The sequence below is a fragment of the Akkermansia sp. BCRC 18949 genome (assembly GCF_045011645.1).
In the GTDB taxonomy this organism is placed as follows: Bacteria; Verrucomicrobiota; Verrucomicrobiia; order Verrucomicrobiales; family Akkermansiaceae; genus Akkermansia; species Akkermansia massiliensis.
On record NZ_CP123619.1, the window covers coordinates 115,344 to 230,374 of the forward strand.

Below are 115,031 nucleotides of genomic sequence, written 5' to 3' on the forward strand. Positions count from 1 at the left end.
TGAACGACGGCCACTGGGAGGTGGCTAATAAGTGCAATCCGGGCGTTCCCGTTTTTTCCTCGGAAACGTATCCGGGCTGGCTGCGGCACTGGGGGGAGGGGAACTGGGCCCCCACCCCAGGCATTGTCAACCACGTCCGCTGGTTTATGGACAAGGGGCGCTCCTTCAGCCTGTTCGTTTTCCACGGTGGCACCAACTTCGGGTTTACGGCGGGCGCCAACAACGGGGGGCCGGGAAAATACCAGCCGGACCTGACGAGTTACGATTACGGCTCTCCCGTGGACGAACAGGGCCGGATGAATGAATATTACACCCAGATGAGGGAAATCATCCTGGAAAAACTGCCTCCGGAAGCCGCCGTGCCGGAACCTCCCGCGGACATCCCGGCCATGGAGATTCCGGAGTTCACGCCCGTGGTCCATGCCGGCCTTTGGGAGAACCTGCCCAAGCCCTTCCGGTCCAAGTTCCCGCAGCCGCCCTATTTCGAACAGTGGAACCAGAACCAGGGCATCGCCGTTTACAGCGCCACCGTTCCGGCCGGACCGCCTGAAACGCTGGAATTCACCAACGTCAATGACTATGCCCAGGTGTACCTGAACGGAGAGCCGGTCGGCACGCTGGACCGACGCCTGGGACAGAAGAGCGTGGAGCTGCCGGAGCGCAAGAAGCCGGGAACGCTGGAAATCCTGGTGGAGGCCATGGGACATATCAATTTCCACATCAGCATGGAGAGCGACCGCAAGGGGCTGCACGGCCCTGTGAAGCTGGGAACGCGCGAGTTGAAGAACTGGACGGTGAGGGCCCTTCCCCTGAAGGCTGACTCCATCGTCCAGGCGCCCAAGGGAAAGGGCCCTTCCCGGAAACGGGAAGGAGCGCATTTCCGGGCCGTCGTGAACATTGAAGAGCCGCAGGACACGTTCCTGGACATGTCCCGCTATGCCAAGGGATACGTGTGGGTGAACGGCGTGAATGTGGGGCGGTATTGGAATGTGGGGCCTCAATTAAGGCTGTACGTTCCGGCCCCCTTCCTGAAAAAAGGGGAGAATGTGATTGATGTCCTGGACCTTCACGAGAAGGAGCCCAAGCCCATCCGCGGCATGAAGGAGCGCAACAAGGAGCCTGGAAAGATAGATACCAAAAACCTGGACAACCAGTGGTAAAACCGCCGGGTCTTCTGCCCGCGTCACTGGAAAAAGCTTTTTTCCATGAACCCGCGCCATGGGGGGAGCCGCAGCCTGGGTGTCAGACGCCCTGAGCCTGCCTTTTTCTCCGGAATTCCTCTTTGAACGCCTTCCAGTCCGTGTCTCTAACCAGTTCCGCGAGGTTGGAGTAGTAGGACCGGTGGTGCCCGAAGCGTTCGTCCATCAGCTCTTCAAGCGCCTTTTCCGGCGTCCAGCCCTGCATGACGATGCGGTAGGCGGCGCAGACAATGCCGGTGCGGTCGGACCCGTGCCAGCAGTGCACCAGAACGGGCTTGGGCGCGTTGCTGATGACCAGCAGGCAGTCCATGAGTTCTTCCCGGGTCACTTTCCCTGCCGCCAGTTTAATGCGGTACAGGCGCAGTCCGGTATGTTCCGCCTCATCGGCGTCGCTGTGGTATTCCCGCAGGTTCAGGACGGATTTGAGCCCCAGCTTTTCCAGGGCCTTGAACCCGTCGCCGCCGGGTTGTCCGGAACGGTACAGCTCCGGGCTGAGGCGGTAGCAGTTTCTGGCGTCTTTTACCTTGATGGAAACGAGGGGGTCCATCAAGATTTCTGCGCAGGCAAGGGGAAGGGGCGCCGCCAGAACGGCGAGTATCACAGCGTTCCGGTTCATGGCTTCTTTCAGGAATCGGACGGGTAACCGACGCTCTGGGCGTACAGGACTTTTTTAAAGACGGGGAGTTTCAAGCGCCGCTGGATATAGTCGGCGTCAATCATGGCGCGGAAGACGGTGCCGAGGCCCGCGGAAGTACAGAAAAGATAGACGTTTTCTCCGATGAACCCCACGCCCGTGCAGGCCGTGACCAGTTTTCTTTTGGCGTCAAAGTCTCCGGGCTGTTTGGACTGGTCCACCACATAGACCAGGTTCAGCGGCGCGGTAGCCGCGAATTCCTGCGTTCCCGTGGCGGCACGCATATCGCCCTGAACCACTCGCTCCAACTGGTGGGTTTCCGGCTTGTAAAGATAGGCGCCCTGCGGCAGGACGGCATAGATTTCTATTTCGTTGGAATTCCGGGAGGACGGCGCCGTACGGTAATCAGGATCGTCCCGGTTGACGCCTTGAGCCGCCCAGAGCAGGGAAGACAGGATTTCCATCGGAATGGGCTTGTCTGCGAAGGATCTGGTGGAATGCCGTTCATTCAGAACCTGCATGAGCGGCCTGCCGCCCTTTTTGTCCGGCGGAGGCAGCACGATGTTGTCACTGAGGGCCGTTCCGGAGAGGAGGCTTCCCGAAATGACGGCCAGAAGCGGGCTGAGAGCATGAGAAATATTCATAGGCGGCAAAAGATGGATAAAGATGATGGAATAATTAGCAGGATACTTGTATTTTTCTCATGTTTTTGGGAACACGTGAGAACCTAATCCTATAAAATGGCTATGAAAACACAAGGAAAAATCCCTTGGTTTGATTCTTAACGGGTTCCGGAAGATGGACTCTCCGGAAAAGACCGTTGTTTCAAGTTGACCTTGGGAGGGTATTGCGCTTTTATGTCAAACGGAACAGGGATGGAAATCTTTTTTCCTTCCCTGCCCAATTTGCTCCAACCCGTTCAAGCCTTATCCCATGAATCCTGTCAATCCTTTGCGTCCCGGTTCTCCCAAGCGTAAAAAATCCTCCTCCGGGGGAATTGTCATAACCATTATCCTGGTGCTGGCTCTTGCCGGCGGCGGAGTGGTTTACCACCGCATTTCCGTTCAACGGGAGGCGGAGGCCGCAGAGCTGGCGGCCAGAAGGGAGGCGGAAGCGAAAGCGGCGCGCGCACGGAAGGCTGCGGAGCTGGAGGCGGCGCGCAAGGCTGCGGAGGAACGGGCGCGTGCGGAGGCGGCGGAAAAAGCACGGCTGGAAGCGGAACGCCTGGCCGCGGAGGAAGCCGCCAGAAAACGGCAGAAGAAGGAACCGGAGGCGGTGAAGCCTGCTCCCGCGGAACCGAAGGAAGAGCCCGTGGTCCGGGAGGAAGATCCGCGGCTGGAGATTTTTAAGAAGCCCGTTTTGCTGGTCAGCCTGAAGGCCAATAACGCCGCCAATAGAAAGCTGTTTACGGACGCCTTCAATCTGGCCCTGGAGACGGGCCGCTATGACTTGTACGCCGGTTTCCTGCGGTCCAATCTGGAACGGGACGCCGTGAAGGTCATCAAATTCGGCAAATTCGACGTATCCATGTATGACCAAAGCCCGTATCTCATGCGCGCCAATGAACTGTACCAGCTCATCAGCAAAGTGGGGGCGGAAACCATTCAGGAGCAGCTCAAGGAGAGTTCCCCCAGATATTTTTATCCGTGGCTTTTTTCAGACCCCTCCGACCCTCTGCGGCTCTTCCTGCGCACGATGGCGCGGGAACAGACTCCCAGGGAGGAATGGGGAGGCATCCTGCGGAAGTGGGCGGAGTTCTGGATGAAAACCTCCGCCATGCCCCGGAGCAAGTATTCCTCCCTGGCGCTGGCCTGCGCCATGCTGGACCCCCGCATCGCCTCCAGTCCGTCCAGGCTGCGGGCCTCTTCTTCCACCAATATTTCCACTACTCCCCTGACGCTGGAACAGGTGTTCGAGTACTTCGTGGAGATGGATGAAGCCCATGAACTTCTGACAGATATTACCAAATTAAGCCCTTCCGAGCTGCTGTTCGTGGTGGACGTGCGCCTGCCGAGGTCGGAGATGGACTGGGCGCGCAAAAAGGTGCGGCTTACCCGGAAGGGCTGGGGCGGAGCCTATTCCATGATCCGCTACCGGATGGACCGCGCCGCCCTGGGCAAGGACCCTTACACGAATTACACCTTCCAGGAGATTCTGGATGAAGGCGGCATCTGCATGGACCAAGCCTATTTTGCCGTGAATACCGCCAAATGCAACGGCATTCCCTCCGCCTACGTCACCGGGGACGGCAACCGCGGCCCGCACGCCTGGATCAATCTGCTGACGACGGACGAAACCTGGCAGTCTTATGGCGGGTATGGGTACAATACGGGGCATTTTTCCCATCCGCACAACCGCAAGTCAAAGCATGAATCCACTCTTCTACAGGGCATGGACAAGAAGGTGAACGGCTCCCGGCTGGACACCTCCCTGGATTACCTTTCCCTGGCGGACCTGTTTGAAGAGATGCAGAAGCCGGATTGCGTCCGGGTGATGCTGGAAGCCGCCACGCAGGCCACCCCCGGAAGCCCTCTGGGCTGGGAACGCCTGATCGCGCTGATGAGCCGTCCGGAAAGCGGCACGAAGCTGGAGGAATGGGATGCGCTGGTGACCATGATCAAGCGCAAGTTCCGCTCCCGGCCGGATTACCTGGCCATGGCCGCCCGCGTGGAGGATGAATACATTTTCCCCATGCGGGACGCCTCCACCAACAAGCGCAATGTGGCCCGGGACCTGAAAAAGCTGGAAAAGGAGACGGACGAGGGCCGCAGCGACCTGACTTCCGCCGCCATCAAGCGGCAGGCGGACATCCTGATGGAGAACGGGGACAAGGCCGGCGTGGCTTCCCTGTACCGCAAGTCCATGAAGGATTACGCGCGCCGCGCGGAAGTGTTCGAGGCGCTGATGGGGCAGTATTACCGGTATGTCTCCCAGGAGCCGGAGGCCGTTCTTCAGCTCGCCAAGGAGGCGGAATCCTCCTACAACCGGTATATCCGGACCAAGTCGGACGACTACTTCAAGGTGAAGAAGGAGGTTGCCATCCAGAGGAAGATAGCCGGATATTATGAAAAGGGCGGCAATGAAAAGAAGGCCGCTTCCCTGCGCAAGGACGCGGAGAAGCGGGAGAAGAACAGCAAGAAGGGCATCCGGGAGGAGGGATAGCCCGGCAGGCCGCCTGCGGCTCCTCCCATCATTTCCCCAGGCGCGCGGCCCTGGCCGCCTCCGGCTGCGGCATACCCGTGGAATGAACGTTTTTAGGCTGGAATGCTGTCTTATCTTCAACTAATACATGACCTATATGGCAAGAGAACCTTACGCGAACTTCTGGCCCAAAGTGGCGGATACCGCTTTTGTGGCGGAAAGCGCCGACTTGATCGGAGATGTCACCATTGGAGAGCACGCCAGCATCTGGTACCACACCACGCTGCGCGCGGACATCAACAAGATCGTCATTGGAGATTACTCCAATATCCAGGATAATAGCTGCATCCATCTGGCGGACGACTTCGGCTGCCATGTAGGCAAGTACGTGACCGTGGGCCACGGTGTGATTCTGCACGCCTGCACGGTGGAGGACAACTGCCTGATCGGCATGGGGTCCATCATTCTGGACGGCGCGGTAATCGGCCAGGGATCCGTGGTGGGCGCGGGCGCGCTGGTCACCAAGGGCACCGTCATTCCGCCCAATTCCCTGGTGCTGGGGTCCCCCGCCAAGGTGGTGAAGGATCTGGGCCCGGAATCCGCGGATAATAACCGCAAGTGGGCGGAGAAATACGTCAAGGTGGCTACCCGGTATACGGAGCGAGTCATCAATCCCGGTTTTTAACATTTGATTTCCGCACGCCATGCCGGATGAAAAGCTGATCACCCTGGAACCGTACGCCCTGCTCTATACCCGGGCCGGGGCAGGGGTGTGCCTGCGTGATCCGCTGACCGGCAAGGCGGGCGTTATCTTCATGGAGCTGGCGGACGGCATGGCGCTGGAGCGCAGCCTGAACGGGGAACGCCCGGTGCGGCCGGACACGTCCTCCCTGCTGTCCCATTTTTTATCCGCCATGGAGTGCCGGGTGAGGCTGGTGCTCATCAATGGCCGCAAGGATGAAGTTTTTTACGCCCGCGTGGCGGTGGAGGCCGCCAACGAGGTCATGGACAAGCTGGTGGAGCTGGACGCCCGCCCGTCGGACGCCCTGATGATTGCGGCCCAGTTCGGGACCGGAATCAAGATTGTTCCCGCCGTCTGGGAAAGCATGGAGAACATCCTGCCCCAGCTGGAACAGCTGGACGCGGATTCCCCGGACAGCCGCGCGCCGGTGTATGTGGGAGAGCCGTAGGAACGGCGCTTCCGGCTGCCGGACCTTTTCCCGCCTCCCGGGCACGCCATCCGGCGCGGCGGCGGCTTGAGGAACCGTCTCCCGGTTTGCCGCCCGGAGGCATGATTGCGGCATAAGATTTTCCGGTCCTTGGGCATACCTACTTTTTACAAAAAAAACTTGCTAAGGCGCCGGAATCCCTATACATTCGCCGCACATCACTTCAAGTGGGTAGATTCCCGAGCGGTCAAAGGGGGCAGACTGTAAATCTGTTAGCATTCGCTTTCGAAGGTTCGAATCCTTCTCTACCCACCACTTTTACTTTCATAACGCGTTCTCCGGAAGAACGCGTTTTTTATTGTTTCCGCGGTTGCGGGTTCGTGATGTTCAACGGGAAAAGGGAATCGCCGCCCTGTAGGAGAAGCAGGAAACGAGCATGCGCGCGGAGGATGGGGAGGCGGATGACTTGTTCAGCCTATCGACAAGGCGCGCAGGACATGTTAGATATTCTCTCTTGCCGATTTTTCATCTCTGCCGTTTATTGACATGTTGACCACGCTGCTCATTCTGGGAGTATCCGCCGTTTTGTTCGTCCAGGGGAGAATCCGTTCAGATATTGTCGCGCTGTGTTCCCTGCTGTGCCTGATCGTGTTCGGGATTTTAAGCCCGGAGCAGGCGCTTTCCGGCTTTTCCAACTCCATCGTAGTCATGATGGTGGGGCTTTTCGTGGTGGGGGGAGCCATTTTCCGGACGGGACTGGCCAAGATGCTGGGCGGCAGGATCATGAAGCTGGCCGGCAAGAGCGAGCTGCGCCTGCTGGTGCTGACCATGCTCGTTACGGCCGGAATCGGAGCGTTTGTCAGCAATACGGGAACGGTGGCACTGATGCTGCCCATTCTGGTGAGCCTGGCCGCGGACGGCGGCATCCAGACGAGCCGCCTACTTATGCCCATGGCGTTTGCCAGCAGCATGGGCGGCATGCTGACGCTGATCGGCACGCCCCCCAACCTGGTCATCAACAACCAGCTTCAGGAGGCGGGAATGGAGGGGCTGGGCTTTTTCTCGTTCACCCCCATCGGCCTCATCTGCATCGTGGCGGGCGTCCTGCTGCTGATTCCCCTGAGCAGGAAGTTCCTGGGCCGTCATGACGACAAGACGGAACACGAGGCCAAGGGCAAGTCCCTCAGCCAGTTGATAGACGAGTACCAGATCATCAGCAATCTTTACCGTCTCCGGGTGCTGGAGGATTCCGCCCTGACGGAGAACCCCCTGCACGACCTCCAGATACCGGACCGCTACCACGTGAACATCGTGGAAGTGCGCCGCAGGCATTCCAGCCGGCATTCCTTCCTGCAAACGGTCAGCCAGACCATGGCGGGCTCGGACACCCGCGTGGCGCGGGGAGACGTCATTTACGTGATGGGGGAGTTTGAGGACGTGGACCGTTTCGCCCGGGAATACGGGGCGGTGATGATTAACCGGAAGACGTCGGAAGATACGGATTCCCTGCTGAAGAGCAAATTGAAGTTTGACGAGATAGGCATTGCGGAGATGCTGCTCATGCGCAACTCGGACCTCATCAACATGCCCGTGAAGTCTTCCGGGCTCCGCGCCAAGTACGGGGTCAACATTCTGGCCATCCAGCGGGACAACCATTACATTTTCCACAATTTGAAGGATGTGAAGCTCCAGTACGGGGATACGCTGCTGATTCAGGGAACCTGGGCGGATATTGCGCGCCTGAGTGAGAAAACCTTTGAATGGGTCGTGGTGGGCCAGCCGCTGGCGGAGGCGTCCAAGGTGACCCTGACGCACAAGGCCCCGCTGGCCGCTGGCATCATGCTGCTGATGATTGCGGCCATGGTGTTCAACTGGGTGCCCGCGGTGGCCGCGGTGCTGATCGCCGCCGTCCTGATGGTGCTGTGCGGATGCCTGCGCAACGTGGAGGAGGCGTACCGGACGATCAACTGGGAGAGCATCGTGCTGATTGCCGCCATGCTGCCGATGTCCGTGGCGCTGGAGAAGACCGGCACCTCGGAGGCCATCTCCCACGGCCTGGTGGCCGGCCTGGGGGGATTCGGGCCGTTCGCCCTGATGGCGGGCGTTTATTTCACGGCCTCCCTGCTGACCATGTTCATCAGCAATACGGCCACGGCGGTGCTGCTGGCTCCCATCGCCCTGCAATCCGCGGTGAGCATGGGCATCAGCCCCTATCCGCTGCTGCTGGCGGTTTCCGTGGGCACCAGCATGTGTTTTGCCTCTCCCTTTTCCACGCCGCCCAATGCCCTGGTCATGCCGGCGGGCAAGTACACGTTCATGGATTACGTGAAGGTAGGGGTTCCCCTCCAGGTGATCATGGGGCTGGTCATGGTGGTGGTGATCCCTCTGTTTTTCCCGTTCGTGAAAGCCTAGGCCGGAGAGCCGTTCACGAGGCGGAAAGGGCGCATGGCAGTGTAATTTACATGCATTACTAAAAAAAGAGAGACAAGGGAAGCGCGTGGGAGTAGAAGAGGATTGTTTAAGAACCCCCATTTAATGATGAAGTACTTGCTTATTATTATGGCCGCCGCGTTCGCCATGCCCTCCATGGCGGAGGAAGACGCTCCCAAGAGAATGACTTCCGCGGAAAAGAAGGCCGCCCTCCTTGAAAAGTATGATACCAATAAGGACGGCAAGCTGGATTCCGAGGAGAAGACCAAGATGAAGGAGGACCTGAAGAAGCAGAAGGAGGAGGAACGGGCCAGGAAGCACGCCTCCCGCAAATCCGATTAAGGTTTTACGGCTTCGTTGACAATCTGTTTTTCAGACGGCTTGAACCGGGTTCAGGCTGAAGGGAGAACGTATGCCTGTTAAAGCGATGAGATACGGAATTTGGACCAGATGGGCCGCTGCGGCCGTGTTTGCCTCCCTGGCCGCATGTACGGCGGAAGAATGGGCGCAGTTTAACAAGGAGATGGAGCAGAATCAGCGGGCCTCCGCCGAACGCCGGGTCAAATACCGCAAGATCAGGGTCCAGTGCTCCGACTGGGAGATGGCGGATACGGCTGTCGCCTCCCTCTCGTCCAAGGGATTCCGGGTCATGTACCCCGGAGAAGACGGCTACGGAGCCGTGGCGACCGTCAGCAAGACGGCGCAGGAGCATGTGCTGATTCGCAACGGGAATTATTTCACCACGCTGCCCGGTCCCAATACGCGGCCCGGCTACAGGACGAAGGTTACCGTGACCGTGCATAATCTGGCGGGCAGGAAGCTGGCTGAATACCAGGGGGAAAGCGTTCCTTCCGAATCCTTCCACCGCATGGAGGCGGCCCGGTCCGCCTGCCGCAAGGCCATCGGCAAAATGCCGTCCAGCACTTCCATTTACTGGTAGGGGGGAGTTTTGGCCCTTATCCTGGGGACGGCAGCCGGGCTACACTCCGGCTCCGGTCCCGCGCCTGCCGCGTGACCTGATTTTATAGGCCAGCGTATCCGCCAGCTCCCGGAGGGCGTTGAGCGGGTTTTTCCGCAGGACGTGGCGCCCTTTCAGCGTGGCGCCGGGCCGGACGGTTCCCGTTCCCCGGTGGTTGTGGATGACGGCGGCTGTCTGGGCGAACATGTTGTACTTTTCCAGCACCAGGCGTCTAGCCTCGCGAATGGCGGGAAGCCGCTTTTCATATTCCCCGCCGTCCATGGCCTTGCGGATAATTTCAAAGGCTTTTTGCGGATCGTCCAGGGGGATGGGGATGAAGCTTTCCTGCGGGAAGCATTCCGTCGCCAGCGGGTCCCCGGCGTAAAAGGGAAGGGTCATGGCGACGAAGGCGTCGGACAGTTTTTCCGTCCAGTGATGGGGTTCCAGATGGTTTTCCACGCACAGATGGTACTTGTAGCCGTCCATGGCGACGGTTTTGTTTTCTATTTCCTGAATGCCATGCCCGAACCAGTCCAGCTCCGGCAGGCGGTCAGCCAGGTAGCGCGTGAGGTCATAACGCATTTTATGCATGGTATGCGTGTGCTGCTTGGCGGAACAGATGGTGGAAAGCATCTTGGTTTTCGGGAATTCCGTCTGGTCCAGAATCTCCTGCATGGGCTTGATGTACAGCCATTCCAGGCATCCGCGGCCCAGGGTATGGTTGGGGTGCGGGAGGTCCCGGACGGAGTGGGTGGTCAGCACGGTGCCGAACTGGCCGGTGTATGCCCGGCTATAGATTTTAATGGAAGGGGGTTCCACCGTGATCAGGATGGTCTGGTCCGGGGGACAGAGCAGGGGTTCCGTTTCATCCTTGATGGTGCCTATGGAGTTCCTGGGGAATTCATCGTATACCAGCACCCAGTCATAGTCCGTCATGGCGGCGTCCGTGCAGAACAGGCAGTCGCCCCACAGCAGGGATTCCGTTTTATCCGGGGAGGCCTTGGTGGATTTTCTGATGACCTTGATGCGTATGGGGCGGGAGGAATCCGTCATGGGAATGGAGGCGTTGAAGCGGCGCGCGGGTTTTCCGCCGTACGTCGGGCAACCCGTCCGGAAGCATCGCGGCGGCGGCGCTGCATGACGTCAGTGTAGGGGGCCTTCCTTCCTTGTCAATGTCAAAGGATTGGGCGTTTTTCCGTGCGGAGCTTCCGTCAGTTGGACACCGTGCTTTCCATCCCCGGAAAAAGCTGGTCGAGGATGCCGGAAACCATTTTCCTGGAACCGTAGGGGGAAAGGTGGTTGTCGTCACAGTACATCAGGTGCCCCTCGTCTTCTTCCAGCCACCGCCCGTTTTTATGGAAGGCGCCGTGCAGCGGGATAAAGCGGCACAGGCCCGTGGATTCCATGTGCTCCAGCAGGGCGAATACGGGGCGCTGCCGCGTGATGAAGTCTCCGCCCAGCAGGCGGTCCGCGCGGTTGGCGTTCAGCAGCGCATTGCGCCGCATGAGTTTGCGCGGGCCGAAGGTCCATTCAGGCACGGGACCCAGCAGCACGATTTGCTTGCCGGCCTTGCGAAGGCGTGCGCAGGTGTGGAGCAGGCCGTCCGCAACCAGTTGTTTCAGGCGCATGTCCCGGTGGCTGTTGACCAGTTCAATCCAGCGGTTGTGGATGAATACGGTGTGTATCTGGGGAGTGTTTTCCAGCCAGTCCAGAATCAGGTCCATGTTGTGCTCCCAGTGCGGGTACATCATGCGCAGCAGCGTGAGGGAATCCGCGTCTCCGGACTCGGAAATGCCGCTCAGGGGGCATAGCCGCGCCCGGTAGAACAGGCCTGACCGGTTGAGGAGCCGGGCTGCGTCGTCAAAGCCCGGAGAGCTGGCCATGGCATGGCTGTCTCCCATAAGCAGGAAGGAAGGGGGCTGCCCGGTTTTACCCAGCAGTACAAAGGGGTAGTCCGTCACGTCTCCCAGCTCCGGATGATGGGGCTGGATGGCGTTTCCCTTTTCCACCACCGCACGGTCAGGGGGCGTGATGCCGAAGGAGGGCGGGAAGGCCGGCCCCTTCCAGTATTCCGGGAATGATATGTTGTTGGCAGCCACGTGCCAGTAGTCCCGTGCGCCGTCCGTCCATTTGAGCCATTCTCCGGCAAAATCCAGCGTGAGGCACCCTGCCGCCGTGAGCAGGAACGCTTTTGCGGGCTTCCGCCATGCGGCGGCTGTCCTGAAGGGGGTTTCCACGAATTTCCAGGAAAGGAAACCGAGAAGAAGGGAGAGAAGGAACATGCCCGCATAGTCCCGCGGACCGCATTCATTGAAGCAGAAGTAGGTCCAGTACACGATGACGGGCCAGTGCCACAGGTACAGGGAGTAGGAGATTTTGCCGATGCCCGTGCTGAGCGGATGCCTGAGGATGCGCCCGGACCAGCCGTGGCTTCCGTAGCGGATCAGAAGGGCCGCCCCCGCGACGGAAGGAATGGCCGTATATCCCGGAAAGGGGGTGGAGGAGGAATAACAGGCAAAGGGGAGCAGGATGCCGGCCCACCCCGCCAGCCGCAGCCAGCGTATTCCCCGGCCCTGTTCCGTAGCGGCGGGAGCCAGGGCCAGGAGACAGCCTGCCAGGAGTTCCCAGGCGCGGCAGTGAAGCAGGTAAAAGGCCTTGTTATGCTCCAGATTCCCCATGTGGTAGACGGCGGCGAACAGGGAGAGCGCCAGGGCTCCGCAGAGAACGGGCTTGACAGCGTTTTTTCTGAATTTCCAGAGCAGCCACAGGGCGAGCGGAATCGTCAGGTAGAATTGCTCCTCCACGCTCAGGGACCACAGGTTCAGCAGCGGGTTTTCTTCTGCGGCCGGGCTGAAATAGTTTCCTGCGGTCCTGCTGAAATAAATGTTGGTGATGAAGAGGGCGCTTGACCTCACGGTGCGTCCCAGGGTCCGCAGGTCGTCGCAGGCCAGCACCACGCACCCGAAGGCCAGCACGACCGCAATCAGGCAGAAATAGGCGGGCATGATGCGCCTGATTCTCCGGTAGTAAAAGGAGGACAGGGAGAAGTTCCCTTCCTTCAGGCTGCGGACAAGGCCGCCGCCGATCAGGTAGCCGGAGATGACGAAGAAGATGTCCACGCCCGTGTACCCTCCCGGGCAGATCCATTCCTGCAAATGGTACAGGACGACGGCCAGCACGGCAAAGGTGCGCAGGCCGTCGATGTGCGGAAAGTAGGTTCCGTGGGCGGCATTTCCGGCCTGATGGAGGGAAGGTGAACAAAAGTTTTCAGAAAGGCATTTGTTCATGAGGCGGAAAGAAGGCAAATACAGGGATGGGGGAGAAAGTGAAGAGGAAGCGAGAGAAGCCGGGATGGAGTTGAACTGTCCGGGAGCCTGGGTCAGTGGCGCAGGCGGTTCTTCAGCCGCCGCCATGCCAGGCGCAGCCTGTGGCCGCGTTTTAAAAAGCGCTGGTAGTAGGCAATCCATGTGCCGTCCCCCTTGCGGCGCGCTTCTTCCGGAGACTGGTCGAATATCCGGTAGAGTTTGGCTGTTTCACGTTCCGTTTCTTCCAGGAAGAGGGCTTCCTGTTCCGGGGTTTTCCAGGGGCGGGACATGATTTCACACCACAGGCCGTCGTCTTCATCCACTTTCTTCACGTAGGCCGCGGCGTCGTCCAGGGTGGGGAAGTCGTGGCAGTTGATGAACGCGGCGGAGTTGAATTCCCTTCCGATGTCCGGATTGCCCCAGTAAATGGGGATGGTGCCCGCAAGCATGCTGGTGACGATTTTCTCGCTGGTGTAGCCGGGGTACCAAGCGTTTTCAAAGGCAATGGAGAATTTGTACGGCTTTTTCATCCGGATGGAGGAGGCGTACCAGTCTTCCGACCGGTGGCCGTCGCCCGGCGTGTTGTTGAGGTGGGGCCCCAGGGAGTTGACGAACCGGACGGAGGAGAGCTTGTGAAAAATGGCGTCCCGGTTGGGATGGGATTTGCGGTTGGCGTAAATGAAGTTGCAGAAGCCCGTTTTGGAGGCCAGGAGGGCGCGGACGTCCAGGCCTGCCTTGCCGCCATGCACTTCCTGCAAATGGTGGCGCAGGAAGGGGAGTTTGACGGTGCGGTCGCTTCCGGGCACCGCATCCAGCCCGATGTAGTAGTCAAACAGCATGAAGTCCGGCGCGATGGCTTCATGGCAGCCGTACATGACGGTGATATGGCCGGGGGCCCGTTCCAGAAAATCGTAGAACGCTTCCCGGTTGACGTAAAACCAGGGGGTGGCGATCAGGTAGTCGAAGTCGGAATCGTCTTCCACCACGCGGTAACGGTCTTTCAGGAGCTGGTAAATGCCTTCCCTGCCGAAATCCGGAGTGGACTGTAAAAAGGAGATTTTAAGCGTTTTCATGGGAGAAGGCGGGTCGGAGTGGTTGAGAGTGTATGGGGCGGCTCTTTCTTGTCAATGACAAAGGCAGGGGCCGGCCGGGCGTGCTGGGGGAAGGTTGCCCGGCGGTTAAACATCAGCCTTTTTCACCCTTCGCGACGGTATTCCCGGAGCGTTTCTTCATGCAGGGCGGCGTGCCGCGCGGCAATGACGGGGTAGGAAAACGTTTGTTCGGCGTGTTGGCGGCCTTCCTCCGCCAGGGCCAGCAGGAGCTTTCCATCCCGGATGAGCCGTTCGCAGTGGCCTGCCATTTGATTCAGGTCTCCCTGGGGAGCCACCAGCCCCGTCCTGCCGTCCAGGACCACTTCCGGAACTCCGCCCGTCCGGAAGGTGACGGAGGGGGTCTTGCAGGCCATGGATTCCAGAGCTACGTTGGAAAGGACGTCCTGAAGCGTGGGATTCAGGAAGATGTCCGCCGCGCTGTAAAGCCCGGCCAGCTTGTTCATGTCCGTAATGAAGCCGGCATTTGTGCTGGGGAAGGGGAATTCCACGTTCTTTTCCTGGTTGCCGAAGAGCAGCAGATGAAGGTTCCTGTGCCCGCGCCGGTACAGTTCCTCCAGCACCAGGGGGATGAAATGGCCTCCCTTGACCGGATTGAACAGGCCGGTTGCGCCGCAGGCAATGACAAAGGCTCCGGACGGGATGCCCAGGGCCGCACGGATGGCCTCCCGGTCTTCCGCCGGGCGGAAGAGGTCCGTATCTACGGGGTTGTAAATCTGGACAATCCTTCTTCCGGGGAACATGCAGCCTTTTTCCACTTCCCTTTTCAGCCAGAGGGAGGGCGTCACCAGCGTCAGGGACGGTATGCGGGCGAAGGAGCGGCGCTTGCGGGAGAACAGCCACGCCGGAAGGCCGCGGAAGAGGCGGGGAGTGCCGAGCTGGGGGCAACTGCCGCGGCATTCGTCCCGGAACCGGTCGCAGTCCATGGTGCAGTGGCACCCCGCGGTGCAGGCAAACATGTCGTGCAGCGTATAGACCAGCGGGCGGCGGATGTGGCTCAGCCGCGTGAAATCCACCGTTCGGCCGCCTATCCAGTGCAGGTGCACCAGGTCGGCTTTCTCCATCTGAGCGGTGTCGAACCCCATGCCCAGCACGTTCAGGGAGAAGGGCAGGTCCCTCCTTCTTTCCGGCAGCAGGGCGTCAAATCCATGCGCCAGATGGCGGCGCAGCGCGTCCGTAGCTCTTCTGGCGGCGGATCTGCTGATTTCCAGGCCGTCTATTCCCTTGCGCCTCCTGAGCAGAAGGACGGATTCCATATCGGAAATATTCCGGTTCAGGGCATCATTCAACCGGTAGGGAGCGGAGCTGGCCGATACGCTGTGGGAGACTTGGAATACTGTCCTGCGTTGAGGAGAAGTCACATAGGAGAGTATGAGGATTAGGAATCCGGTAAGGATGCCACAGCTCGGAAAAGCTCTCCTTTTCCTCCCTCCGGGATGGTCCAATTGCCGCTCCATCAACATTCTCCCCATCTCCCTTTCATGGTCGCGTACCTCCCGGGAGCCACGGCCTCCCGGCCCTGATACCTATCGCCTCCGGAACGCAGCAACGGCTATTTAATATTATTTATACTATTATATACAATGAGTTATATATATTATAGCCAGAAATCTTCCGCTCCCAGGCGCCGAAGCCGCAAAACACCGTCAATCAAAATATCCTTTCACAGCCGCGGCCCCTCCGTGAGCCAGCTTCCCCTGATTCTTGTTGAAAGAAGAAGCCTCCCTGACATCAGGGCCAGCGTCTGCCGGTTCACGGAATAACGGCAAGCGAAATCTTCCCAAAACGTTTTTCTTTCAGATTTGCAGGCTTGACGCCGGATTCCTAATCCGCCCTTTTTGGCGGGAAGAAGAAGCTGCCTGCATTTTTGCAGCCAGCCTTTTTTTGCGGTCCGCGGGATTCCCATGTCGCGCCTGTCCTGGAATGGAAAGGAGGAAAGCTGTTCCCAGTCCTCCGCATAGGTTTCCGTACCGTCCAGGGCGGTGATGCCCTGCAGCTTGCACAGGATGGAGAAGATGCTCTGGTCATACCGGTTTTCCACAAAGCCCGGCAGGTTGGGAGAGGCGGAGGGAGAATTGTCCGCCAGGTGCAGATGGTCGTAAAAGACATGGAGCCAGTCCCGGATCAGGCTTTCCGTGACCGGGTTCTTTTTCAGAAAGACGTGGCCCCCTGCAATTTGCTGGGTGTGCGTGACATGGACATCTTCCCCGGAAACGCCGAAGTGGCGCAGGATGTCCCCCTTGGTCCATTTGTATTCCGGCTGCCCGTTGGTGAAAACCAGCATGCCGCGGCTGTCCCGGTCCAGCATGTCCACATATTCCCAGAAACGCTTCGCTCCGTTAATGTTGATATGGCAGCCTGCATCCAGGTACAGGAGGCGGTCGCCTTCCTGCATGTCCTGCAGGACGTGGTGGATGGCCCAGGGTTTCCAGGACCAGTACCCGAATCCCCGGCAGGACGGCGTCAGGTATTTGCCCATGCGGCCGGTGAATTCCGCGGAAAGGTCATGTTCCGTGAACAGCGTGATCTCATCGAAAAATTCCAGCGCTTCCGCCTGCCTGCCCAGCCGTTCCAGGGCGGCCGCCATGCGGGAGTCTGCGAATGAGAGAAAGCGGTTCATTGTCCGGAAGGTAGGGATAAGGCAATTTACAGGGAAGGCGGCGATGTGTCAAACGGCTCTTCCGGCGAGGCGTTTTTTCCTTGGAAACCGTTGGAATGCGCTTGGGAAAAATGTTCCGCGAGCATTCTTTTGCAGGAGTAATAGCGTCCCTTCTGTCCGGGAAGCAGGGAACAGGCCGCCAGCAGGATGCGGCCCCAGCCGTTGGATGGCGGCTGCGCCGAGTTCAGCAGGTCCACCAATTGCCTGTCCCGGCCCGGCAGGACGGAGAGGAACCGAGCTCCTTCCGCGTTCCGGTAGAACAGGTGCCACCAGTCCAGCAGGGACTGTTGCTGAACGGCGGTCATCTGGTGGAAAAGAGGATGCTTGGAAACGAAGAAAGGCCTGATTTTCCGCACGCCATAGGCGAACAGGCCTTCATTCTGCCATCCGTGTTCCTTCCAGTAGTCCACGATGTACAGCAGACGCTGGAATTCCTGCACGCATTTGAAGTAGGTGGGGTCATTGCAGCGGCGGGAAAGGGAACCGCTCCGCATGAGGCGGTAGTAATACAGGCAGTCCGGAATGAACAGGAGGCGGGAGGCGTGGGGGACGGCCATCAGCCGGAAGGTTTCATCCTCCGCGCCGGATTTCAGGTTCACATTGAAGCGGAGGCGGTGGGCGTCCAGCATGCTTTTCCGGAACAGCTTGCTCCATACGCAGATGTCCATTTTACCCCAGATGGAGTCCCGGAAGAAGCTGGCCGGGGAGGCGTCCTTTTCAAAATGCCAGGAGGGCGACCTCCTTCTGGCCTCAATGAGCCGGTCCGACGAGTCCTCGAAGACATGGTTGCCGCACTCCACGATGTCCGCATCATGTTCCAGGGCCGCGGAAAAAAGGCGGGAGTACATTTCCGGGGCCACGTAGTCGTCCGGGTCCGCAAAGCCGACGTAAAGGCCCCGCGCCGCATCCAGCCCCGCGTTCCTTGCGGCGGAAACGCCCGCGTTCTGCTGGTTCAGGAGGATGATTCTGCCGTCCTTTTCCTTCCAGCGGAGCAGGTGCGCCCAGGTATCGTCCATGGAGCCGTCATTGATGCAGATGATTTCAATGTTCCGGAGGGTCTGCCGAACCAGGCTGTCCAGACAGTCGTCCACATAAGCGGCTACATTGTAGCAGGGAACGATGATGGAAACGTCGGGACGCATAAGCTTATAATGTATGTAACGGATTTACAATCCGTGGTCAATGATAATTTTTGCAAGATAAATATTACCGAAGGTTTTTAACGTTGTCAGCATGAAAAGAGGGGATGAAGGCCGGGGATTCCCCGGGATGCGCGGGGATTGCGTTCCAACGGTTTTCCGCATGGACCGGCCAGGGGTTGGAGTATCCGGATTGTAAATTCGTTGAGAATTTGGAGTCCGGGAACGCCTCAAATGGCAGTTGCCTAGGGCCGGGTGGATGTGGTACAAAAGGCCGTACAACTTCTTCATTTATTCTTCTCTTATGATTATTGTCACGGGTGGGGCCGGCTTCATCGGCTCAAACATTGTCGCCGCTCTGGAAAAAGCCGGTAAAAAGGATCTTGTGGTGGTGGATGAGCTGGGCTCTTCCGACAAGTGGAAAAACATCGCCAAGAGAGAGCTGTGCGCCGTGATTCCTCCGGAGGACATGCTTGACTACATGGAGGCGCATGCGGAGGAGATTGAGGCCGTCATTCACATGGGGGCCATTTCCGCCACCACGGAGACGGACGCCGATCTGATCATCCGGACGAATTTCACGCTGAGCTGGCGCCTGTGGGAGTTCTGCGCCCTGTACGGCAAGCAGTTTATTTACGCCTCCTCCGCGGCCACGTACGGGGACGCCTCCATGGGGTTTGACGATGACTCCTCCCTGGAGCACGTCAATGCCCTGCGCCCCCTGAACGCGTACGGCTGGAGCAAGGCCCTGTTTGACCGCAAGGTGGCCCGGGAGGTGAAGGAAGGGCGGCCGGTTCCCCCCCAGTACGCCGGGCTCAAGTTTTTCAACGTGTACGGCCCCAATGAATACCACAAGGGGGGGCAGAAGAGCGTGGTGGCCCACATTTTCCCCCAGGTGAAGGTGAATGAAACGGTGAAGCTGTTCAAGTCCTACCATCCCGACTACCGGGACGGCTGGCAGCTCCGGGACTTCGTGTGGGTGGGTGACTGCGTGAACGTGGTGCTCTGGCTGCTGGACCATCCGGAGGTGAGCGGATTGTTCAATGTGGGGTCCGGGGAGGCGCGCTCCTTCTACGATCTGGCGAAGGCGGCGTTCAATGCGCTGGGGCTCCAGGAAAAGATCGCCTACCGGGAGATGCCTGAAGAACTCAAGGGCAAGTACCAGTATTATACGCAGGCGGACCTTTCCAGGCTGCGCGCCGCCGGCTATGCAGCCCCCATGACTTCCCTGGAGGACGGCGTGCGCCAGTACGTGCAGAAGTATCTGGACAGGGAGGACAGCTACGTTTAACCCGCATTCCTTTTTCCGCCCATGCCCGCACAGCGCATTCTGATGATCAAGCACGGCGCCCTTGGCGACGTGGTGCTTGCCATGGGGACGATGAAGCGGCTCCGGGAGCTCCATCCGGAGGCGCATATCACCCTGATGACCATGGGGATGTTTGTTCCCATGGCGGAACAGCTCGGGGTGTTTGACGATTTCATTGTGGACAACCGTCTGCCTTACCGGAAGCTGGGCGCCACGTGGGGGGCCATCCGTTCCATCGTGAAAGGGAATTTTGATGTGGTGTACGACCTCCAGGAATCTTCCCGCACCAGGAAGCGTTATTATCCCGCCGTCCGCTTCCTGCTGGACCATGACATGGACTGGGTGGCCTGCAATTCCGGGGAACGGCGCAGGCTGCTGAAAAAAGGCGGCTTCCGGTTTGGCCGTGTGGAGAGGGAGCCGTTCCACCTGGAACGCGTCCTGACGGACCTCTCTTTCATGCACGGGGAAGGGCTGCATTTTGACGAGCTTCCGGAACGCTACGTGATGATGATTCCGGGCTGTTCCCCCAGCCATCCCTACAAGCGCTGGCCCGTGGAGAATTTCTGCGCCCTGGCCCGGCGCCTGGCGGAAAGGGGCATTTCCTCCGTCGTGATCGGCACCCGGGCGGAGGCCGCGGAGGTGGAGGCCATTGCCGCCAGCTCCCCCCTGGCCGTCAGTTTTCTGGGCAAGTCCACCCTGATGGATATTCCCCAGATGGCGCTCCGTTCCCTGGCCTGTGTGGGCAATGATACGGGGCCTACGCACATGTGCGCCTATGCCGGGGTCCCGGTGACCGCTATTTTCTGCCACCGGACGCGCAAGTCCGCCATTACGGCCCGGTGCATTTCCAACCTGATTTCCCCCGGCTCCATTGAGGAAATTACGGTGGACCAGGCGTGGTCCACGCTGGAGCCCTTCCTGCCCCCGCGGGAAGAGCTTGAACCTGCAAAAATGGCGGCCACTCCGCAGATGTCATGACGGCTCCCGTGAACATTTCCGTGCTGGTTCCGGTGTACAATGTGGAACCGTATCTGGCCCAGTGCCTGGAAAGCATCTGCGCACAGACGCTCCGGGAGCTGGAAGTGGTTTGCGTGGACGACGCTTCCACGGACGGGTCCCTGTCCATCCTGCGGGAGTTTGCGGAGCGGGACCAGCGGGTGAAAGTGGTGCAGGCCCCGGAAAACGGCGGCCTTTCCCGCACCCGGAACCTGGCGATGAGCCATGCGCAGGGAGAATACCTGGTGCTGGTGGATTCAGACGACTGGCTGGAAACGGATTTGCTGGAGGAGATGTACAGCCGTGCGAAGGCGCTGGACGCCGACAAGCTGGTGTGCGGGTTCCGGTATTATTATGAGTCCGACCCCGGAAGGGAGGACCGGTTCCTGCCGGAGGACATCGCGCCCCCCGGAAAGGGATGGATTCCCTGTACGCCGGAAACCATCGGTAAAATACACCATGGAGCGGGCGGCATGATGATACGGCGTTCCGTTGTGGAGGAGCACGGCATCCGGTTCCCCGAGGGCGTTGCCTGCGAGGACCTGTATTTCCACTATGCCGCCTTTCCGCGGTGCAGAAGGGCCTGTGTGGTCAGCAGGGCGGCGTACGTTTACCGCAAGCGCGCCGGGTCCATCACCAGCGGCTTTGCGTCCGGCAGTTCCCTTCAGTCGCTGGATTACCTGACGGTGGCGCAACTGGTGCTGGAAGAGTGGAAACGAGCCGGAATCCTGGAGGAATACAGGGCGGCTTTTCTGAAAATGCTGGTGATGGGCGTGCGGAATATCCGCAAGTACGCCCCCCATGCCGTCCAGAAAGAGGTCACCCGGAAAGTGTCCCGAATGCTCCGTGAAGAAAACCTGTACCGTCCCGGAGAGGAGGATTCCCGCCTGTCCCGCCGGGAAGAAAAACTGCTGAAAACCTGGCTGGCCGGAAAATCCGGCTTGGACTTTTCCTATTACTGGAAGAGAATGCGCAAAGCGGGCGCCCGGCTGCTGCGCCGCTGACCCCACCCGAACGATCGACCGATGAAGAAGAATGAATTTGCCGTCGTCCTGGCCAGTGACAACCGGGGCATCCTGCCTTTGAGCGTTACCGTCTTTTCCCTGCTGAGCACCGCTGCTCCGGAAACCTTTTACAAGATTTACATCCTTTCCGACGGCATTGACGGGGAGAACCGGAACAGCGTTGAGCGCCTGGCGGCCCCGTTTGAGTGCCGGTTGGAGTTCATAGACGTTTCCGGCATTCTGGAGGAGCACGACTTTCCCCATACGGAACAGTGGCCCGTGCCCGCCTGGGGCCGCGTGTTCATCCCGGAGTTATTGAAGGAGGAGCGGGGCAACATCCTGTATCTGGACATTGACGTTCTGGTTTGCCGGGATTTGACGGAGCTGTTCCGGACGGATATGTCCGGCAACGCGGTGGGAGTGGTGTTTGAGAATTTTTCCAGGCCCGGCTCCCATTTCAACGAGCGCCTGGAGATGCCGCTGACCTGCACGGGGTATTTCAATTCCGGCGTGCTGCTGATGAATGTGGACGTTTTCCGGGAAAAGAACCTGGTCAGGGCCGTGCTGGATTATGCCGTCAGCCACCGGGACAGGCTGACCTGTCCGGACCAGGACGCGCTGAACGGCGCCCTGTGCGAGCTGACCGTGCCGCTGCATCCGCGCTGGAACTGGCATGACGGCCTGACGCGCCGCATCCTGAAGAACGACCCCAGGGAACGGTTCTGGCGAGGAGTGACGCCGCGCCAGGCGGTGGAAGCGGCGCTGGAACCGGGCATTCTGCATTACCAGGGGGTGCACAAGCCCTGGCGGTATAATTGGCGCTATGAAGGGGAACGTTACGAACGCGCCATGCGTGAAGCCGGGCTGCTGCATGGCCCGCTGCCCGGAAGAACCCTCCCGGCCATCCTGAAAAAGCACCTTTACCGGCCTGTTTACCGGATGACCAGGAATAAAATTCTCAGGCTGCAAAAGCAGTTTGAGAAGGAGGATGGCACATGCTCCTGAAGCCGGATGCGGGTTAATGTGCCTGTTTTATTCTGTACTGGATATCACGTAAAACCGCCCGGTAATACTTCTCGTAATCCGTACCTTTCGCGTTTTTTCCGGGAGGCGTGGGCGAAGAAGAGCAAACCTCCACATCAAATTCTTCCAGAAGGGCTTTCATGGCTTTGGCGGGCTGGCCGTAGAAAACGATGCGGTTTTGAATGCAGCGCGCCTTTTTTGAATCGCGCAGCCATCGTGACCGGAGGTTCAGGATGTACAGCAGGTCTATTTCTTCCGAAGAAAGATTCAGCCCCATGATGTAAACGTTGGAAAAGAAAAACAGGTCAATCCATGATTCCTCCAGTTGAAGCTGCGGCTTGCGCAGCTTTTCCGGGATGCCCGCTATTTCTTTTTTCTGTTTTTGGACCCAGTAAGTGTAGGTTCCCTTTAAATAGCTGTCAATTTTACCGATGCAGCCGCAATAGTGCTCATACCCGTATTGAATCGTGAAGGAGGAGGGTTTTTCATTATAGGTGCCGTGAATGTTCCAGATGCGGAGGGAGCGGCGTTCCTTCTCCATGCAGACATGGCGGCGGATGCTGTATTTGGTTTCCGAATTCCGGCGCTGGCTTGTCTTGTAATGCTGTGATTCCAGGATCTGCACCAGGAACGTGTCGTAATTGGTGGTCAGATAGTCGTCTATTGGAAGGGCGGCAAGCTGGTGTAAAACGGAGCCGGGATATTTCTGCGGGGTGAACTCTTCCAGTTTCTTCTTGAGCCGGTCACGCACATCGGAGGATACTTTGCCCATGTCGGCTTCCGGATGCCGTTTTTGTTTTTTCAGGATCAAATACTCGTAAATCAGGGGAAAAGGCAGATAATCCCCCTGGTCCCTGAACGGGCAATAGATGTCTTGCTTGCAGCCTTCACCGCCGTTGCAGGGAGGGCAGACGGTTTCCTTGAGCAGGTCAATGCTGCTTGGGCTTCCCAGTGTGCGGATCAAACCGTTGCCAAACAGGACGGCGTTCTTTCTGAGGGGGGATTTGGTATTGGTGGAAGGAGTCATCATGGAAAACAGCGGAACCATTCTCCATGCTGGTCCATGGCCGCGAAAAATCAAGAAACAAAGAAAAATCCTTTTCCCGCCGCCGTCTAGTCCGGCATGAAAAGGGCTGCCGGCGTCAGTGCAGTTCCAGCAGATAGATCTCCGGAGGGCAGTTGAAGCGGAGGGGGAGCGTGCTGGTTCCCAGCCCCTTGGTAATCAGGTAGGTGTTGCCGCCGGAAATATGCCAGGGGTAGGTGTAGGGCTGGGCGTGTTCCGGGCTGGCTTCAAACCACAGGAGGTTGAAGGGAAGGCGTATCTGGCCGCCGTGGGTGTGGCCGCTGATGACGATGTCCGCGTCCCCATGGGAAAGCATGTGATCCGCTTCCGGACGGTGGGAAAGCAGGAAATGGGGGATATCCGGGGACTGGCGCTTGGGGAGCCGTTTTTTGGAATTGCGCGAAGTGTCCAGCATTCCGGATAGCTGGAGCTGCCTGCCGTCCTTGAATGTGACAAGCGCGCTTTGGTCTTCCAGCACCGTGATGCCGGCCCGGGTCAGTTCCTTGCGCCAGTTGTCCCAGCCGAAGGTGAAGTCATGGTTCCCCTGGATGGCGAAGACGCCGCAGGGCGCTGCCAGCCCCCGCAGCAGCCGGGCGGCCGCGGCGGGGCTCATGCTGGCGTTTCTGCTGGCGCCGCGGGCATAATCCCCTACCAGCAGGATCAAGTCCGGCTGGAGCTGCATGATTCTCCGGACGTAGCGCAGCGCCCTCACTTCATCAAAGGCCGTGGGCATCAGGTGAAGGTCTCCGGCAATGACGACTTTAACGGGTTTTCCGCGGCCGTTCCACTGGGGGACGCGGTAGTCCACCTTCCGGACGAACAGAAGATTGGGTTCTATCAGGTACGCCCAGGTAATGCCGGCTACGCCGAGCGCGCAGACGCCCAGCAGCAGGGTGCCGAAAAGCCGGAGTATTCTGACGGAGAAGGGCATGGAAGGGAAGCGGCTTGGCAGAGACTATAATTCCTGAGGACCGCAGGCGAGCGATTTATGCGTCTTGCCATTTGAGAAAGGCCCGATTGCGGGGAGAAGCAGGCGGAAAGGCGCCCCCTTGGGAGATTTTAGCAAATTTGATTGACGGGCGCCCGCATGGTATGCTTTTATGCTCCAAGATATTTCCATATCCTTTATCACCCATCATTTAACCACGCATATGAAGAAGATTACCGTTATGGCTCTTGCCGCTTTTGCGGCGAGCATCATGGCTTCCTGCTGCTGTCAGGATCAGGGTGCTCCCCCCCTGACCCCCCTTCCCAAGTTCAATGACCTGAACCAGCCCGCCGTGGATGTGGCTCCGGTGGTCATGAAGTCCAAGAAGTAATCCTCTTCCGGGATTAGGTACGACTTTTCAAGCCGCACTTGGTGATTGTCCAAGTGCGGCTTTTTCTATAAAAATGCGGCAGAACATATGGAAGATTGGAAACATTGTCCCGAATTTGCGCCTTTGGCGGACCTGTTCCGCAGACATGACAGCTTTGCGGTAATTGCGCACGTGCATCCGGACGGTGACGCCATCGGTTCCACGCTGGCGCTGGGGGAAGCCCTGAAGCAGATGGGCAAGAAGGTGGTGATGATGAACGAGGACGGCGTGCCTTCCAATCTGGCCTTCATGCCGGGCGTGGAAAATATCATCCCCACGCCCGATGAGCCGGTGGACGTGGAAGTGGCCGTTTCCGTGGACAACGGCGCGTTCAAGAGGCTGGGCGAACGCAGTCTGAAGGCCCTGGCGGGAGTGAAGGTGTGGGCGAACATCGACCACCACCAGACTAATGAATTGTTCGGGGACGTGCAATGCGTCCTGCCGGACGAGTGCGCCACGGGTGCGGTGCTGTATTATTTTTTCAAGTATCTGGGCGTTCCCGTTACCCCGGTGATGCGTGACGCCCTATACGTGGCCGTCAGCACGGATACGGGTTCCTTCCAGTACCAGATGACGACGGCGGCCGTGATGGAGCTGGCCGCGGATTTGATCCGGATGGGCGTTGACGTCCAGGACATCAACCGCCAGCTTTACCAGGAAAAGCCCTGGGTGAAGATGCAGCTGATGCGCGAGGCGCTGAACGGCATGAGGCTGACGCCGGACGGCAGGATTTGCACGTTCTGCCTGACGAATGAGGCGAAGGCACGGATCGGCAGCCGTCCGGAGGACACGGAAGGCCTGATCGACCTTTTGCGTTCCGTGCAGGGAGTCTGGCTGGCCGCTTATCTGGAGGAGGCGGAGGACGATCCCCGTATCCGCATTTCCCTGAGGTCCAAGACCCCTGAAATATCCGTGGCGGAGCTTGCCTCCCGTTTTGGAGGCGGCGGACATGCCATGGCCGCCGGAGTGCGCATCAGGGGACCCATTGAAGAAGTGCGCCTCACCATCCTGAAGGCCATGCAGGAGGAAGTGGAACGCGTGCTCCAACAGCAGATTTCATGAACGCTTCAGATTCCATGCAAGCTCCCTCGGGCGTCCTGTTGATTGACAAGGCGCAGGACATGACCTCCCACGACGTGGTGGCGATTGCGCGCCGCTCCCTGGGGATTAAGAAGATCGGCCACTGCGGCACGCTGGACCCCATGGCTACGGGGCTGCTGATGCTGGTGGTGGGAAAGGCGACCAAGCTTCAGGACAAGCTGATGTGCGAACACAAGGAATACGCCGGAACCCTGACGCTGGGAGTGGAAACCTCTTCCCAGGACGCCATGGGGGAAGTGGTGGCGGAGTATTCCGTGGACGGCGTGACGGAACAGGCCGTGCGCGAGGCGTTTGACCGGTTTGACGGCGCTTTTGAGCAGATTCCCCCGATGGTTTCCGCCATTAAAAAGGACGGCGTCCCGCTGTACAAGCTGGCTCGCAAGGGGCAGGAAGTTGTGAGGGAGCCGCGGCCCGTGGAGGTGTTCGGCCATCAAATTTCCCGCGTGGCCGTTCCGGAAGTGGACTTTACCGTTCAATGCTCCAAGGGTTTTTACGTGCGTTCCTATGCGTATGACATCGGGAAGGCGCTGGGCTGCGGAGCGCATTTGAGCGCCCTCCGGCGCACCAGGTCCGGCTCTTTTACGCTGGAGCGCGCCGTTACGGTGGATACCCTGAAAACCGCCCCCAGGGAGGAGCTGTTCCGGGCCATGCTTTCCCTGGAGGAGCTGGCGGACATTCTGATTGCCAGGTAGCAGCATGGTCATTTACCGGGAGTTCAAGGAACTGAAGGGTGTTTCTTCCCCCGTGCACTGGGCCATGGGGATGTTTGACGGGCTGCACCTGGGGCATGCCGGAGTGATTGCCGCAGCGGTGGAAGGCGCGGCCCGTGACGGAGGCATTGCCGCCGTGCTGACGTTCCGCACTCATCCGCTGGCCCGTGTCCGCCCGGAAAGCGTGCCGCCTGCCATTATGGCGGTGGATGCGGAAAAGTTCGCCCTGATGGAAGAGCTGGGGGTGAAGATGGTGCTGACGCTGGAATTTTCCTCCCGGCTGGCTTCCATGAGCCCGGAGGAATTCATCAGGGAGCTCTGCGCTTCCTGCCGCGTGGCGGAGATTGCCGTGGGGGAAGACTGGCACTTTGGCCGAGGCCGCGCGGGCGATGTGGAAACCCTGCGCCTTTTGTCCGGCCGCTACGGGTTCCGGGTGACGGCCGTTCCGCCCATCCTGCGGGACGGGGAGCGCGTGAGCAGCACCCGGATTCGCGAAGCCGTGCGTGCGGCGGATTTTTTACAGGCGGCCGGCATGCTGGGCCGTCCCTACCGCTGGAGGGGCCCGGTGATTCATGGACGCCAATTGGGACGCCTGCTGGACTACCCCACGGCCAATATGAAGCCCGGCTGCGGGTTGCAGCCTCCTCATGGCGTTTACGCCGTACGCGCCCGGGTGAACGGGGCGGAATATGGGGGCGTCGCCAACCTGGGGGTGCGTCCCACGGTGGAGGGGGATGCGGGGGAACTGTTGCTGGAAACGCATTTATTCGGCCAGCCGGGGGACATTTACGGGCAGGAAATGGAAGTGGAGCCGGTCCGGTTCCTGAGGCCGGAGGCCAAATTCCCCTCTTTGGAAGAACTGAAAAACCAGCTTGCCCGGGACGCCGCCCATGCCGCTGAAGTGTTGAAACGGGGTGAGTAAGACACAGAAAACCGTAAAATGGAGGATGACGGCTTGACCGAAAGAGCGATCGGGGGTTTGTTGTTCGGACGTCATGTTGGTTGAGCAGTTAAAATCAAAAATCCATCGCGCCATGATTACCCGTGGCGATGTTCAATATGAAGGCAGTATTGAAATTCCTGCCGATTTGATGGCCGCTGTGGACCTGTGGCCCGGAGAAAAGGTCCTCGTGGCGTCCGTCACGTCCGGAAACCGTCTGGAAACGTATGCCCTGCAGGGGCCTGCCGGTACGGGGAACATCATCATGAACGGCGGCGCGGCCCATTTGATCAAGACGGGCGAACGGGTGGTTATCATGAGCTTTGCCCTGTCGGACAAGCCCATCGTTCCCAAGAAAATCGTTTGCAACGAGCATAACGAAATCATTTCCTAGACTTTACAAACCATCTGAATTCACACATACTCCCCGCGTTCATGAACCTTTTTTTAGCAAATTCACTTAATATCAGCATTCAGTTACTCTTTGCCGTTCTGGTGATTGTGTCACTTCTCCTCCTGGGCGTGGTGCTTATGCAGAGACCCAAGCAGGAAGGGCTGGGAGCCGCTTTCGGCGCCGCCATCACGGACCAGGCCTTCGGCGCGCGGACTACGGATGTGCTGAAAAAAGCTACGGTGTACTTCGGCTCCGCCTTCATGATTCTTTGCCTGGTGCTGGGCATGCTGATCAACCGCCAGCACGTCAAGAGCTCGGAAAGCCTGCTGAGCCCGGAAATGATGAAGGCCGCCGCCAAGCAGGAAGCCTCCGTTCCCGCCAAGACGCCGGAAGAACTCCAGCAGGAGGAGCTGCGCAGGCGCGCCGCTGAGGCGGAAGCCGCTTCTTCACAGGCTCCGGCTCCCGCTGTGCCGGAAGCTCCCGCTCCTGTCTCTCCGGAAGCTCCCGCTCCCGCTAATTAAAAGAATGTTCTTTTTAAACGCCCCGGCCGTCCTCCGACAGCCGGGGCGTTTGCATGCCGGGGCCATGCGCCGCATGTTTGCCGCTCCGGAAACGCGCTTTGAAATTGGCGGTTCCGGTTGTTTTCCGCTTGCCCTGAACCGTAATTGCGCTACTCTTGGCAAAGTATGAAGGCACCTTTTTTGAACCGTAAATCCAAGGGATTCACGTTGATTGAATTGCTTGTGGTGATCGCCATTATCCTGACGCTGGCCGGCATTGCCATGACGGTGGTGAACGGCGTGATGGAAAAATCACGGGTTACCACGGCGCGGAGCGATTGCAACGGTTTGCAGACAGCCGTTGAGAACTACATGCTGGACAACGGCCGCGTTCCCGTAGCCTGGAGCGGACGGGAAATGGCCAAGCAGGCCCGCAAGGACGGACAGTATTACATGACGACCGCCGTGGATGACGACAGCCGCATCATGAGCATCCTGACCAACTACATGGACCGCGGGGATGAAGATAGGAAGCTGAATCCCAAGAAAACGGCCTATTTCAACACCACGACCACGGATGTGGAAGGTTCTCCCGGCCTGTTCTTTGAAAGCCGCGGCCGCGTGGGCCTGATGGACCCGTGGGAATCCCCCTACCACATCATTTTGAATGCCAATCCCGACGACCGCACCCCCCGCGTCCAGGTCGGTTCCCGCATGGTGACCAAGAACGTGGCCGTTTACAGCGTCGGCAAGGACAAGCAGGGCAGCACGGAGGATGGCCACATCAACAATCCGGAAATGACGGAAGACAACGTGACTTCCTGGTAACGCATTCCGGGACCGCCTGTTGAGAGGCGGGACCGATTTATTTTGCGGGGCTTCCGGCTTATGGCCGCGAGGCCCCGCGATATATTCAGGCATATTGCCTCCAAACCGTATTTTTTTCTTTTCAACCACTCTCAAAAACCCCTCAATAAGTCCCAGACATGAACTGGTTCAAAACAGACGACGTACGCATTCAAGACATCGAGCCCCTGATTTCCCCCGCCATCCTGATCAAGGATTATCCGGCGACCACGGAAATCGCTAAAATGGTGGCTACGACCCGCAAGAATGCGGAGAACATCATTTCCGGCCACGACGACCGCCTGCTGGTGGTAGTGGGGCCGTGCTCCATCCATGATCCCCAGGCCGCAGTGGACTATGCCTCCCGCCTGAAGGAGCAGATGGCGCGCTTTGAGAAGGATCTGGTGATCATCATGCGCGTGTATTTTGAAAAACCCCGCACCACGGTGGGCTGGAAGGGCCTCATCAATGACCCGTTCATGAACCATACCTTTGACATCAACCGCGGCCTCCACATGGCCCGCGGGCTGTTGCTGCGCCTGGGTGACATGGGGATTCCCGCCGCCACGGAGTTCCTGGACACCATCACCCCGCAATATATCGCGGACCTGATTACGTGGGGAGCCATTGGCGCGCGCACCACGGAAAGCCAGGTGCACCGTGAACTGGCCTCCGGGCTTTCCATGCCCGTGGGATTCAAGAACGGCACCAGCGGCAGCCTCCAGATTGCCGTGGACGCCATCATTTCCTCCTCCTGCCCGCACTGCTTCCTTTCCGTGACCAAGCAGGGCGTTTCCGCCATCGTTTCCACCACGGGCAACAAATCCTGCCACCTGATTCTGCGCGGTTCCTCCCTGGGCCCGAATTTCGATGACGAACATGTGAAGGAAGCAGCGGAAGCCTTGCAGAAGGCCGGCATCAACAACCGCATTATGGTGGACTGCTCCCACGGCAACAGCTGCAAGGATTACCGCAAACAGCCGGCGGTGGCCGCCAGCATCGCGGAACAGATTTCCGACGGATCCGACCAGGTGGTGGCCGTGATGATTGAGAGCAACATCGTGGAAGGGGCCCAGCCGCTGAGCTCCGACCTGGTGTACGGCAAGAGCATCACGGACCAGTGCATCAGCTGGGACACCACGGTGGAAGTGCTGGAAAACCTTGCCGCCGCCGTCCGCAAGCGCCGTGCCAAACGGCAGGAAGCGTAAGTCTTCCGGGGTTAGCGGAAGACATTCCTAGGGATTAAGGACCAGGGGGTACGCCTTGGGTGATTGTACCCGGAAGCCGTAGTTCCAATCCTTTATATCCGGTTACTTTTCATTGGCCCTTCGGCGTTTTTGCCGGAGGGTCAATGGTCGTCTCCCCACAGGTAGGAATGGCGTTCGGAGATTGTTTTGCCGTGGTTGTCCTTCAGGACGAGCTTCCATGCGAGAATCTCCCCTTTTGTTTTGGCTTCATCCCCGATGAATTCAAAAACGGAATTTTGCGTGCCTCCCTTTCTCCCGGCAGGGTAGGAAATGGATTTTGTCAGGACGGCTGAACCTGTTTTTCCCTGTCGGTACATCATGACCAGGGTGGCCGCCTGTTCCGGGTTCGCATCATTCCAGGTGACGAAGTAGTATTGGCCCAGACGCTGGAGGCGCTGTTGCTGGGAGACGGCGCCGTGCAGCAGGTAAGTAGCCTGGGAGCGGTGCATGCCTACATCTTCTGCAGGAACCACCGTGGTTTTCAAGGGAACCTCCCGCACATGTTCAATCCGGGAAACTTGCTCCGCACAGGAAAACAGGACCGGCAGTACGGCGGCAGTGCAAAGGGGAGCAGGAAACTTCATGGAGCCCATTCAATACACATCCGCCGGGGGAGTCAACACAAAGGTGGGAAAGCTTCAGCATGGAAATGTGGTGGGGCCCAGAAAGAATAAAGGCGTTCCAGGACTGGAATGGTTCTGCTGATGGAGTATCCAACAAGGGAACCGCATCCATGAACGGGAAAGGTTCCGGAAGCACGGAGCTGGCCCGTTTGACTGCCCCGTGTCCCAGCCGGGCGATGACGCTGCCGCGCCGCCTTTAATACAACGGTACGACCAGTGAGGAACCCAGAGCCAGCCAGCAGGGCAGAGTAAGGAAGGAAGCCACGGTAGTGGTCAGCAGGATTTGGGTGCCCAGGTCGGGATGGCCGCCGAAGCGTTTGGCCAGAATGACCGGGATGACGGCGGAGGGAATCGCCGCCTGGATGATGATGACGCGCTTGATATAGTCGTCCACCGGCAGGAAATAGGCCATCAGGAGCAGCAGAGCCGGAGCCAGTCCCAGGCGCGTCAGCAGCCCGCAGATGATGGGTTTGGGCTCCCACTTCATGTTGTGCCACAGGTCTCTCATGGAACAGCCGAACAGGATCAGGCACAGGGGCGTGGCGCAGTTGCCGATCATTTCAAAGGTTTTCATGAGAGGCGGCTGGGCTACATAGGTTCCCAGGCCGGACCAGGCGAGCGCCAGGCCCACGATGACCGCCAGCAGGGGACCGCGGAAGAAGACGCCCATGTTCAGGTTGCCCGGACCGCCTGCGATGATGATGACGCCGATGCTCCATACGACCAGTTCACACCCCACGTTGTGGACGAAAAGGACACCCAGCGTGGGGTCATTGCTGGCCGTGAACAGCATCTGGATAATGGGAATGACGAAAAAGGCGTAGTTCTGCACCCCCGCCGTCAGGGTGAAGGTGCGCAGGCCCGTGCCGATGCGCATGCTCAGCATTTTGGCGACCAGCCATGCGGACGCGATGCCCAGCAGAAGTTCCAGCGCTCCGGCTCCAATAGCCTGGAGGGAAAAGGAAACGCTGCTGAGCGTTTCATTCCCGGAGAGCACCATGTACTTCATGATGCTGTGGAAGACGAGGCAGGGATAGGCCACATCCATCGCGATGCGCATGATGGGCGCGTCATGGTCCGCCTGGATGACCTGCTTGTGGCGCAGATAGAAACCCGTGGCGAAGAAAAGATAAACGGGAATGGTGGAGAGGAAGGAAGTGAGGATGATGGAACCGGTGTCCATGGCGGCAGGATTGCAGGGCGCGATTGATTAAGGCAAATGAAAAAAGCGGAACAGGTTATGTGTTTTCCCGCGTCCGGAGCAGGAAATGCGACAGGTCCCTGATGCTGAAAAATACATTTGAAGGGTTGGCTTCTTCCAGGCCGCGGATGTCCGCGGTAGTTCCCCAGGCGGCGGACAGGCAGGTCACGCCCGCTTTTCTGCAGGCGGTTACATCCGATACCGCATCCCCGACGTAATAAAATTCATCCTTTGCCAAGTGGCAGTCATGCAGCAGTTCCCCAATGGCTTCCGCCTTGTTCGGCCTGTCTTCCGCACCGGTCTTGACAGAGCAGAACAGATCCTGCATGCCGAATTGTTCAAGCGTGATGCGGCAGCTCTTTTCTCCTTTTCCGGTAATCAGGGCAACCAATATTCCCTCCTTTTTCAAGGTGTTGATCAATTCGCGAATGCCTTCATACGGTTCCGGGCATTCCTCATGCATCTTTTCATAAACCGGGTAAAAATCATGAAGGGCTTCCTGCCATTTTTCCCCGGCGACCATTTTGATCATTCCTACTTCATTCAGGCCGAAGGTCTGCGTAATTTCCCGTTCGCTCAGCGTACGGCCCGCGTAGGGGGAAACTGCTTTTTCAAACGCCCGGATGCACATGGGGACCGTCTCCCCTATCGTCCCGTCCAGGTCAAAAGCGATCAGTTTAATCATTGTTCGCGATTCCCGTTGATTTTACGGATAACCCTGCAGGGGTTTCCCGCTGCCAGGCTGTCGGGGGGAATGTTTTTGGTGACCACGCTTCCGGCGCCGATGACGCTGCCTTTTCCGATCGTGATTCCCGGCAGGATGATGACGCCGCCGCCAATCCAGCAGCCGTCTTCTATCGTCACCGGAAGGGCGAAGGTATGGCGAATGTATTCCATGCCCTCCGCCGTTTCCACGGGAGTGAGGCGCTCATTCAGCTCAATGGGGTGCGTAGCGGTGTAAATCTGCACATTGGGAGCGATGAGCACATTGCTGCCGATGGTGATCCTGTTGCAGTCCACGAACGTGCAGCCCGTATTGACGGTGACGTTGTTCCCGATGTGGATGTTGCGCCCGTAGTCGCAGGTGAAGGAATGACCGATGGATACTTTGGCGCCGATGCTGCCCAGCATTTCCTTCAACACCTGGTGCTTTTCCTCCTTATGGTCGTAAGGCAGGGAATTGTACTTCATCAGGAGCCGGTGGGTCTTGCTCTTGAATTCCAGAAACACCGGGTCATGGCAGTCATACCATTCGCCCGCCATGCATTTTTCCAGTTCAGTCATTGTCTTTTTCCCTTTGTTGTTGATTATGGACTGTGGCAGCCATTCTGCCGAGCGATCGTGAATGAATGCTCATTTTGCAGGGTATGCAGATGCTTTCAAGCTAAATGACATGGGATACTTGTCCCTGTTGCAGCTATACGCATATAGCCCTTTCTTTGAAGAAGAAGCCTGCATATTTCCAGAATCATAAAAGTTTTCAGCATGTTCATTAAAATATTCAATGTGCAGACCGGCCCTCGTCAATGAATTAATAATATCCGAAACCGTATGCATCCAGAAATAGGATTTTACGCCATCTTTCGGTTCACAGGCGTATCCGCCGATGGAACTATCCACAGAGGGAATTTTACTGAAATAGGGGTATTTAATCTCGAAAACTTCCTTGTCCAGTTTGCTCTCATCAAAGGAAAGAAAAAATGGGTGTGAATCAAATACATACAAATAGCCGTTATCCTTTAAAAGGCTGCGAATGGTATTCGCCCATACATTCAAATCGGGAAGCCATCCCAATACTCCCTCCGAGGTAAAGACAATATCGTATTTTTCACCATGAACTTTTGATAAAGTCATGATGTCGGCTTCAATGAATTTTACGTTTTTAAAATTAAGATCGCCGGCAAGTTTATTTGCAAAAAATATGTTGTCAGGAACTAAATCTACCCCGACCACGCTTTTAGCTGTTTTGGCAAGTATCAATGTATCTGCACCGGTATTACACTGTAAATGGATTATTTCCTTGCCTGATATGTCACCCAGTTCTTCCTGTATATAATGGTTCAAGTGAAGATCATCATCACTTAGTAAAGCTTTAAAGTGATGATAATGCTCTTCTGATATTTTACCCCAAGCCTGCTTGTTAGATTCAATTTCAATCATGCAATATTGCCTTCTTGTTATTATAAATACCTTTTTTACTCCTCCATCGCAGGAAGTGATATACGATGCTATTCTGCAAATTACCAGCAGGGAGCAGCGGTGCACCGCCCCTTGCCATTGGCAAGGAACGGTGTCTGCGCTTTGTGGCAAACAAAAGGTTAAGGATAAACTAAACTTTAACCTCGCTGGGTTTATCCTCTCGCCATGCAATAGAGATCGAAAGACCTGTATTCATGGGACTTTACAGCCTCCCTTTTAGGAGCGGTATAGTATTACTCCCACTCAATGGAGGCCGGGGGCTTGGTGGAAATATCGTAAAGGACGCGGTTGATGCCCTTCACTTCATTGAGGATGCGGTTGCTGGTTTCACGCAGCAGGGCCGGGGGCAGTTCTACCCAGTCCGCCGTCATGGCGTCTTCCGACACGATGGCGCGCAGGTTGGTGGCCCATTCATAGGAACGTTCATCTCCCTTCACGCCCACCGTTTTCACCGGGATGAGGCCGGCGTAGGCCTGCCAGACCTTTTCATACCAGCCGTATTTCTTCAGGTTGCCGATGAAGATGGCGTCACACTCCCGGATGATGTCCAGGCGGTCCCTGGTGACTACGCCGGGACAGCGCACGGCCAGGCCGGGGCCGGGGAAGGGGTGGCGCCACAGGATGTCGTGCGGGATGCCCATGGAGGCGCCCAGTTCGCGCACCTCGTCCTTGAACAATTCCGCCAGGGGTTCCAGCACCTTCCCCTGCGCCTGGAGTTCCAGCACGCGCTCCACGCGGTTGTGGTGTGTCTTGATGACGGAGGCCTTGGACTTGGCGTTGGAGGCGCTTTCAATCACGTCCGGATAAAGGGTGCCCTGGGCAAGCATTTCCGCGTCTCCCACAGCGTCCCAGAATACGTCGATGAACAGGCCGCCGATGATGCGGCGCTTCTTTTCCGGGTCGCCTTCCCCGGCCAGGGCCGACAGGAAGCGTTCGGAAGCGTCCACCGTTTCAATTTCCACGTTCATGCGGGCGAAATTGGCGCGTACCTCATCGGCCTCATTCTTGCGAAGCAGACCGTTGTCCACGAAAATGGCGCGCATGTTCACGCCTGCCTCATGCAGCAGGACGGCCAGCACGGTGCTGTCCACGCCGCCGGAGACGCCGCAGACCACCTGCTTGTTGCCCACGCGTTCCCGGATTTCCCGGATGAGCTGCCTTTTGAAGTCGCCGATATCGAATTTCTTGAGGTTGGCGGCGCAGGAGAGGAAGTTGCGCAGGATGGTGCGCCCTTCATGGGAATGGGTCACTTCCGGATGGAACTGGATGCCGAAAGTTGCTTCTCCCCACTGGAGGGAGACGGGGACGCCTTCCGCGTTGCGGGCGATGACCCGGCAGCCTTCCGCCAGGTGGTCCACCGTATCCGAATGGCTCATCCATACCTGGGAGGAGGGAGACATGTCCCGGTACAGGCCCGTGCAGGCTTCCGGAAGCAGGGCGGCGGGGCCGTATTCCCGCTTGTTGCTGGCCTTCACGGAACCGCCGTGCTTGATGTTCAGCAGCTGCATGCCGTAGCACACGCCCAGGACGGGGACGTTCAGGCTTTTGAGCCATTCAAAGTCAATATCCGGGGCGTCTGCGTCCGTGGTGCTTTTAGGGCCGCCGGAAAGGATGACGGCGCCGGGTTCGTGAATCTGGTCCAGGTCTTCCAGCGCGTACAGTTTGGCCATGTAGCCCAGTTCGCGCACGCGGCGCACAATGAGCTGGGTGTATTGGGAGCCGAAGTCAATGACGGCTACGAGGTGCTTGTCGTCCATGTGAGAGAGGGTTTAACAGGAATAGTTGATGGGTTCTTCCGTGATGGTGATGTCGTGGGGATGGCTTTCCTTCAGGCCGCCGGAGGTGATTTGGACGAACCGGGCCTTGTCCCGGAGTTCCGTCAGGCTGTGTGCGCCCAGGTAGCCCATGCCGGAACGCAGGCCGCCCATGAGTTGGAAAACCACGTCCGCCAGCATTCCCTTGTACGGGACGCGCGCTTCCACGCCTTCCGCAACGAGCTTGCCGGAGCTGTTCTGCCCGTAGCGGTCGCCGGAGCCGCGGCGCATCGCGCCCAGGGAACCCATGCCGCGGTACTGCTTGAAGTGGCGGCCCTGATAGTGGACCACCTTGCCGGGGCTTTCTTCCGTGCCGGCCAGCAGGCCGCCCAGCATCACCAGGTCAGCGCCGGCGGCCAGGGCTTTCACGATGTCCCCGGAATAGCGGATGCCGCCGTCTGCAATGACGGTGACGCCCGCGGGACGCGCTACGGAGGCTACCTCCTGAATGGCGGTGAACTGAGGCATCCCCACGCCGGAAATGACGCGGGTGGTGCAGATGGAGCCGGGGCCCACGCCCACCTTGATGGCCTGCACGCCCGCCTTGATGAGGTCGGAGGCTCCTTCCGCCGTCACCACGTTGCCGGCCACGATGGGGCGGTCCGTCAGCTTGCGGAGGTTGGAAACCACGTCCATGACGCGGGTGGTGTGGCCGGTGGCAGCGTCAATGAACAGGGCGTCCGCTCCGGCGGAAACCAGCGCCTTGGCGCGGTCCAGGTAATCAGGGCCCACGCCCACGGCGGCGCCGCAGCGCAGGTGGCCGTGCTCGTCCTTGGAAGCGTCTGCAAACATGGCGCGCTTCTGGATGTCCGTTTCCGTGATGAGGCCGGCCAGCACGCCGTTTTCATCCACCAGGGGAAGCTTTTCAATGCGGTGGGTGTAAAGAATGTGGCGCGCTTCCTCAATGGTGGTGGTGGGAGCCGCCGTAATCAGGCGGGAAAGGGGGGTCATTACGTCCTTGACCCGGATGTTCTGGTAATCGTCCACGCCGCGCATGTCGCGTCCGGTGACGATGCCTTCCAGCCTGCGGTTGGCGTCCACCACGGGGAAGCCGGAGTAACCCTGGTCCATCATGATCTGATGGACTTCTTCCAGCGTCATGTCCTTGTTCACCGTGACGGGGTTCGGGATGACCGCGTTTTCAAAACGCTTCACGCGGGAAACCATGGCCGCCTGGATGTCGATGGGATTATTGCGGTGAATGACGGCCAGGCCGCCTTCCCGTGCCAGGGCAATCGCCAGTTCCGATTCGGAAACGGTATCCATGGCTGCGGACAGCACGGGGATTTTCATGTCAAAACCGGGAACAAGCTGGGAACTGATGTCCGCATCACCGGGAAGAATCGCGCTCAGGCGGGGCAGCAGGAGCACGTCATCAAAACTTAATCCAAGAGGGAGATCTGCCATGCGATAATCTACAGCCAGACACCCTCTGACGCAAGCCGAAACACAGGGGAAATTCATTTTGGGACGGTCCGGCGGCGTTCTGCGCTTTGCTCCCTGCGTTGTCCCGGCGTGTGTCTGTTTTCCGTACAGGAAACTCTTCCCTCTTGATCCGGGAAAACGTCTTGCCTATCCTGAAAAAAAGAATTGTCCCTCATGAATGCTTCCGAACCCTACCGAGTCCTGTTTGTCTGCCTGGGCAACATCTGCCGTTCTCCCGCGGCGGAAATCATTTTTAAGAAGATGGTGAAGGAACAAGGTTTGGAAAACCTGATTGAAAGCGATTCCGCCGGAATGATCGGCTACCACCGGGGCTGCCCTCCGGATGCCCGGATGGTCCAGGCCCTGGAAAAATACGGTTATCAGAATCCGGGAGTCAAATCACGCCCCGTGCGGAAGGATGATCTGGAGCAGTTCGACCTGGTTGTGGGAATGGACCGGGAGAATCTGCGGGATTTGAAACAGCTGGATAAAAACGGGCAATGGGAAGGCAAGATCGTGCCGATGTGCTTTTTCACCACCCGTTTTCTGGATGAGGAAGTGCCGGATCCCTACTATGGAGGGCAGGAAGGTTTTGAGCACGTAGTAGAGCTTCTGGAAGACGGTTGTTTCCATTTGCTGAAAGAATTGGAAAAGAGGCTGAACGTATAAAAAGCGGCAGTCATGCCGGAGTGGCCTGTCCGTTTGACCTGGCAGCCTTTTCCAGGGCACAGGAAGGGATGGTTCATGCCGGTTCGTTCGGACTCCGTTGATTGTCAACGGAAATTTGATAGGTGATTTGCCTTGGGGCTACCGTAAATCTCTTTTTGCCAAAAAATCCATCAAGTAGGAATGGATAGTCTCCGGTGGCTAATATTCCGGAAAAAGAGAAAAGACGACCATGGTACGGCAACGAATGGAATTGGCGCAGAAGCTGCCATTTTTTTGTTCCGGCTGAAAATGCAAGATGGATGTCCAATCCATATTTCAAGAATAAAATAATGTATGACAAATAAAAACTTCTAAGGGATTGCTTCATGGAAATTTAGTTGATAAAAGGGAAACGTTAAATAAGGAAATTTACTTCAGATATTTCCTGAATAGAGCAAAATATTTTAAAATAACCAACGATTAACCCGATTATCACTATGAAAGAATCATTCAACGACGATATTAATTCCCTGACGGGAATGCGCAGTTCCAACAGCGCGCCCACCACGATTGACGAAAAAGCGCCAACGGACGCTTTTGAAAAAAGCTGGGACTGGTCCTTTGAGGTCCGGGAACTGCGACCGAATGAAACGGCCGAGTGCAAGGTAACCATGGGAGCCGACGATTTGGCGAAGCTGACGGTGGACGGAGAAGAAAAGTTGGACATCGGTCCGCGCGGCGAATACGGCGGCGGCACCTACGAACCGCAGGACATCTCCTTCAGTATTGAACCGGGTACGCACCAGGCCCACGTGGATTACAGCAACATCTCTATTCCCAATCCCGACTACAACATTGCCAAATTCACCTTCGACCTGAAGGTGGAAATCACCGACCAGCAGACGGGCTCCTCTTCTTCCTACGTGCCTCCGGAGACGGAAACGGACCCTGTGGACAATGACGACGAGGGCGAAGAAGATCCCTGTGGAGGAACGAGCAGCGGTGGCAGCAGCAGTTCCCCCAACAGCAGTTCCAGCAACCCGTGCCCGGACGATGACAACGGCGGAGATGAGGAAGACCCCGATCCTGAAGATTCCTCTTCCTCGGACGGTTGTGCGGACAACCGGGGCGGCTCCGGCAGTCCGCCCACGGCGCGCAGCCTGGCTTCATCCGCCTCCGTGGATGGAAAGTTCTCCTCCGCAGGCAGGCGGGTGACTACCCAGACGCGGAAAACCAGCATGGTCTGGCGCACCAACTTCGGCTCCTTCCGCGGCATGGAGGGTGTGCCGTACGGCATGCTGGAAATCGTGGCTTACAACTTCTCATCCAAGTTGTGGACCCCCGGCGCCCTGCAATATTTGCATCCAATGGCCAGCCGCGTTCTGCCTCCTCCCGGAGGTGCGCTGGGGGCTAACATGGCCTTCCAGATCCAGAACGGCGGCACCAATGCCAACTATTATTGCTATGCCGGCGCAGCCAGTGCGGGCTCCATCGGCGGTTCTCAAAAAAGGACAGGTTCCGTTTCCATGGCATATGCCGGGGTATCCGGCCGCGCCGCTTCCGCCTATGCGGCGGAAATGAGGGTCAGCAACGGCAGGGGCAATACGGTCATGTACGGCGGTCCTTCCGTTTCCGCCCTGGGGGCGGCCTCCGGCTACCAGACCAAACTGGGTTCTTCCTGGACGGCGCAGGATTTTTCCAAGTATCTGGACGTTGTCCGGGGCGCTGACGACGGCATCCGCCAGGTCTGGAACCTGTGGGATGGTCTCGTCAACATTGAAAATGTGGTGGATACGGGCTACATGATCGCCTTCTATCTGCCCGAGCAGGTGAGGGCCAAGGACGCCGCCACCGGTCTTTACTCCGTCACGGGGACGCCGTTTAAAACCTTCACCATTGCCGGCGATGCGGAAACCAACAAGCTCACCGTTACGGAACAAACGGAAGGGCGTGCGCCTTACGTCACGTGCTACTGGCAGGGAACGGGAGGGGCGTGGTGCATGTCCCAGGGGGAAGGGGAAGACGCCATCTACACCATCAGGGAAAAGCAGGCGGTCTCCTTCGGTCTCTGGAAGCTCATCACTACTGTGCAGCGCGGGGAAAACGGCACGCCTATTTCCCGGATGTGTGAAACCTATGAACAGGGCCGCAGCGGCAACCTGTGCACCAGCCGTATTGAGGCCTATGGAACCGACTATGCCCGTGAAACGACTTATGCTTACAACGCCATGGGCAAACTGGTCCGGGAAACGGCTCCCGACGGGAGCGTGAAGACCTGGTCCTACGACGCCTTCGGGCGTGAAACTGTCCGGATGGAACCTTGGTCAGGCGGAGGAAGGAAGGGAACCTACACCTACTATCGCTACTCCGACCATGCCGATCCGGATATCGTGCACCAGTACGTGGTGCTCACCATCAATGCTGCCCGGCTGACGGACACGCACTACACCTACTCTGAAGCCAACCATGTGCGCCGTGTGGAAAAACGCACCACGGCGTTGGGTGCGGAGGGAGAACAGCTGGAAGTGACGGAAACGTGGCTGCCCACGGCGCCCAATGAATACGCCCGGGGACGGTTGAAGATGAAACAGGCCGTCAACGGCGTGCAGACGGCCTGCAGCTATGAGGCGTCCAGCCAGTACGGCGCCCTTTACAAGGAAACCAGGGAAACGCAGATAGCGGGGCAGGCCGTGCCGGGGCACAGCACGCGGAAAATCACGTACGTCTCCACGCAGGGCAACAACACGCACATAGAAAAATATGTGCTGCTGACGGACGGAACCTGGGCGTTGACGGACACGGCGGACTATGAATACGACAAGGAAAACCGGTGGATCAAGCGCACGCGGGGCAACGGCAGGGTAACGGAACGGGAGATGATGTGCTGCGGCCCCCTGTGGGAAAAGGATGAAGACGGCATCGTGACCACCTACTCCTACAACACGGCCCGCCAGCTTGTGGAAACCATTCGTTCGGCTACGGAAACCACTCCTGAAACCATCCTCAGCTACACTCGGGACGCCTTCGGCAGAATCCTTCAAACGCGCCGGGACGTTGGACCCATGATCACGACGGAGAGGAAGGCTTACGATCTGCTGGGGCAGCTGGCACAGGAAACAGACGTACTGGGGAGGACCAATGCATACGCCTACAGTGCGGACGGTCTGACGGAAACCGTCACGACGCCGACAGGCGCGACGCTCATCACCATCCGCCATGCGGACGGAACTGTGCTGGAGCAGAGCGGCACGGGACAGAGACATCTTCTTTACCGCACGGAATACTCTACAGAAGGCATTGCCCGTTCTACGCTTATTCCCGTAGCGAAGGGAGAACCGGTGGTGATGGAACAAACCGTCACGGACGGAAGGGACAACGTAGTGCGCATCTCCCGGGCGAATGCCAACGGCGGCCTTATCCATGACCGGCGCATTTTTGACCTGAACAACAGGCTTTTACAGCAGCAAATGGACGGGATGGCTCCGGTGCTCTATGACTATGACTCGTTTGGCAATATTGTCAAAACCACGCTCAAGCTGGCCGAAGACCCCACTCCCGCCAATTCCCTCGTCACGGAATACGCCTATGCCTGCCAACAGCGGGAAGACGGCGTCTACCGGGTGACAACGGCGACCCACTACAACAGCCAGGGAACGACTTACGCGGAAAGCACGGCCGAGCTGGCTTCCTTCCTGTCTGCCTCCCTGGCCGGAAAAAGGATTGACACCGATCCACGGGGAAATGAGACCCTGCAATGGACGGAATACACGGCGCCGGCCAAACGGACGGAGAAAACGCAAACTCCGGCTTCTTCCGTCATGGCGGAAACTGTTGTCATAGACGGTTACCCCGTGTCCCGGAAAGATCATGCGGGAACGGTGACTACTTCTTCCCGCATCTATACGGCCAGCGGCAGCTCGGAAACCTATACGGATGTCCGTGGAAATTCCACCGTTGTCGTCTTTGACCTGGCCGGCCGTGAAACCGTCAGGACGGATGCCGTCGGCAACACCACCACCATCCAGTATGACCCGTCCACGGCGTCCCCCTCCTGCATCACGGATGCGTTGGGTAACACGGCCTGCTATGCCTATGATGTGCGCGGGCGCAAAACCGCCGAATACGGTACGGCCCTCCAGCCCTCGGTGTTTGCCTATGATGACGCGGACAGGCTGGTTTCCCTCACGACGTTCCGGATCCCGGGAGAAACAATCATTACCGATCCTCGGGAACGGACAGACGGGGATGTGACGGTGTGGAGCTACGACGACGCCTCCGGTCTGATGACGGCTAAAACCTATGCTGACGGCCATGGAGACAGCTATTCCTATGACAACTGGAACAGGCTGGCGGCCAAACAACAGGCGCGGACGGTGGGTCAAGAGGCGATACCTTTGACGACCACCTACGGCTACGACCTGCAGACGGGCAATCTGGTTTCCATCACTCACAATGATGCAACGCCCTCCATCGGTTGTGCATACAACCACCTTAACTTGATTACGCAGGTCACGGACGGTTCCGGTACGCGGATCTTGGCCTACAACCAGTACAATGAAGCGGAATCGGAAAACACGACGGGTTTGGTGGCAAGTGCGCTCCATAATCGGCGCGACAATTTGGGCCGTGCCTCGGGTTACAGTCTGAACTATGGGGAGAGTATAGTCCAGCAAACGACCTGGGGATATGATGGTTACGGACGTCTTTCCTCTGTCTCGCTCAACAATGTCTCCTCCCCCTTCGTGTACGGTTACAACGCCGGCCACGGGCTCCTGGAAACGCTTGACTATCCCAATACCCTCAGGAGATGGTACACGCGGGAAGAGAAGCGGGACCTGTTGACCAGGATCGACTACCTGCGTCCCGGCAGTGCCAACTACCCGGCCAAAACCGACTATGCTTACGACGCGTTGGGGCGTCCCACGGAAAAGAAGGACTACTTCAATACGCCGGCTCCCGACCTGACGCATAGTTACAGCTACAATGGCCGCAGCGAGCTGATTGCCGACGCGATGAGCCGGGGAGGAACGTATTCTTATGCGTATGACAACATCGGAAACCGCATGACCTCTCAGGAAGGAGCGGCAGGGTTATCCACGATATACACGGCCAACCGGCTTAACCAATACACGGACATCACCCAGGGAGAAGAAACGCCTTTTGTGCCAACCTACGACGCCGACGGCAACCAGACAAAGCTCCAAACTTCCACTGGGGAATGGGAAGTCGTCTATAATGCGTTGAACCAGGCGGTTGTCTTCACGCAGGGTAGCCAGCGTGTGGAATGCCGCTACGATTATTTGAACAGGCGTGTAGAAAAAGCCGTCTATGAAGGAGAAGCTCTCATGTCGAAGAAACGCTTTATCTATCACGGGTACCTGCAAATCGCGGAACTGGACGCTACTAATGGAACGGAAACGGTAGTACCCATCCTGCGTAAAACCTACCTGTGGGATCCGATGGAACCGGTCGCCACGCGTATTCTGGCGATGACCATATTTAACGAAACAGGAGTTTATGACGAAGACCTCTACTATACCCATGACCTGTTGAAAAACACAACGGCCCTGTTTGGCATCCAGGCAGGACGCCGTGCCTTGTATGAATATGGGGCATATGGGAATGTTCTTAAGATGGAAGGCAATGCCGCCCAGGGCAATCCGTTCCGGTTTTCCAGCGAGTACACTGATGACGAACTTGGTCTGATGTTTTACAATTATCGGTATTATAATCCAAATGATGGCAGGTGGGTGAGTAGAGATCCAATGATGGAAGGGCCGCAGGAAAATCTATATGGATATGTAGACAATTTAACTAGTGCTTTTATTGACGTAAGAGGAGAGTTTGGGTTTGCATTACCGGCATTATTAAATCCAATTGGATTGATAGTTGCTGCCGTTGCCGTAACTGCTGTCGCTATTACTGAAGTTATTGCTCCAGGTACAACAGAGAAAGTTATTAAAAAAATATCGGAGAATGTAATTCCTAAACCTCCTATAGCTTTGCCTCGGGTAGATATTGAAAATATTGAAAAAATAAGAGAATGTGAGAAGATATATAATGAATATCACGAATTAAGTCAAAAAGGGTGTCCTCCTTGTACAGGAACATGTTGTGAACAACTTAAAGAGAGTGTAAATTGTAAGCAAAATTTAGTTGATTCCAGAAGGAAATATTTAGAAAATAATTGCGATGATTATTTGCCAGGGGCTCAAAAATATCCAAGAAATCATGTGCAGGAATTAAAAAATAGAATTAATTCTGTAAGAGAGTGTAAGAAAAGAATGAAAAAAATATGTGGAGAATAATATGAATTTTTTACCTACTAGGCAGGATATATTAGATGGACAAGATGACTTGGATATTAAGTGGGCATTAGAAGTTTTTGAAAATAAATCAACGGAAGATGCCTATAAATTGCTTGTAGACAGAAAAATAGATCCTCTTCTATATAGTGAATTAATATCTTATATGGGAAATAAAGCATTTGCTTATTACTGCATTCCATTTTTTGATTATATTGACTCGGACATATTCAAGATAAGATTGGAAGAAGAAGATGTAGATACTTATATGTCTTTTTATGGATTAAATAATATTTGTAAAAGATATATTGGATTCTTAAATAAAGATGATTATTTAGATAAAGATATATTGTTGAATTTAATAAAATTATATCCATTTTGCATTGATTTTGTTTTTAATCTCTGCACAAGGGAACAAGAGGAAAGTGATGATGATAATTATAATAAAATTTTATATAAAGAATTATGTGAAAATTACAATGTGCTAAAAAATAGGATTTCGTTATATTAAATTTTCTAAAAAGGAAATTCTATATATTGTTTAAGTTGTATATGCAAATGATAGTGATGGAAATTTCAACAGGGCGGGAAGCTATGTGGAAAGTCTACATTACATGATCCCATCTGCTAAGGCATATGACGGCTCTATACCGTATTTCAGCCGGAGACAGCTCGTAAGTCTGATCTTTCTGGTAGTATCCATTAAAATAGAGGGGAACACGTCTCAGAAAAATTCGTGCTGCTTCTTGAAAGAGTATGCCGATGACGAGCGTAGGCTGGATTACTATATGTCCCAGGCCATAATCTTATGATAACTTCAGAAAAAATTCTTGAAATATTTAAAAACTCGTCGTCGCTAAATGTATATAGTAATCGGGAGAAAGAAGAATTGGCATTTCATCTTGATGACATTATCAATGAGATGGATTCCTTGATAAAAATATTTAAAAACGAAACACTGGACGACAAGGAATTTGAGAATGTTTATCAGATGATCGTTATTCATTGGCTCTATCACATGAAGGAATTAAGAAAAATATTAAAAAACTGGGAAAAGCTATAGAATAAGAAATTTTTATTTTCGGACCAAAGAGCTGAAATAAAGGTTTATTTTATGTTTTTTTAAAGAAAATAATAAACGTTAATATTCTAATTTTACAATGTAACGATTATATAATAAAAATATTAACTTGCCAATTATAAATAAATGCCAGATGTAACTACTATTATTTTTCGTATAGAAGGTTGTCAAAAGCAGCCTGATAATCAATTAGAGCAAGTAGCTAATCCAGATCTTAGAATTTGGATTAAAGACTATGATATTTTACCTAATCAGCAAGATAGAGTGATTGGATGTTTAAAAGAAATAATAATTTTAGCATCAAGAATTGATTGTGGAGATAAATATATTCATATCAGCCTTACGGAAGGTATGGCGTCGTTTAGGTTACCCCCTTCTCTTTTAAAATCTATTTCAGATGTTGGTTGTATTCTTGAAATTGAAGTTTGATTAAGTATACACCAATCACCTTATCTTTCTCCATTCTATCCGGGCATGCTTCGAGTGGAAAGTGGCCGTTCACACAGCTTGCAATGGAATTGCCGTGTATAAGACGTGGCGGTTCATGCTTTTGTTTTTCCATCAATGGCGGATGAATGATATGGGATACGCCAATCGTATCAAGATGCAGGTCAATATATCTGGCCACGGGGGCTTGCTCTGTTATGGAAGTCGCGTTCTATTTTAAGTTGAGGTTTAGAAGCGTAAGGGATAGGATCGTGAAAGTGTTAAAAAAGCGTTGAAACGAATTCCCCAATAATAAAATAATCCAGCTATGAACTCTCTCTACATTATTGGGTTTCCGTCCCTTTACGGAGGGGCGGGGGCCGAACTTTATCATCAGATCAAGGTTTGGGGACATCTGGGGGTGGAAATGCACCTTATCCCCACCCAGAAGAACGCACACCGTGCCGAACTCTATCTGGAAATGGTTGAGTGGGGCGTTATAATACATGAGAGTTATGACTGGTCGGCCATTCCGGAAGGGGCTCCCGTCATCAGTTTTTGCAATGAAGAGTTCCTGACAGCACTGCCGGAAATACGGAAACGGACGAGGAGGACGGTCTTCGTCAATTGCATGACCTGGCTTTTCGGCAGCGAAAAGGAAGCCATGAAGAGGGGAGATATTTCCCTATTTCTTTACCAGAATGACCGGGTGAGGAAGAACATGATGCCGCGCCTGAGAGCCTTGAATTCTGATCCGTCCATCCGCTTCATGACGTTCAAGCCGTATTTTGACACAACCGATTTTCCTTTTATTGCACAGCGTTCTACGGACTGGTTCGGCGCGGGACACATTTCCAGGCAGGATGAGGATAAATTCAGCAAGGACACGTGGCACATTTACGAGCATTTTGCTTCACCCGTCCGGAAGAGAGGAACTTTTCTTGGCTTTGATCAGCGGAGCGAGGCGAAGACCGGAAGGCCGCCCGACTGGGTGGAGACGTTCCATGACCAGAGGTCTCTATCCCAGCAGGAGTTTTACCAAAGATGCCACATCGTGCTGCAACCCACGGATACGACGGAGAATTGGCCGCGCGTGGGCTTTGAGGCCATGGCGAGCGGAAGCGTGCTTATTGTGGACAAGCGCGGAGGCTGGGAACAGATGGTGGAACACGGGAAGACCGGATGGCTGTGCGAAAGCCCGGGGGATTTCATCACATACGCCACCAAGATGGCGTGGGAACCGCATTACCGGGAGGATATGGCCTCCGCTGCCCGGGAACGCGGCATGGCTCTGGGAGGGCTGGAAGCGTCCAGGGAAAGCTGGCAGGGAGTGTTTGAAGCAATCAGCCGGATACCGGATGAATCCCTTCCATTTCTGCCATGATTGGAGCGTGGCTTGCTGCCTCCATACGGGTCAGATGAGCCACGTGCCGTATTGGCAGAGGTTTTTCTGCCTGTTCATGCTGTAGCCGATGATGTATTTGAGGAGGTCCGCCTGGGAGTAGCCGTGTTCTGCGGCCGCCAGGCAGATGGAACCGCTTTTGCCCAGGTGGCAGCAGATGTTCATTTCCAGGATGCGCCGTTCGCCTTTTTCAAAGTCAATCCGGTAGTCGATGCGGAAATAGTCCATCGGCCCCAGGGCGTCCCAGACTTTCTGCACGTCGTTGGCGATGTCCTGTTCCAGGTCGTGCACGGAGACTATCTGGTAGCCCAGGTGGTCATGCAGTTTCAGGTCTTCCGTGATGATGCTGCCCGGTTTGTCGGATTTCGGCTGCACGTATCCCAGGATGACGGGTTTTTCACCCCCCAGCACGGGAACCGTGACGTCAATGCCTTCGCAGTATTGTTCCACGAGCACTTCATGCCCTTCCTCCATCAGGCGCCGGGCGCACGCGGCTACCGCCTCCCAGGAGCCGCAGATGCTGTCTTCCCGGATACCGCCGGAAGCGGCTCCAAACCGTTTTTTGACGAAGTAGGGGCCGGGAAAGGGCGCTTTGTCCGGAATGCCTTTTTCCCCGGAAAGCCCGATGCCCTCCGGCATGTTCAGGCCCAGGGAGCGGAATACCAGCTTGGTCAGGAGCTTGTCTTCCGCAATGGCGCGGATGTTGGGCGGGGCGCCCAAATAGGGGATCTGGATGAATTCGCAGTACGAGGAGATGAATATTTCAGGCTTGGACATGCCGAACCTGTTCATCAGGGAGAATACATAGTCCACGTTTCCTTTGGCGAATTGCACGGAATAGGGCTTGGAGGAGGAGACGACGTCATAGCCGATGTCCTGAATGGCCTTGTAAATGTTGTAGTGGTACTGGGGATAGCCTCCGTTGCCCGTGTAGGGTTTTTTGGAGAAATCGGGAGCGTCGGGGGCATACGGGGCCAGATACATGATCCTTGCCGGCTTGCCATATTGATTGAGTTGAATATCCGGTATTTCAAACATGGTCTGTGGCGATTGCGTGGAATGTTTCTTGGATTATGGAAATCGCCGCAGTGTTCAAATAATATAAATAATAAGGGACGGCATAGCCGTCCCGGAGAGAATGGAAAAGAAGGAGGGAGAGCTCCCACTCTATTTTCTGGACATCCCCTTGGCCACGCGCTTGACATATTGCTCCATGGACGGAAGTTCCTGTTCAATGCATTCCACCAGCTTGAGCTGTGTGCGGCAGCGGATGAGGTTGTGGTCCGGGCGGGAAACCTTGAAGTATTGGTCTCCTTCCAGGTAGTCCGTCAGGAACCGGATGCCGATTTCCAGCGTGATGAGTTTTCCGGAGAAAGCAAGCTGGTCTATTTCCGCCTGGGTCAGGAAGCCGTGGGCGGCGGCCAGATACCCTTCCACAATGGATTGGAACATCGGCATGCGCATGCGCACCTTGTCCAGGTCTTCTTCATCTTCTTCCGTAGGCGGGGTAACGGTGCGCACCATGTCGCCGAAGTCGTACAGCACAAGGCCGGGCATGACCGTATCCAGGTCAATGACGCAGACGGCGTGGTCCGTATCTTCGTCCAGCATGACGTTGTTGATTTTGGTGTCGTTATGGGTGATGCGGGTGGGAAGCACGCCGCCGGCCTGGAGGTCCAGCAGACGGTCCACGTCCTGCTCGCGCGCCTTGATGAAGTCCAGTTCCGGAAGGCAGGTGGAAAGGCGTTCCTGCGGATCCTGCGCCGCCACTTCCATCAGGCGGTTGAAGCGGTTCCGGGTGTGGTGGAATCCGGGAATGGTTTCCACGATGTCGTCCGGATTCATGTCGCTGATCAAGTCCTGGAAGGATCCGAATGCAAATCCGGCCTGGTACGCCTGGCGGGTGTTTTCCACCACGTCGTAGGTATGCGTGCCTGCCAGGTAATTGTAGCAGCGCCAGATGCCGTCGCCGGGAATGTCGATGTAGTTGCGGCCGCCGCGTGCCGGATAGAGGTTGAGGGTCTGCCCGGCGGAGTCCTTCAGGCGGCGCAGGACTTTCCAGTTGATGTGCCGCGTGACTTTCTCCACATTGCGCATGACGGCTCTGGGGTCCTTGAAGACATAGTCGTTGATGCGCTGGAGGATGTAGGAGTCTTCCGTCCCGTCGCTTTTGCGGTAGGTGGCCTTGTAAGTGGTGTTGATGTGGCCGCTGGGGATTTCCTTGCCGGTGACGAATTCCCCTTCAATGGCGAAGAGGTCTCCAATTCCGGCGATACGGCACAAGAGCTGGTCGGGGTCTGTCGTTGCGGCAAGCGGAGCGGTCATGTGGAAGGGAGAGAGGGTTGAACGGATGGTTTTAACGAACGAATTTATAGCCTACAAGTTCGTCAAGCTTGCTCTTGAGCCGGGAAATGCCTTCTCCGTTGAGCGCGGAAAGGGGGATGACGTCCACCTTAGGAAAACGCATGCGGAAGTTGGCCAGGTTTTCTTCCGCCCCTTCCAGGTCCATTTTGTTGGCGACGACGAACCAGGGCTGTTTGGCCAGGTCTTCACTGTACAGCTTGATTTCCGTGCGGAGGTTTTGAAGGTCTTCAATGGGGTCGCGGCCTTCGCTGCCGGCCATGTCCAGAACGAAGACGAGCACCTTGCAGCGCGTGATGTGGCGCAGGAATTCATGCCCCAGGCCGCGGTTGTTGTGCGCGCCTTCAATGATGCCGGGAATGTCCGCCACAACGCAGCGGCGGAAGCTGTCGAATTCCACTACGCCGATGATGGGCTGGAGCGTGGTGAAGGGATAGTTGGCGACTTTGGGCTTGGCTTCCGAGATGTCTCCCAGCAGGGTGCTTTTGCCCGCGTTGGGGTAGCCCACCAGTCCGGCATCCGCAATGCGGCGCAGTTCCATGAAGAAGACGCCTTCCTCCCCTTCCGTTCCCATCTCGGCTTCCGTAGGCGCCTGGTTGGTTGCAGAGCGGAAATGCCAGTTGCCCTTTCCGCCGATGCCGCCCTGGCACAGCGTGAACCGGGTGCCGATTTCCGTCAGGTCCGCAATTTTTTCCAGCTCGATGCCTTCGCCTTCCCGTTCCAGCCAGGTCGCCTCCGCCATGGAGGAGGCATTGCTGCGGTAGATGATGGTGCCGGGAGGAACTTTCCCGATGACGGATTTGCCGTTTTTGCCATGCTTTTTGGCGCTTTGTCCGCCTACTCCATCCGTGGCGATCAATTTGGGGTCGTAGAAAAAGGAGCGCAGATCATTCGTGTGCGGGTCCACTTCCAGAATGACGCTTCCGCCATCGCCGCCATCTCCTCCGTCCGGACCGCCCTTGGGCACGAATTTGGCCCTGCGGAAGCTGACCAGCCCGTTTCCTCCCTTTCCTGCCCTGGCAAATATGCGGATGTTGTCAACAAACATGTTCTGAATATGAAGCATTTCCCCCCAAAACGCAAGACAAGTGCAGGACTGTACGGCTTTTCCATGGCATGTGCCGCTAACTTTTCCAGTGAACCGGAAAGCTGTTTGGCAAAAGGAAATTCCGGAAAATTACGGCAGCCCCGGGTATTTTTCCGACGGTCCGTATTGGTTCGTTCCCCGCTGGCTGTCTTCACAGCAGTAAATGAGAAGAATAATGCTCCCTATCAGCGGAACCAGATAAAGCAGCAGCATAATTCCGCCTTTGTTGGTGTCATGCAGGCGCCTGCATGTGACGGCCAGCGAAGGAATCACGGTAAATAGACTCCATAGCAGAAGGGGAACGGCACCTGCCATGCCATAGGTAAAAGTTTCAGTTGATGACATTTGCTGCGGATGATGGCAGGCAAACAGGATGATCATGAAGATGGTGAAGGCCATGTCCAACAGGAGCAGGACAGCAGTCTGCCCCAATACCCAGTACCAATATTCCGAACGGGTAGCCCTCCCGGAAAATACAGCGTATTTGGAAATTACCGATTTGGCGGCCGTCAGCAGATTGTATCCCTTGAAAGCTGATGCTTGCGTGGCGTTCATGCCTGATGTTAGCCGCCGCGGGTCCGGGATGTCAATTCCCTATCCGGAGGAACGTTTTATATAGGGGATTTAAAGTGTGTGAATTATCTATTAAGAATATCTTTTGGGAAACTCCTGCTGGTCAGAAGTCTGGAAAAATGGAGCCGCATGATGGAACTTCATGGAATCCGCCTTCTGAAGGAGAGGCGCATGCAACCGCTTTTTTCCCGGGCATGCCGGGCAAACGGTCTTTTGGATTGAAAATCAGCGTCGGCATGGCATGATGCCCGTGAATCATGCCCCGCCTTTCCATCCAATTGCCCGACGGTTCCGAGAAAACCATCGTTCTTCCGAAGAACGGCGAATATTTCGCCCGCATCGGACGCGACGAACATTGTGAAATAGTGCTGCCTTTTCAGTCCGTGTCCGGAGAACACGCCCTGCTTCAGTTCAAGGAGGGCGCGTATGTTCTGGAAGACCTGGGTTCAACTAATGGAATCAAGATCAACGGGCTCACGCCCATGGGCGCCGCCTCTCTTTACGATGGCGACGAAATTGCCCTGGGAGATGCCAGGCTCCGGTTTGCCGAAGAGCCTTCTCCGGGACTCATTCCCGAGCCGACCGAAGCGGGGGAGGAAGAGGCAGCTCCTTCCGCCGCCATGCGGAATTTGCAGCAATTGGCGGACGAGGCCACCCGTACGGCGCGGAAGAATTATTTGTGGATGGCCCTGTATGCCGTCCTGATGTTTTTCCTGGCCGTTTTTGCCGGGTTGACTTACAAGCATTACAAGGTGACGGGAGAATTGCTGCCCCTTCAGTGGCTCGGCATTGAGTCTCCCAAGGCTGCCTTGAAGTCCATGACGCCTCTGCAGGCGGCGGACGCCGCGCAGCAGTAGGCCAATTCAAGCTTTTCCGCCGTTTTCACGAGCTGGCAGGGGTATTCCATCGGGCGCGTTCCGCATCCGGGAACAGCATGAAGGGAGCCACGGCACCCTGTTCCAGTTCCAGCAGATATTGCTTGATAGTCAGGCCGCCCGCATAACCGGTCAGTTTTCCATTGGCTCCAATGACCCGGTGGCAGGGAATGATGATGCTGATGGGGTTCTGGTTGTTGGCATGCCCCACGGCCCGGCAGGCTGATGGCTGTCCAATTTGCCGGGCGATATCGCCGTAGCTTCTGGTTTCCCCATGGGGGATGGTTTGAAGGGCCTTCCAGACCGTTTGCTCAAATTCCGTTCCCTGCGGAGAAAGGGGCACGTCAAACATGCGGCGGGCACCTTGAAAGTATTCGTCCAGTTGGCTGGCTGTTTGGCGCAGCAGGGGCGTTTCCTCCCATTCCACATGCTCCGGTTGCACCATGCGGCTAAAGAAAACGTGCGTGACGGCCGTTCCGTTTTCCACGATGACGATGGCCCCCACGGGGGTTTGATGAAGAAGGGCCCGGCCACGGGGTGAAGGAGTGGTCTTCATACCGTAATCATAGCATGCGGCGGAAGAGAGTTTCTATCCATTTTACAGGGTATTTCCGCCATCCTGCAAGGGAAGGGAGGGAAAAGGCGCCCGTCCGGACGTATTTTGTTTGAAAGGCTGCGGTTCCAAGTACAGTATTGGTCCGTATGAAGAAGAGCCTGTTTGCCGTGTTGTTGGCCGCATGCCTGTGCATGTCCGTAAAGGGAGAAGACGTCAAGCCTCCGAAGACCCTTCCCGGCGGATGGGTTTATGTTTGGGGTGACGAGTTCAACGGGTCCAAGATAGACGCCAAGAAGTGGAAGCCGGAGCTGGGCGTGATACGCAATCAGGGGTCCCAGCAGACCTATACAGCACGGCCCAAGAACATGAGGCTGGAAGACGGCTGCCTGGTCCTGGAGACCCACTTTGAGAAGTTCGCCAATATCAATTACAAGAAGAGTCCGTCGGACTGGATTAAGAATACCAAATTCATGCCCTACACGTCCGGTTCCGTGACGACGATCAAGACGAAGAATTTCATGTTCGGCAGACTGGAAGTTCGGGCCAAGGTTCCCAGAACCAAGGGCATCTGGCCTGCCATCTGGCTGCTTGGCAAGAACAAGTGGGGCTGGCCCGTCAATGGAGAGATTGATATGCTGGAGAATATTTCCCAGCAGCCGGATGTGGTTTATTCCACCTTCCATTTGAGCCCGGACGGCGTGTCCAAGAAGGATGCTTCCCGCGGAGGCACGGTGAAGATTGATAACCTTTCCGATGATTTTCATACGTATGTCATGGAGTGGGACAAGGATTCCATTAAGCTGATGGTGGATGACAAGCTGGTGAAATCCATTGATCTGAATACCACCAATTATGCCAATGAGGCGGGCAATCCGTTCCGTACGCCGTTTTACCTCATTCTCAATTCTGCCGTGGGCGGCAACTGGTGTGAAAAGGCTCCGAAGGATGGCAACGGTTATCCCGTGAAGTTCCTGATTGATTACGTCCGTTTCTACCAGACGAAGGAGCACGCCCAGCAGGCCAAGCAGTTTGATCCGGAAACCGGATTGCCGAAGAAGAATTAATCCCGCCTTTTTCCTGGCTGGAACGGTTCCGGTATGGGGGCAGAAGCGGAACGTGTCCGGTTTTGTCCTTGTGCGTGGGAGATAAGGCGGAGACGGCTTTTTAAAGAATCCTTTCGCTTCGCTCTGGAGTGGAGTATGCCCTAAAGGCCTGGAGGCCTTCATTCCCGGGTGAGCGCATTCCGTTTATGCCGGGGTGATGTGTTCTTTTACCGTGTTTCCTGATGGTCCGCACTGTAAAAACAGGCGTTTGATCCGTTCATGTTCCGGCTTCACTCCTCCTGTGGATTTCAAGCTGAACATTTCATGGAATGGCGTTGCGCCGCTTTCGGATTTTGATGCAGTGGCGCAAAAAAACGGCCCCGTCGGACAGGAGGGGCCGTTTTTGCTATCAAAAAGGAAATGCCAGGCTTTAGAAGGCTGTTCCCGTGGTCTGGGTCAGTTCCTGGAAGCGGGCCAGGATGCGGGCGGTCACCGGACCGATTTTGCCGGAACCCAGCTGGTAGGCGTCCAGTTTGGTGACGGGGACGCATTCCGCTGCCGTGCCGGTCAGGAAGCATTCATCCGCGCAGGTGATGGTAAAGCGGTTCATGGTTTTTTCCTCCGCCGGGATTTGCAGTTCCCGGCAGATTTCCAGCACCACGCGGCGCGTGATGCCGTCCAGGCAGCCGTCCGTGACGGGCGGCGTGAAGACGGCTCCGTCTTTTACGATGAAGATGTTGTCTCCCGTGCATTCGGCCACGTTGCCCAGGTCGTTCAGCATCAGGGCTTCCGCTACGCCCTGGCGCACAGCTTCCATCTTGGCCAGGATGTTGTTGAGATAGTTGAGGGATTTGACCTGGGGGCAGAGGGCGTCCGGACGGTTGCGGCGCACGGAGCTGGTGATCAGGGGCAGCCCGTTTTCATACACGGCGGGATCGTACAGGGAGATTTTATCCGCAATGATGAAGACGCTGGGGCGTTTGCAGTTGAAGGGATTGAGCCCCAGGTTGCCAATGCCGCGGGTAACTACCAGGCGGATGTAGCCGTCGCTCAGGCCGGAAGCCGCCGCCGTTTCGCATACCGCGTTGGAGAGTTCCTCCCGGGTATAGGGAATGTCCAGCAGCAGATAATGGGCGCAGTTGTACAGGCGGTCCATGTGGTCTTCCAGGCGGAAGACGCGCTTGTTGTAAAACCGGATACCTTCAAAAATGCCGTCTCCATAGAGCGTACCATGGTCAAAAACGGAGGTCTTGGCCTCCTCCTGTTCCACCAGCTTTCCATCTAACCAAATCTTCATCGTTGTCTAGAATTTAGAAATTATTTATGCCAGAGCAGGATAGCCCCATTTGAAGAGGGGGGGAAGCTATAAATTCACCGGAGAGAACAAAAGTTCCGTCACCTGCAACGGGAGAGGCACGCGCGCGTTAAAAATATATGGAGGTATTCATGGAGCAGGCTTGACATTTATTTTCCAGTGCTTTTAGCTCTCGCGCGCAATGTCAGACCCTTCCAAGTTCCGCAACCTCGCCATTATCGCTCACGTTGACCATGGGAAAACGACCCTGGTCGACCAACTTTTGCAGGCGGGGGGAGCCTACCGGGCCAACCAGGCCGTGCAGGAACGCGCCATGGATTCCATGGACCTGGAACGTGAAAAGGGCATCACAATCAAGGCCAAGAATACTTCCATCCTCTGGAACGGCTACACGATCAACATTGTGGATACCCCCGGCCACGCGGACTTCGGCGGGGAAGTGGAGCGTGTGATGAAGATGGTGGACGGCGTGCTGCTAGTGGTGGACGCTTTTGAAGGTCCGCAGGCCCAGACGCGTTTCGTGCTTCGCAAGGCCCTTCAGGAAGGGCTGATGCCCATTGTGGTCATTAACAAGATCGACCGCCCCCATGCCGACCCTGCCGCCGTGCATGACCAGGTGCTGGAGCTTTTCCTGGAACTGGGCGCCACGGACGAACAATTTGAAGCTCCCTTTGTGTACGGGTCCGCCCGCGACGGCTATTTCATGAATTCCATGGAGGGGGAACCTCCTGTGGACTGCACGCCTCTTCTGTTCAAGATTGTGGAGCACATCCCCGCTCCTAAGGATGCCGATCCGGAAGGGGAGTTCAAGATGCTCGTTTCCAATATTGACTGGGACGACTACGTGGGCCGCGTGGCCATTGGCCGCATCACCTCCGGCACCGTGAAGAAGGGGGATACCGTATGGCTTCACCAGAGCGACGGCACCTGCATTTCCGGCAAGGTGACCCGCATGTTTGAATATTCCGGCCTGGGCACCACGGATTCGGCCATCGGCGTGGCGGGCAACATCGTAGGCGTGGCGGGGTTTGAAAACGTGAACATCGGTGAGACCCTGGGCGGTTCCGCGGATACGGAGCCCCTCCCGTTTGTGGCGATTGACCCGCCCACCATTTCCATGGAGTTTTCCATCAACAACGGGCCTTTCGGCGGACGCGACGGCAAGAATGTAACTTCCCGCGTGATTCGCGACCGCCTGATGAGAGAGATGCGGACGAATATTTCCATCCAGGTGGAGGATACGGACAAGGCCGGCGTTTTCTCCGTTTCCGCCCGCGGGGCCATGCAGATTGCCGTGCTGGTGGAAACCATGCGCCGCGAGAATTACGAACTGTGCGTTTCCCGTCCCACCGTGATCATGAAGAGGGATGAAGGTGACCGTCTTACGGAGCCGTATGAAACGATTTACGTGGAAGTTCCGGATGAGCACGCCAACGGCGTCATGAAGCTTCTGCACGCCCGCAAGGGACAGATGGAAGACATGATTTCCAAGGAGGGCACGGGCCACACCTTCATCCAGGCCTATATTCCCACCCGTGGCATCATCGGATTTGAGTTTGAGCTGGTCAACCTGACGTCCGGCCACGGCATTTTCTCCCACCTGTTCCGGGATTACGGCCCCTACGCCGGGGACATCACCACGCGTACCACCGGTACCCTGGTTTCCATGGAAACGGGCGTTTCCACGCCGTTCGCGCTGGTGGCGCTGGAAGAACGCGGCCGTCTGTTCGTAGGGCCGCAGGAAGATATTTACGAAGGCCAGATTGTTGGTGAAAACCCGCGCCAGATGGATATGCCGGTCAATCCGTGCAAGGAAAAGCACCTGAACAACATCCGCTCCGCCACGAAGGGGGACGGCATCCAGCTTTCCCCTCCCGTCGCCTTTTCCCTGGAACGCGCCATTGAGTACATTGAGCCTGATGAACTGGTGGAAGCCACCCCCCATTTCATCCGCCTGCGCAAGCGCATCCTGAACGCCAATGACCGCGTGAGGGAGTCCCGCAAAGCTGGCAACTAGAGGTGCCGGAACGCCGGAGAGGCGACCCCGTCCTATGTAGTTGCGTCCTGATGGCCGGTAAGGTAGAATCAGGGCGATGGATTGTAGCCGGATTTCCTGTTCCCCTGTCCCTGTTCACGCGATGATGGAGCTTCTGCGTGAGCTGGGGCCGTTCCATTACATGATGAACCAGGGGAATGTGGGGGATGCCCTGATTGCCGCTTCCACGGTCGCCCTGTTTGAAAGGGAAGAGCTGAATTTCAGTTCATGCGGCCCGGAACTCCCTGCAGGAAAGGAGGAAATAACGCTGGTTTACGGCGGCGGGGGAGGTTTTGTCCCCTATTTTGGCATGCTGCCTCATTATGTACGCCTTTTTTCGGATCCGCGCCTCCGGAAGTGCGTGATCCTGCCCCAGAGCTTCAGGGATTGTGATGAACTGGTGGATGTGCTGGATGAACGTTTTACCGTGTTTTGCCGGGAACGGGCTAGTTATGACTACTGCCTGTCAAGGAATGGGAAGGCGCGATTCCTGCTGGCGGATGACATGGCCGTGGCCGCGGAGCCCGAGATGCTGAAGAAGCGGCCCGTCAGGCTGCCTTTTCTGGAGATGGAGGAACGGGCGTGGGGCAAGCGCATGAAAAGGGATGTCAAGACTTCCTTGGTAGCGTTGCCCGGCGCCGGAAAGCTTGCCGTTTGCCTGCGAGATGATCCGGAAAGTACCGGCCACGCTCAAGCGTTGAAGGAACTCCCTTTGAATACGGACCTTTCCGTGTATTCCGTACGCGTGATTGATGAGGTGGAACACGCTTTTGCCTATACCCGCTGGCTTTTGAAGGCGCTGGACCAGCCTGACGCCATCTTGACGGACAGGCTCCATCTGGGCATTTCCGGAGCTCTTCTGGGCAAGGAGGTTTTTCTGATGGACAATGTTTACGGCAAAATTTCCGGAATTTATGAGTTGTCCCTGCGGGAGCGTTTTCCCCGCGTACATCTGTTGAATGAGTTGAGTGAATTTCCCTGGCTGGAGAAGGTTTTGACTGTACCGGACCTCGACCGCTGCCGGGAAAGGAAGGCGAAGCATGCGCGGCAGATAGGGAAAGCCGCCGCTTTGTCCAAGTACCTTTATTACCGCAAGGAGGAGAACGGAGTGCTCCGTGTCAAGGTCTGCGGCTTGCGGATTTGCAAGAAGCGGGTGGGTTGAGGATATTTATGGCCGCCGCGCGCTTGCATGGGACAGGCTTTATCATTCGCGGCTTTGATGCAGGGGACCCTCTTTTTTACGTTTATAGATCCGAAGGCCGAGAATCTTGATGCGGACGCTGGCCGCATCTTCTTTTTTATAGTACAGGAAGTGTTTGATTCTCTTTCCCATCCGTTGAGGGAAAGTCAATGGCTTGGGCGCCGGGTACACACCCAGGGACAGCCTTTCCTTTAATGCCTGAGCCCACGGTTCCTGAGAAGTTCCCCATTTTTCGGCATCTTCCAGAATGGTCTGGTATTCGTAAAAGATGTGTTCATTCCATATCTCCTTGTCGCGAATTTCATCCAAAGATATATCGCGTAAATAAAAAGCTCCGGAGGCCTTGAAATTCAGGATGGTCCGGAAGCATTTTTCGCATACTCCGCAATTGTCCTGATCCGGATTGGAGTGCCAGCATACTCTCAGGTTGCGCAGTCCTCTTTCCCATTGGCTGACCAATTTTGCCTTCTGGCTCCGGGTGAATCCCCAGCCTTCTTCATACACACGGAATCGCCGGGAAGAAAGGAGGGGGTCCGTCACAAAGTTGGAGCCAAAATCCACTACGCCGGATGAATAGGGATAGGTGCTCCCCACCAGTACATTGCCATAATCCCTTTGCCAAAAGGATGCCATGCCTGTCAAAGCCGCCAGATGAGCCAGTTGCCAGTGAAATCCCCAGTTAAGCTGGTTGTTCCAGAATGTATCCAGAGGGAAAATTTCAGGATAATTGCTTCCGCAGCGCAGAAGGTGCGTGATGCCCAGTTCCTCAATCGTAGAGAGAGCTTTTTCATAACAGCGCAGGAACAGGGGTTCTTCGTAAAGTCCCCGGTCTCCGCCCTGTACCAGCAGGCAGGCTTTCACATCCAGGGAATCATACCGCGGTTTCCGATGTGGGGACGCATGCCTGTACAAGGCGAAGGTCGCATCCAGCCCCTGGGAAAAGAGGGCAACCGCAGAATCGTCCACCGGCGCGTTTCTGTCGTCTATAATCCGGTCCGGCTTGATATCTACCACGTTAAGATACTCAGGATGCATTTGCGACCAGGCTTCCATGAAATGCTCTAAATTCCGAAGCAGAGTAAGACTGACGGCCCCTTTCACTTCAAAACGGCCTCCGACATGCATCATTTCAAAAATGAGCATCCTGATCCATGCGTCTGCAAAATTGTTTTCCACTGTGGGGGCCTGGTCGAAGGGTGCGAGGTCTACCCATACCCGGCAGTTATAACCGGGAGAAATAAAATCGCAATACAGGCGGGAAGTCCCATTGGGTTGAATATCGACCTGTTGTTGTGGAATGAGCTGGGAAGTAGCCATGGGAAACCGGAATCGGAAGGGAGGTTGGGTTACTGGGAACTTCGGGACAACAGGGAAGGCTGCTTTCTGATGCAGTGGAACCATACCTGCCGTTTTTCAGATGGGGAAAGGACCGTGGAATGCTTCAAGAGATAAAGCATTTCCTGCTGGAAGTGGCCTGAATGAACAATCGTTTTTGCGAGGAAGCGCAGCGGCTTGTCTTGAAAAGCCCTCAAGTTGAAAACCTTGGAAAATTCCTGCAAATGACCAAGCAGATAAAGCTGGGAAATCGTACGGCGGCATTTCAAGCATGTGCCGCAGTTGAAAGCACGTTCCAGACAAACATTGAGGAAGTCGCAGGCAGGAGGATAATTGGCAAGGATGGCTGTTTTTTCATACCTTGCCAAATCCAGGCCATGCAGGTGGAAACGTACCTGTTCCGTTTCCGCCGCGGATAGAATGTGGGATTGAAGATGGAATTCACAGTAATCCCTCCGGTCCCTGGTGGTGAAATCCGGATGATTGATATGATAGGTGGCGGAAGTCCAGTATGAATTCATTAATCCATTCAGGACAAGCACACTGCCGGAATCCAAAAAGGGAAACCAGTTCAAATATCCCTCGTTGCCATAAAAATCGTACAGGGATGAATCCATCCAGACGAATTCCATACCGTTTTTTTCAGCAAAATTCCGGCTGAGCTTTCGTCTGCCTTCAAGCAGTTCCCGGTTTCCCCAATGGGAGCCGCAGTTATTGTGGAACAGGTGGGTGACAGGCGTCCCCGCCTTTTCCAGCTCCGCGATAGTGCACAGGGAATCCACCCCCAGGGACCCGCCCGTACCAATGCGGCAGCCGGGAATGGGGGAAAGAACTTCCGCGTGAACTTCTCCCGCCAGTTCAACGGGTTTCAGGAAAGGCCCTATTCCTGTCAGGATATGGGAGAGGAGCCGTATGCCGAAGTGGTACAGGTGCGCGGAGATGGCGGGAAGAACGCGAACCTGACCGCCCTGCTGGGAAATCCATGGAAGCAGGGCCACAAGGGCTCCATCCGCCCTGCCGGGATTCAAAAAGTCACGGAAACGGGAGTCTACCGTAAACGAAAGCGTGCGCGGCGCGTGGCCGTCCTGAAGAATGGGATAGGAGATGGTGACCGCATTTCCCTCTGTCTGTACGGATGGATGGTTAATCGTGATCATGAGTGTTGGAAGAGTTGGCGGATTTTATGTCTCATGCCGGTTGGCGGAAGATCCCTTTCCGCCAGCCGCCGTTCCAAGGTGACCGCCCAGGGCTCCTGCCCCAGTCCGTTGGCCTTGGCATGCTTGAGTATTTCCTGGGCATAGAGGACGCGGAAAGGGCGGTTAAACTGAATTTGGGAGATATCTTCATTCATGGCGTTGCGCGGCATGCACGTTATTTTGTCCCTGGGCACTCCCATGGCCATGAAGTTCATGATGGTCAGGCGGCATTTGGTGCATACGCCGCAGTTGCCGGACGCGTCTTTACCTTCCCAGCAGCATCTCAGCAGGGCCATGGCCTTATCCCACTGCGCGATGAGTCCGGCTTTTTCCGTACGATCATGTCCCATGCCGTCCGTGACGGCTTCCTTGCTGTGGGAGCCTAGATAGTGGTCCGTGATGGGATTGGAGGCCCAGGGGTAGGAGAAGGAGTCATAGGACCCTTCGCTGCCCGCCATGAAGTAACCGAAGCGGGAGGTGAAAACGCGCATTCCTCCCATCAGCATGGTATGGTAGGTCATTTCGTAATCCATCCCCATGTTCCGGAAATTGGTCCGGATGCGGTAGAATTGGCGGATGCCGATGTCTTCCAGCAGTTCTCTGGCCTTGGAGAAAGCCTTGTCAAAGTGTTCCTGGTTGTTTTCCGCAATGTCCGCTCCCTGGAACATCACGCAGGCCGTCAGATTAAGGGTCTGGGGGCCTGCCAAGCCTTTCCGGTGGCGGTAGGCGGTGAAGCAGGCGTCCAGACCGCCGGAAAAGCAGGAAATGGCTTCGTCCCGCTGGGGAACAGCGGAGTCGTCTCGCTCGGCGGCATGGATGGTGACGCGGTGAAAGGCGTTGGGCATCCAGCGGTTCCAGGCTTCCGCGTAGCGGTCCAGATTGACCAGCAGGGAACGGGACAGGCGCCCCGGCCCTGTAACGGAGAATTCGCCGCCCGTTTCCATCATTTTATGGATGAAGAAGATGCACCAGGCGTCCGCCAAGTCGTCTTTGTCAATGTCCACGTTTCCGGTGGATTCAATATCCATGTATTGATGGAATTCCCGGCCTGCAGCTGTGGAAAGGACCGCTTTCAGCGTTGTTTTGTGTGGAGAGTGGACCTCGGGGGGAAAAATGCGGAGTTCGTTGCTCATGTCGAAAAGGAGTCAGTCTTAAAGTCGAACGAACATTAACGAATAAGAAATCCGCAGACAACATGTTTTTTTGAGGCAGAAAGGGTAGCAGCAGGAGAAAGGAGGATTGCAGAGCGATGGGAAAAGAACGCCCCTGCTTTTTTTTCTTCCAAACCTCCCATTAAATGGATGGTTCAAAGAAAATGTTCCGCTGTCGTCCAGTTGGCGGATTTCTTATCCGCAGTCCGAAGAGCGAAAAAAATGCCCGGTTCCTTTGGGGAAACCGGGCATTGCATCAAAGCCGTTGAAGGGCTGTTTATATCTTGCCGAAGAGGGTCTTGCCGGCGGACATGAGGTTGTCTGCGGCTTCCTGGAGACGGGCGGCGACTCCCTTTTCACCCTTGGCGAGGTAGGAACGGGGATCGTAGTCCTTCTTGTTGCCCACTTCACCGTCAATCTTGAGCACTCCGTTGATGTGTTCGCACATGTGGGAGACGATCGGACGGGTGAAGGCGTATTGCGTATCGGTGTCGATGTTCATCTTGACTACGCCGTAGGAAACGGCTTCGCGGATGTCGGAGAGTTCGGAACCGGAACCGCCGTGGAAGACGAGGGGCATGCGGGCCGCTTCGCCGTGCTTGGCGACCACGGCTTCCTGGCCGTCGCGCAGGATGCTGGGCTTCAGCTTGACGTGGCCGGGCTTGTACACGCCGTGCACGTTGCCGAAGGTGGCGGCCAGCATGAATTTGCCGAGGGGGGCCAGGGCTTCATACGTCATCAGCATGTCTTCCGGAGAGGTGTAGAGCTTGTCAGCGGGGTGGCCGGAGTTGTCCACGCCGTCTTCTTCGCCGCCCACGACGCCGATTTCAATTTCAAGGACGATGCCCAGTTCGGCGCATTCCTTCAGCAGTTCACGGGAAAGCTTGAGGTTTTCAGCCATGGGCAGCGTGGAGGCGTCCAGCATGTGGGAGTTGAAGAGGGGGGCTTCACCGCGTTCCACGCGGCGGCGGGATTCGGCGATCAGGGGACGCAGAAAGGTGTCCACGTGTTCGGGCTGGCAGTGGTCCGTGTGCAGGGCTACAAGCACGTTGTGCTTTTCAGCCAGGCGGCGCGTGGCTTCCGCCAGAACAATGGCGCCAAGGGCGGAACTGCCGATGGAGGTGCCGGAGGCGAATTTGCCGCCGCCGATGGAAACCTGGATGATGCCGTCGCTCTTGGCTTCGGAGAAGGCGCGGAGGGCGCCGTTGATCACTTCGATCGTGGTCACGTTGACGGCCGGATAGGCATAGCCTTCCTTCTTGGCCGTTTCAAGCATGGTAATGTATTGTTCTGGTGTGGCTATTGGCATAACGGGGACATGATAGGTGTTTTTTTTCGGGAGGGCAAGGCTGAACTCAGGCGCGCGCAGGGGTTGCAGAGCTCTTGCGGGACATGGTCATTCGCGGATCATTTTCGCCTCCGGCTGCGCCGGTTCTCCGGAGTCCGTCCGGTAGTTGACGCGCTGCGCGTCCAGGAAGGGCTTGTGCCTGTCCAGGCGTTCCTTGAAGTCTGTGAAGTCCTTGCGGCCAGGCTGTGTCCAGCCCAGCTCCGCGATGGCGAACATGCGCGGAAATACCATGTACTGCCATTTGGCCAGTGTGGTCATGTATTCGCTCCAGCAGCTTCCCTGCACGCCCAGGATGTTTTTTTCCTGTTCCGGGGTGAGCCCCTTCGGAACGGGATTCATGTTATAGACTTTTTGCAGCGGAATGGTGGAGAAAGTCGCCATTTCATATTCGGGGCCTTCCGGATGCGGACCCTCCTGCCGGATCAGGTACGTGCTTTCAAAGGGAGTCATGATCACCTTGTTTCCGTGCTTGATGGCTTCCCGGGCAATGCCGGGATCATGCCAGACCATCAGGGTGGCTGTCTTGGAAAGGCCGCCTTCCCGGATTTCATCCCAGCCGATGATCTGTTTGCCGCGCGCGTTGACGAGTTTTTCCACGCGGTGGACGAAGTAGCTTTGGAGCTCCTGTTCGTTTTTCAAGCCGTTTTTCTTCATCACCTCCTGGGCCTGGGGGGAGTTTTTCCACTGCTGCTTGGGGGCTTCGTCCCCGCCTATGTGGATGTAGGGGGAATCCGGAAAGAGCTGGCAGACTTCTTCCAGGATGCCGTCAATGAATTTGAAGGTGGGTTCCGTGGGACTGAACGTGAAGGGGAGAATGCCCCAGCGCGTCGCCACCCGGGGCTTGTAGCCGGGAATGTCCTTGTTGCCGAATTCGGGATAGGCCGTGATGGCGGCCGCGGCGTGTCCCGGTGTTTCTATTTCAGGCACGATGGTGATGTGCCTGCGTTTGGCGTAGTCCACCAGCTCCTTTACTTCCTTCTGGGTGTAGAAGAAGGTGAAGGGTTTTCCGTCTCCCTTGTTGCGGTTGCCGGGAATGGGGCTTTCCGGGCGGGTGGCGCCGATGGAGGTGAGCCTGGGATATTTTTTGATTTCCAGCCGCCAGCCCTGGTCTTCCGTCAGGTGCCAGTGGATGGTGTTTACCTTGTAGCAGGCGAGCAGGTCGATGATGGTTTTCAGCTCCGCGATGGAACGGGGATTGCGGCCGCTGTCAATCATGATGCCGCGCCACGTGAAGCGCGGACTGTCCGTGATGGTCATGCAGGGAAGGGCCCAGTGGCCGGCGGCATCCTTTTCCAGAGACTGCTTGAGGGTTTGCGCCGCATAGAAAGCTCCGGCGGGAGACGTGCATGAGACGGTGATGCCCTGCGTGGAGACCTTGATGGAGTACCATTCCGGAGACAGGGAAGCGTCTTTTTTCAGGATGATCTGTACGGCATTGGCCGCGGAGGGAGCCGGGCTTACCTTGATTTGGCGGAGGTTGTTGGAGAACCCCGTCACGAAGGAGGCAATGCAGCTTTTGTCTCCCGTTTTGGAAACAGGCAGCGTGTTGCTGACCAGAAATCCCGGCTTGCTTTTTTCCACGTCCAGCGCGGATGGGAGGGGGATGATGGCCGGGTCGCCCGGTACGAGCCTGGAGGGCAGGGAGAAGGCGGCGGACGCGGACAGGAGGCCTGCGGCTAGAAAGAGGCTTTTGGAAAACATGAGGAAAAAAAGGAGGGAAAATTTTTAACGTAAATAGTATATTCCGCGGGTGTTTGCAAGGCGGCTTTACGGGATTTGCCCTGGAGGGAATAAAGAAGTCCTGCCTCCGGTGCCGGGGTGGACCGGAAAGCTGCAGGGCTGATGCCGTGGCACGGATTTTTTTGAAGATCCGGGAATGTCCGGCCGGGTGTGTTATTTCAGGGTGATGGAGGCGGTTCCGGGCTTGATGGCGTATTTTTTACCGTTAATCACCAGGGAATAAGGGTTGTTGCTTGTGACGTCAACGGTGTTTTTGCCGTCAAAAACGATGTCGGTGGTAGTCGTCCCGAAATGAAGATTTTTTAATCCGTGCCTGCCTTTCTCCCTTTTCAATCTCCACTGGACTTCATTCCGGAGTGCAGAGACCTTATGGAATCCCAGAACGTTTTCAATAAAGAGGGAAATGGGGCCCAGCGCCGACCAGCCGCAAAATTCCGGACGGGCCCTGCGGCCATGTTCGGTAGACGGCTCGTTGGAACTGGGACTGTAGCATTCCCATATCGTGTGCGGTTTGATGCCATGGTAAGCGGCAAGCTGCTGGCGGATGATTTTTTCAGCGATCGTGTCGGCTTCCTCATGGTAGCCGTATTCTTCAAGCGCCTTGACGGTCATGTACGTGGTGGGCAGCCAGATGCCGCCGCGCCAGTAATCCCCGGTTTGGCCATGGTAGTCCTTATCCCTGCGGGAAAGGGTGGGCGTCGGGTAGTCTCCTCCGAATTCCTGCGGGTCCCGAAGGTATTTTACCATTTTTTCCGCCTGGGCCGGCGAAGCAACTCCGGCTAAAAGCGGCCAGTAGGAGGCCATTGTCCTGATGCGGCAGGGCTGCCTGCTTTCTATCGCCACATCATAGTAGAACCCGTCCTGCTCATCCCAGTACAGTTCGTTTATTTTGTCTTTCAGCTTGCGGTAGATGGCCTCCCATTTCCCGGCTGCGCCTGCATTGCCCAGTGATTGTTCCAATTGGGCCATGCAGCGTGCGCTCAGGGCTTGCTGGGAAATGGCGTCAATCCATAAAATCTTATTATAGCCACCTGCGTCCCGGCCTCTGGGCGTGTTGTCCATTCCGCTGGCGCCCCCCGTCCATGTAAAACCATCTTCACCAATGGCGTTCAGGTAGATGTTTTGGGGAGAGCATTCGAAACGTTCTCCCGCTTTGGCATTGGCAAACCAGTCAAAATGTTTTTGAAGGTACTGTTTCCGATTCAGGATTTCATGGATGCGGTTTTTGTTTCCGGTAAAGTCGTAGTATTCCTTTTCAACCCATGCGAACAACGGAGGATTGTCCACAAGGTGAATGCGAAGCGGAGTTTTTTCCTTATCCCAAATGGGCTTGTACAGATTGTCCATGCTTCCTTCTCCGGGAAATGAGTTCGGCGCATACTTGGCAAAGAGCACCATGAAACAGGTATCCCAAATCCAGATTTGGTCTTCGTAACAGTTTTCATCCATGTAGGGCGAGCCGGGGAGGCCCTCAGGACCTTTTCTTACCCGTCCGGCCGCGATTTCCCATGTTTTATGGTAAAGGTCCACGAGGTCTTTGTCAGGGTAAACCGGCTGGGGAATTTCTTCTTTCCAGCCTCCCTGAATGCAGCTGTCATGATGGGCCGTCGCTCCCAGGCCTTGCACACAGGCCATTGTTCCCAGGATGATGCCGCATGCTGTCCGCAGGTAGTATTTCATTTCCAGTATACGGCCAGGGAGGCGAGAAAATATCTTTTTTCTCGTCCCGTACCGGGTGGAAGGATTTTCCATGCCGTCATGTTCCCCTGGCAGGCCAATGATGGCATGGAACCGAATTAGTATTACTGAAGGCGGCGCTGCCGCCGGAAGGATGAAAGTGAAGCGACAGCGTGGAGGAAAGGGAAAATGATTTTTTCCGTCAACATGGAATAATAGGAAAAGGGACGCCCCCCCTCCGGTTTTTACCTTCGTGAGACGCCCTTTTGAAAGTGGAGAAAGATGAAATGAGGGAGGTTATTCCGGAATGGATTCCCCCCGGATGAGGTCTTCCCAGGTCTGGCGGCTGCGGATGACGTTCCACTGGTTTCCGTCCACCAGCACTTCTTCTGCCATGGGGCGGGAATTGTAGTTGGAGGACATGGAAAAACCGTAGGCGCCGGCGGACAGCACGGCCAGGAGCTCTCCCTGGCGCACGTCCGTCATGTCCCTGTTCTGGGCCAGGAAGTCCCCGGATTCGCAGATGGGGCCGACGACGTCCGTGGTAATGCAGGATTCGGAGAGGTGTTCCCTGACCGGGATGATTTCATGATACCCCTGGTAGAGGGCGGGGCGGATGAGGTCGTTCATGCCCGCATCCACGATTTTAAAGGTTTTGGCCTTTCCAGTCTTTTCATACAGGCAGCGGGTGATGAGCGCGCCCGCATTTCCCACGATGAGGCGTCCCGGTTCCACGATGATATGCAGGCCCAGAGGCTGGAGGGTGGGAACGACGGCCTGGGCGTAAGTGCTCAGCGTGAGCTGGGCGCAGTCTTCATTCCACCATTCCTTGACGCCGGAATCCAGCGTATCCTGGTAAACGATGCCGATGCCGCCGCCGATGGAGAAGAATTCGATGCCGTGCTTTTCTTTCAGCGCGGCGGCCAGCGGAGCCACTTTCCTGACGGCTTCCAGGAAGGGTTTCGCCTGGGTGAGCTGGGAGCCGATGTGCATCTGCAGGCCCTTGAGTTGGAGGTTCGGAAGTTCGCGGGCCGCCATCTCGTAAAGAGGTTCAATGAGTTCAAAGTCCACGCCGAATTTGTTTTCAGCCTTCCCGGTGGTGATGTATTTGTGCGTTCCCGCCTCCACATTGGGATTGACGCGCACGGCTACCGGAGCCTTCACTCTCATGGACGCGGCGATGGCGTCAATGGCGCGCAGTTCCGCCTCCGATTCCACATTGAAGCAGTAAATGCCCTGTTCCAGGGCATAGCGGATTTCCGCCTCTGTTTTTCCCACGCCGGCATAGGTGCATTTGGAAGGGTCTCCGCCGGCCTTGAGGACGCGAAAGAGTTCTCCGCCGGAAACGATGTCGAACCCCGCGCCATTGCGGGCCATGAGGTTCAGGATGGCGATGTTGGAGCTGGCCTTGACGGCGTAGGCCACTTCCGCGTTAAGGGGCGCCAGGGCTTCCCTGAGGCGGTGGAAATGGTTCAGAATGGTCTGCTTGCTGTAGACGTACAGGGGGGTGCCTTCCTTGTCCGCCAGTTCCTGGAGGTTGACGTTTTCACAGTAGAGCGTGCCGTTTTTATATGCGAATGAATGCATGGATTATTCCTTGGTTGTGCTTTCGTTGGTTTTCCCGGAATGGAGAGGAGGGAGCGGGAATCTGGGCGTAGGGGGGTTGTCGATGAGCTGGGCGATCCAGGCGAGATCCTTGGAGCTTTCCAGCCCGAGCTTGATCAGCATGGTGATGGGGACGGCCAGCAGCATGCCGATGGGGCCCCATACCCAGCCCCAGAAGATGACGGAAAGCAGGACCATGCTTGTCACGATGCCGAATTGGCGGCCCAGCAGCATGGGTTCCAGGCAACTCCCCAGGACCGTGTTGATCACCAGGTAGCCGCCGGCTACGATGATGCCCGCGGTGGGGCTGATCAGGAGCATGGCGAGCAAGGTGGGGGGAATGGCCGCGATGATGGAGCCGAAGGTGGGGATGAAGTTGAGCGCGAAGGCCACGATGCCCCACAGCAGCGGGAAGTCCACCTTCATGTAGTAGCAGAGCAGGAAGGCCAGCAGTCCGGTGGCTGCGCTAATGAAGGTCTTGATAATCAGGTATTTCTGTACTCCGGCCAGAGCTTTGGAAAATTTGCGGATTCCCGTGTCGCTGTTGTTGCCCAGTTTGTTGATGTTCATCCGGAAGCGGGGGGCTTCCCCCAGGAAGAAGGTCATCAGGATCAGAATCAGGGTGGTGAAGGTCAGCATGGAGGCGAGCTGCCCCATCACCCCCGTGGAGAACGCCACGATGCGCTGCCCGTTGAGCAGGTCCGGGAGTTCCTGAAGCATCTGGTCCGCCAGATTGTTCCAGTCACGTTCAATGAGGAAGGCGCGGAGTTCGTGGATTTTCTCCATCATCAGGGGCTGGTATTTGACCGTGACCGTCCGGGCCAGGTCCTGCCCCAGGTACTGGGCCAGATAGGCCAGGCCCACAAGAATGCCGAAGTCCATGATCACCGTGAAGGTTACCGCCAGCCAGTGCGGAAAACGAAGACGGCCCTTGAAAAAAGTGGTCAGCGGGTAACTGACGATCGCCAGAAAGCCGGACAGGACGATGGGGAGCAGCACCGGCTTCCCCGCCTGCAGCCCGGCCGTGATGACGATGACGCTGGCGAGCATGAGCAGGATTTTCAGGCCCTCTTTTCCGGATTCTTTCTGGGGAGTCATGGAAGGATTGGTGTTAACGGGGTGAGTAATGGTGTCCGATTTCCTGCGGGATTGCAATATTAAAGGCCCTCATTCCCATCATGTTCCCGGAAAAAGCGGTCCAGGTCTTCAAAGCGGGTCAGGAGGTAGTCAGGCTTCCGTTCTTCGAGCCCCTTTACATCCGCCTCCGCGGCCCATCCTGCGGCAAGAATGCGGATGGGAACGGCGCGGCATGCGTCCACGTCCGTGGGGGAATCCCCGATGTAGATGGCTTCCCCGGCGGAAGAGTCCAGGCGGTCCAGCGCCCGCCTGATGCGGTCCGGCTTCACGCCGCCCTCAGGGGAGCCTGTTTCCAGAATGGGGAAGAACTCGGCCAGATGGAAAAATTGAAGGGAAATCTCCGCGCTTTCCAGGCGTTTGCCGGTGACCATGGCCAGACGGATGCCGCGGCTGCGCAGGGCGTGCAGCAGTCCGGCCGCCCCGGGGAAGGGAGTGGGCGCCAGTTCCGGATGCAGCTCATGGTAATAGCGGAGGAACAGTTCCCTGCCTTTTTCGTGCAGTTCCGGCTTTCCGGGAAGCAGTCTTTGGATGACGCCCAGGTCGTCCGGCCCGAACTGGCGTTCGATTTCCTCATCCGTCAACGTTCTGCCGTCCAGTTCCCGGACGGCGCGGCGGAAGGCTTCCCGGCACAGGGGTATGGTATCCGCAAGCGTTCCGTCAAAATCAAAAATGGCGGTTTTGATCATCAGCCGTACCCTACATGCCGCCTGCGGACGGTTCAAGGGGAAAGCCGTGCCTGAATAGTCATGATGACGCTGCGGGGCGTTCCGGACCGGCAGGACGTGTCATCTCGTATGGAAAGGTCAACGTTCCGTCCCTGTAAGCTCTCTAATTCCCTTATGCACGGGAAGGCTCCAAAAGAATATTTATCCCTGTGGAGCGTGATTGCATTGGGAATAGGTTCCATGGTAGGAGCGGGAATTTTCGCCCTCATGGGTCAGGCGACCCTGATGGCGGGCAAAAACGTGTACTGGTCCTTCCTGCTGGGAGGCGTCGCGGCCCTGCTTTCCGGTTATACCTACGCCAAGCTGGGTTCCCGTTATCCCGGTTCCGGAGGAATCATGGATTATTTCAACGAGGCTTTTTCCCATAAGACCCTCTCCGGCGCGCTGACGCTGATTTACCTGGGAACGCTGGTCATTACCGTGGCCCTGGTCGCCAAGTCCTTCGGGGCCTATGCGTCCCGCCTGTTTTTGCCGGACGAATTAACCAACATCTATTCCACCGCCCTTTTCGCCAGCGTGGCCATTCTGCTGCTGGGAGCATTGAACATGGGAGGAGCCAAGGCCGTAGGGAAGTCGGAGGTGGTGATGGTGGCGTTCAAGCTGCTTATTCTGACGGTTCTGATGCTTGCCAGCTTCGGTTCTTCCGTGCCAGTGGGCGCGGACCCCATTCCGGTGAAAGGACTGGACGGGCTGCTGGGGAGCGTGGGACTGACGTTTTTCGCGTTTGCCGGCTACGGCATGATGGCCAATACGGCGGGCAATCTGAAAAATCCTTCCAAAACATTGCCCAAGGCCATTTTCCTGGCTATCGGCATCGTGCTGGTTCTGTACCTGGTGCTTTCCTACGTAGTGCTGACCAACGTTCCCGCCACTTCCCTGGAAAGCCACACGGAAACCGCCGTGGCGCAGGCCGCCTATCCCGTGCTGGGCGTGTGGGGCTTCATGGCCGTATCCGTGGCGGCGCTCATTGCCACGGCGTCAGCCATTAACGCCACCATGTTCAGCATGCTGGACATTTCCCGGGCACTGGCGCGCAACGGCCAGCTGGGAGCCATCTTCAAGCAGCCTTTCTGGGGCAGCGGCACGGAAGGCTTTTTCTATCTTCTGCTGGGCATTCTGGTGATGACGAATGCCTTTAACCTGGTAGCCATCGCCAATCTGGCGGGGGCCTGTTTCCTGATCAGCTACCTGGCGGTGTTCGTTGCCCATTGGCGGCTCCGGAAAGAGACGCAGGGGAACGCGCTGCTGATCATCCTCGGGTTCCTGCTGATGCTGTTTATTCTGGGAGCCTTTTTCTACCAGATGTTCTTCAGCCAGCCTTATCTGATTCCGCTGATCCTCCTGTTTGTGGCCGCCTGTTTCATTCTGGAATTTTTCATTCGCAAAAAGCTGGCGAAGGGGGCTTCCAAGGCTTCCTAGGCTGTGGGGGTTAGGAAAGAAACGCTTTCCCTCCCGTTGCACTTTTAATGCAGGAAGGAAGTGAGGGGGCTGGTGGCGGCAGCCCGGACGGAAACGGCGGGAAGGCCGGCCAGATGGGCCATGCGCCCGGCGCGGCAGGCCAGCGCGAACGCTTCCGCCATGGAGGCGGGGTCTCCGGCGGCGGCGATGGCCGTATTGACGAGCACGGCGTCCGCCCCCATCTCCAGGGCTTCCGCCGCATGGCTGGGGGCTCCCAGCCCGGCGTCCACCACTACGGGCACGACGGCCTGTTCAATGATGATGTTGATCAGCTCCCTGGTCAGCACGCCCTTGTTGGTGCCTATGGGAGCGCCCAGAGGCATGACGGCTGCCGCTCCGGCTTCCTGGAGGCGTTTGGCCAGCACGGGGTCCGCATTGATGTAGGGAAGCACCGTGAAGCCTTCCCTGACCAGGATTTCCGCCGCTTTCAGCGTTTCAATGGGGTCCGGCATCAAATACTGGGCGTCCGGATGGATTTCCAGCTTGATCCAGTTGGGGAGTCCGGCTGCCGCCGCCAGTCGCGCCAGTCGCACGGCTTCTTCCGCCGTTGTCGCTCCGCTGGTGTTCGGGAGAATAAGGTATTTTTCAGGGTTGATGAAATCCAGAATATTGGCGGCGGGGTCATGGGAGCCCGTCAGGTCCGCCCGGCGCAGAGCCACCGTCACAATTTGGGAGCCGGAAGCTTCCAGAGCTTCTTTCATGCTCTCATTGGAAGAAAACTTTCCCGTTCCCACCATCAGGCGGGAGGTGAATTGGCGTCCGGCTATCTGCAAAGGTGAATCTGTCATTGCGGGTGAAGGGTACCTCCCCTTTCCTTTCCAGGCAAGGGGGAATGAAGAAAAAGGCAGGAGTTGCCGCGGCATGGACGAGCGCCTCCGACTGGGAATGAAAGGTTGATTCATCCATCTTCCAGATTTACCCGCCCTGCGGGCTTCAAGATGAGCTTTCCATCCAGCCGGACTTGTCCGGTTTCCCGGCCTTCATACAACCTTCCCGATAAAAAATATTCTGAAAACTTTCCTTCAAATCCAGGAAAAACCGGTTTTTGAATGGACGGAGGGAGAAACCCCCTCCTCCCCTCTATTATTCCCCGCTGAAGGAAATGCCCCGGAGCGCTCTGGGCTTGCCCAGGATTTCCTGATAAAGAATGGCCGTTTTCAAGGATTGGGAACGGCGCAGGGAGTTTTTCAGGGAAAGAGGTTCGGACGCGGCGACCGTGGGAAGCGGTTCAGGCCGGCTTTCCTTCATTTCCCTTTCCTGCAAACGATGCAGGGCGGCCTGTTCCGCGTCAGACAGGGAACGCATGGACTGCCGGGCTTCTTCCGTGGCCTTTACGTAGCGTTCCAGCACGTTCTGGGCGGTTTGCTGGGCGGTTTCCGCCGTCCACTCCGGCTTGGGTTCCGGTTCAGGACGGCGCTTGCGGGCCACGGCGGGAGTGGGAAGCTCCACGGGTGGGGCGGAGGGGCGCGGAGCGCGCGCCGGAGCCTGTGGCCGTGCCGGCTGTGGCTGCCGCGGCTGCGGATTGGTCCGGCGCATTTCCGCAATTACTTCCTTCACGCGTTTTTCATGATGGTCTTCCGTGTCCAGGACGGGCGTTTCCTCATCTTTTTCTTTTGGTTTCAAAAACTCAATTACTTTCTTGATGAGAAAGATCGCCCCCACGATCAGCCAGAACCAGAGCTTCAGGCTGTCGTCATCGCCGCCGGAGGCGAGCATGTATGCCAGTGAATCCATAAAGGAGGAAGGGCCAACGGAGAGAAAATCCGGTCTCTCCGGTGGCCTGAGAATTTATTTAATGGAAGAGGGGGAAGCATCCGGCTTGGCAATGGAATCCCTCATCTTGGTATCGGCCACTACGTTCTGGTAGCGGGCGTAATCCAGCACTCCCAGGTTGCCGTTGCGGAAGGCTTCCGCCATGGCCATGGGAATCTGGGCTTCCGCTTCCACCACCTTGGCGCGCATTTCCTGCGTTTTGGCGGCCATTTCCTGTTCTGTGGCTACGGCGGCGGCGCGGCGGACTTCCGCCTTGGCCTGGGCAATCTGCTTGTCCGCTTCCGCCTGTTCGGCCTGGAGGCGCGCGCCCACGTTGCCGGCCACGTCCACGTCTGCAATGTCAATGGAAAGCACTTCAAACGCCGTGGCGGCGTCCACGCCCTTGTCGCTCACGGTGCGGGAGATTACCTCCGGCTTTTCCAGAACATCCTTGTAGGAGGGCGCGGAACCTACGGCGGAGACGATGCCTTCCCCGACGCGGGCGACCACCGTTTCTTCCGTGGCGCCGCCTACGAAAAGGTCCAGGTTGGTGCGCACCGTCACGCGGGCACGCACTGCCACGGCAATGCCGTCACGGGCCACCGCCGTCAGGCGCGTCTGGCCGGAGCTGGGGTTCGGGCAGTCGATGACGCGGGGGTTGATGGAGGTTCGCACGGCTTCCAGCACGGTTTTGGACGTGCCTTTCACGGCCAGGTCAATGGCGCAGGCACGGTCATAGCTCAGCGGGATGCCGGCTTTTTCCGCAGCAATCAGGGCGAGGACGCAGTCCACGATGTCGCCGCCGGCCAGGAAGTGGGCTTCCAGTTCATCCGTGCTGATGTCCAGTCCGGCCTTGGCCGCCGTGATGCGGGTGTCCACTACCAGGGGGTAGGGCACTTTGCGGAGCCACATTCCCAGCATGTTGCTCATGGAGACAGGGGCTTTCGCGAGGCGCGCGCGCAGCCATGTCTTGAAGAATTTGGCGATGATGGCGAAGAAGATGACCAGGAAGATGACGAGGACGATCACCAGGATGGTCCCCCAGGCGGTGGCGTTGGAGATGTTTGCTAACAGCAAATTGTTCATGTATCCTTCCATACCATATTAACCGAAGCAGGGTAAAGATATAATTGTGTTACCTATGGTTTAAAGGTATTGACCTTTCGGCGGATTCGTGGCAATGCACTTGGCCGTGCGCACCATTGATTTTGATTATCCGCTGCCGGAAGAGTTGATAGCGGACCGCCCCCTCCCGGACCGCGCCGCCTCCCGGATGATGGTCATCCACCGGGATACCGGCCTGATTGAGCACAGGCATTTTTGCGACCTGCCGGAATATGTGCGGGAAGGGGACCATTTCATCCTGAATGATACCAGGGTGGTTCCCGCAAGGTATTTTTCCAATGACGGCGCCATTGAAGTGGTGCGTGCAGAGGTGCTCAACCCCCTGCTGTGGAAGTGCATGGTGCGCCCCGGGCGCAAGATGAAGCTGGGGCGTACGGTCTCCATCGGTGATGCGGTGGGCACCGTGGAAGGCATTGACGGGGAAGGCTACCGCCTCATCCGGTTTGACCGGGAGGTGGATGAGGAAAAGTACGGCCGCCTGGCGCTTCCCCATTACATGAACCGGGAGAGCGACCCGTCCGACAAGGAGCGCTACCAGACTGTTTACGCCAGGCATGAAGGGGCGATTGCCGCTCCCACGGCCGGGCTGCATTTTACGCCGGAGCTGCTGGCGGCTGTTCCCCATGATTTTCTGACGCTGCACGTGGGCGTGGGAACGTTCCGTCCCGTGAAGGCGGACAGGATTGAAGACCACCAGATGCACACGGAACATTTTTTTCTGCCTGAAGCCACCGCGAGGGCGATTAATGAGGCCGGGAGGGTGATTGCCGTGGGCACCACCAGCGTTCGCGTGCTGGAGCATGTGGCTACCGCGGAAGGACTGCCGTTAAGGGAGTGCTCCGGGTCAACGAACATTTTTATTTATCCACCCTACAAGTACAAGGTGGTGGATGCCCTGATCACGAATTTCCACCTGCCCCAGAGCACGCTGCTCATGCTTGTCAGCGCCTTTGCCGGCAAGGAGCTGGTCATGAAAGCCTACCTGGAAGCCATCCGGGAACGGTACAGGTTTTTCTCCTACGGGGATTGCATGCTGATTCTGTAGGGTTCCGGCGGCCTTTCCTTCCCTCTGGCGGAAGAAGCGCAGGCTGCCTTCAACGCTTGCCGCACGGAAGTTGTTCCGGGCTGCGAGGGGATGAAGACGGAGCGCCGTCCGGGGAAGCGTCCGGGTGCTGCTCTTTTTTAAGCTCCAGCAGGGTTTTTCCGTGGTCCCTGATTTGCTGGAGGGCAGTCAGGAAGTGCAGCGTTTCCCCCAGCAGTATGTTCATGACGTTGGCATAGTGGCAGTCCGTGTTTTTCAGGCACAGCCGGGGAAAATAGGAGGCTTCCAGCTCCGGCGCATTCCATTTGTCCCGAATGATGCGGCTTCTGCGGGATGCCGGAGGCCAGCAGGGATGCTGCCGGTCCCTCAAATAAAGGAGGTAGCAGTCTTTTAACATGTCGAGCTGGGAGGCAACACCGGCACGTGCAGGAGGAGTGATGGACGGCTGGACATCCTTTACTCCTTCAAGCGTCATGTTGATGGTTGTTTCCGCAAGGACGGTCCAGTAAAGAATAGGTTCCGCCACGGAACGGCTCCGCCTGCGGAACCGCAGGTAGAAATGATGGCTGAGTTCCAGGGCCGACAAGGCTTTTACGTAATGCACCAAAACCACCCGGCCATATTGCCGGAAAATGAAGTGTTCCAGCTTTTGCCGGAGGGGAGCGTCTTCCATTCCCGTTTCCTTCCTGAGAAGGGTCCACTGTTCCTCGAATGTTGAATTTTCAGCCATGAATTTGGGAAGAGGTTATTTTTAATAAATATAAATTATGTTACCATGAAATTCAAATAAAATAACAATCATTATCAATGTTTATCAAAATAATCCGGGGAAAAAGAGAGGAATTCCTGCGGATGGGGCGGTAACACGGTAACCGCCTGGCGCAAAGGCGTACGAGAAACACCTGCGTCCGGAAAAACAGCCTGGGAGGTGGTAAGCCCGTGCACGACGGCTTGAGATGTGGATGCCGCGGATAATGAAAACGCCATGCCCGGACATGCAGGCATGGCGCTTGTCAAATCAGGCCTGAGCCGGATCAGAAGTTGTAGCGGTAGCCGAGAGCTCCGCCGATGGAGGTGTCTCCGGAGCGGAGATCCGCATTGCCGTCCACATAAACGGCGCCGTAGTCGGAGCAGGGAATGCTGAGGCCTGCGCCCAGCTGGACGCCGGTGCGGCCGAGCTTGGCTCCCCTGATGGTCTGGACAAGGCCCGGATTGGCCAGGTAGGCCACGTTGGCCTGTGCCTTGTCCTCCCCGAAGTCCTGAGAAACCAGAACGCGGAATTCTCCCGTGATATCACGCCCGGTCAGGTTGGAACCCAGAACGCCTTTCAGGCGCAGACCGGCGGCCACGCTTCCGGTGGTAATATCCATGTCATCCACGCGGAGTCCCGCTCCGCCTGCGCCGGCTTCATTGAAGCCGTCCACGGAGGAGTGCATGACGCTGACATTGGCGACCGGCTGAAGGATGGCCGTCCGGCGTTTATTGAGAGCCAGGTCATAAGTGAGCTCATACATGGCTCCGAAACTCATGCCGGTGGTGCTGAAGCTGGCCTGGTAGCTTCCCAGCTCATGGCGTACGCTGCGGGTAATATCCGCATCCGACCAGCCTCCGGAGAGAATGAGGGAGTGGCCCCATTTCCTGTGGCGGTAGTGGCCGAAGAGGCTCACGTAGTAGGTGTCCAGGTCGCCGGAGGCGGAATCAGCCCCGTCAGAGGAGTAATCCCCATAGTTGGCGGAGAAGGCCGCGCCCAAAGTGAAATTCTCCGAGCAGTTGACGTCCAGCCCGGCGGTGCCTCCCCAGGAGTTAAGGGTGAAACCGTTGCCTTCATTGGAACCGTCCAGGGAATCCCTGCCCCCGTTGGCTTCAATCCAGCCGTTCACCTGGGGAAGGTCTCCCTGAATGTAGTCGGGATTGAGGCCCATGGTTTCCGCGCGGTTGCGGATGAAGGTCATTTCCCTCCGCAGGCCGGACCTTTGCGCGGCCAGGATGCCGGGAATGGCCGTTCCGGCGGAGGCGCTCAAAAGGCGGTTGGCCCTCGCGTAATCTCCGTCGTTCCAGGCGTTGGAAACGGCGCGGTTCAGGGAGCTCAGCTCCGTTCCGTCCTTGATCTCCCCGCAGTTCCAGAGCAGGACGGCCCCGGCGGCGGAATTGGAGGTATCAGCCGTGGCGAGCAGGGCGTTGTCCGCCTTGCGGGTTCCTGTCAGCACGATTTGGCCGTCCCGGTTTTCCGCATGCAGCTCGGAATAATAGGTGCCCAGCGCGCCGTAAGCGTTGATATTGAGGTAGCTGCCCACCATGTTCCCTTCAAAGAGAACCAGTTCCAGCATCCTTTCCGGCGCGGCGACGTTGGATTCAATATTGAGGGTGGTCCCGTTGCGGTCTCCCTGAATGGTCAGCGTGGCTCCGTCTTCCGTGGAAATGAAGGGAGTATTGGTCTGCGCCAGCAGGGGATTAATCACGAGCGTGATGGTGGAACCGTTCATGAACTGGCTTGTTCCGTTAAGGAGAAGCGTGGTATTATGGGCGGCTCCGGCGGAGGCCATGGCGAGCGTAAGCGTCCCGGTGGCATCAACCGTCAGGGAATGGAGCAGAATGGGATTGGCTGAATCACGGATCAGGGCCACTTCCCCTTCCGTAATGTTGAGGTTCAGGGTGTCTGACCCCGCGCCGGTGTAGGTCCATGCCGCTTTCCCCGCCTTGTTGATTGTGCCGTTCCCCTGGAAGGAGCCGGAAAAAACGGAGGATTTTTCCGCATGGAGGGCGAGTTCCCCGTTGTTGAAGATCACGGAGCCTTTCCCCAGCAGGCCGCCCACCATGGAATTGCGTGTGGAGCCCAGGTCCAGCGCGGCGGCAGCGGATTCCGGACCCACGGCGACCGCCGCTCCGTCAAACCTGGCATTTCCGGACAGGGTGAAGGTTCCTTCCTGGACGGCCAGCAGGCCGGAACCGGCAATAGTGATGTCCGTGTCCAGCTTGTTGCCGTTGCGGATGGCCAGCATGGAATCCGCGTTCAGCCGCAGGATGCCGGTGCCGGTGATGGAGGCGTTTTCCGTCAGGACATTGGCCGTTCCGCTCATCTCCAGGGTGGCGTCATTCAGTGTTAGAGCGCCTTCCTGCCCGGAGAAACGGGTGGTGGAGGACGCATGGAAGATGGAAATGCCGCCTCCGTTCAGCATCATGGCTCCGTAGGCGGAGGATTCGGAAGCGAGGATGATGGCTCCGCTGGTGGAATCCAGATGGAACCCCGCGTTTCCGGCGCTTCCCAGCGTCAGGGCGCCGGCTCCTTTCTTGCTGAGCGTGCCCGTGCCCTGGAGAGTTCCGTTCCACGTGAGGGGATTGGCCGTATCCAGGGTGATTTGGCCGCCCTGGGCGGCCAGAACACCGTCTCCCGTAATGGAATGAATGACAATGTTCCGGGTGGCTCCCGCGTTCAGGGTGGAAGCGGCGGAATCCAGGGCCAGCGTAGCTATTTCCATCCGGGCCTGGTTGGTGAAGGCCAGCGTTCCCTGGGTGATGTGCAGGGTACCGTTCCGGGTACCGTCAATGTAGATGGCGTCTCCAATGGTGTTGCTGCCGTCAAAGGCAAGCGACTTTCCTTCCGCCAGGGCGACGGTGCCGGAGCCTACCAGTTTGAGGCCGCTGGAAATGGTATTGTCCGTTCCGGTCAGAGTAAGGGTGGAATGGAGAAGATTAATGGAGCCCCGGGTGCCGGTCAGCTTTCCGACCTCGGCTGTGGCTTCCTCCCTGGCAAGCTGGGACACGCCGAAGGTTCCTCCGTTCATCTTCAGCTCCCCGATGGTGTTGGAAGCGCCGGAAAGCACCAGTCCCCCCTGCTGTACGTCCAGAGCTCCGCTGGTGGAAAAGCCGCCGCCCAGCACCAGGTTTTTAGCCCCCGTCTTGATGAAATTGGCGTCATTGCCGATGACCTCTCCGGCGCAGATGGAGTCCATGGCGGTGTTGGAGAGATTGACGGTCAGCGCTTTCCCCGCAGTGATGGTGACGTTGTATTCCGCTTTGTCTCCTCTGAGGGAGGGCAGGACGATAGTAGCGCCTTCACCCGGATCAATGGTCATGTTCCGGTTGACGAGAACGGAAGTGAAGAAATTCAGGTCAATCTGGTCCGTGATGGAAGCGCCGTCCACGGACGCATAATAGGTGGGGTCATCCTTGAGCACCCAGCCCATCTCCGCAAGGAGGGCTTTTTCCTGGTCGCTGGGGTTTCTCCTCTGGATGCCCTCCCCGATGGAATATTGCATCAGGGCGTTCGGGTCGCTTGCAGCGTCCACGTGGGACATGCTGGAACCGGGAGCGAAAACAAAGGGATTGTAAACAGTGAGGCCTCCGGAACCAATCGTGTAGGAAACGCCGGTTTGGTAATTGAAGCCCGCATCTCCCGGATGGTTGCCCTGGGCATCCGTGATCAGGGAATCCCAGATCGTGTAGTATTCTCCGTATGTTCCTGTATCATTCAGCGAGTTGAAGCCGACGTTATGCCCGATTTCATGCAGAAGGACGCTGATGAAGTCTGTGGCGTTCTGGGGCGTGGTATTGCCTGTGCTGAAACCGTAGACGGGATTGAATTGGAGCCTGAAATCCATTTCCCCTTCCTCCAGCACGACGTCTTCCCCTTCTTTCCAGATGACTTCCGTGGAAGTGGCCGCATTGTAGTTTTCCCCGTCGTATTCGACGTAATTGGAGAAAGAACCTGCCAGGACGCCTTCTTCAAGGGCCCCCCAGGAAATGGTCGCTTCAATCTTCCGGGAAGCGGTGTTGCGGAAGGTATCGTCCCAGATATTGAGGGTGGTGGTGACGGCGGCTATCTGGTCGTCACTCCAGTCACGGGTCCCCATCCAGTCCGCCGGACCGTCCCCGTTGCCGAGGAGCGTGATGTGGAAGTTCTTGGTAGTGATTTCATGGGTGGCTGCCCAGCCCATGGGGGCCAGGGTAGAGAGGCCCGTCAGACAGGATAGGATAGATAGGGTGAGTTTCATCAACACGCTTTATAGGAATCCCGTATGCGTAAAGTCAATTAGAAACGATTGAAAATACAATAAAAACGGAGTTTTTAATAAAAATAAAAATATGATAGAATCCTGCCAGGTCCCGTTTTTCCTGCCGCAGATTTCCCCCGGCAAGAAAAATGCGACTGCATTCCAGTGCGGCGCAATGCGTTCTTGTGAGGGGAAATCAAACGCGATAGCGTAGGAACGACCTGGTGGTCAAAGATACCCTCTTAGACTTGTCACGCGCGTATGGATCACGATTTCAGCCTCATCTTCACTTTTGTCGGCGGATTGACCGCCGCCCTCCTTTTCGGCCTTATTGCCAGAAAACTGCATTTGTCTCCGCTGGTCGGGTACCTGCTGGCCGGGGTAGTGGTAGGGCCGTATTCGCCGGGATTTGTGGCGGATTCCCACACGGTGGAGCAGTTCGCGGAGCTGGGCGTTATTCTGCTGATGTTCGGGGTGGGGCTCCATTTTCATTTGAAGGATTTGATTGCCGTGCAGAGGGTCGCGGTGCCGGGAGCCGTGGTGCAGATATCCGTGGCTACGGTGCTGGGGGTACTGGTGGGCTGGATGTTCGGATGGTCCACGATTTCCGGGCTGGTGTTCGGCATGGCGATCTCCGTGGCGAGCACCGTAGTGCTTACACGAGTCCTGGAAGACAACCAGAACCTCCATACGCCGAGCGGCCATGTGGCCCTGGGGTGGCTGGTGGTGGAGGATCTGTTCACCATTCTGCTGCTGGTGCTCATCCCCGCCGTGATGGAGGCGCGCCAGAGCGGTGCCGGGGACTGGAGCGGCATTCTCTACGAACTGGGCTGGATGTTCGTCAAGCTGTCCCTGCTGGTGGCCCTGACGCTGTTTGCCGGAAAAAAAATCATTCCGCTGGTGCTGCGCTACGTGGCGCGGACGGGAGCGCGGGACCTGTTTACGCTGGCGGTGCTGGTCATTGCTCTGGGCGTAGCGGTGTGCTCCGCGAAATTCTTCGGCGCTTCCATGGTGCTGGGAGCGTTCCTGGCGGGGATGGTTGTGGGGCAGTCGGACTTTTGCGCTCGCGCGGCGGCGGAGGCCATGCTGATGCGGGATGCCTTTGCCGTGCTCTTCTTTGTTTCCGTGGGGATGATGTTTGACCCGATGTCCGTGGGGGACTGCTGGCCGCTGGCCCTGGCGACGCTGGGGGTGGTAATGATCGGCAAGCCGCTGGCGGCCTATGCGGTGGTGCGGTGCCTGCGGCGTCCGCTGCCGCTGGCGCTGAGCGTATCCGTAGCCCTGGCGCAGGTAGGTGAATTCTCCTTCATCCTAGCCGGGATGGGGCTCATGTACAACATTCTGCCGCCGGACGCCAACCAGGCCATCATTCTGGCGGCCGTCGTCTCCATTTCCCTGAATCCCATCCTGTACCGCCAGATTGGCCCTGTGGTCAAGTGGCTGCAAAAGCGCGGCATCGGCCTTACGGACCTGGGCGGAGTGAACAGCCTGGCGCTCCCGTCGCCGGACGCGCGGCGCGTGGTGCTGGTGGGGTTTGGCCCCACGGGGCGCATTCTTAAAAGAATATTGAATGACAACGGGGTGGAAGTCATCATCGTGGAGATGAACATAGACACGGTCACCGCCATACGTGAACAGGGAGGAGACATCGTTTACGGGGATGCCAGCCAGCGTGAAATCCTGCGCCATGCGGGCATTGAATATGCGGAAAGCCTGATTCTCTCCGCCTCCATTCCAGATGCCAAGGAAATCGTGGGGGTGGCTCTGGAGCTCAACCCCCACATTGACGTGATGATCCACACCAAGTACATGAGGGACGTGGACGTGCTTAAGGAAGCCGGCGCCTCCCAGGTCTTCTCCTCGGAATCGGAAGTGGCTCTGTCCATGGCGGAATACTTCCTGCGGGAAGGCGGCGCGGACGACGAACAGATCGTTTCCGAACGCCAGCGCATCCGTGCGGAACTGGACAGGGAAGTGCCCGGAGCTTCCGCCGCGGGGCACTGATGACCGGGGGCGCTACTTCTTGCGGGCGGAGATAATCAGCATCATGGGGCGGCGCAGCTCTTCCTGCATGCCGGGGACGGAATCCAGAAGTTCACGGGACGGCTTCGGTTCCTCCATGGCGGTAACCTCAAATCCGCCGGCGGCCAGAGCGCCGAGATAGGAAGTAAGCGTCCTGTGATACTTGGTCACTTCCTCCCCCAGGAAAACGGCCTGCCGCGGGCCTTCCATGAAATAGCCGTCCACGGGCCAGTGCATGATCTGGCCGGATTCATCGTAATGCCAGTCCTGCGTTCCCTGGGCGGTGAAAACGGGATGCTCCACGGAGAAAATAAAGGCGCCTTCCGGCTTGAGCCAGCGGGAGACATTCCGGCAGACTGCCTGGAAATCCGGCGTGTAATGGAAGGCCAGGGAGCTGAGGACAATGTCGAAGGAAGCCTCGGGAAGCAGGATATCCTCCATGGGCATGCAGCGGTACTCGATAATGCCTTCGTTTCCCATGGATCTGGCTTTGGCGATCATCTTTGCGGAAATGTCCACGCCCAGCACGGAGGCCGCCCCGTGCTCCGCCGCATACCGGCAGTGCCAGCCGAATCCGCATCCCAGGTCCAGAACGTGCCTGTCACGGAAATCCGGCAGCAGCCGTTCCAGTGTTTTCCATTCTCCGGCCCCTTCCAGCCCCTTTACGGAACGGTCCATTTGGCTGTACTTCCGGAAAAAGGCGTTATCGTCGTACTTGTTTTGTTTCATGATGGGGAGGAAATGAACGTTGCGTGGAAATAAAATGCTGTTTTATTTGGCCGGTTTCAGAATGACGGTAACGCGGCCCAGGTGGTGCAGGGCATTTTCTATCTGGTCTTCCAGTTGGGAGGCGATCTGGTGGCATTCCCGGATGGTCAGGGATGCATCCGCGGAGCATACGCAAGTCAGGGTGGGGAAATTGTCCTCCCGTGCCAGGTCCAGCTTGAGAACCTTGCAGATATTCCTGTGCTGCTGGAGGATAAGGTTCACCTTCAGGCGGACTTCCTCCGGCGGAACGTGCTCCGGAATGGCGTTCGCCTTCATATCGCGGCAGTCCGGCTCAATGCGGCAGATCACCTTCTCCGGCTTGAGCGCATGCTGGACGGAATCCCGGAACGCCTTCACCACATGGTAGCCGCGCTCCAGAGGCCAGTCCGCGGGAATCTCCACATCCATGAAATAACAGGGAGCATGTTTGCCGCTGCCTGCATAAAATCCGTGGATGCGGACATGGTGGCGCAGGGCCAGCCGGTGGACGACCGTGTCCGGCTCCATGTTGGAAAAATTCTCACGGGCCGGTTCGATATGGACGATCACGTCCGCTTCCGGCAGCTCGTACTTGACAATGCCTTCGATGGACTCCGCCACATCATGGGCGTCGTCCACGTGCAACTCCGCGGGCGCTTCCACGTCCAGCTCCACAAAAATGCGGGCGCCGCCGTCGCGCAGACGGATGCGCTTGACCGGGTAATCCGGGGCGTTCTTCTTCATGGCGGTTAGAACCTGCTGCGTCAGGGCGGAAGAACCGCCGTCCATCAGGGCGTGAATGGAACGTTTGGCAAGGCCGAAGGCCACGGAACAAACCAGGGCCGCCACAAACAGGGCTGCGATGGCGTCCGCCTTCTCCAGCAGGCCGTGCCAGACGGAATCTGCGGGAACCAGGTGCGCCAGCCATACGCAGAAAAGGCCCAGCAGCACGACGGCGGAAGACCAGATATCCGTGGTAAAATGAAGGGCGTCCGCTTCCAGCGCCTGGCTCTTGTGCTTCTTGGCCACCCGGCGGAGCATGGCGGAGCGGTTCACGTCCACCAGCAGGGAAACGGCCACCACGGCGAAGGCCCACCAGGTGAGGGTGATCTCCGCCTCATTGTAAAACAGCCGGTCCACAGCCTCCCATACAATCCATGCGCAGGTAATCAGGAGCAGGGCAGTTTCCGCAAGCGCGGAAAGATTCTCCACCTTCTCATGCCCGTAGGGGTGGCTCTCGTCGGCAGGACGGGCGGCCACCTTCACGGCGTAAAAAGTCATGGCCGCAGCCATCAGGTCCAGGCCGCTGTGCAGGGCCTCGGAAATGATGCCCAAGCTGCCCGTCACGATACCGGCCCAGAGCTTGATGCCCGTCAAAAAGGCGGACCACAGGACGGAGGAAAAGGCCGCATGTGATTTTTCTTGGTGCGCTGCTTGTTCCATAAGACAGAGAAAAGGAAGAGGAGCATATCTAAGCCCGCCTCCCTTTCTTAGTCAATGATAACACAGACGGCGTTGAACTTCGGTCCCGTTCCATGACGGAATAGAGGTTTTCCCGGGAAAATGCGGGACAGAATATCGCGGATACTTTTAATTTTTATTATTAAATTGAATATTTTTTGAATGGATTTCTAATCAAGCCGGAACATGCCGGGCGTGTGGCGGAAATCCTTTTTTCCCGTGTAAAAATGATTACGGAGGTTCTTTCAACAAGTGGAAATGCCATCCTGTCCTCCCTCTGATGGACTGTGTCAGGAAAAGGCGGAGAAGGGGCCGGCAAAAGTGGTTATGCTCCACGTCCGGATGGTCGTGACATTTTCCGAAAATGGTTCTAAAAGATCAAATAAAGAGGGTTCGGTTTATTGAAATAATTGATATATCCTTCACATCATATTAGGATACATCATTCAGGGTAATGATATGGATCATGTTATGAGGTGTTCTTTATACATTTTTTTAATAGCAGTTTCAGGCGGGATAACTTTTTCGGAAGGGGCGAGGCGAATGATTGACCCGGTTGGGCATCCTGTGATGGATTTATGGGAGCCCCTCAACCCCGGCTATTCCGACCGGAAGTATCCTCCCGTCAATGGAAGATGGATTGAACAAAAGTTGATCGAATTCAATGATCATCAATATCTGCAATGGAAACTGATTCTTAATTGTGAAGAATGGATCGACGCGCCCCGCGGAACAAACCGGAAGCAGGGAGGGGTTTTGAATCTCCTGTCCGGATTCTACCCCAAAAAGGATTATGATGAAACGAACGACCGGGAATGGACGGACATTCAGGAATATGCGTTGTGCATTTACACCTATTTCACCGCGGATGGGAAAATCTGTGACCTTGACGATCAGGGCTATCACATGCGTGTGGTGGAAGAGAATAGGGGACGCAGGTGCGTCACTTTTTATGGTGTACGGGGAGAAGATGCCCTTTGTGCAAATGGTTATCACCGGGGAGAGGTTATTTGCCAGGAAGGGGCAGGGATTCTCAATGGTCCTTTCATTTTCAGGGAATCCTTTTTTGGAAAAGGAGATGATTCAAGAAGTGTCGTAAGCCAGGAGCCTGTGGATGTGGAACGTCCGGCTATTTTTCCGAAGGGACGAATGATCTGTTACCATCAGTACAAGGCAACGCCTGCCGTGGAGGGGGGCGTTGCCTGCCTGGAAGTTCATCAAGGATGGGAAGCGGAATTGACGGCTTCCACAAGAAAAACCTTTTATTTAAAAGAAAGATTTGGTGATTGGAACGATATCGATCAATTGCGGTTACTTCTTCCTGAAGATTTGCTTCAAGCAAAGTATTATCTGGACCCTTATGATGTAGCTGAAGCGGAATATACGGACAAGTTTGGCCGGTTGACTCGTGGCCTCCAGGGGTGGGCCCGGCGTTGCGTAGACCATTATGAACCGGAAAGTGATTTGGGAGGAGGCCGCGCCGTGAAGGAAATCCGCTATTACGACGAAAACGGAGAGTTAAGTTCCGATCATTTAATGAAGTGTGCTATTATCCGTTTTTCCTATCCGGAACATGGATTCCAGCAAATCAGCTATTTTGATGAGCATGGCAGGGAATTGAAGCATTTTCAAAAAGCAAGGGAAGGGCCTTTGGAAAAGGAAGAGCCATATAGTTACTATTCCATGTTAAACGAAGATGTTACCTGCTATGAGCCCGACAACCGGGATGAAGGGGAAATAATAGAGCGTGAGGCGGACTAGCGGAGAGAGGATAAAGCGGCCGTCCATCTTTTCCTGGAGATGCTCGCGCTTTCATCAAATTAAATAAGACGGGCAGTCTTTCCGTAGAATGATTACTCCAGACTGTGGGAGGAATTGTTTATCCGGTTCCCTGGGGTTTGCTTCCATGCTTCCGTGACCTAAAAAAGTATTGCCAATGCTGGGGAATACGTTATTTTGCATGTGTTGAGAGTGACTGCCAAGCGGTAGCCGGAGCCCCTTAAGGGTGTGCGGCGTGTTCCCCGGCAGAGTATCCGGTCCCTGTAACCTATTTACGGATGGCCGCACCCTGATTCCCTTCCTGCGTGGTATTTGCGAAAGACAATGTGTTCGCCCGGGTTGAAGAACAGTTCCACTTGTTAGTTTGTCTCTTTTCACATACACTTACTATTATTCCCAATTCTATGTCAGGACATAATAAATGGTCTAAGATCAAGTACGTTAAGGCTAAGGAAGATGCCAAGAAGGGCAAGGTGTTTGCCCGCTTTGCCCATGAAATCATGCTGGCCGCCAAGAGCGGCGGCGGAGATCCTGATCTGAACCCTCGCCTGAGGGCCGCCATTGACGGGGCCAAGGCCGTGTCCACCCCCAAGGAGAATATTGAACGCGCCATCAAGAAAGGCACCGGGGAACTGGGCGGCGCCACCATCCAGGAGATTACTTATGAAGGCTACGGCCCGGCGGGCACGGCTTTCCTGATTGAAGTGGCGACGGATAACACGAACCGTTCCGCTTCCGAGCTGCGCACTCTGTTTACCAAGAACGGGGGCAGCATCGGCACTCCCGGTTCCGTGGCCTACCAGTTTGAACGCAAGGGAGAAGCCCGCATCATGGCGGAAGGCCTTACGGAGGATTCCGCGATGGACCTGGCGCTGGAATGCGGCGCGGACGATGTGGAGCAGGGTGATTCCGACAATGAATGGGTGTTTGTTACGGACCCGACGGAATTGAACAATGTGTGCGCCGCCCTGCGCGAGGCCGGGCATACGGTGATTTCCATGAAGCTGATTTCCGTGGCGCAGAACGTTTCCGTGATTAACGATCTGGAGACGGCGAAGGCCGCCCTGCGCTTGTATGAAGCGCTGGACGATTACGATGACGCGCTGAACGTCTTCTCCAATTTCGACGTGGCGGAAGAAATCCTCGAACAGCTTGACTAACGCCGTTGTCTTTCAGGAGACGCCTGTTGTTGCAGTCCAATTTTCTTTTCCATGTCTGATACCCCCCCAGATTTGACTCCGGAACAGGTTTCTCCGGAGCCATCGCCCAAAAAACGTATTGTCCGCAGAGCCAAGTCTGCGGCGGAAGCTCCGGCAGAGTCCCACGCCGCTGCGGAAGTTTCCGGGACGGAACAGGGTTCTTCCCCGGCCCCCCGCAAGCGGACGGCAAGGAAGAAGGTTCCGGAATTGGCGGGTGAAGGGATGGAGAGCACGGATGCGCCGCAGAAGAAGAGCGCCCGCAAAAGCAGCGCTGAAATTCCGGCGGCGGAAGGGACGGAGGAAGCTCCTGCCAAGCCCCGGCGCGGACGTCCCCGCAAGAAGCCCGTGGAGGAAGTTCCGGAAACTGCCGGTTCCCCTGATGTTCCCGTAACGGAAGCTCCCGTCAAGCCGGTGCGCAGGCGTTCCGCCAAGACCATTGTGCCTGAAGACGATGCCGCAGAGGGCGCCAAAACGGACGCTGCCGTTTCCATGGCGCCTGCCGAACCGGCCGCCAGTCCTGCGGATTCTGCTCCGGAACAGTCCGAAGGAGGCAGGCCGAAGGTGATCCGCCAGAGGTTTGTGAGAAAACCGCGGGTACAGGAGACAGGGCCGGATGCGGATTCTGCCGCTCCGTCCATCAAGGTGGTACAGGAAGGCGCGACGGATTTCTCCGGAGATGCCGCGCGAGAATCCCATCGGACGAATGAACCGCAAAGGCAGCGTTTTGAGAGACAGAACCGCCGCAATAACAACGACCGTTTCAATAAGAACCGGAATAACCGGCAGGACGGCCGCAATGGCAGGAACGGCAATGACCGGGTTAAAAACCGCTGGAACAATAATCACCAGGAGGGGAATGCTCCCCAGAATAATGCTCCCCGTGAGCTGGCGCCCCCGGAACCGGTGGACGGCCTGCTGGAAATCACGAATAAGGGATTCGGCTTTTTAAGGAAGCCGGATAATGATTTTGACGCTTTTGCGGAAGCCGTGTACGTTCCGCAGGACATGATCCGCAAGTTCGGCCTGCGTCCCGCCGTTTGGGTGCATGGACAAGCCTGCCGCCATGACCGCGGCATTCTTCTGACGGAGATATCCGCCGTCAACGGAGATGCTCCGGAGAAGGCCCGCAAGAGCCCGCATTTTGAAGAGCTCAAGGCGGTCAATCCGAATAAGCGCATTTCCTTTGAAACCCGTCCGGAGCGCTATACCACGCGCACGCTGGACCTGATTGCGCCGATCGGGCGCGGCCAGCGCGGCCTGATCGTTTCTCCGCCCCGCGCGGGGAAGACGACGCTGCTGCAGCACATGGCGGAAGCCATTCTGGAGAATTACAAGGATTCCATCCACCTGATGGTGCTGCTGGTGGACGAACGCCCGGAAGAAGTGACGGAGTTCAAGCGTTCCCTTCCCGGAGCCGAGGTATACGCTTCTTCCAATGACGGCAGGGTGCGTGACCACTGCCGCATGGCGGAGCTTTGCATTGAGCGCGCCAAGCGGCTTGTGGAAGCCGGCCAGCATGTCTTCCTGCTGATGGATTCCATCACGCGCCTTGCCCGTGCCTATAATAACGCGGACAAGGGGAGCGGCCGCACCATGTCCGGCGGCATTGATGCCCGTGCGCTGGAAATGCCCCGCCGTCTTTTTGCCGCCGCCCGCAATACGCGCCAGGCCGGTTCCCTGACCATCATCGCCACTGCACTCGTGGAAACCAACAGCCGTATGGATGACCTGATTTTCCAGGAGTTCAAGGGTACGGGCAACATGGAGCTTGTCCTGAACCGCCGCATTGCGGAGCAGTATATCTTCCCGGCCGTGGATATCCTGAAATCGGGAACGCGCCGGGAAGAACTCATCATGCCGGAAGCGTGGCTGTACAAAATGAACCTGATCCGCCGCGCGCTGGCGGGGCACAAGCCTGTAGAGGCCATGGAACGCTTCCTGTTTTTCCTGAACAAGTACCCAAGCAACGCCCAGATGCTACTGGACCTGAAGCAGAAGGCATAAGCTGCCGGAATGATGGGGCGAAGAGCTCCACGCAGGATGCCTGCCAGGGAATATTTTCCTTTGACTATACAAGGGCGTTTTCAAACGCCCTTTTTGCTGTCCCAAATGGCGATGTGCAGGCGGTCTGAAAAGCGGAGGCCATAACGGAGGCACCATTCCACCGTCTGCGCGCGCATGGCGTCCAGCTCTGCCCGTGTGGAGGCCAGTGGCATGAGCAGGATGCGTTCTGCGGGAATGTCTGCCCCAGAAGCCTGCCGCAGGGCGGTTTTTACATCTTCCTCGCACGCCACTACGAATTTGAACCACGCTTTTTCCGTGGAAGCCAGACGGCGCAGGACGTCCGGTTTCCATGTTCTGGCGGTTTCATTGCCGGAGTGGGGGAGTTTGGGAGACACGTTGAATTGCGTGATGCGTTCCAGCAGTTCCGCATCCGGCATAATGGTGCCGTTGGTTTCCAGCTCCACGGCATGGTCCGGCAGCAGGCGCAGCAGGGCGGGAAGGGCTTTTTGCTGAATGAGCGGTTCTCCCCCGGTCAGTACCAGGCGGCGGCATGGATAACGGAGCGCCAGTTCCGCCGCCTTTTCAGGCGTGAGCCGCACTCCGGGAACTGTCCCGTTCCAGGAGTACGCCGTGTCACACCAGGAACAGGCCAGGTTGCAGCCTGCCAGGCGCAGAAAGACGCAGGGAGTCCCCTGGGAGACGCCTTCCCCCTGGATGGAATGGAAAATTTCCGGTTGTCCGTGAAGCTGGGCCAGTGTGAGCATGATCAGGCAGGCCTGAGACTACCATATCCCTGCCGCCCGTCAACGCCTCCCTGCGGAGGGCTCCGGAAGAGCGGCAAACGGGACGCAGGAGCTTTTCTTCATTCCGTGCCCTCAAGTTTTCAGGAACACGCTCAGCCGTTGCTGCGGCGGAAGGCCCCCACCGTGAACAGGAGGAGGATGAATCCCACAACGGAGGCAGCGCCCGTGAACAGCTTCTGGAAGGAGGCATGGTCCTTTTCCTCCTTCTCCAGCTTTTTTACTTCTTCTCTGGAAGACTTGCGCATTTCAGCTCGGGCCTCGTCATAGGTCCGGGACGCCTGTTCCTCTTCTTTCCGGGCTTGTTCCAGAGCGTTCCGGACGGCTTTGGACTGCTCCCTGTATCCGGCTGTAGCCAGCAAATCGTCATCTCCCGGGTCCGGGGCGGCGGTTTCTTCCCGGTCATCGTCGGTTAAGGCCTTGTTTTTCTGTTCGGTGAGTTTTTCCTCCGCTTTCTGCATCAGTAGCTGCTGCTTGCCGGTTTTTTCTTCCAGGGCTTCCAGGGCGGCGTCCAGAGCCTGCATTTTTTTCTTTGTGGCGGAGGTTTTCAGGCGAATGAAGGCTATTTGCGATTGAAGTTCCGAGATGTTCTCCTTCTGGGGAGCGGCTCCTGAAAATTTCTTTTTGGCTTTGGCATCCTCCCGGTTCTTGGCCAGTTCCCGTTCGGCCTGCCCCAGTTCCGCCTGAATACTTCTCTGCTTGTCGGCCAACTTCGCAAGCAGGGTTTTCATTCCCTCCCTCTTTTGAAGCAGTTCTTCCCTGGCGGACTTGGAGTTTTCCCTCTGCCTGCTCATGCGGCGGCGCAACTGGTCAATCCTCTGGTCGTGTTCCTTCACTTCCTCCTGCTGGTCCGCCATGCTTTTTTGGTAGGCGGCAACCTGGGCTTCCTGCTGCTGCTGTCTTTTCTGCTCAAGATAGGTTTCCTGGAATTTTTCCATGGCCTCTTCCGCCGTCCGGGTGGCGTCCTGGGCTTCATCCAGTTTCTTCCGGGTCTGGCCGACGGTTTTCTCCAATACTACGGCCTCCTGTTCCATGGCTGTTTTCCGGGCGGCCAGTTCCTTTCCTTCCGGGGAGATATGGTGTTGATAGTACCAGACGGAGAATCCGGCGGTTAAAATGGTCAGGAGAAGCAGTACATAGCGCATGAGAGTGTTCCAACGATTCGGGTAAAAGTACAAAAAGGAGTGTGCCTTGTCAACATGGCAGAAATAAAGGCAACCCGCCTCCCTCCGGAAATGGAGGGAAAGCGGGCTGCCTGGAAGGCGGGTTCCGGCAGAGTCCGGAAATGAGTCTAATTCCTGTTAAAGATTCAGGGAGAAGGCGGAGATGGCATCTATCTCTTCCGCAATCTTGTTCAGCAGTTCATCGGAAACGGGTTTGTTGGTCTTGAGGACGGCCAGGGCTTCCCGCGTGGCGTGATCGGCCGGAGCGGCGATGTTGTCAATGTTGATGCCGTTGGAGTACAGGGCGGAACCGATGGTGGCGATGATGCCGGGACGGTCCTTGTAATGCAGGAACAGCGTTGTGCCGCGCAGGTCCGCATACAGCCCGTTGAAGTTGTTCAGGCGGGAGACCATGGGAATGCCTTCCGTCACCACGCCGCGCACGCTGGTGTTGAAATATTCCCCCTCATCTTCCATCACTACGTCCAGCGTGATGGAATCTTCATAGGGCTTGTCGTCCTTGGGCTCCCGCGCCTTGAAGACGATGCCGTGCTCCCGCAGGGATTCTTCCGCGGCGGCGGGCATGAGGCCCTTTTCCGCGTGCGGCAGCAGCCCTTCCAGAATGGGGGCAGTGAACCATTTGCGGAAGACGCGCAAGTTGCCGTAGAAGGTGCATTCCACCCGGCGGATAGGCTTGTTGCCTCCGGCTTTGCGGGCCAGGGCAGCGAGCAGGAAAGCCAGTTGGAGATGGGCCGGATTGAGACCGTTGGGGGATTCCCCGTTCACCACGCAGGAGGTGTCTCCGTCAGAGAAATAGGCCACCATCTGTTCCGCGGCGCGCTTGGCCGCCTTCGTGTTGGCTTCCCGGGTGTTGGCGCCCAGGTGGGGAAGGATGAGGTCCGCCACGGCGGCGGAAGGTTTTTCTCCGGGCGCGTCCTTGGGGTGGACGTCCGTCAGGTAGCCGATGTTTTTGCCCGCGGCCTTGGCGGCGGCCAGCGCTTCTTCATCCACCACGCCGTAGCGGGAGCAATTGATGAGCACCGCGCCGTCCTTCATGCTGTCGATAAGTTCCGCGTTCACCATGTGGTGGGTGGAGGGACCGCCCGGAACGTGCAGGGTGATGATGTCGCACTGGGAGAAGATGTCTTCAATGCTGGTGGGGGTGACGCCGATGTTCAGGGCGCGCTGGCGGGCCAGAAAGTGGTCGTAGCCCAGCAGGGTGGGTTCAAATCCCTGGAGGCGCTTGACGAGGTTGCGGCCGATGTTGCCCAGGCCGATGATGCCCACGGTTTTTTTGGTCAGCTCGCTGCCCATGTATTTTTTCTTTTCCCACAGGCCTTCCCGGGTGGTGGCGTCCGCCTGGACGATGTGGCGGTAATACGCCAGAATCATGGCCATGACTTCCTCCGCCACGGCGTTGGAGTTGGCGCCGGGGGTGTTCATGACGTCCACATTCTTCTTGCGGGCGTACACGATGTCAATGTTGTCGTAGCCGGCTCCGGCGCGGATGACCAGCTTCAGGGAGGGGAGGGCGTCCATGATTGCCGGAGTGACTTTTTCACTGCGGACGATCAGGGCCACGGTGTCCGGATGGGCGGCGGCCTGTTCTTCCAGAGGCGTGTCGGCGTCCTGGACGACTTCATAGCCGGCCGTTTTAAGCGTATTGGCCGCTACGTCGGAGAGTTTGGTGGGAATAAGAACCTTGTTCATGTTGGTATGGTGGAAAATGTCATTGTTCAATGGTATGGACAAAAAGTCCGCTGCGCAGCTTGGGCTCAAACCACGTGGACTTGGGGGGCATGATTTCCCCGGCATCCGCCACGCGGAAGAGGTCGTCCATGGTGACGGGGTACAGGGAGAAGGCCAGCGCCATTTCTCCGGAGCAGCGGCGTTCCAGTTCTCCCAGGCCGCGGATGCCGCCTACGAAGTCGATGCGGTCGCTTGTGCGCGGATCGTCAATGCCCAGGATGGGGGCCAGCACATTCGCCTGGAGAATGGCGCAGTCCAGGCTTTCGATGGGATGGTCCGCCGGGAAGGTTCCCGGTTTGGCGGTGAGGGAATACCACCGGCCGTCCAGATACATGCCGAATTCGTGCTTGGCGCGGGGGGCGTAGCCTTCTCCGGGAACGGCGTCCGCAGGCGCCACGTCAAAGGAGGCGCGGAGCTTTTCCAGGAATTCTTCCCTGGCCAGGCCGTTCAGGTCGCGCACGACGCGATTGTAGTCCATGATGAAGAGGTCTTCATCACAGAAGACGACGGCCATCAGGTAATTGAATTCCTCCTGTCCCGTGTAGTCCGGGTGCTCCTTGCGCCGCCTGGCGGAAACGGCGGCGCTGGACGCCGTACGGTGATGGCCGTCCGCTATGTAAAGAGCATCCACTTCTTCAAAGCCTTTGCGGATGGCTTCCACCGTGCCGGGATCGGAGACGGGCCACAGGATGTGGGTAACGCCGTCGTCCGTGGTGAAATCGTACTCCGGTTTGTGGAATTTGATCCATTCCCGGATGATGCCGGAAAGGCCCTCGTGCTTGCGGTAGGCCAGGAATACCGGTTCCGTCTGGGCGGAACAGGCGTCAAAGTGCTCAATGCGGTCCAGCTCTTTTTCCCTGCGGGTCAGTTCATGCTTTTTGATGACGCCGCTGGCGTATTCATCCACGGAGGCGCAGCCGACGATGCCCGTCTGCACGCGGCCCCACATGATCTGGCGGTAAATGTAGAAGGAAGGTTTTTCATCCCGGACGAGGTAGCCCTTGCGGACGAATGCTTCCAGGTTTTCCCGCGCCTTGGCATAGGTTTCCGGGGCGTGGATGGAGGTTTCGCTCGTGTCGATGTCGGAGCGGCAGATGTGGAGGAAGGAGGCGTCGTTTCCGGCGGCCATTTCCCTGGCCTCCCGGTGGTTCATGACGTCATAGGGGAGGGAGGAAACCCGCGCGGCCAGTTCCCGGGGCGGACGGAGGGCGGGGAAGGGATGGAGTGTGGACATGGAAAAATGAGAGAGTACAGAAGGTTAATGACGGAGGGAGCAATGATATAGCGCACGGATGCCGGAGACAAGCCCCGCCAAAATACATGCCGCAATGAACAGCAGCAGGTACCGCATGGGCGCTCCTGCCGCTTTGAGAAAATCCAGGGGCTTGAACAGGAGAAGCCGGACAAACTCTCCGCCTCCCGGAATGCTGTTCAACAGCAGGAGCATCCCGATGAGCAGCAGGAACAGGCTTGCCGCGGCGGCCATGCTCCATGTGCAGGAGCGTGCCATTTCCCCCGCCTGTTCCCGGTCCAGGCGTTTTTTCACCAGGATCAGGTAGTACGGAACAAGCATTAGAAAGAAGGCTCCGGACCAGGGGCGCATGGCTTCATTCAAGGCTCCGGCGATGATGAGGGCCGTCAGGACGCAGGCGGAGGCGATGATGAACAGAGCCTGGAGCGCCGTGTGAAGAACCTTGTTCATGGCGGCTGTTCCGTTCATTCTCCGGAGGAGGCGTTCTTCCCTCTTTCCCGGGCGGGGCCGGAAAAGAGGGAAGGGAAAACGCTTACTTGAGTTTCAGGATGTCCACGATGTTGGACGTGATGGAGCGCATGTCGTCCATCGTCAGCTCACCCATGTGGGCGATGCGGAAGGTCTTGTTCTTCAAATCCCCGTAACCGTTGCCGAGCTGCATGCCGCGTTCGATCAGCACGTTGTTCAGGGCGGCGATGTCAATGTCCCTCGTGTTGCTGATGACCGTCAGGGTGCGGGAAAGATGGTCCCGGTTGGCGAAGACGCTGAAATATTCATCCGCCCAGGAGCGCACGAATTCCGCCATGGCTTCATGGCGCGCAAAGCGGTTTTCCACGCCTTCCTGCATGATGCGCTGGAGCTGGAGGTCCATGGCGTACATGATGGAGACGCAGGGGGTGTTCGTGTACTGGTAGTCCTTTTTCTGGATAGTGTCGTAAATGGAGCGCAGGTCAAAGTAGCAACCGCGGTTGGGGACGGAGGCGGTGCGTTCATAAGCCTTTTGGGACAGCGTGCAGACAGCCATGCCGGGGGGGAGCGCCAGCGCCTTCTGGGTGGAGGTCACCAGCACGTCCACGCCCAGCCTGTCCGTTTCAATCCGGGAGCCGGCGGCGGAACTTACCGCGTCCATGCACCATACGACGTCCGGGTATTTTTTGAGTACTTCCGCAATTTCCTCCACCGGGTTCTGGACGCCGGTGGACGTTTCATTATGGGTGATGCAGATAGTGTCGTACTTGCCGGTGGAGAGGGCGCCGTCCACCATTTCCGGGGTGGTGGGCTGGCCGAGTTCGCTCTTGAAAATGTCGGAGGGAACGCCGTTGCCCGTGGCAATCTTGTACCATTTGTCGCCGAAGGCGCCCACGGAAAAAATGGCGGCTCGCTTGGCGGTGCAGGAACGCACGGCGCCTTCCATCAAGCCCGTACCGGAGGAAGTGGAGAGCAGGATTTCCTGTTCCGTCAGCAGAATGCGGCGCAGATTGTTGGAAATGCGGCGCTGCAGGGCGGAAGCCGCCTTGGATCGGTGCCCCATCATCGGGCCGCTCATGGCGGCAAGTACTTCAGGTGCTACTTCAGTGGGTCCGGGAATGAATAATTTGGTTGCCATTTGTTTTAAAAACTGGGTACGTGTACTATAGCGTCTCCAAACGGTTTGGCTATGAATTTTTGTTGGGGCAGGCTGGGAAAACCTGCCGCAGTAGCGGGAATAGGAGCGGTTTACTGCCCGGATCCGCCGGGAAACGAATGATAAATCCGGAATCAGGGGCTGCTTTTTATCTCAAGGAACTCATGTTGAGTAGCCGTTTCTCTGTTGGAAACCGTTCCGTTGCGGATGAAACGGCCTTTTTGCTTCCGTACGGGGAGGAAACGCGGATGCATGCTTCCCCCGCAGGCGAAAGGTCTTTAAAGTTTAGAAGCTGATGAGCTTGACCAGCCAGTAGCCGCCGAAGAAGAGCCAGACGTACAGGAGGCCCGCAAGCAGGAAGGGGCGCGCTCCGGCTTTCTTGAACTTCTCAAAGCTGGATTCTGTGCCCAGAGCCGTCATCGCCATGGTCAGCAGGAACGTGTCCAGGGTGTTGATGGCGTCCACCAGTTCGGCAGGCAGCAGGTGCAGGGAATTGAAGCCGATGACGGCGAGGAACAGGAACGCGAACCAGGGGATGGTGATTTTACGTTTTTCGCTGTTTCCTCCGGCGGCGGAGTCCCGCCGCGCCAGGATGATGCTCAGGATGACCAGCACCGGGGCCAGCATCATCACGCGGATCATCTTGACGATGATGGCCGGGTCGGAGATGGCCTGCCCCATGGCGTTGCCGGCGCCCACCACGTGGGCCACTTCATGAAGGGTGGCTCCGGTAAAGAGGCCCATCTGTTCCGTCGTCAGGTTCAGCATTCCGGCCCGGTACAGGGCCGGATACAGGAACATGGATAGCGTGCCGAAGATGACGACGGTGGAAACGGCCACGGCCGCCTTGTAAGGCTTGCTTTTCACGACGGGTTCCGCGCCCAGGACGGCCGCCGCCCCGCAGATGGAACTGCCGATGGAGGTCAGAAGGGCCGTGTCCCGGTCCATTTTCAGCAGCCGCCCCAGTCCCGCGCCCAGCAGAATGGTGAGAGAGACCACAATGAGGTCGATCAGAAGAGCCGCTCCCCCGATGTCGATCACGCTCTGGAAGGTCAGCTTGAACCCGTACAGGACGATGCCTGTTCTCAGCACCTGCTTGGTGCAGAACTGGATGCCGGGCACCCACGCTTCCGGAAGGTGGTTGCGCAGGCTGTTGGCGTAAAGCATCCCCAGCACGATGCCGACGATCAGCGGGCTGAAGGAGAGGTGTTTCACCCATTCAAAGTCCGCAATGTAGAAGGCGGAAAAGGAGAACAGGACGATGAGCAGGATGCCGTGGAGCGGATTGGCGAGATGTTTGGGGGACATGGGCTGTAGAATGATGGCTGCGGCCGCCCGTCTTGTCCGGAGGGGGAACGTGCCGGAACGGCTGCGTGGGAGATATACTCCACAATCATCATAAAATCTAATCAGAAATTGTTATAGGCGATTAGATTTTGTTATAATAATTCCGGCAGAATTTGATGAATAATTCATTGATTCTGCTGTAGTCTCCGTGCCCGTTGGCAAAGTGAAAGGAACGGCGGATTTCCAGATGGCGGAGATGGATTTTTTTCAAATCCCCGCGTTTGAGCTCTTCCCGCACGGCGAGGGAGGAGAGAAAAGAGCATGCCGGGGAATGCGCCAGATACATCTTGATGCTTTCCGTATTGCCCAGCGTCATCAGGACGTGGAGGCCGGAAGCGGCGATTCCGTGTTTCTTCAGGACTTCCTCCACCACCCGGCGCGTGCCGGACCCCGGTTCCCGCATGATCAGGGGAACATGGGAGAGCTGCGGGAGGGAGAGGCCTTCCCGCGGGGCGGCGGCATGAGAACCGCCCGCCAGAATGATTTCATCCTCCATGAAGGGCAGGTAATGCAGGTCCGTGCGCCTTGCGGTGCCTTCCACGATGCCGAGCTGCACGGCTTCATCCTGCACGGCCTGTTCGATTTCCTCCGTATTGCCGCTTTTCAGCCGTATGCGTATTTCCGGATAATGGCGGTTGAACAGGGCCAGCAGCGGAGGCAGGACGTACTGGGACATGGTGGAGCTGGCTCCCAGGCTCAATTCACCGGAAACGGGCGTATTCCGGCCGGAAGACATGTCTTCCGCCAGCGTTTCATATTCCTTGAGGATGCGGCGGGAATGGACCAGCAGGCGCACGCCTTCCGCCGTCAGGGCGATGCCGCGGCCTTCCCTTTTGAACAGGCGGGCGTCCAGCAGGCGTTCCAGCTCCTTGATATGCCGGGTGACGGCCGGCTGCGTGATGAACAGCTCCTCCGCCGCGCGCGTGAAGTTCAGGCGCCGCGCGACGGTCTCAAACACTTTCAGCCGGAAATCCGTAATCATGGAGAAGGCATGCATTCAACCACGCCTCCGCGTTCCCGGCAAGCTCCTTTCCTTCATGCGGTTGCCCGTTGAAAAGAAAAGGCCGTGAAATCCGGATGATGACATGATGGCGGCTCGTGCGGGGAAGCCGGAAGGAAGAGAACAGGAGCAGCATGGGCATGAGATGGCGGATTATGGCCGCGGCGGCATTTTGCGTGGCCGGGTGGGCTTCCGGGGATGTGCCGTCCGATCCTTCCAGGGAGTTTTTACTGCCTTCCGGAACGTTGAAGGCGTTTGCCGAATATATACCAGCCTATGGAAAAGGTGCGGTTCCTGGTCCGGAGGAGACGGAGCCTGTCCGTCTGGAACAAGCGATAGACGCCACCCGGGCGGCAAAGGATGCCCGTGCGCTGAAGGAAGCCGCCGCCGCACTGGACGCCTATTGGCAGTCCCGGCTGGATGCTCTTTATGCTCCCGTAGCCGCCTGGTTGGCTTCACGGTGGTTTGTAAAGTCGGAATTGATTGAACATCAATCAAAGTGGTTTAAGGAAATGCCTCTTCAGGAATTGCAGGATGAAATAGTGATGGAATCCTGGGTGCAGGCGCAGGTGGCTTGGGAGGCATTTTTAAGAGCGGATGAGAGGTTTTACAGGGCGTGGATGCTGGCCGCCCAAAACCGGCGCTCTGCCATGAAGGGGGAGGGCGTACCCGATGCCGGGTCATTGGGAGAGCTGGAGGAGGCGGAAGTCCATGTGCGCCGGGCCTTCAAGAAGATGGAACGGATGATGGCTATTGCGGATACGGCCTGCGCGACGAATGCCTACCCGCTGGTAGACGTTGCGCCCGTGGATCCCGGCTGGCAGGAGAATGACCCCGTGCTGCAAAAGGTGGAACAGGCCGTTTGTTCTTCTGAATATCCCTTCGTCAAGTTCCTGCTGGGCTCCTACCGGAATTACTGGAAGGCCCGGTTGTCCGGTATCCGGACGGCTTTCTTGCCGGAGAATGGCTGCAGTTTCATGCGTACCGGATGGGAGGACAGGCTCCGGGAGGCGGACCGGGCGTGGCGGCGTTATGTGGTTTTTTCCGTGGAGTATGAAATTCAGCCCGGCATTTATTTCTGGAGTTCCGGGATAGGCATTTACATGACGGCGCATGAGTCGTGGCTATACCGCCAGAGGTGCCGGGATTTGCTGGCCGTCGCGGGGCTGGTACCGGAGAGAAGATCAGAGGGCTTCACCAGCCCGGCCCGGAATTTTGCCGGCTTTGGGGAAGCGCGTCTGATCGCGGAGCGCATGGCAGCAGCCGGAGGATCGTCCGCTGCGGCTTACCGAAAATTGTCTGAAAACCTGGAAAGGCTGCGCACGGATTTATTCAGTTCGGTTTCTCCCTGGCCAGCCGTTTTTTTGGCCGTGGAAACGGGGGATGAGAGCATGCTTCGTTTTCTGATGTCCCGGCTTCGCCTGTCCGGGGAGGATATGCTTCCGGGCGGTACGACGACTCCCCTGATGAAGGCCGTTGCCTCCCGATCCGTTCCCCTGGCGGATATTCTGGTTTCGTGCCGGGAGCTGCTCAATGCGGTGGATGCCAGGGGCCGTACGGCGTTGGACATGGCGCTGGAGCGCGGGGATGGGGAGATGGCCGCGTTGCTGCGGCGTCACGGAGGCATCACCGGAGAAGAACGGAAAAAGGAGAGAGAACATTCCTCCCCTTCCTCTCCGCCTGCGTATGACTGAGCCGGAGCCGGGAACGTTTTTCAGAGCTGGTGCGGGAGGTCATTCCCGGCAGGTTTTTTTGTTGGAAGGGGAATGGTTTTTGTTAATGCCGCCTTACCTGCCCGGAGCATGATTGTCCGGAATATTCCGGAGGGTGCAAGGGCTGGAAGAGGTCCCGATGGTTTCCGGCGTGCAGCAACGCGTTCAAGACGGAGATAAGACAAACGGGCGGAAGTTCTGTCATTCATAAACGTTTCTGTTTGAAAATAAGTGAATTTGGAAAGTTTTCACGGCACAGTGGAAGTTCCCGGAACCGTGCATCGTCTGAACGGAACGAGACGGGAGGGAATCAAATGCCTATATGAAACTGCATTCCATGATCATTGTCGGCGGAGCCGGCCTTTTGCTGTTGGGGGCCTGTTCCCCTTCTTCCTATCAGACCACGTTCCCGGAACCGGCCTATGTGAAGGTTTCCACCAATAACGGAGCCTATGCGCCTTATCCGGACAACCCCATCGGCCAGCAGGAACTGGTGTACTGGTATGATTCCCTTACTACCCCCATGACGGTGGTGGCGGAAGTACCGCCCACTCCCATCGTCACCAAGGGCCCCGGCCCGGTGATCCTTGATTCCAACGATTTCTCCGCGAAGCTGTACCGGGACAGAACGGAAATCAAGAAGAAGGACAAGGATGGCAACTGGGTCACCAGCGTGCGCCCCACCACTCCCGCTGACCAGCGCATGAGGAATTATGTGATGGCTTCCAAGAAAGCCCGTTAATCTTTTCCTCCGTTAAATTCAGGAAAACCTGTCCGGCCTGCTTTCCTCTCCGGAGGAAGCAGGCCCGGCTTGTTTACAGGCAGGTTTTTCTTCCCATTCATCCGCGGAAACGGGACGGCGGCGAACGCTTTTCCCCGGCCATGGGAGGTAGGCGTCCGTATAAAAGGAGGAGCCGCAGCCCCGGCATTCCAGCATGATGCCTGTATCCGGCCTTCCCTGTTCCTCCGGCGTCTGCGAGGCGGGGCGAAGCCCGGCATGCCCGCAGTGTGGGCAGCGGATGGGGAGAGGGGCGGCATATTGAATCATCAGAACTGCCGTGCAGACGAGCACCCAGGCAATGTAACCGGCCCAGAAAGGCCATTCCGGATTCAGCAGCCAGATTGCCGTGACGACGGGAATGGAGCACATGGCATATAGCAGGGTGCTCTTCTGCCTCGTGGCCAGGAGGTGGAAGCAGTAGATCGTATCCTGCATGAAAGAGGGGGAAGGAAACGGTTACAGATCCTTCAGGGTCCATTCATCCTTCCATTCCAGAATGATCTGGTCGCCGTCCCATTTCATGGGAAGCCACATGTGGCGGCCGTCAATGGCGTTTTTGGGCCGCCAGATGTCCGCCATGAAGATGAATTTGCCGGGCTTGCCCTGTACGGGCAGGATGTAGGTGCTTTGTCCGCCGAAGGTGATATTGGCCTTGGGCCCTACGCAGGGATTTTTGAGCTCCGTCCACGGTCCGGCCATGCGGGGGGCCACGGCGCTGAGGGCCGCGTTGGGCGCCCAGCCGGAGCAGCCGGAGGCGATCATGTAGTATTTCCCGTTGTGCTTGCAGATGGCGGGAGCTTCCATGTAGCGGTTGACGAAGACGCGGACGTATTTTCCGTTATGCCCGGTGTAGTCCGGCGTCAGTTCCGCGATGTGCAGGGTGATGTTCCCTTCGGAGGAGTAAATATGGTAGGCCTTGCCGTTGTCGTCCACAAAGATGGTCATGTCACGGCTCATCTGGCCGCCGGGGAAGTCCCTGCGGATGATGCGGACATAGTCAGGCATCTCCTTGGTGAACTCGGTCGTCTGGTCCTTTTTGTCCAGATTCAGGGGCCATTTGCCCGGATTGACGCGCCCGGCTTTCAGGAACGTGAACGGACCGGTGGGCTTTGTGGCCGTAGCCACGCCCGCGTACGCGGAACCGTAGCCCTTCCCCCTGAGTTCCAGGTGGAACCACATCACGTACTTTTTGGTCTTCTTGTTGTAGACCACCTTGGGGCGTTCCAGGATGCAGCCTTTGGCGATGGGGTGGGAGTTGTCCCCTTCCACCACTTTCAGGGCGATTCCTTCGTCCTTCCAGTTGTACAGGTCCCTGGAGGAATAGCAGTGCACGCCCACCTGGGCGCGGTTTCCGGCGTCCCCCTCCACCTTGTGTTCTCCGTACCAGTAGTAGGTGCCCTTGTCGTACAGGATGCCGCCGCCGTGGGCATTGATGTGCACGCCGTTGTTGTCCGTCCAGATTTCACCGGGCTTGAAGGACGTGTGTTTGACGGGGGCGTCAGCCGTGGCAACGGAGGAGAGGCAGCAGGCCAGTCCGGCAAAAAAGGTGAGCAGCAGTGTTTTCATGCGTGTTGGCGGTGAATCGGGTTACATGTCTTCCAGTTTCCATTCGTCTTTCCATTCCAGTTTGATCTGGTCTCCGTCAAACTGGATGGGAAGCCACATATAGCGGCCGTCAATGGCGTTCTGGGGCCGCCAGATGTCCGCCATGAAGATGAATTTGCCGGGTTTGCCCTGTACGGGCAGGATGTAGGTGCTCTGTCCGCCGAAGGTGCTCCCGGCCTTGGGACCCACGCAGGGGTTTTTGAGCTCCGTCCACGGTCCGGCAATGCGGGGAGCCACGGCGCTGCGGGCGGCGTTCGGCGCCCAGCCTGTGCATCCGGAGGCGATGAAGTAGTATTTGCCCTTGTGCTTGAAGATGGCGGGAGCTTCCATGAAGCGGCCGGGGAAGACGCGGACGAATTTTCCGGTGTGCTCCGTGTAGTCCGGCGTCAGTTCAGCGATGTGGGTAGTGCTGTTTTCCTCGGAGGAATAGATGTGGTAGGCCTTGCCGTCGTCATCCACAAAGATGGTCATGTCACGGCTCATTTGTCCTTTTTCAAAGTCCTTCTTGAACATGTCCTCGGAACGCACGCCTTCCGGCAGGGCGCTGGAGGTCAGGCCGGGCACTCCCTTGAACGTTTTCATGGTCTGGTCCTTCTTGTCCATGTTCATGGGCCATTTGCCCGGATTGACGCGCCCGGCTTTCAGGAACGTGAACGGTCCGGTGGGCTTTGTGGCCGTAGCCACGCCCGCATAGGCCGCGCCATAGCCTTTTCCCTTGAGCTCCAGATGGAACCACATCACGTACTTTTTGGTCTTCTTGTTGTAGACCACCTTGGGGCGTTCCAGGATGCAGCCTTTGGCGATGGGGTGGGAGTTGTCCCCTTCCACCACTTTCAGGGCGATTCCCTCGTCTTTCCAGTTGTACAGGTCCCTGGAGGAATAGCAGTGCACGCCCACCTGAGCGCGGTTTCCGGCGTCCCCCTCCACCTTGTGTTCTCCGTACCAGTAGTAGGTGCCCTTGTCGTACAGGATGCCGCCGCCGTGGGCATTGATGTGCACGCCGTTGTTGTCCGTCCAGATTTCACCGGGCTTGAAGGACGTGTGCCGGACCGGCGTTTCCGCGGTGGAAACAGCGGCCGCGCCGCAGAACAGGCAGAGCGCCAGAAGGGATTTCATGGTGTTTGTCATGGCCGGAATGGTGTGGAAGTAAGGGATGAAGGCGGTTCCGGCTGTCCGTACAGCTTGTCCCACGCGCGGGAAAGGGCGTAAAGGGCGTAGCCGGTGCCGTAGAATTTGTGATAATTGTACAGGGGGTAATCCCACCAGGAACCGTCTGTTCCCTGACGGGTGAGGATGTCGTCCGCCAATAGAGACGCATGGCGTTTTACCTGATTTGGGGCCAGCATGTCCAGACACATTCCTGAATAATAGTATCCGTAGTAGAAAAAGTAGCCGGAATTCTGGGCGAAACTTTCATGGGGAGTGGGCTTGTGCAGGGCCATCGTCAGCCATCCCCGGCGGCTCCACAGGCGGTCCAGTCCGTCCACGAGCTGGCGCAGGGAGATGTCCTCCGGCTCCCAGAGCCTGATGGCGTAGTCACAGGCGGGGGTGCGTGCCAGGCTGCCGGTGTGGCGGTTGATGGGCCGGCCGGGATAGAAGGCATGCCCCAGGGAATAGACGTAGGTTCCCGCCGGCGTCCTCTGGGATTTGAGGAATTTCAACGCGCGGCTGAATATTTTGTTGTCCAGCGACAGGCCGAATGATTTTCCGGCCATCCAGGCGGAGATGAGGACGGTTCCCGTCAGGAAGGAGGTAGGCTGCGCCGCAGGCCGTTTGCTGAAGCCGGAATAGGTGAGGTAGCCCCAGCCCCCCATGGCGGAAGCCAGCTCATTGAGCTTTTTCACCTGGGCGCCGGCGCAGCTTTTCAGCTCCCGGTAGCGCGGGCTGTTCCGGTCCAGTCTTGCGGCCCGCATGCTCATGGCGTCCAGCACGTAGGTATGCGCCCAGGTGTTGTACACGCAAAGGGAGTCGCCGCGCTTCAAATGAGGCATCGTACGGATCAGGTAGTTTTCCGCGCGGGTCATGGCCTGCTGCACGGCGGGTTCGTTGTGCAGGGGGCTGGCGTTAAGCCCCGCAATGCACAGGGCGGTGCTTGCCGTCTTGAAGGTGAGCGGGCCGTCCGGATAGGGGCAGAGGATGTTCCAGGTGCCGATCACCCGGTGGTCGCCCCAGGAGCCGTCCCTGTTCTGCGTTTTCAGCAGGAAGTCTACGCCGCGGCGGAACGCCTGGTCAAATTGTTCGGGTTTCGCGGGCGGGATGTCCGGAATTTTGGCGATCTGGATGGCATCCGCCTTTTCCGCCTGCGCGGGTTTCCCGTGCGCTGCGGGAAGATGCAGGCACAGAATCGCGAGAAGGCTGGTCGTCAGCAGGCGGAACATGGGTCAGGAGGCCGTTGCGGCATTGGAAGGGTACAGGGATTCCCTGACGCGGGAGACGGCGTACAGGGCATAGCCGGTACCGTAGAATTTATGGTAGTTGTACAGGGGATAGTCCCACCAGGAGCCGTCTTTTTCCTGCATGGGCAGGAGGTCGCTTGCCAGATGGGAGGCATGGCGCGCCAGATGTTCCGGGGCCACTTCCTCCAGGCAGCGGGCGGCGTAATAATACCCGTAGTAGAAGAAGTAGCCCGCGTTCTGGGCAAAGCTTTCATGGGGAATGGGCTTTTTCACGGCCAGGGAAAGCCAGCCGCCGCGGCTCCAGATGCGTTCCAGGCCGTCTTCCAACTGCCGCCTGGAGATGAAAGCCGGGTCATACCGCATCAGGGCCAGGTCTCCGGCGGGGGTGCGGGCCAGACTGCCGGTGTGGCGGTTGATGGGCCGGCCGGGATAGAAGGAGTGGGAAAGGGAATAGACGTAGCTGCCGGCAGGGGTCCGCAGTTTTTCCAGGCAGGCGACGGCGCGTTTGACGACGCGGGCATCCGGCTTGAGGCCGAAGGCCTGTTCCGAGTCCTTGTAGGCGAGCAGGACCGTAGCCGTCAGGAAGGAGGTGGGCTCTCCGATGGGACGTTTGGAAAAGGTTTCAAACGTATAATAGCCCCAGCCGCCCTGGACGTCCGCCATCTGGTCCAGCGCCTTGACCTGAAGGCCGGCCACTTTTTTTAGTTCCGCATACAGGGGGGAATCCGCAGGAAGATTGCGGGCCGCCCGGCTCAGGGCGGAGAGGCCGTAGGCATGGCCCCAGACGCCGAGCACGGTGCGCGTGTCTCCCCGTTTCAGGGTGGGCAGCGTGGTTAGCAGGTACTGCACGGCCTTGTCCAGCGCGGCCTTGACGGCGGGGTCCTCCTTCAGGGGGCTGGTGAGCAGGCCGATTACGCACAGGGAGGTGGAGGCCGTTCTGAACGACCTGGGCCCTTCAGGGTAGGGGCAGATGACGTTCAGCCCCTTGGTGCGCGTATGGCTTCCCCAGGAGCCGTCCCTGTTCTGTTCCTTCAGCAGGAAGTCCGCCGCCTTCCGGATGGAGGCGTCCAGGGTTTCCCGGGAGGGCGGCGGAACGTCCGGCACCCTGGCAATGGGAATGGTATCCCTTTTTTCCGCGTTTTCCTCCGGAATGGAGGCGCAGAGCGCCGTGCTGGCCCCCAGGGCGGCGAGAAAAAAGACGGCTTTATTCATGGAGGTCCGTAGGGGGATCAGGCCTGCTGGTCCTTGATGGTGACCTGGACGGGGAGGCCGGGAGCGAAGATCTGGCTGGCGGGAACCTTGGGCGTGATGATGATGCGGCGCTTGCCGTCCGCCCCCGGAATGGGGCTGGCTTCCGTAATGACGCCGGGAATCTGCATGTTCGTTACCTTGATGACGACGGCTTCCCCCACCTTGGGCGTGGCGGTGGAGTCCGGCAGCGTGGCCTGCACGATCAGTTCCGAGTTCGGCGGGACGATGGTGGCGATTTTGTCAAAGGCTTCCAGCTTGCCGCCGGGCTTGAGCTTTTCCGCCACCGGAATGGCTACCCATTTGTCCGCCACATAGCCGCCGTACAGCAGGATGCCGTTTTCAGGGGCCTTGAAGGCGGCCATTTCCCGGTCCGCTTTCAGTTCGTTGTATTTGTCCTGAAGGCGGCGCAGGGACACCTCCGCCTCCGTCAGGGCTATCTTTTTCTGTTCCAGGTCAAAATCAGCCTGCTTCCGGGCCTGTTCCAAATCCATCTGCTTTTCCTTGACCGCCGTGGCGTAGTCTTCCCCCAGGCGGTGGATGTTGCGCAGCTTGGCCAGCTCCGCGACGAGCTTGGCTCCCTGGACGGCAAATTCGCTTTCCCCCAGTTCGTTTTTCAGGCGCTTGAGGATGATTTCTTCCGTTTCCTCCGCCACCTGGTCATCCTTGTACATCTTGGTAAGCTGGTTCAGCTCCTCCTGCTTGTAGGACATGTGGCGCAGGGCCTTGTTGACGCGTTCCTCTTCTTCCGCCAGCATGCGGGCCTTCCGCTTTTCCAGGAAGTCTTTCTGGTCCTCCTCCGTCCGGGTCAGGGCCGTCTGGTATTTTTGCAGAGCCAGCGCGGAGCGTTCCTTCTGCTGGTCCAGGGCATACCGGAGTTTCAGCACTTCCAGGTTTTTGCTCTTGATGGTGCGTTCGTAGTCTTCAATGCTCTTGTCCAGGATGCGGAAGTCCGCCTGCGCCACGGATTCCCCCTTCTTGACGGAGCTGCCCTGCGGCATGATGCCGAGCAGGAAAATGTCCGAGCTCCCCTTGGGGGAGAAGGAAATGGACTTGGTGTTTTTCTTGGGAAGCAGGATGCCCGGGGCAATGGAATCCGCCAGGGCGGGAATTCCGATGAGCAGGGCGGCCAGAAGTCCGGCCGTTGTAAGAGTTGTGCGGTTCATGGTGGCAGGATGGAATTAGGATTGATGCGCGGAAAAGGGGACGAAGCGCCCCTTCTTTCCAAGAATAACGGTGTGAAAAGTGGTTTTCTTTCCTTTATGTGAGGCAGGCACGGCCTCCGTGCTCACTTCAAAACCCGCTTTTTGGAGTGTGCGGGCAAGCCGGACGTCCGGCCGGGCCACGGTGATGACCAGCAGGCCGCCCTGCTTGAGCGCGGCAAAATAGTCGGAAGCCTCCGCCACGCTCAGGTTCATGCGTTCATGCGTGGAACGGCACAGGATGGCGTGGAAGCTTTTCGGGTTTTTGCGGGCGATCTGGAGCGCCGGAGTGAATTCCACGCTGACGCGGGGATCGTGCAGGAAGCCGGGGCGTTCCCCGTCCATCAGCTCCTGGTGCCAGTCAACGAGCGGCTTGCAGGGCTCCGCTACGATGAAGCGGGCCTTTTCCCTCTGGACCAGGTCCATCAGGGCAAACAGGGTGAACCCCAGGCTTAAGCCGTCCAGGAGAAAAGCGGGCTGGTTGGCCCTTTTAACCGGGGCTGCCGCCATGGCCGCCGCCGCTTCATTGCTCCCATGGGAAAAACTGGACGCGAGCTGCACGCCGTCACGAAGAAGAAAATGGAAGCCGTCCCGTTCCCAGAGGTCGAGAATGGAACCGTCGGGCAAGGTGGTGGAAGCTAATTTGGTAATGGGTTTCATATGAAATAATGCCGGATACACAGCGTAGGAAAGAACGCTTTTCAGGGCAAGTCCGGACAGCGTGTTTAGGATGGAATACGCTCCAAATTAAAAAAAATTGCATGGAATTTGGGCTTTGCGCATTCTTTTTCTTGATTTACGGTCGGAAATAAGCGAGAGCTATCGTTCAGCACAGCTATTTTTTCCGATATGAGTAATCCACCTCCCCCCTCCATTCCGGGCGGTACTCCGCCTCCGCCCAGCATTCCGACTCCGCCGGCCGCTCCCTCCGTGCCCAAGGCACCGGCGGCTCCCTCTGTCCCTCCCGCCTCCGGCGCTCCTGCGGCTCCCGCCGCACCCGCCGCGCCGCCCGCTGCTGCTGCGCCCACCATTCCCCTTCGTCCCGCCGGGCTCGGCGGAGGCATCAAGCTTGGCGGCGGGTTGAAGACGGTTGCTCTCGGCTCCGCCACGACGCCCGTGGCTCCTCCCGCCGGTGCGGCACCCGCAGCCGCTGCGCCCACCGTTCCCCTGACCTCTCCCGGGGCAGGCATGGCGACCGCCCAGCTTCCGCAGGCCACCATCGGGCTGAATACCGCTCCTGCGGCCGCTCCGGTTTCTTCCGCCTCCTTTACGGCCAAGAAGTTTGAAGAAGATACGGAAGCGGCCCCCAATACGCTGCTCAATATTCTTTCCTTCGTGGCTCTTGCCTTTGCGCTTATTTTCGTTGGTTATCAATACGCCACGGATACCCTGGAAGCCCGCAGCATGACGGGCTGGCTGGGGAGCGACTCCAAGCCCGCTGCCGCGGCTCCCACCTCCGCCGGTGAGGAAGCGACCGATGACGCGGCCGCCGAATCTTCTCCCGATGACGCCTCCTCCGATGCCCCTGCAGAAGAGTCTTCCGATGATGGCGCCGATGCAGAAGAATAAGTGAACATAATGACTGTTGAAATACTCTAAGCGGTACTATGGCAAACGTATTTTCTGAAGCAAATTTTGAGGATGAAGTCCTGAAGTCCGACATTCCTGTGCTTGTCGACTTCTGGGCTACATGGTGCGGCCCCTGCCGCATGATCGCCCCGATCATTGACCAGCTTTCCACGGAACTGGCCGGCAAGATCAAGGTGGGCAAAGTGGATGTGGACGCCAACAACGGCCTTGCCGCTACCTATGGCGTGCGTACCATTCCCACCCTCCTGGTTATCAAGGACGGGGAAATCATGGATACGATGGTGGGAGCCTCTTCCAAGGACGCCATCATGCAGCGTTTGCGTCCGTTCATGTAACCGGATTGGTTTATTCATTCAAGCCGGCCTGCTGCGGAATGTACCGCGGCAGGCCGGTTTTTTTGTTCCTGGGGCCTGTCTGAATGAATCCGGTGAAGGGAAGGCTAATAACGGGCCGTCCGCCGGGGTAAGATGCATTTTTTCTTGGCAGGACCGCCATGGAAGAATACATTGTCAGCATGGGCCCCGAGCAGCGGGACCGTTCCTCTACTCCTTTGCCGTTATGCGATTTATCTCTTCATTCCTCTCTGTCTTTTCCGCCTGCTGCCTTCTTCCCGCCGCATGGGGCGCTGGAGACATGGCGCCGGATTTAAAATCCGGCGCGTTCTGGATCCTCCCGCAACCGGATTTGTTTGGGAAATATTTCAACGGGGAATCCGGAGGCTGGGTGGACAGGGACAAGACCCAGCTCCGGATTGCGAAGCCTGCAATCAAAATAGGGGAAATGTCCCTGGGGGAAATGCTGGTGCACTGGAAGGAAGGCGTTCCCCAGTCCATGACCGTCATGATGTACAACAAGGGGGACAACGGGGCCATTGACAAGGATGAGTTTGAAAAACGCCTGGACCGCATCAGGGAAGGGCTGACCGCTCTCACCGGAGTGCAGCCCAGGGAGTACCGGGCCACCCGGAAGGAGGCGGTGGTCAAGGTCAATGGCTGGTCCTGGATTTGGGACAAGGGGGCGATTACCCTGGAAACCAATACGTCGCGGGAGGGCAGGGAATTTGAAGCGGAATTCATCCGGTTGAAGGCCGGCCCCACGGAGGCTTCCATCGCGAGGGGCGACGCTTCTTCCCGCGCCAGAAAGGCGGACATCAAGCAGCACGTCAGGAAAGAAGGAAAACGGGTGGTCATCCAGGACATTCCCATGGTAGACCAGGGGCAGAAGGGTTATTGCGTGGTGGCGACCGCCGCCCGGATTTTTGCCTATTACGGAATGGATTACGTGGACCAGCACGAACTTGCTTCCCTGGCCAATTCCTCCGCGGAAGGAGGAACCAGCACGGCGGCAATGGCGGAGAACCTGAAAAAGATAGGGGCGCGCTTCCAGATCCGGATCAAGGTGCTGGATTCCCTGACGGACACCCGTGATTTCCGGAATCTGCTGAAAGCCTACAACCGCGCCGCCTCCAAATTAAAAAAGGAGAAGGTGGAGAATGAATATGACTGGTCCGGCTTCTGGGACAATGCGGACGGGGAGGTGCTGAAGCTGGCGCGCGCCGGATCTCCGTCCCAGATGGACAAATGGCTCAACGCCATCAGGCCCTACATCACGGCGGGCATTCCCGTGCTGTGGTCCGTTCAACTGGGCATCGTTCCTGAACCGCTGCGCCTGTCCCAGACGCGCGGTGGCCATTTGAGGCTCATCATCGGCTTTGACGAGGAAAAGAAGACGCTCATCTTCTCGGATTCCTGGGGTGCGGCCCACACGGAAAAGGAAATGCCGCTGGCGGACGCCATCGCCATTACGACGGGGCGGCAGGTTATGCAGCCCTCCAAATAAGGCCGTGCTGCACGCCCTCCTTCCGCTGCCGGAAGCGCCTGAATATTCTCTCCGGAGAAAAGTAATTCTGCTGGCATGGGAAAGGCGCTGTATTATACTTGCGCCATGATCAGCAGAACATTGGTGAAATATGCTTTGAACAGTGAGGCGGAAATGCCGGACGTATTGATTCAGGGCTGGGTGCGTACGCGCCGTGATTCCAAGGCTTTTTCCTTTCTGGAAGTAAATGACGGTTCTTCCGTGGCTTCCCTCCAGGTGGTGGCGGATGCAGGCATTCCCGGTTATGAACGGATTGGGGAAATGACCACGGGCTCCGCCGTGAGCGTTCGCGGGGCTCTGGTTGCCGGACAGGGCAGGCAGCGATGGGAACTGCGCGCTGCCTCCCTGGAGCTGGTGGGGACCGCTCCGGATTCCTACCCTTTGCAGAAAAAGGGGCATACGCCGGAATTCCTGCGTTCCATCGCCCATCTGCGCCCCCGCACCAACCTGTTCGGCGCCGTGTTCCGCATGCGCAGCAGGCTGGCCTATGCCATTCACCGGTTTTTCCAGGAGAGGGACTTTTCCTGGGTCAGCACGCCCATTATTACCGCCAGCGACTGCGAGGGCGCCGGTGAAATGTTCCGTGTGACGACGCTGGACGTGGGCGACGCCGCCTCCCGTGACGCAGCCCTGGATTTCTTCGGCAAGGCGGCCTACCTCACCGTGAGCGGACAGCTTGAAGGGGAGGCGTTCGCATGCGCACTGAGCAATATTTATACCTTCGGCCCCACTTTCCGGGCGGAGAACTCCAATACCACGCGCCATGCGGCGGAATTCTGGATGGTGGAGCCTGAAATGGCCTTCTGCGACCTGTACGGAGACATGGACATGGCGGAAGCGTTCGTCCGCTTCCTGGTCGGCGACGCCCTGGAGAACAGCGCGGAAGAGGTGGAATTCCTGACCCGCTTTGTGGACAAGGGGCTGCGGGAACGCCTGGAGCATGTGAAGGAAACGCCGTTTGTGCGCTGTTCCTATACGGAAGCCGTGGATATTCTGCTCAAGAGCGGGAAAACGTTTGATTACCCCGTTTCCTGGGGCATCAACCTCCAGAGCGAGCACGAACGCTTCCTGACGGAAGAGCATTTCAAATGCCCGGTCATCGTTTACAATTACCCGAAGGAGATCAAGCCTTTCTACATGCGTCTGAACGAAGACGGCAGGACCGTTACCGCCATGGACGTGCTGGTGCCCGGCATCGGGGAAATCGTAGGGGGAAGCCAGCGTGAGGAACGGCTGGACATTCTGGAGGAAAACATGCGCCGCATGGGCATGAATGAGGAAGCCTACCGCTGGTATGCGGATCTGCGCCGCTACGGCACGGTTCCGCACGCCGGATTCGGAGCCGGGTTTGAACGCCTGCTGATGTTCGTGACCGGAGTGACCAACATACGCGACGTACTGCCCTTTGCCCGCACGCCGCGCAACTGCGAGTTCTGACCTGCGCGGAGAAGCTTCCGTTTTTCCGTTCGGGACGGCATTGCGCGGCCCCGGAGCGGGCGCGTTGGCGAATGGGGAAATGCTTGTGAAAATTGACCCCGCCGGCAAAAGAAAACCCCGGCTTTCCCTTTGGGGAGCAAGCCGGGGTAAAATCGGTGCTGGGGCGGAGACTACTGTCTCTTTCTTCTTAACAGCAGGGAGCCCAGTCCCAGCAGGCTCAGCGTGGCCGTTGCGGGTTCCGGAACGGTTTCATAGTTGATCAGTACCTTGGTGACGCCGTTTTCTGTGACCTGTGTCACGGTCGCCTGTACCTGGGAGTTGCTGGCGATGTTCAGGCCGCTCAGGTCCAGATTGAGGTTGCCTCCCTGCTGGGCGGATTTGATGGAAGCCAGTTCAATCGTTCCGCTTCCGGAAAGGCTGTTCATATCCAGCGTGCCGGTGAAGGTGACGGTTTTTCCGTTGGTCCAGAAGTTGGTGAGGTCCGTAGCGGTCCAGGAACCGTGTTCCGCCGCCGTAAAGGTGCCGAAATCCAGCGTAAAGTCACGGCCCAGTCCAAAGGCGTTGCTGGATTCAAATACCAGATGGGAATTGCCTTCCAGGGTAAAGGAATTGACGTTGAGATCCCCTATCGTAGTCGTGCAGACCAGGGTGCTTCCGGACCCTACCTGGACCGTATTGGTAGCGCCGAAGAAGGATTGCGCGGTGGACCAGGTAACGGTTCCGGCGTTTTCCCCGATGATGGCGTTGTCATTGGTGCTGTGCTGCGGGAAGTAGCCGTTCGGCGCGCCGTCCACCGTCCAGTTGTTGGAATCTCCATAGATCCCGTTTCCTGCCGCTCCGCTCCAGACATAGGTGGCAGCCTGGGAAATCCCGGCGGATAGGCAGCATAAAATGCAGAATGTAGATAATCTCATGCTCAACAGATACTTTAACAGAGACACGGATAACGGATTTCCAATCCGGCGTCAATGCAAATGTTTGAGGGAGGAACACATCAGGCAAACATATCTTTACTACAACTTAAACGGAAAAGAGGGCACGAGCATTTAATTAATTCATAATTCATTTATTGTAAAATATTTATTTTTTAATAAACCGGGAATCGGATTGGAAATCCGTGCAGACGTCATTCCTTTATTTCGAAATGCCGTTTTTAAAAGAAAAGATTTAATGTGCGGCAGGAGACAGTGGCTGAAACATACGGAAAACCCTTTCCCGCACAGGGCGGGAAAGGGCCTACCATAACCAAGTAAAAGCATGCGCTGAAGCGCCGTCCTACTTAGAACGTATAGCTGATGGCTCCGTTGATTCCATGGGAGGTCAGCTTGTTGCGGGTCTCGAACTGATAGCAGACCCGTGCTCCCCAATTGCTGGAGAAAAGCACGTCAATGCCGGCATTCAGGCGGAATGCGGTGCGACCGACGTTGACGCCGCGCACGTTCCAGGCTCCCAGGGGTCCGCTGACGTTGGACTTGGGATTCATGCGGCTCACATCCTGCGCCGCGGCCACCGTCAAGGCCGGGGTGATGGTGGTGCCGCCGTCCGTCTGGTAGGCGCGGGCGATGGTCACGCCCAACGGAATGGTCCAGTTCTGGGCGCGGGCGTGGTCAAAGGAGCGGCCGTAAGGTCCGCTTTCCGAGAAGCCCTTGAGTTCGGTGGTCATGAATTCGATACCCGTGTAAGGCGTTACGAAGGCCTTGCCGAGTGCGAAGTGTTCCGTCCAGGTGGCGTACAGGCCGCCGCTGAAGGAGTCCGCATTTTCATTGCCGTTGGCGGCGGTTCCCATGATGTAGGAATTGCCCTTGAACTTGGAGCGTCCGTAGGCGCCGTAGCCGTCCAGCGTGAACTTGCTTTCCCTGAAGGGATGCATGCGGCCGTAGATCATGGCCATGAAGGAATCCACGTCGTAGTCGGAGCCGAATCCGCTCTTGTCCTTGATGTCGCCGAAGCTCTGGCCCACTGCAATGCCGATCAGGGAACCCTGGGCAGCCTTGTAGTCAATACCCACGGCATAGCCGCCTGCATTGTACTTGTAGCCGGAGATGCCTCCGCGGGCGTCCTGGTCATCCCAGTTGCCCATGCCGCCTACCCAGATGTTGCCGTTGCCCTTGGCGATCGTCTTGCGGGCGATCGGGGAGCCCTTGGCGTCCACCACTTCAATGGTGTCTTCCGTCTGGCGGGCCATGGAAGCGGCGGACTGGATGCGTCCCAGGTCGGCAAAGCTCCTCAGCGTCCGGCTGGCGGCCCACGCGAAGTTCATCACGTTTTCACCGCTGACGGACTGAATCATGTTGGCAGCTTCGTTCGGGTCCGTCACGCGCAGCAGGGTTTCATAGAACTGGGCGGCGG

At 57.4% G+C, this 115,031-nt stretch carries 98 protein-coding genes and 1 tRNA gene (2 of these 99 cut by a window edge); 41 read left to right on the forward strand and 58 right to left on the reverse strand.

What is annotated here, in order from left to right:
* Positions 1-1,160, forward strand: partial view of a beta-galactosidase gene (locus P8A25_RS00455; RefSeq protein WP_215442866.1) — the 3' portion only. It extends 772 nt beyond the left edge of the window; only the last 1,160 of its 1,932 coding nucleotides appear in the window; its start codon lies beyond the left edge, outside the window; the stop codon is at positions 1,158-1,160.
* Between the two features lie 82 nt (positions 1,161-1,242).
* On the opposite strand, the gene P8A25_RS00460 is transcribed toward P8A25_RS00455, so the two are convergent.
* Both P8A25_RS00460 and P8A25_RS00465 read right to left on the reverse strand, forming a co-directional pair.
* Positions 1,243-1,815, reverse strand: coding sequence for a tyrosine-protein phosphatase (locus P8A25_RS00460; RefSeq protein ID WP_215442864.1), 573 nt, complete (start codon positions 1,813-1,815; stop codon positions 1,243-1,245).
* An 8-nt stretch (positions 1,816-1,823) separates the two neighbouring features.
* Positions 1,824-2,477: a nitroreductase family protein gene (locus P8A25_RS00465; protein ID WP_022396418.1), complete on the reverse strand. Its 654-nt coding sequence runs from the start codon at positions 2,475-2,477 to the stop codon at positions 1,824-1,826.
* A gap of 289 nt (positions 2,478-2,766) precedes the next feature.
* On the opposite strand from P8A25_RS00465, the gene P8A25_RS00470 reads away from it, so the two are divergent.
* From P8A25_RS00470 to P8A25_RS00500, 7 genes are all read left to right on the forward strand, one after another.
* Positions 2,767-4,995, forward strand: coding sequence for a hypothetical protein (locus P8A25_RS00470; RefSeq protein ID WP_404838727.1), 2,229 nt, complete (start codon positions 2,767-2,769; stop codon positions 4,993-4,995).
* Positions 4,996-5,131: 136 nt separating this feature from the next.
* Positions 5,132-5,659 carry a gamma carbonic anhydrase family protein gene (locus tag P8A25_RS00475; RefSeq protein ID WP_240454364.1) on the forward strand — a complete coding sequence of 176 codons (528 nt, stop codon included), beginning with the start codon at positions 5,132-5,134 and terminating at the stop codon, positions 5,657-5,659.
* Positions 5,660-5,678: 19 nt separating this feature from the next.
* Positions 5,679-6,164, forward strand: coding sequence for a bifunctional nuclease family protein (locus P8A25_RS00480; RefSeq protein WP_022396415.1), 486 nt, complete (start codon positions 5,679-5,681; stop codon positions 6,162-6,164).
* Between the two features lie 208 nt (positions 6,165-6,372).
* Positions 6,373-6,458 (forward strand) — tRNA-Tyr (locus tag P8A25_RS00485).
* A 231-nt stretch (positions 6,459-6,689) separates the two neighbouring features.
* Positions 6,690-8,555: an SLC13 family permease gene (locus tag P8A25_RS00490; RefSeq protein WP_215442861.1), complete on the forward strand. Its 1,866-nt coding sequence runs from the start codon at positions 6,690-6,692 to the stop codon at positions 8,553-8,555.
* A 123-nt stretch (positions 8,556-8,678) separates the two neighbouring features.
* Entirely contained in the window at positions 8,679-8,915 is a 237-nt protein-coding gene (locus tag P8A25_RS00495) for a hypothetical protein (RefSeq protein ID WP_022396413.1), read from the forward strand.
* A gap of 85 nt (positions 8,916-9,000) precedes the next feature.
* Positions 9,001-9,513 carry a hypothetical protein gene (locus P8A25_RS00500; protein WP_215442859.1) on the forward strand — a complete coding sequence of 171 codons (513 nt, stop codon included), beginning with the start codon at positions 9,001-9,003 and terminating at the stop codon, positions 9,511-9,513.
* Positions 9,514-9,552: 39 nt separating this feature from the next.
* Here P8A25_RS00500 and P8A25_RS00505 read toward each other — a convergent pair whose 3' ends face one another.
* The 6 genes from P8A25_RS00505 to P8A25_RS00530 all read right to left on the reverse strand — a co-directional run bounded on the left by P8A25_RS00505 (position 9,553) and on the right by P8A25_RS00530 (position 17,746).
* Positions 9,553-10,584, reverse strand: a complete 1,032-nt coding sequence (locus tag P8A25_RS00505) for a glycosyltransferase family 10 domain-containing protein (protein WP_022396411.1) — start codon at positions 10,582-10,584, stop codon at positions 9,553-9,555.
* Positions 10,585-10,742: 158 nt separating this feature from the next.
* Positions 10,743-12,818, reverse strand: coding sequence for an acyltransferase family protein (locus P8A25_RS00510; protein WP_215442857.1), 2,076 nt, complete (start codon positions 12,816-12,818; stop codon positions 10,743-10,745).
* Positions 12,819-12,910: 92 nt separating this feature from the next.
* Positions 12,911-13,909 carry a glycosyltransferase family 10 domain-containing protein gene (locus tag P8A25_RS00515; RefSeq protein WP_102727922.1) on the reverse strand — a complete coding sequence of 333 codons (999 nt, stop codon included), beginning with the start codon at positions 13,907-13,909 and terminating at the stop codon, positions 12,911-12,913.
* 122 nt (positions 13,910-14,031) lie between these two features.
* Positions 14,032-15,306 carry a glycosyltransferase gene (locus P8A25_RS00520; protein ID WP_404838728.1) on the reverse strand — a complete coding sequence of 425 codons (1,275 nt, stop codon included), beginning with the start codon at positions 15,304-15,306 and terminating at the stop codon, positions 14,032-14,034.
* A gap of 302 nt (positions 15,307-15,608) precedes the next feature.
* Positions 15,609-16,565, reverse strand: a complete 957-nt coding sequence (locus tag P8A25_RS00525; RefSeq protein WP_215442855.1) for a hypothetical protein — start codon at positions 16,563-16,565, stop codon at positions 15,609-15,611.
* A gap of 26 nt (positions 16,566-16,591) precedes the next feature.
* A complete protein-coding gene (locus P8A25_RS00530; RefSeq protein ID WP_215442853.1) occupies positions 16,592-17,746 on the reverse strand; it encodes a glycosyltransferase in 1,155 nt (384 codons plus the stop codon).
* Positions 17,747-18,047: 301 nt separating this feature from the next.
* On the opposite strand from P8A25_RS00530, the gene rfaD reads away from it, so the two are divergent.
* The 4 genes from rfaD to P8A25_RS00550 are packed head-to-tail and all read left to right on the forward strand — an operon-like array spanning position 18,048 to position 22,057.
* Positions 18,048-19,034 (forward strand): ADP-glyceromanno-heptose 6-epimerase, encoded by a 987-nt coding sequence (gene rfaD, locus P8A25_RS00535; RefSeq protein ID WP_102727294.1) that lies wholly within the window; start codon positions 18,048-18,050, stop codon positions 19,032-19,034.
* Between the two features lie 21 nt (positions 19,035-19,055).
* Positions 19,056-20,030 (forward strand): glycosyltransferase family 9 protein, encoded by a 975-nt coding sequence (locus P8A25_RS00540; RefSeq protein WP_215442852.1) that lies wholly within the window; start codon positions 19,056-19,058, stop codon positions 20,028-20,030.
* Complete coding sequence (locus P8A25_RS00545) at positions 20,027-21,052, forward strand: glycosyltransferase family 2 protein (RefSeq protein WP_215442851.1); 1,026 nt, start codon at positions 20,027-20,029, stop codon at positions 21,050-21,052. Before P8A25_RS00540 ends, P8A25_RS00545 begins: the two co-directional genes overlap by 4 nt.
* Before the next feature lie 21 nt (positions 21,053-21,073).
* Positions 21,074-22,057: a glycosyltransferase family 8 protein gene (locus tag P8A25_RS00550; RefSeq protein WP_102721599.1), complete on the forward strand. Its 984-nt coding sequence runs from the start codon at positions 21,074-21,076 to the stop codon at positions 22,055-22,057.
* 13 nt (positions 22,058-22,070) lie between these two features.
* On the opposite strand, the gene P8A25_RS00555 is transcribed toward P8A25_RS00550, so the two are convergent.
* Both P8A25_RS00555 and P8A25_RS00560 read right to left on the reverse strand, forming a co-directional pair.
* Positions 22,071-23,105, reverse strand: coding sequence for an SIR2 family protein (locus P8A25_RS00555; protein ID WP_215442849.1), 1,035 nt, complete (start codon positions 23,103-23,105; stop codon positions 22,071-22,073).
* Between the two features lie 112 nt (positions 23,106-23,217).
* Positions 23,218-24,069 (reverse strand): metallophosphoesterase, encoded by an 852-nt coding sequence (locus tag P8A25_RS00560; protein WP_102727927.1) that lies wholly within the window; start codon positions 24,067-24,069, stop codon positions 23,218-23,220.
* Between the two features lie 220 nt (positions 24,070-24,289).
* Here P8A25_RS00560 and P8A25_RS00565 point away from each other — a divergent pair, with 220 nt between their 5' ends.
* From P8A25_RS00565 to P8A25_RS00600, 8 genes are all read left to right on the forward strand, one after another.
* Positions 24,290-24,457, forward strand: a complete 168-nt coding sequence (locus tag P8A25_RS00565; protein WP_022396399.1) for a hypothetical protein — start codon at positions 24,290-24,292, stop codon at positions 24,455-24,457.
* Between the two features lie 87 nt (positions 24,458-24,544).
* Entirely contained in the window at positions 24,545-25,558 is a 1,014-nt protein-coding gene (locus P8A25_RS00570) for a bifunctional oligoribonuclease/PAP phosphatase NrnA (protein WP_146019464.1), read from the forward strand.
* Positions 25,559-25,572: 14 nt separating this feature from the next.
* Positions 25,573-26,289, forward strand: a complete 717-nt coding sequence (gene truB, locus P8A25_RS00575) for a tRNA pseudouridine(55) synthase TruB (RefSeq protein WP_250715470.1) — start codon at positions 25,573-25,575, stop codon at positions 26,287-26,289.
* A gap of 4 nt (positions 26,290-26,293) precedes the next feature.
* Positions 26,294-27,229: a riboflavin biosynthesis protein RibF gene (gene ribF / locus P8A25_RS00580; RefSeq protein ID WP_215442847.1), complete on the forward strand. Its 936-nt coding sequence runs from the start codon at positions 26,294-26,296 to the stop codon at positions 27,227-27,229.
* A 73-nt stretch (positions 27,230-27,302) separates the two neighbouring features.
* Entirely contained in the window at positions 27,303-27,641 is a 339-nt protein-coding gene (locus P8A25_RS00585; RefSeq protein ID WP_067569353.1) for an aspartate 1-decarboxylase, read from the forward strand.
* A gap of 41 nt (positions 27,642-27,682) precedes the next feature.
* Entirely contained in the window at positions 27,683-28,162 is a 480-nt protein-coding gene (secG, locus tag P8A25_RS00590) for a preprotein translocase subunit SecG (RefSeq protein ID WP_022396394.1), read from the forward strand.
* Positions 28,163-28,327: 165 nt separating this feature from the next.
* The gene (locus P8A25_RS00595) at positions 28,328-28,969 is read left to right on the forward strand and encodes a type II secretion system protein (RefSeq protein WP_022396393.1); all 642 of its coding nucleotides are present in this window, start codon (positions 28,328-28,330) and stop codon (positions 28,967-28,969) included.
* 158 nt (positions 28,970-29,127) lie between these two features.
* Positions 29,128-30,195 carry a 3-deoxy-7-phosphoheptulonate synthase gene (locus P8A25_RS00600; protein WP_215442845.1) on the forward strand — a complete coding sequence of 356 codons (1,068 nt, stop codon included), beginning with the start codon at positions 29,128-29,130 and terminating at the stop codon, positions 30,193-30,195.
* A 140-nt stretch (positions 30,196-30,335) separates the two neighbouring features.
* On the opposite strand, the gene P8A25_RS00605 is transcribed toward P8A25_RS00600, so the two are convergent.
* The 7 genes from P8A25_RS00605 to guaB all read right to left on the reverse strand — a co-directional run bounded on the left by P8A25_RS00605 (position 30,336) and on the right by guaB (position 37,478).
* Positions 30,336-30,818, reverse strand: coding sequence for a hypothetical protein (locus tag P8A25_RS00605; protein ID WP_102727931.1), 483 nt, complete (start codon positions 30,816-30,818; stop codon positions 30,336-30,338).
* 235 nt (positions 30,819-31,053) lie between these two features.
* Positions 31,054-32,040 (reverse strand): AEC family transporter, encoded by a 987-nt coding sequence (locus tag P8A25_RS00610; RefSeq protein ID WP_215442843.1) that lies wholly within the window; start codon positions 32,038-32,040, stop codon positions 31,054-31,056.
* 55 nt (positions 32,041-32,095) lie between these two features.
* The gene (locus P8A25_RS00615) at positions 32,096-32,743 is read right to left on the reverse strand and encodes an HAD hydrolase-like protein (protein WP_215442841.1); all 648 of its coding nucleotides are present in this window, start codon (positions 32,741-32,743) and stop codon (positions 32,096-32,098) included.
* Entirely contained in the window at positions 32,740-33,342 is a 603-nt protein-coding gene (locus P8A25_RS00620; RefSeq protein ID WP_215442839.1) for a sugar O-acetyltransferase, read from the reverse strand. Before P8A25_RS00620 ends, P8A25_RS00615 begins: the two co-directional genes overlap by 4 nt.
* Positions 33,343-33,411: 69 nt before the next feature.
* Positions 33,412-34,218, reverse strand: coding sequence for a methyltransferase domain-containing protein (locus tag P8A25_RS00625; protein ID WP_215442834.1), 807 nt, complete (start codon positions 34,216-34,218; stop codon positions 33,412-33,414).
* A 272-nt stretch (positions 34,219-34,490) separates the two neighbouring features.
* The gene (gene guaA / locus P8A25_RS00630; protein ID WP_215442832.1) at positions 34,491-36,014 is read right to left on the reverse strand and encodes a glutamine-hydrolyzing GMP synthase; all 1,524 of its coding nucleotides are present in this window, start codon (positions 36,012-36,014) and stop codon (positions 34,491-34,493) included.
* 12 nt (positions 36,015-36,026) lie between these two features.
* Positions 36,027-37,478, reverse strand: a complete 1,452-nt coding sequence (gene guaB / locus P8A25_RS00635; RefSeq protein ID WP_102729822.1) for an IMP dehydrogenase — start codon at positions 37,476-37,478, stop codon at positions 36,027-36,029.
* A gap of 192 nt (positions 37,479-37,670) precedes the next feature.
* Between guaB and P8A25_RS00640 the strand changes: the two genes are divergently transcribed.
* Positions 37,671-38,165: a low molecular weight protein-tyrosine-phosphatase gene (locus tag P8A25_RS00640; protein WP_102729823.1), complete on the forward strand. Its 495-nt coding sequence runs from the start codon at positions 37,671-37,673 to the stop codon at positions 38,163-38,165.
* Between the two features lie 73 nt (positions 38,166-38,238).
* Here P8A25_RS00640 and P8A25_RS00645 read toward each other — a convergent pair whose 3' ends face one another.
* On the reverse strand, positions 38,239-38,532 hold the full coding sequence (locus P8A25_RS00645; RefSeq protein WP_215442830.1) for a hypothetical protein: 294 nt from the start codon (positions 38,530-38,532) through the stop codon (positions 38,239-38,241).
* Between the two features lie 109 nt (positions 38,533-38,641).
* On the opposite strand from P8A25_RS00645, the gene P8A25_RS00650 reads away from it, so the two are divergent.
* The 4 genes from P8A25_RS00650 (at position 38,642) to P8A25_RS00665 (ending at position 47,340) form a co-directional block, all read left to right on the forward strand.
* Positions 38,642-44,452: an RHS repeat-associated core domain-containing protein gene (locus P8A25_RS00650; RefSeq protein ID WP_251828003.1), complete on the forward strand. Its 5,811-nt coding sequence runs from the start codon at positions 38,642-38,644 to the stop codon at positions 44,450-44,452.
* Between the two features lies 1 nt (position 44,453).
* A complete protein-coding gene (locus tag P8A25_RS00655; protein WP_102721587.1) occupies positions 44,454-44,960 on the forward strand; it encodes a hypothetical protein in 507 nt (168 codons plus the stop codon).
* A 696-nt stretch (positions 44,961-45,656) separates the two neighbouring features.
* Entirely contained in the window at positions 45,657-45,959 is a 303-nt protein-coding gene (locus P8A25_RS00660; RefSeq protein WP_215442828.1) for a hypothetical protein, read from the forward strand.
* Between the two features lie 325 nt (positions 45,960-46,284).
* Positions 46,285-47,340 (forward strand): glycosyltransferase, encoded by a 1,056-nt coding sequence (locus P8A25_RS00665; protein WP_215442823.1) that lies wholly within the window; start codon positions 46,285-46,287, stop codon positions 47,338-47,340.
* A 30-nt stretch (positions 47,341-47,370) separates the two neighbouring features.
* Here the strand turns inward: P8A25_RS00665 and P8A25_RS00670 are convergent, their stop codons facing one another.
* From P8A25_RS00670 to P8A25_RS00690, 5 genes are all read right to left on the reverse strand, one after another.
* Positions 47,371-48,396 carry a hypothetical protein gene (locus P8A25_RS00670; protein WP_102727940.1) on the reverse strand — a complete coding sequence of 342 codons (1,026 nt, stop codon included), beginning with the start codon at positions 48,394-48,396 and terminating at the stop codon, positions 47,371-47,373.
* Positions 48,397-48,525: 129 nt separating this feature from the next.
* The gene (locus P8A25_RS00675) at positions 48,526-49,683 is read right to left on the reverse strand and encodes a phosphotransferase enzyme family protein (RefSeq protein ID WP_102727310.1); all 1,158 of its coding nucleotides are present in this window, start codon (positions 49,681-49,683) and stop codon (positions 48,526-48,528) included.
* Positions 49,684-49,714: 31 nt separating this feature from the next.
* Entirely contained in the window at positions 49,715-50,767 is a 1,053-nt protein-coding gene (gene obgE / locus P8A25_RS00680) for a GTPase ObgE (protein WP_102727343.1), read from the reverse strand.
* Positions 50,768-50,896: 129 nt separating this feature from the next.
* Positions 50,897-51,361, reverse strand: coding sequence for a DUF805 domain-containing protein (locus P8A25_RS00685; protein ID WP_022396375.1), 465 nt, complete (start codon positions 51,359-51,361; stop codon positions 50,897-50,899).
* Between the two features lie 121 nt (positions 51,362-51,482).
* On the reverse strand, positions 51,483-51,617 hold the full coding sequence (locus P8A25_RS00690; protein WP_257228122.1) for a hypothetical protein: 135 nt from the start codon (positions 51,615-51,617) through the stop codon (positions 51,483-51,485).
* Positions 51,618-51,636: 19 nt separating this feature from the next.
* On the opposite strand from P8A25_RS00690, the gene P8A25_RS00695 reads away from it, so the two are divergent.
* Complete coding sequence (locus tag P8A25_RS00695; RefSeq protein WP_215442821.1) at positions 51,637-52,236, forward strand: FHA domain-containing protein; 600 nt, start codon at positions 51,637-51,639, stop codon at positions 52,234-52,236.
* Between the two features lie 25 nt (positions 52,237-52,261).
* Here the strand turns inward: P8A25_RS00695 and P8A25_RS00700 are convergent, their stop codons facing one another.
* Positions 52,262-52,810: a methylated-DNA--[protein]-cysteine S-methyltransferase gene (locus tag P8A25_RS00700; RefSeq protein WP_022396373.1), complete on the reverse strand. Its 549-nt coding sequence runs from the start codon at positions 52,808-52,810 to the stop codon at positions 52,262-52,264.
* A gap of 146 nt (positions 52,811-52,956) precedes the next feature.
* Between P8A25_RS00700 and P8A25_RS00705 the strand changes: the two genes are divergently transcribed.
* Positions 52,957-53,874 carry a glycoside hydrolase family 16 protein gene (locus P8A25_RS00705; protein ID WP_215442819.1) on the forward strand — a complete coding sequence of 306 codons (918 nt, stop codon included), beginning with the start codon at positions 52,957-52,959 and terminating at the stop codon, positions 53,872-53,874.
* 409 nt (positions 53,875-54,283) lie between these two features.
* Here the strand turns inward: P8A25_RS00705 and ilvE are convergent, their stop codons facing one another.
* The gene (gene ilvE / locus P8A25_RS00710) at positions 54,284-55,150 is read right to left on the reverse strand and encodes a branched-chain-amino-acid transaminase (RefSeq protein WP_215442817.1); all 867 of its coding nucleotides are present in this window, start codon (positions 55,148-55,150) and stop codon (positions 54,284-54,286) included.
* A 199-nt stretch (positions 55,151-55,349) separates the two neighbouring features.
* Between ilvE and typA the strand changes: the two genes are divergently transcribed.
* Together typA and P8A25_RS00720 are read left to right on the forward strand one after the other, a co-directional pair.
* Positions 55,350-57,185, forward strand: a complete 1,836-nt coding sequence (gene typA, locus P8A25_RS00715) for a translational GTPase TypA (RefSeq protein ID WP_022396370.1) — start codon at positions 55,350-55,352, stop codon at positions 57,183-57,185.
* Between the two features lie 121 nt (positions 57,186-57,306).
* Positions 57,307-58,365, forward strand: coding sequence for a polysaccharide pyruvyl transferase family protein (locus P8A25_RS00720; protein ID WP_180971091.1), 1,059 nt, complete (start codon positions 57,307-57,309; stop codon positions 58,363-58,365).
* A 42-nt stretch (positions 58,366-58,407) separates the two neighbouring features.
* Here the strand turns inward: P8A25_RS00720 and P8A25_RS00725 are convergent, their stop codons facing one another.
* From P8A25_RS00725 to P8A25_RS00765, 9 genes are all read right to left on the reverse strand, one after another.
* On the reverse strand, positions 58,408-59,805 hold the full coding sequence (locus P8A25_RS00725) for a hypothetical protein (protein WP_215442815.1): 1,398 nt from the start codon (positions 59,803-59,805) through the stop codon (positions 58,408-58,410).
* Positions 59,751-60,896, reverse strand: a complete 1,146-nt coding sequence (locus P8A25_RS00730) for a hypothetical protein (protein WP_022396367.1) — start codon at positions 60,894-60,896, stop codon at positions 59,751-59,753. Before P8A25_RS00730 ends, P8A25_RS00725 begins: the two co-directional genes overlap by 55 nt.
* Complete coding sequence (locus tag P8A25_RS00735; protein ID WP_215442813.1) at positions 60,893-61,963, reverse strand: hypothetical protein; 1,071 nt, start codon at positions 61,961-61,963, stop codon at positions 60,893-60,895. Before P8A25_RS00735 ends, P8A25_RS00730 begins: the two co-directional genes overlap by 4 nt.
* Before the next feature lie 400 nt (positions 61,964-62,363).
* Positions 62,364-63,395, reverse strand: a complete 1,032-nt coding sequence (gene fbaA, locus P8A25_RS00740) for a class II fructose-bisphosphate aldolase (RefSeq protein ID WP_102721576.1) — start codon at positions 63,393-63,395, stop codon at positions 62,364-62,366.
* 87 nt (positions 63,396-63,482) lie between these two features.
* Positions 63,483-65,135, reverse strand: a complete 1,653-nt coding sequence (locus P8A25_RS00745) for a beta-N-acetylhexosaminidase (RefSeq protein ID WP_215442811.1) — start codon at positions 65,133-65,135, stop codon at positions 63,483-63,485.
* Between the two features lie 192 nt (positions 65,136-65,327).
* Positions 65,328-66,854: an MGH1-like glycoside hydrolase domain-containing protein gene (locus P8A25_RS00750; RefSeq protein ID WP_215442809.1), complete on the reverse strand. Its 1,527-nt coding sequence runs from the start codon at positions 66,852-66,854 to the stop codon at positions 65,328-65,330.
* A gap of 294 nt (positions 66,855-67,148) precedes the next feature.
* Positions 67,149-68,438, reverse strand: a complete 1,290-nt coding sequence (lysA, locus tag P8A25_RS00755; RefSeq protein WP_102727318.1) for a diaminopimelate decarboxylase — start codon at positions 68,436-68,438, stop codon at positions 67,149-67,151.
* A 3-nt stretch (positions 68,439-68,441) separates the two neighbouring features.
* A complete protein-coding gene (locus P8A25_RS00760) occupies positions 68,442-69,554 on the reverse strand; it encodes an AI-2E family transporter (protein WP_102727344.1) in 1,113 nt (370 codons plus the stop codon).
* 59 nt (positions 69,555-69,613) lie between these two features.
* Positions 69,614-70,279 carry an HAD family hydrolase gene (locus tag P8A25_RS00765; protein WP_102727945.1) on the reverse strand — a complete coding sequence of 222 codons (666 nt, stop codon included), beginning with the start codon at positions 70,277-70,279 and terminating at the stop codon, positions 69,614-69,616.
* A gap of 153 nt (positions 70,280-70,432) precedes the next feature.
* Here P8A25_RS00765 and P8A25_RS00770 point away from each other — a divergent pair, with 153 nt between their 5' ends.
* Entirely contained in the window at positions 70,433-71,737 is a 1,305-nt protein-coding gene (locus P8A25_RS00770; protein WP_257228327.1) for an APC family permease, read from the forward strand.
* A gap of 44 nt (positions 71,738-71,781) precedes the next feature.
* Here the strand turns inward: P8A25_RS00770 and P8A25_RS00775 are convergent, their stop codons facing one another.
* The 3 genes from P8A25_RS00775 to floA form a co-directional block, all read right to left on the reverse strand.
* On the reverse strand, positions 71,782-72,564 hold the full coding sequence (locus P8A25_RS00775) for a thiazole synthase (protein WP_102727947.1): 783 nt from the start codon (positions 72,562-72,564) through the stop codon (positions 71,782-71,784).
* A 295-nt stretch (positions 72,565-72,859) separates the two neighbouring features.
* A complete protein-coding gene (locus P8A25_RS00780) occupies positions 72,860-73,510 on the reverse strand; it encodes a hypothetical protein (protein ID WP_102721570.1) in 651 nt (216 codons plus the stop codon).
* Between the two features lie 54 nt (positions 73,511-73,564).
* Entirely contained in the window at positions 73,565-74,614 is a 1,050-nt protein-coding gene (gene floA, locus P8A25_RS00785; protein ID WP_102721569.1) for a flotillin-like protein FloA, read from the reverse strand.
* Positions 74,615-74,708: 94 nt separating this feature from the next.
* Here floA and queA point away from each other — a divergent pair, with 94 nt between their 5' ends.
* Positions 74,709-75,698: a tRNA preQ1(34) S-adenosylmethionine ribosyltransferase-isomerase QueA gene (queA, locus tag P8A25_RS00790; RefSeq protein ID WP_102727321.1), complete on the forward strand. Its 990-nt coding sequence runs from the start codon at positions 74,709-74,711 to the stop codon at positions 75,696-75,698.
* A 49-nt stretch (positions 75,699-75,747) separates the two neighbouring features.
* Here the strand turns inward: queA and P8A25_RS00795 are convergent, their stop codons facing one another.
* Both P8A25_RS00795 and P8A25_RS00800 read right to left on the reverse strand, forming a co-directional pair.
* On the reverse strand, positions 75,748-76,425 hold the full coding sequence (locus tag P8A25_RS00795; RefSeq protein ID WP_102729837.1) for a hypothetical protein: 678 nt from the start codon (positions 76,423-76,425) through the stop codon (positions 75,748-75,750).
* A 304-nt stretch (positions 76,426-76,729) separates the two neighbouring features.
* Positions 76,730-80,686, reverse strand: coding sequence for an autotransporter domain-containing protein (locus P8A25_RS00800; RefSeq protein ID WP_404838729.1), 3,957 nt, complete (start codon positions 80,684-80,686; stop codon positions 76,730-76,732).
* A 261-nt stretch (positions 80,687-80,947) separates the two neighbouring features.
* Here P8A25_RS00800 and P8A25_RS00805 point away from each other — a divergent pair, with 261 nt between their 5' ends.
* Positions 80,948-82,690 (forward strand): cation:proton antiporter, encoded by a 1,743-nt coding sequence (locus tag P8A25_RS00805; protein ID WP_022396351.1) that lies wholly within the window; start codon positions 80,948-80,950, stop codon positions 82,688-82,690.
* 12 nt (positions 82,691-82,702) lie between these two features.
* Here P8A25_RS00805 and P8A25_RS00810 read toward each other — a convergent pair whose 3' ends face one another.
* Together P8A25_RS00810 and P8A25_RS00815 are read right to left on the reverse strand one after the other, a co-directional pair.
* A complete protein-coding gene (locus P8A25_RS00810) occupies positions 82,703-83,437 on the reverse strand; it encodes a bifunctional 2-polyprenyl-6-hydroxyphenol methylase/3-demethylubiquinol 3-O-methyltransferase UbiG (protein ID WP_215442805.1) in 735 nt (244 codons plus the stop codon).
* A 42-nt stretch (positions 83,438-83,479) separates the two neighbouring features.
* Positions 83,480-84,898 (reverse strand): cation diffusion facilitator family transporter, encoded by a 1,419-nt coding sequence (locus P8A25_RS00815; protein WP_022396349.1) that lies wholly within the window; start codon positions 84,896-84,898, stop codon positions 83,480-83,482.
* A gap of 561 nt (positions 84,899-85,459) precedes the next feature.
* On the opposite strand from P8A25_RS00815, the gene P8A25_RS00820 reads away from it, so the two are divergent.
* From P8A25_RS00820 to rho, 3 genes are all read left to right on the forward strand, one after another.
* Entirely contained in the window at positions 85,460-86,677 is a 1,218-nt protein-coding gene (locus P8A25_RS00820; protein WP_215442803.1) for a hypothetical protein, read from the forward strand.
* 422 nt (positions 86,678-87,099) lie between these two features.
* Entirely contained in the window at positions 87,100-87,855 is a 756-nt protein-coding gene (locus tag P8A25_RS00825) for a YebC/PmpR family DNA-binding transcriptional regulator (RefSeq protein ID WP_022396347.1), read from the forward strand.
* Positions 87,856-87,906: 51 nt separating this feature from the next.
* Entirely contained in the window at positions 87,907-89,898 is a 1,992-nt protein-coding gene (gene rho, locus P8A25_RS00830) for a transcription termination factor Rho (protein ID WP_022396346.1), read from the forward strand.
* 80 nt (positions 89,899-89,978) lie between these two features.
* Here rho and P8A25_RS00835 read toward each other — a convergent pair whose 3' ends face one another.
* From P8A25_RS00835 to P8A25_RS00870, 8 genes are all read right to left on the reverse strand, one after another.
* Positions 89,979-90,662 carry a 7-carboxy-7-deazaguanine synthase QueE gene (locus P8A25_RS00835; protein WP_022396345.1) on the reverse strand — a complete coding sequence of 228 codons (684 nt, stop codon included), beginning with the start codon at positions 90,660-90,662 and terminating at the stop codon, positions 89,979-89,981.
* 131 nt (positions 90,663-90,793) lie between these two features.
* On the reverse strand, positions 90,794-91,843 hold the full coding sequence (locus tag P8A25_RS00840; RefSeq protein WP_215442801.1) for a hypothetical protein: 1,050 nt from the start codon (positions 91,841-91,843) through the stop codon (positions 90,794-90,796).
* Positions 91,844-91,999: 156 nt separating this feature from the next.
* Positions 92,000-93,571 carry a 3-phosphoglycerate dehydrogenase family protein gene (locus P8A25_RS00845; RefSeq protein ID WP_022396343.1) on the reverse strand — a complete coding sequence of 524 codons (1,572 nt, stop codon included), beginning with the start codon at positions 93,569-93,571 and terminating at the stop codon, positions 92,000-92,002.
* Between the two features lie 19 nt (positions 93,572-93,590).
* Positions 93,591-94,844 carry a DUF1015 domain-containing protein gene (locus P8A25_RS00850; RefSeq protein WP_022396342.1) on the reverse strand — a complete coding sequence of 418 codons (1,254 nt, stop codon included), beginning with the start codon at positions 94,842-94,844 and terminating at the stop codon, positions 93,591-93,593.
* 24 nt (positions 94,845-94,868) lie between these two features.
* Entirely contained in the window at positions 94,869-95,312 is a 444-nt protein-coding gene (locus P8A25_RS00855) for a hypothetical protein (protein WP_146020055.1), read from the reverse strand.
* A gap of 82 nt (positions 95,313-95,394) precedes the next feature.
* Positions 95,395-96,468 (reverse strand): alanine--glyoxylate aminotransferase family protein, encoded by a 1,074-nt coding sequence (locus tag P8A25_RS00860; RefSeq protein ID WP_215442798.1) that lies wholly within the window; start codon positions 96,466-96,468, stop codon positions 95,395-95,397.
* Between the two features lie 303 nt (positions 96,469-96,771).
* Positions 96,772-97,794, reverse strand: a complete 1,023-nt coding sequence (locus P8A25_RS00865; protein ID WP_022396339.1) for a YeiH family protein — start codon at positions 97,792-97,794, stop codon at positions 96,772-96,774.
* A gap of 121 nt (positions 97,795-97,915) precedes the next feature.
* Positions 97,916-98,815, reverse strand: coding sequence for a LysR family transcriptional regulator (locus tag P8A25_RS00870; protein WP_102721556.1), 900 nt, complete (start codon positions 98,813-98,815; stop codon positions 97,916-97,918).
* 158 nt (positions 98,816-98,973) lie between these two features.
* Between P8A25_RS00870 and P8A25_RS00875 the strand changes: the two genes are divergently transcribed.
* Together P8A25_RS00875 and P8A25_RS00880 are read left to right on the forward strand one after the other, a co-directional pair.
* A complete protein-coding gene (locus P8A25_RS00875) occupies positions 98,974-100,527 on the forward strand; it encodes a hypothetical protein (protein ID WP_404838730.1) in 1,554 nt (517 codons plus the stop codon).
* 340 nt (positions 100,528-100,867) lie between these two features.
* Positions 100,868-101,287: a hypothetical protein gene (locus P8A25_RS00880; RefSeq protein ID WP_102721552.1), complete on the forward strand. Its 420-nt coding sequence runs from the start codon at positions 100,868-100,870 to the stop codon at positions 101,285-101,287.
* Positions 101,288-101,305: 18 nt separating this feature from the next.
* Here the strand turns inward: P8A25_RS00880 and P8A25_RS00885 are convergent, their stop codons facing one another.
* The 7 genes from P8A25_RS00885 to P8A25_RS00915 are packed head-to-tail and all read right to left on the reverse strand — an operon-like array spanning position 101,306 to position 108,437.
* Positions 101,306-101,761, reverse strand: coding sequence for a hypothetical protein (locus P8A25_RS00885; RefSeq protein ID WP_215442793.1), 456 nt, complete (start codon positions 101,759-101,761; stop codon positions 101,306-101,308).
* A 21-nt stretch (positions 101,762-101,782) separates the two neighbouring features.
* On the reverse strand, positions 101,783-102,892 hold the full coding sequence (locus P8A25_RS00890; protein WP_215458381.1) for a glycoside hydrolase family 43 protein: 1,110 nt from the start codon (positions 102,890-102,892) through the stop codon (positions 101,783-101,785).
* Positions 102,893-102,913: 21 nt separating this feature from the next.
* A complete protein-coding gene (locus P8A25_RS00895) occupies positions 102,914-104,059 on the reverse strand; it encodes a glycoside hydrolase family 43 protein (RefSeq protein ID WP_102729849.1) in 1,146 nt (381 codons plus the stop codon).
* A complete protein-coding gene (locus tag P8A25_RS00900; RefSeq protein ID WP_102729850.1) occupies positions 104,056-105,309 on the reverse strand; it encodes a prenyltransferase/squalene oxidase repeat-containing protein in 1,254 nt (417 codons plus the stop codon). Before P8A25_RS00900 ends, P8A25_RS00895 begins: the two co-directional genes overlap by 4 nt.
* A 3-nt stretch (positions 105,310-105,312) precedes the next feature.
* Positions 105,313-106,539: a prenyltransferase/squalene oxidase repeat-containing protein gene (locus tag P8A25_RS00905; RefSeq protein WP_215458382.1), complete on the reverse strand. Its 1,227-nt coding sequence runs from the start codon at positions 106,537-106,539 to the stop codon at positions 105,313-105,315.
* Positions 106,540-106,556: 17 nt separating this feature from the next.
* Positions 106,557-107,741, reverse strand: a complete 1,185-nt coding sequence (locus P8A25_RS00910; RefSeq protein ID WP_022396331.1) for an HlyD family efflux transporter periplasmic adaptor subunit — start codon at positions 107,739-107,741, stop codon at positions 106,557-106,559.
* A 15-nt stretch (positions 107,742-107,756) separates the two neighbouring features.
* The gene (locus tag P8A25_RS00915) at positions 107,757-108,437 is read right to left on the reverse strand and encodes a hypothetical protein (RefSeq protein ID WP_102731255.1); all 681 of its coding nucleotides are present in this window, start codon (positions 108,435-108,437) and stop codon (positions 107,757-107,759) included.
* Between the two features lie 189 nt (positions 108,438-108,626).
* On the opposite strand from P8A25_RS00915, the gene P8A25_RS00920 reads away from it, so the two are divergent.
* From P8A25_RS00920 to asnS, 4 genes are all read left to right on the forward strand, one after another.
* Positions 108,627-109,346: a hypothetical protein gene (locus P8A25_RS00920; protein WP_215458383.1), complete on the forward strand. Its 720-nt coding sequence runs from the start codon at positions 108,627-108,629 to the stop codon at positions 109,344-109,346.
* A 38-nt stretch (positions 109,347-109,384) separates the two neighbouring features.
* Positions 109,385-109,702, forward strand: a complete 318-nt coding sequence (gene trxA, locus P8A25_RS00925) for a thioredoxin (RefSeq protein ID WP_022396328.1) — start codon at positions 109,385-109,387, stop codon at positions 109,700-109,702.
* 223 nt (positions 109,703-109,925) lie between these two features.
* Entirely contained in the window at positions 109,926-111,206 is a 1,281-nt protein-coding gene (locus tag P8A25_RS00930; RefSeq protein ID WP_215458384.1) for a C39 family peptidase, read from the forward strand.
* Positions 111,207-111,314: 108 nt separating this feature from the next.
* Positions 111,315-112,682 (forward strand): asparagine--tRNA ligase, encoded by a 1,368-nt coding sequence (gene asnS, locus P8A25_RS00935; RefSeq protein ID WP_180971069.1) that lies wholly within the window; start codon positions 111,315-111,317, stop codon positions 112,680-112,682.
* A gap of 170 nt (positions 112,683-112,852) precedes the next feature.
* On the opposite strand, the gene P8A25_RS00940 is transcribed toward asnS, so the two are convergent.
* Positions 112,853-113,596, reverse strand: coding sequence for a PEP-CTERM sorting domain-containing protein (locus P8A25_RS00940; RefSeq protein ID WP_022396325.1), 744 nt, complete (start codon positions 113,594-113,596; stop codon positions 112,853-112,855).
* A gap of 365 nt (positions 113,597-113,961) precedes the next feature.
* Positions 113,962-115,031, reverse strand: partial view of an autotransporter outer membrane beta-barrel domain-containing protein gene (locus P8A25_RS00945; RefSeq protein ID WP_102727631.1) — the 3' portion only. Its footprint extends 2,089 nt past the window's final position; the window shows 1,070 of its 3,159 coding nt (coding positions 2,090-3,159); the start codon falls outside the window, past its right edge; it ends in the stop codon at positions 113,962-113,964.

What these genes read in the sequence shown, in the direction of transcription:
- trxA (WP_022396328.1), top strand. Translation starts at nt 109,385, where the DNA reads ATGGCAAACGTATTTTCTGAAGCAAATTTTGAGGATGAAGTCCTGAAG.
- P8A25_RS00625 (WP_215442834.1), bottom strand. Translation starts at nt 34,218, where the DNA reads ATGATTGAAATTGAATCTAACAAGCAGGCTTGGGGTAAAATATCAGAA.
- P8A25_RS00560 (WP_102727927.1), bottom strand. Translation starts at nt 24,069, where the DNA reads ATGCCCTTCTCCGTCAGAATACTCCGGCTTTTCGGCACCCTGCTGCTG.
- floA (WP_102721569.1), bottom strand. Translation starts at nt 74,614, where the DNA reads ATGAACAATTTGCTGTTAGCAAACATCTCCAACGCCACCGCCTGGGGG.
- P8A25_RS00845 (WP_022396343.1), bottom strand. Translation starts at nt 93,571, where the DNA reads ATGAACAAGGTTCTTATTCCCACCAAACTCTCCGACGTAGCGGCCAAT.
- P8A25_RS00695 (WP_215442821.1), top strand. Translation starts at nt 51,637, where the DNA reads ATGCCCCGCCTTTCCATCCAATTGCCCGACGGTTCCGAGAAAACCATC.
- P8A25_RS00855 (WP_146020055.1), bottom strand. Translation starts at nt 95,312, where the DNA reads ATGAACAAGGTTCTTCACACGGCGCTCCAGGCTCTGTTCATCATCGCC.
- P8A25_RS00670 (WP_102727940.1), bottom strand. Translation starts at nt 48,396, where the DNA reads ATGTTTGAAATACCGGATATTCAACTCAATCAATATGGCAAGCCGGCA.
- P8A25_RS00795 (WP_102729837.1), bottom strand. Translation starts at nt 76,425, where the DNA reads ATGGCTGAAAATTCAACATTCGAGGAACAGTGGACCCTTCTCAGGAAG.
- P8A25_RS00870 (WP_102721556.1), bottom strand. Translation starts at nt 98,815, where the DNA reads ATGATTACGGATTTCCGGCTGAAAGTGTTTGAGACCGTCGCGCGGCGC.
- ilvE (WP_215442817.1), bottom strand. Translation starts at nt 55,150, where the DNA reads ATGAAGATTTGGTTAGATGGAAAGCTGGTGGAACAGGAGGAGGCCAAG.
- P8A25_RS00810 (WP_215442805.1), bottom strand. Translation starts at nt 83,437, where the DNA reads ATGAAACAAAACAAGTACGACGATAACGCCTTTTTCCGGAAGTACAGC.
- P8A25_RS00640 (WP_102729823.1), top strand. Translation starts at nt 37,671, where the DNA reads ATGAATGCTTCCGAACCCTACCGAGTCCTGTTTGTCTGCCTGGGCAAC.
- P8A25_RS00480 (WP_022396415.1), top strand. Translation starts at nt 5,679, where the DNA reads ATGCCGGATGAAAAGCTGATCACCCTGGAACCGTACGCCCTGCTCTAT.
- P8A25_RS00900 (WP_102729850.1), bottom strand. Translation starts at nt 105,309, where the DNA reads ATGTTCCGCCTGCTGACGACCAGCCTTCTCGCGATTCTGTGCCTGCAT.
- P8A25_RS00700 (WP_022396373.1), bottom strand. Translation starts at nt 52,810, where the DNA reads ATGAAGACCACTCCTTCACCCCGTGGCCGGGCCCTTCTTCATCAAACC.
- P8A25_RS00470 (WP_404838727.1), top strand. Translation starts at nt 2,767, where the DNA reads ATGAATCCTGTCAATCCTTTGCGTCCCGGTTCTCCCAAGCGTAAAAAA.
- P8A25_RS00475 (WP_240454364.1), top strand. Translation starts at nt 5,132, where the DNA reads ATGGCAAGAGAACCTTACGCGAACTTCTGGCCCAAAGTGGCGGATACC.
- P8A25_RS00910 (WP_022396331.1), bottom strand. Translation starts at nt 107,741, where the DNA reads ATGAACCGCACAACTCTTACAACGGCCGGACTTCTGGCCGCCCTGCTC.
- P8A25_RS00725 (WP_215442815.1), bottom strand. Translation starts at nt 59,805, where the DNA reads ATGGTTCCACTGCATCAGAAAGCAGCCTTCCCTGTTGTCCCGAAGTTC.
- ribF (WP_215442847.1), top strand. Translation starts at nt 26,294, where the DNA reads ATGGTCATTTACCGGGAGTTCAAGGAACTGAAGGGTGTTTCTTCCCCC.
- P8A25_RS00665 (WP_215442823.1), top strand. Translation starts at nt 46,285, where the DNA reads ATGAACTCTCTCTACATTATTGGGTTTCCGTCCCTTTACGGAGGGGCG.
- P8A25_RS00815 (WP_022396349.1), bottom strand. Translation starts at nt 84,898, where the DNA reads ATGGAACAAGCAGCGCACCAAGAAAAATCACATGCGGCCTTTTCCTCC.
- P8A25_RS00765 (WP_102727945.1), bottom strand. Translation starts at nt 70,279, where the DNA reads ATGATCAAAACCGCCATTTTTGATTTTGACGGAACGCTTGCGGATACC.
- P8A25_RS00780 (WP_102721570.1), bottom strand. Translation starts at nt 73,510, where the DNA reads ATGGATTCACTGGCATACATGCTCGCCTCCGGCGGCGATGACGACAGC.
- P8A25_RS00495 (WP_022396413.1), top strand. Translation starts at nt 8,679, where the DNA reads ATGATGAAGTACTTGCTTATTATTATGGCCGCCGCGTTCGCCATGCCC.
- P8A25_RS00930 (WP_215458384.1), top strand. Translation starts at nt 109,926, where the DNA reads ATGCGATTTATCTCTTCATTCCTCTCTGTCTTTTCCGCCTGCTGCCTT.
- P8A25_RS00550 (WP_102721599.1), top strand. Translation starts at nt 21,074, where the DNA reads ATGAAGAAGAATGAATTTGCCGTCGTCCTGGCCAGTGACAACCGGGGC.
- P8A25_RS00745 (WP_215442811.1), bottom strand. Translation starts at nt 65,135, where the DNA reads ATGTTTTCCAAAAGCCTCTTTCTAGCCGCAGGCCTCCTGTCCGCGTCC.
- P8A25_RS00820 (WP_215442803.1), top strand. Translation starts at nt 85,460, where the DNA reads ATGATTGACCCGGTTGGGCATCCTGTGATGGATTTATGGGAGCCCCTC.
- P8A25_RS00940 (WP_022396325.1), bottom strand. Translation starts at nt 113,596, where the DNA reads ATGAGATTATCTACATTCTGCATTTTATGCTGCCTATCCGCCGGGATT.
- P8A25_RS00885 (WP_215442793.1), bottom strand. Translation starts at nt 101,761, where the DNA reads ATGCAGGATACGATCTACTGCTTCCACCTCCTGGCCACGAGGCAGAAG.
- P8A25_RS00660 (WP_215442828.1), top strand. Translation starts at nt 45,657, where the DNA reads ATGCCAGATGTAACTACTATTATTTTTCGTATAGAAGGTTGTCAAAAG.
- P8A25_RS00735 (WP_215442813.1), bottom strand. Translation starts at nt 61,963, where the DNA reads ATGGATATTGAATCCACCGGAAACGTGGACATTGACAAAGACGACTTG.
- P8A25_RS00505 (WP_022396411.1), bottom strand. Translation starts at nt 10,584, where the DNA reads ATGACGGATTCCTCCCGCCCCATACGCATCAAGGTCATCAGAAAATCC.
- P8A25_RS00530 (WP_215442853.1), bottom strand. Translation starts at nt 17,746, where the DNA reads ATGCGTCCCGACGTTTCCATCATCGTTCCCTGCTACAATGTAGCCGCT.
- P8A25_RS00880 (WP_102721552.1), top strand. Translation starts at nt 100,868, where the DNA reads ATGAAACTGCATTCCATGATCATTGTCGGCGGAGCCGGCCTTTTGCTG.
- P8A25_RS00685 (WP_022396375.1), bottom strand. Translation starts at nt 51,361, where the DNA reads ATGAACGCCACGCAAGCATCAGCTTTCAAGGGATACAATCTGCTGACG.
- P8A25_RS00825 (WP_022396347.1), top strand. Translation starts at nt 87,100, where the DNA reads ATGTCAGGACATAATAAATGGTCTAAGATCAAGTACGTTAAGGCTAAG.
- P8A25_RS00805 (WP_022396351.1), top strand. Translation starts at nt 80,948, where the DNA reads ATGGATCACGATTTCAGCCTCATCTTCACTTTTGTCGGCGGATTGACC.
- P8A25_RS00610 (WP_215442843.1), bottom strand. Translation starts at nt 32,040, where the DNA reads ATGGACACCGGTTCCATCATCCTCACTTCCTTCCTCTCCACCATTCCC.
- P8A25_RS00690 (WP_257228122.1), bottom strand. Translation starts at nt 51,617, where the DNA reads ATGCCGACGCTGATTTTCAATCCAAAAGACCGTTTGCCCGGCATGCCC.
- P8A25_RS00465 (WP_022396418.1), bottom strand. Translation starts at nt 2,477, where the DNA reads ATGAATATTTCTCATGCTCTCAGCCCGCTTCTGGCCGTCATTTCGGGA.
- P8A25_RS00570 (WP_146019464.1), top strand. Translation starts at nt 24,545, where the DNA reads ATGGAAGATTGGAAACATTGTCCCGAATTTGCGCCTTTGGCGGACCTG.
- P8A25_RS00555 (WP_215442849.1), bottom strand. Translation starts at nt 23,105, where the DNA reads ATGATGACTCCTTCCACCAATACCAAATCCCCCCTCAGAAAGAACGCC.
- P8A25_RS00770 (WP_257228327.1), top strand. Translation starts at nt 70,433, where the DNA reads ATGCACGGGAAGGCTCCAAAAGAATATTTATCCCTGTGGAGCGTGATT.
- truB (WP_250715470.1), top strand. Translation starts at nt 25,573, where the DNA reads ATGCAAGCTCCCTCGGGCGTCCTGTTGATTGACAAGGCGCAGGACATG.
- P8A25_RS00565 (WP_022396399.1), top strand. Translation starts at nt 24,290, where the DNA reads ATGAAGAAGATTACCGTTATGGCTCTTGCCGCTTTTGCGGCGAGCATC.
- P8A25_RS00515 (WP_102727922.1), bottom strand. Translation starts at nt 13,909, where the DNA reads ATGAAAACGCTTAAAATCTCCTTTTTACAGTCCACTCCGGATTTCGGC.
- P8A25_RS00490 (WP_215442861.1), top strand. Translation starts at nt 6,690, where the DNA reads ATGTTGACCACGCTGCTCATTCTGGGAGTATCCGCCGTTTTGTTCGTC.
- obgE (WP_102727343.1), bottom strand. Translation starts at nt 50,767, where the DNA reads ATGTTTGTTGACAACATCCGCATATTTGCCAGGGCAGGAAAGGGAGGA.
- P8A25_RS00920 (WP_215458383.1), top strand. Translation starts at nt 108,627, where the DNA reads ATGAGTAATCCACCTCCCCCCTCCATTCCGGGCGGTACTCCGCCTCCG.
- P8A25_RS00460 (WP_215442864.1), bottom strand. Translation starts at nt 1,815, where the DNA reads ATGAACCGGAACGCTGTGATACTCGCCGTTCTGGCGGCGCCCCTTCCC.
- P8A25_RS00605 (WP_102727931.1), bottom strand. Translation starts at nt 30,818, where the DNA reads ATGAAGTTTCCTGCTCCCCTTTGCACTGCCGCCGTACTGCCGGTCCTG.
- guaB (WP_102729822.1), bottom strand. Translation starts at nt 37,478, where the DNA reads ATGGCAGATCTCCCTCTTGGATTAAGTTTTGATGACGTGCTCCTGCTG.
- P8A25_RS00650 (WP_251828003.1), top strand. Translation starts at nt 38,642, where the DNA reads ATGAAAGAATCATTCAACGACGATATTAATTCCCTGACGGGAATGCGC.
- P8A25_RS00540 (WP_215442852.1), top strand. Translation starts at nt 19,056, where the DNA reads ATGCCCGCACAGCGCATTCTGATGATCAAGCACGGCGCCCTTGGCGAC.
- P8A25_RS00800 (WP_404838729.1), bottom strand. Translation starts at nt 80,686, where the DNA reads ATGAAACTCACCCTATCTATCCTATCCTGTCTGACGGGCCTCTCTACC.
- P8A25_RS00525 (WP_215442855.1), bottom strand. Translation starts at nt 16,565, where the DNA reads ATGAACCGCTTTCTCTCATTCGCAGACTCCCGCATGGCGGCCGCCCTG.
- P8A25_RS00645 (WP_215442830.1), bottom strand. Translation starts at nt 38,532, where the DNA reads ATGAAGCAATCCCTTAGAAGTTTTTATTTGTCATACATTATTTTATTC.
- P8A25_RS00730 (WP_022396367.1), bottom strand. Translation starts at nt 60,896, where the DNA reads ATGATCACGATTAACCATCCATCCGTACAGACAGAGGGAAATGCGGTC.
- rfaD (WP_102727294.1), top strand. Translation starts at nt 18,048, where the DNA reads ATGATTATTGTCACGGGTGGGGCCGGCTTCATCGGCTCAAACATTGTC.
- P8A25_RS00615 (WP_215442841.1), bottom strand. Translation starts at nt 32,743, where the DNA reads ATGATTAAACTGATCGCTTTTGACCTGGACGGGACGATAGGGGAGACG.
- lysA (WP_102727318.1), bottom strand. Translation starts at nt 68,438, where the DNA reads ATGCATTCATTCGCATATAAAAACGGCACGCTCTACTGTGAAAACGTC.
- P8A25_RS00675 (WP_102727310.1), bottom strand. Translation starts at nt 49,683, where the DNA reads ATGACCGCTCCGCTTGCCGCAACGACAGACCCCGACCAGCTCTTGTGC.
- P8A25_RS00840 (WP_215442801.1), bottom strand. Translation starts at nt 91,843, where the DNA reads ATGCGCTATGTACTGCTTCTCCTGACCATTTTAACCGCCGGATTCTCC.
- P8A25_RS00895 (WP_102729849.1), bottom strand. Translation starts at nt 104,059, where the DNA reads ATGACAAACACCATGAAATCCCTTCTGGCGCTCTGCCTGTTCTGCGGC.
- P8A25_RS00585 (WP_067569353.1), top strand. Translation starts at nt 27,303, where the DNA reads ATGTTGGTTGAGCAGTTAAAATCAAAAATCCATCGCGCCATGATTACC.
- P8A25_RS00500 (WP_215442859.1), top strand. Translation starts at nt 9,001, where the DNA reads ATGAGATACGGAATTTGGACCAGATGGGCCGCTGCGGCCGTGTTTGCC.
- P8A25_RS00720 (WP_180971091.1), top strand. Translation starts at nt 57,307, where the DNA reads ATGATGGAGCTTCTGCGTGAGCTGGGGCCGTTCCATTACATGATGAAC.
- P8A25_RS00835 (WP_022396345.1), bottom strand. Translation starts at nt 90,662, where the DNA reads ATGCTCACACTGGCCCAGCTTCACGGACAACCGGAAATTTTCCATTCC.
- queA (WP_102727321.1), top strand. Translation starts at nt 74,709, where the DNA reads ATGCACTTGGCCGTGCGCACCATTGATTTTGATTATCCGCTGCCGGAA.
- P8A25_RS00600 (WP_215442845.1), top strand. Translation starts at nt 29,128, where the DNA reads ATGAACTGGTTCAAAACAGACGACGTACGCATTCAAGACATCGAGCCC.
- P8A25_RS00510 (WP_215442857.1), bottom strand. Translation starts at nt 12,818, where the DNA reads ATGAACAAATGCCTTTCTGAAAACTTTTGTTCACCTTCCCTCCATCAG.
- P8A25_RS00860 (WP_215442798.1), bottom strand. Translation starts at nt 96,468, where the DNA reads ATGGCAACCAAATTATTCATTCCCGGACCCACTGAAGTAGCACCTGAA.
- P8A25_RS00705 (WP_215442819.1), top strand. Translation starts at nt 52,957, where the DNA reads ATGAAGAAGAGCCTGTTTGCCGTGTTGTTGGCCGCATGCCTGTGCATG.
- P8A25_RS00905 (WP_215458382.1), bottom strand. Translation starts at nt 106,539, where the DNA reads ATGAATAAAGCCGTCTTTTTTCTCGCCGCCCTGGGGGCCAGCACGGCG.
- P8A25_RS00890 (WP_215458381.1), bottom strand. Translation starts at nt 102,892, where the DNA reads ATGAAAACACTGCTGCTCACCTTTTTTGCCGGACTGGCCTGCTGCCTC.
- P8A25_RS00760 (WP_102727344.1), bottom strand. Translation starts at nt 69,554, where the DNA reads ATGACTCCCCAGAAAGAATCCGGAAAAGAGGGCCTGAAAATCCTGCTC.
- P8A25_RS00595 (WP_022396393.1), top strand. Translation starts at nt 28,328, where the DNA reads ATGAAGGCACCTTTTTTGAACCGTAAATCCAAGGGATTCACGTTGATT.
- P8A25_RS00865 (WP_022396339.1), bottom strand. Translation starts at nt 97,794, where the DNA reads ATGTCCCCCAAACATCTCGCCAATCCGCTCCACGGCATCCTGCTCATC.
- rho (WP_022396346.1), top strand. Translation starts at nt 87,907, where the DNA reads ATGTCTGATACCCCCCCAGATTTGACTCCGGAACAGGTTTCTCCGGAG.
- P8A25_RS00620 (WP_215442839.1), bottom strand. Translation starts at nt 33,342, where the DNA reads ATGACTGAACTGGAAAAATGCATGGCGGGCGAATGGTATGACTGCCAT.
- P8A25_RS00545 (WP_215442851.1), top strand. Translation starts at nt 20,027, where the DNA reads ATGACGGCTCCCGTGAACATTTCCGTGCTGGTTCCGGTGTACAATGTG.
- P8A25_RS00875 (WP_404838730.1), top strand. Translation starts at nt 98,974, where the DNA reads ATGAGATGGCGGATTATGGCCGCGGCGGCATTTTGCGTGGCCGGGTGG.
- typA (WP_022396370.1), top strand. Translation starts at nt 55,350, where the DNA reads ATGTCAGACCCTTCCAAGTTCCGCAACCTCGCCATTATCGCTCACGTT.
- P8A25_RS00915 (WP_102731255.1), bottom strand. Translation starts at nt 108,437, where the DNA reads ATGAAACCCATTACCAAATTAGCTTCCACCACCTTGCCCGACGGTTCC.
- secG (WP_022396394.1), top strand. Translation starts at nt 27,683, where the DNA reads ATGAACCTTTTTTTAGCAAATTCACTTAATATCAGCATTCAGTTACTC.
- P8A25_RS00655 (WP_102721587.1), top strand. Translation starts at nt 44,454, where the DNA reads ATGAATTTTTTACCTACTAGGCAGGATATATTAGATGGACAAGATGAC.
- fbaA (WP_102721576.1), bottom strand. Translation starts at nt 63,395, where the DNA reads ATGCCAATAGCCACACCAGAACAATACATTACCATGCTTGAAACGGCC.
- guaA (WP_215442832.1), bottom strand. Translation starts at nt 36,014, where the DNA reads ATGGACGACAAGCACCTCGTAGCCGTCATTGACTTCGGCTCCCAATAC.
- P8A25_RS00750 (WP_215442809.1), bottom strand. Translation starts at nt 66,854, where the DNA reads ATGAAATACTACCTGCGGACAGCATGCGGCATCATCCTGGGAACAATG.
- P8A25_RS00775 (WP_102727947.1), bottom strand. Translation starts at nt 72,564, where the DNA reads ATGACAGATTCACCTTTGCAGATAGCCGGACGCCAATTCACCTCCCGC.
- P8A25_RS00850 (WP_022396342.1), bottom strand. Translation starts at nt 94,844, where the DNA reads ATGTCCACACTCCATCCCTTCCCCGCCCTCCGTCCGCCCCGGGAACTG.